This is a genomic window from Trichocoleus sp. FACHB-40, assembly GCF_014695915.1.
Lineage (GTDB): Bacteria > Cyanobacteriota > Cyanobacteriia > Cyanobacteriales > FACHB-T130 > Funiculus > Funiculus sociatus.
The window spans coordinates 1-100,360 of the sequence record NZ_JACJPF010000078.1 but is presented as its reverse complement, the minus strand read 5'-3'; the positions used below and the strand labels follow the sequence as shown (position 1 = coordinate 100,360).

At 46.3% G+C, this 100,360-nt stretch carries 85 protein-coding genes and 5 pseudogenes; 43 read left to right on the top strand and 47 right to left on the bottom strand.

Annotated elements, in window-relative coordinates; translation table 11 throughout:
* A pseudogene (locus tag H6F63_RS18575) lies at positions 1-357 on the top strand (IS1 family transposase); the annotation flags it as partial.
* Positions 358-388: 31 nt separating this feature from the next.
* Here H6F63_RS18575 and H6F63_RS18570 read toward each other — a convergent pair.
* From H6F63_RS18570 to H6F63_RS18560, 3 genes are all read right to left on the bottom strand, one after another.
* A complete protein-coding gene (locus tag H6F63_RS18570; RefSeq protein ID WP_190638991.1) occupies positions 389-5,080 on the bottom strand; it encodes a CHAT domain-containing protein in 4,692 nt (1,563 codons plus the stop codon).
* 734 nt (positions 5,081-5,814) lie between these two features.
* On the bottom strand, positions 5,815-10,350 hold the full coding sequence (locus H6F63_RS18565; protein WP_190638990.1) for a CHAT domain-containing protein: 4,536 nt from the start codon (positions 10,348-10,350) through the stop codon (positions 5,815-5,817).
* A 112-nt stretch (positions 10,351-10,462) separates the two neighbouring features.
* Positions 10,463-12,232 (bottom strand): tetratricopeptide repeat protein, encoded by a 1,770-nt coding sequence (locus H6F63_RS18560; protein WP_190638989.1) that lies wholly within the window; start codon positions 12,230-12,232, stop codon positions 10,463-10,465.
* A gap of 671 nt (positions 12,233-12,903) precedes the next feature.
* On the opposite strand from H6F63_RS18560, the gene H6F63_RS18555 reads away from it, so the two are divergent.
* The 4 genes from H6F63_RS18555 to H6F63_RS18545 are packed head-to-tail and all read left to right on the top strand — an operon-like array spanning position 12,904 to position 14,786.
* The gene (locus H6F63_RS18555; RefSeq protein ID WP_190638988.1) at positions 12,904-13,698 is read left to right on the top strand and encodes a DUF2993 domain-containing protein; all 795 of its coding nucleotides are present in this window, start codon (positions 12,904-12,906) and stop codon (positions 13,696-13,698) included.
* Between the two features lie 16 nt (positions 13,699-13,714).
* Positions 13,715-13,930 (top strand): hypothetical protein, encoded by a 216-nt coding sequence (locus tag H6F63_RS30125; protein WP_242019909.1) that lies wholly within the window; start codon positions 13,715-13,717, stop codon positions 13,928-13,930.
* On the top strand, positions 13,830-14,408 hold the full coding sequence (locus H6F63_RS18550) for a MotA/TolQ/ExbB proton channel family protein (RefSeq protein ID WP_347276809.1): 579 nt from the start codon (positions 13,830-13,832) through the stop codon (positions 14,406-14,408). The genes H6F63_RS30125 and H6F63_RS18550 overlap by 101 nt, the downstream gene beginning before the upstream one ends.
* Before the next feature lie 30 nt (positions 14,409-14,438).
* Positions 14,439-14,786, top strand: coding sequence for a VOC family protein (locus tag H6F63_RS18545; RefSeq protein ID WP_190638986.1), 348 nt, complete (start codon positions 14,439-14,441; stop codon positions 14,784-14,786).
* Between the two features lie 20 nt (positions 14,787-14,806).
* Here the strand turns inward: H6F63_RS18545 and H6F63_RS18540 are convergent, their stop codons facing one another.
* Positions 14,807-15,367: a Uma2 family endonuclease gene (locus H6F63_RS18540; protein ID WP_190638985.1), complete on the bottom strand. Its 561-nt coding sequence runs from the start codon at positions 15,365-15,367 to the stop codon at positions 14,807-14,809.
* 116 nt (positions 15,368-15,483) lie between these two features.
* On the opposite strand from H6F63_RS18540, the gene H6F63_RS18535 reads away from it, so the two are divergent.
* Positions 15,484-16,761: an amino acid permease gene (locus tag H6F63_RS18535; protein ID WP_190638984.1), complete on the top strand. Its 1,278-nt coding sequence runs from the start codon at positions 15,484-15,486 to the stop codon at positions 16,759-16,761.
* A 96-nt stretch (positions 16,762-16,857) separates the two neighbouring features.
* Here H6F63_RS18535 and H6F63_RS18530 read toward each other — a convergent pair whose 3' ends face one another.
* Together H6F63_RS18530 and H6F63_RS18525 are read right to left on the bottom strand one after the other, a co-directional pair.
* Positions 16,858-18,249, bottom strand: coding sequence for a UDP-glucose/GDP-mannose dehydrogenase family protein (locus tag H6F63_RS18530; protein ID WP_190638983.1), 1,392 nt, complete (start codon positions 18,247-18,249; stop codon positions 16,858-16,860).
* Positions 18,250-18,358: 109 nt separating this feature from the next.
* Positions 18,359-19,291: a UDP-glucuronic acid decarboxylase family protein gene (locus tag H6F63_RS18525; protein WP_190638982.1), complete on the bottom strand. Its 933-nt coding sequence runs from the start codon at positions 19,289-19,291 to the stop codon at positions 18,359-18,361.
* Positions 19,292-19,474: 183 nt separating this feature from the next.
* On the opposite strand from H6F63_RS18525, the gene H6F63_RS18520 reads away from it, so the two are divergent.
* Positions 19,475-19,615, top strand: a complete 141-nt coding sequence (locus H6F63_RS18520) for a hypothetical protein (protein WP_190424785.1) — start codon at positions 19,475-19,477, stop codon at positions 19,613-19,615.
* 84 nt (positions 19,616-19,699) lie between these two features.
* Here H6F63_RS18520 and lepA read toward each other — a convergent pair whose 3' ends face one another.
* A complete protein-coding gene (gene lepA / locus H6F63_RS18515; protein ID WP_190638981.1) occupies positions 19,700-21,511 on the bottom strand; it encodes a translation elongation factor 4 in 1,812 nt (603 codons plus the stop codon).
* 1,076 nt (positions 21,512-22,587) lie between these two features.
* On the opposite strand from lepA, the gene H6F63_RS18510 reads away from it, so the two are divergent.
* The 4 genes and pseudogenes from H6F63_RS18510 to H6F63_RS18495 all read left to right on the top strand — a co-directional run bounded on the left by H6F63_RS18510 (position 22,588) and on the right by H6F63_RS18495 (position 25,334).
* Positions 22,588-22,818 carry a type II toxin-antitoxin system CcdA family antitoxin gene (locus H6F63_RS18510; RefSeq protein WP_190424791.1) on the top strand — a complete coding sequence of 77 codons (231 nt, stop codon included), beginning with the start codon at positions 22,588-22,590 and terminating at the stop codon, positions 22,816-22,818.
* A 165-nt stretch (positions 22,819-22,983) separates the two neighbouring features.
* A pseudogene (locus H6F63_RS18505) lies at positions 22,984-24,276 on the top strand (ATP-binding protein); the annotation flags it as partial.
* Between the two features lie 189 nt (positions 24,277-24,465).
* Positions 24,466-25,113, top strand: coding sequence for a DUF3386 domain-containing protein (locus H6F63_RS18500; protein ID WP_190424795.1), 648 nt, complete (start codon positions 24,466-24,468; stop codon positions 25,111-25,113).
* 11 nt (positions 25,114-25,124) lie between these two features.
* A complete protein-coding gene (locus H6F63_RS18495; RefSeq protein WP_190638979.1) occupies positions 25,125-25,334 on the top strand; it encodes a hypothetical protein in 210 nt (69 codons plus the stop codon).
* Here H6F63_RS18495 and H6F63_RS18490 read toward each other — a convergent pair.
* Positions 25,331-29,002 (bottom strand): DUF4347 domain-containing protein, encoded by a 3,672-nt coding sequence (locus tag H6F63_RS18490; RefSeq protein WP_190638978.1) that lies wholly within the window; start codon positions 29,000-29,002, stop codon positions 25,331-25,333. The genes H6F63_RS18495 and H6F63_RS18490 overlap by 4 nt on opposite strands.
* Positions 29,003-29,517: 515 nt before the next feature.
* Positions 29,518-29,655, bottom strand: coding sequence for a hypothetical protein (locus H6F63_RS18485; RefSeq protein WP_190638977.1), 138 nt, complete (start codon positions 29,653-29,655; stop codon positions 29,518-29,520).
* Positions 29,656-29,731: 76 nt separating this feature from the next.
* Here H6F63_RS18485 and H6F63_RS18480 point away from each other — a divergent pair, with 76 nt between their 5' ends.
* Both H6F63_RS18480 and H6F63_RS18475 read left to right on the top strand, forming a co-directional pair.
* Positions 29,732-29,974: a NifU family protein gene (locus H6F63_RS18480; RefSeq protein WP_190424801.1), complete on the top strand. Its 243-nt coding sequence runs from the start codon at positions 29,732-29,734 to the stop codon at positions 29,972-29,974.
* An 80-nt stretch (positions 29,975-30,054) separates the two neighbouring features.
* Entirely contained in the window at positions 30,055-32,286 is a 2,232-nt protein-coding gene (locus H6F63_RS18475; protein ID WP_190638976.1) for a glycoside hydrolase, read from the top strand.
* A 498-nt stretch (positions 32,287-32,784) separates the two neighbouring features.
* On the opposite strand, the gene H6F63_RS18470 is transcribed toward H6F63_RS18475, so the two are convergent.
* From H6F63_RS18470 to H6F63_RS18455, 4 genes and pseudogenes are all read right to left on the bottom strand, one after another.
* Complete coding sequence (locus H6F63_RS18470) at positions 32,785-33,246, bottom strand: DUF4383 domain-containing protein (protein ID WP_190638975.1); 462 nt, start codon at positions 33,244-33,246, stop codon at positions 32,785-32,787.
* A 480-nt stretch (positions 33,247-33,726) separates the two neighbouring features.
* Positions 33,727-34,398 (bottom strand): GNAT family N-acetyltransferase, encoded by a 672-nt coding sequence (locus H6F63_RS18465; RefSeq protein ID WP_190638974.1) that lies wholly within the window; start codon positions 34,396-34,398, stop codon positions 33,727-33,729.
* A gap of 473 nt (positions 34,399-34,871) precedes the next feature.
* A pseudogene (locus H6F63_RS18460) lies at positions 34,872-36,242 on the bottom strand (aminopeptidase P family protein); the annotation flags it as partial.
* A gap of 165 nt (positions 36,243-36,407) precedes the next feature.
* Positions 36,408-36,839 (bottom strand): NUDIX hydrolase, encoded by a 432-nt coding sequence (locus H6F63_RS18455; protein ID WP_190638995.1) that lies wholly within the window; start codon positions 36,837-36,839, stop codon positions 36,408-36,410.
* A 211-nt stretch (positions 36,840-37,050) separates the two neighbouring features.
* Here H6F63_RS18455 and malQ point away from each other — a divergent pair, with 211 nt between their 5' ends.
* On the top strand, positions 37,051-38,559 hold the full coding sequence (gene malQ / locus H6F63_RS18450; protein ID WP_190638973.1) for a 4-alpha-glucanotransferase: 1,509 nt from the start codon (positions 37,051-37,053) through the stop codon (positions 38,557-38,559).
* Between the two features lie 71 nt (positions 38,560-38,630).
* On the opposite strand, the gene H6F63_RS18445 is transcribed toward malQ, so the two are convergent.
* Together H6F63_RS18445 and H6F63_RS18440 are read right to left on the bottom strand one after the other, a co-directional pair.
* A complete protein-coding gene (locus H6F63_RS18445) occupies positions 38,631-39,431 on the bottom strand; it encodes a RodZ domain-containing protein (protein ID WP_190638972.1) in 801 nt (266 codons plus the stop codon).
* On the bottom strand, positions 39,428-40,213 hold the full coding sequence (locus tag H6F63_RS18440; RefSeq protein WP_190638971.1) for a pseudouridine synthase: 786 nt from the start codon (positions 40,211-40,213) through the stop codon (positions 39,428-39,430). The genes H6F63_RS18445 and H6F63_RS18440 overlap by 4 nt, the downstream gene beginning before the upstream one ends.
* A gap of 165 nt (positions 40,214-40,378) precedes the next feature.
* On the opposite strand from H6F63_RS18440, the gene H6F63_RS18435 reads away from it, so the two are divergent.
* Positions 40,379-41,098, top strand: coding sequence for a DUF2993 domain-containing protein (locus H6F63_RS18435; protein ID WP_190638970.1), 720 nt, complete (start codon positions 40,379-40,381; stop codon positions 41,096-41,098).
* A 185-nt stretch (positions 41,099-41,283) separates the two neighbouring features.
* On the opposite strand, the gene H6F63_RS18430 is transcribed toward H6F63_RS18435, so the two are convergent.
* From H6F63_RS18430 to H6F63_RS18420, 3 genes are all read right to left on the bottom strand, one after another.
* The gene (locus H6F63_RS18430) at positions 41,284-42,156 is read right to left on the bottom strand and encodes a phosphatidate cytidylyltransferase (RefSeq protein WP_190638969.1); all 873 of its coding nucleotides are present in this window, start codon (positions 42,154-42,156) and stop codon (positions 41,284-41,286) included.
* Between the two features lie 253 nt (positions 42,157-42,409).
* Positions 42,410-43,012 (bottom strand): precorrin-6Y C5,15-methyltransferase subunit CbiT, encoded by a 603-nt coding sequence (gene cbiT, locus H6F63_RS18425; RefSeq protein WP_190444164.1) that lies wholly within the window; start codon positions 43,010-43,012, stop codon positions 42,410-42,412.
* A 45-nt stretch (positions 43,013-43,057) separates the two neighbouring features.
* Complete coding sequence (locus H6F63_RS18420) at positions 43,058-44,557, bottom strand: aminotransferase class I/II-fold pyridoxal phosphate-dependent enzyme (RefSeq protein WP_190638968.1); 1,500 nt, start codon at positions 44,555-44,557, stop codon at positions 43,058-43,060.
* Between the two features lie 257 nt (positions 44,558-44,814).
* Here H6F63_RS18420 and H6F63_RS18415 point away from each other — a divergent pair, with 257 nt between their 5' ends.
* From H6F63_RS18415 to H6F63_RS18405, 3 genes and pseudogenes are all read left to right on the top strand, one after another.
* The gene (locus tag H6F63_RS18415) at positions 44,815-45,051 is read left to right on the top strand and encodes a hypothetical protein (protein ID WP_190444166.1); all 237 of its coding nucleotides are present in this window, start codon (positions 44,815-44,817) and stop codon (positions 45,049-45,051) included.
* Between the two features lie 49 nt (positions 45,052-45,100).
* The gene (ychF, locus tag H6F63_RS18410; RefSeq protein WP_190638967.1) at positions 45,101-46,192 is read left to right on the top strand and encodes a redox-regulated ATPase YchF; all 1,092 of its coding nucleotides are present in this window, start codon (positions 45,101-45,103) and stop codon (positions 46,190-46,192) included.
* A 33-nt stretch (positions 46,193-46,225) separates the two neighbouring features.
* Positions 46,226-46,574, top strand: a pseudogene (locus H6F63_RS18405) (phage holin family protein).
* Between the two features lie 347 nt (positions 46,575-46,921).
* On the opposite strand, the gene H6F63_RS18400 reads toward H6F63_RS18405, so the two are convergent.
* Complete coding sequence (locus H6F63_RS18400; RefSeq protein ID WP_190638966.1) at positions 46,922-47,344, bottom strand: DUF488 domain-containing protein; 423 nt, start codon at positions 47,342-47,344, stop codon at positions 46,922-46,924.
* A 12-nt stretch (positions 47,345-47,356) separates the two neighbouring features.
* Positions 47,357-48,136 (bottom strand): hypothetical protein, encoded by a 780-nt coding sequence (locus tag H6F63_RS18395; protein ID WP_242019898.1) that lies wholly within the window; start codon positions 48,134-48,136, stop codon positions 47,357-47,359.
* Positions 48,137-48,664: 528 nt separating this feature from the next.
* Here H6F63_RS18395 and H6F63_RS18390 point away from each other — a divergent pair.
* Positions 48,665-49,093 carry a hypothetical protein gene (locus H6F63_RS18390; RefSeq protein ID WP_190638964.1) on the top strand — a complete coding sequence of 143 codons (429 nt, stop codon included), beginning with the start codon at positions 48,665-48,667 and terminating at the stop codon, positions 49,091-49,093.
* A gap of 42 nt (positions 49,094-49,135) precedes the next feature.
* Here the strand turns inward: H6F63_RS18390 and H6F63_RS18385 are convergent, their stop codons facing one another.
* Both H6F63_RS18385 and H6F63_RS18380 read right to left on the bottom strand, forming a co-directional pair.
* Positions 49,136-49,966, bottom strand: a complete 831-nt coding sequence (locus H6F63_RS18385; protein WP_190638963.1) for an ABC transporter permease — start codon at positions 49,964-49,966, stop codon at positions 49,136-49,138.
* Positions 49,967-50,064: 98 nt separating this feature from the next.
* Positions 50,065-50,220 (bottom strand): hypothetical protein, encoded by a 156-nt coding sequence (locus tag H6F63_RS18380; protein ID WP_190638997.1) that lies wholly within the window; start codon positions 50,218-50,220, stop codon positions 50,065-50,067.
* 32 nt (positions 50,221-50,252) lie between these two features.
* Between H6F63_RS18380 and H6F63_RS18375 the strand changes: the two genes are divergently transcribed.
* Positions 50,253-50,933 carry a hypothetical protein gene (locus tag H6F63_RS18375; RefSeq protein ID WP_190638962.1) on the top strand — a complete coding sequence of 227 codons (681 nt, stop codon included), beginning with the start codon at positions 50,253-50,255 and terminating at the stop codon, positions 50,931-50,933.
* 89 nt (positions 50,934-51,022) lie between these two features.
* Positions 51,023-51,562 carry a DUF3172 domain-containing protein gene (locus H6F63_RS18370; RefSeq protein ID WP_190638961.1) on the top strand — a complete coding sequence of 180 codons (540 nt, stop codon included), beginning with the start codon at positions 51,023-51,025 and terminating at the stop codon, positions 51,560-51,562.
* A 54-nt stretch (positions 51,563-51,616) separates the two neighbouring features.
* On the opposite strand, the gene H6F63_RS18365 is transcribed toward H6F63_RS18370, so the two are convergent.
* Entirely contained in the window at positions 51,617-52,759 is a 1,143-nt protein-coding gene (locus tag H6F63_RS18365; protein ID WP_190638960.1) for an AMIN domain-containing protein, read from the bottom strand.
* 220 nt (positions 52,760-52,979) lie between these two features.
* Here H6F63_RS18365 and H6F63_RS18360 point away from each other — a divergent pair, with 220 nt between their 5' ends.
* On the top strand, positions 52,980-54,491 hold the full coding sequence (locus tag H6F63_RS18360; protein ID WP_190638959.1) for an ATP-binding protein: 1,512 nt from the start codon (positions 52,980-52,982) through the stop codon (positions 54,489-54,491).
* Positions 54,492-54,493: 2 nt separating this feature from the next.
* On the opposite strand, the gene H6F63_RS18355 is transcribed toward H6F63_RS18360, so the two are convergent.
* The 5 genes from H6F63_RS18355 to H6F63_RS18335 all read right to left on the bottom strand — a co-directional run bounded on the left by H6F63_RS18355 (position 54,494) and on the right by H6F63_RS18335 (position 59,338).
* Complete coding sequence (locus tag H6F63_RS18355) at positions 54,494-54,910, bottom strand: pentapeptide repeat-containing protein (RefSeq protein WP_190424908.1); 417 nt, start codon at positions 54,908-54,910, stop codon at positions 54,494-54,496.
* A 172-nt stretch (positions 54,911-55,082) separates the two neighbouring features.
* Complete coding sequence (locus tag H6F63_RS18350) at positions 55,083-55,973, bottom strand: glycine betaine ABC transporter substrate-binding protein (protein ID WP_190424844.1); 891 nt, start codon at positions 55,971-55,973, stop codon at positions 55,083-55,085.
* A gap of 102 nt (positions 55,974-56,075) precedes the next feature.
* Positions 56,076-56,708, bottom strand: coding sequence for an ABC transporter permease (locus tag H6F63_RS18345; RefSeq protein WP_190638958.1), 633 nt, complete (start codon positions 56,706-56,708; stop codon positions 56,076-56,078).
* A 41-nt stretch (positions 56,709-56,749) separates the two neighbouring features.
* On the bottom strand, positions 56,750-57,517 hold the full coding sequence (locus H6F63_RS18340; RefSeq protein ID WP_190638957.1) for an ATP-binding cassette domain-containing protein: 768 nt from the start codon (positions 57,515-57,517) through the stop codon (positions 56,750-56,752).
* 375 nt (positions 57,518-57,892) lie between these two features.
* The gene (locus H6F63_RS18335) at positions 57,893-59,338 is read right to left on the bottom strand and encodes an MFS transporter (RefSeq protein WP_190638956.1); all 1,446 of its coding nucleotides are present in this window, start codon (positions 59,336-59,338) and stop codon (positions 57,893-57,895) included.
* Between the two features lie 66 nt (positions 59,339-59,404).
* On the opposite strand from H6F63_RS18335, the gene H6F63_RS18330 reads away from it, so the two are divergent.
* The gene (locus H6F63_RS18330) at positions 59,405-59,932 is read left to right on the top strand and encodes a phosphoribosyltransferase (RefSeq protein WP_190638955.1); all 528 of its coding nucleotides are present in this window, start codon (positions 59,405-59,407) and stop codon (positions 59,930-59,932) included.
* A 457-nt stretch (positions 59,933-60,389) separates the two neighbouring features.
* Positions 60,390-61,019 carry a low molecular weight protein arginine phosphatase gene (locus H6F63_RS18325; protein WP_190638954.1) on the top strand — a complete coding sequence of 210 codons (630 nt, stop codon included), beginning with the start codon at positions 60,390-60,392 and terminating at the stop codon, positions 61,017-61,019.
* Here H6F63_RS18325 and H6F63_RS18320 read toward each other — a convergent pair.
* Entirely contained in the window at positions 60,920-61,951 is a 1,032-nt protein-coding gene (locus H6F63_RS18320; RefSeq protein ID WP_190638953.1) for an AEC family transporter, read from the bottom strand. The two genes, H6F63_RS18325 and H6F63_RS18320, sit on opposite strands and share 100 nt — an antisense overlap.
* Positions 61,952-62,191: 240 nt before the next feature.
* Here H6F63_RS18320 and H6F63_RS18315 point away from each other — a divergent pair, with 240 nt between their 5' ends.
* A complete protein-coding gene (locus H6F63_RS18315; protein ID WP_190638952.1) occupies positions 62,192-63,058 on the top strand; it encodes a M15 family metallopeptidase in 867 nt (288 codons plus the stop codon).
* 3 nt (positions 63,059-63,061) lie between these two features.
* Positions 63,062-63,748, top strand: a complete 687-nt coding sequence (locus H6F63_RS18310) for an ATP-dependent Zn protease (protein ID WP_190424862.1) — start codon at positions 63,062-63,064, stop codon at positions 63,746-63,748.
* Positions 63,749-63,928: 180 nt separating this feature from the next.
* On the opposite strand, the gene H6F63_RS18305 is transcribed toward H6F63_RS18310, so the two are convergent.
* Positions 63,929-64,918, bottom strand: a complete 990-nt coding sequence (locus H6F63_RS18305) for a diguanylate cyclase (RefSeq protein WP_190638951.1) — start codon at positions 64,916-64,918, stop codon at positions 63,929-63,931.
* 399 nt (positions 64,919-65,317) lie between these two features.
* On the opposite strand from H6F63_RS18305, the gene H6F63_RS18300 reads away from it, so the two are divergent.
* Positions 65,318-65,506: a hypothetical protein gene (locus H6F63_RS18300; protein WP_190638950.1), complete on the top strand. Its 189-nt coding sequence runs from the start codon at positions 65,318-65,320 to the stop codon at positions 65,504-65,506.
* 85 nt (positions 65,507-65,591) lie between these two features.
* On the opposite strand, the gene H6F63_RS18295 is transcribed toward H6F63_RS18300, so the two are convergent.
* Entirely contained in the window at positions 65,592-65,795 is a 204-nt protein-coding gene (locus H6F63_RS18295; RefSeq protein ID WP_190445326.1) for a heavy-metal-associated domain-containing protein, read from the bottom strand.
* Between the two features lie 597 nt (positions 65,796-66,392).
* On the opposite strand from H6F63_RS18295, the gene alaS reads away from it, so the two are divergent.
* The 7 genes from alaS (at position 66,393) to ftsE (ending at position 74,455) form a co-directional block, all read left to right on the top strand.
* Positions 66,393-69,035 carry an alanine--tRNA ligase gene (alaS, locus tag H6F63_RS18290; protein ID WP_190638949.1) on the top strand — a complete coding sequence of 881 codons (2,643 nt, stop codon included), beginning with the start codon at positions 66,393-66,395 and terminating at the stop codon, positions 69,033-69,035.
* 446 nt (positions 69,036-69,481) lie between these two features.
* The gene (locus H6F63_RS18285) at positions 69,482-71,203 is read left to right on the top strand and encodes an adenylate/guanylate cyclase domain-containing protein (protein WP_190638948.1); all 1,722 of its coding nucleotides are present in this window, start codon (positions 69,482-69,484) and stop codon (positions 71,201-71,203) included.
* 64 nt (positions 71,204-71,267) lie between these two features.
* Entirely contained in the window at positions 71,268-71,528 is a 261-nt protein-coding gene (locus H6F63_RS18280; RefSeq protein WP_190638947.1) for a hypothetical protein, read from the top strand.
* A gap of 37 nt (positions 71,529-71,565) precedes the next feature.
* A complete protein-coding gene (locus H6F63_RS18275; protein WP_199298128.1) occupies positions 71,566-72,069 on the top strand; it encodes a VanZ family protein in 504 nt (167 codons plus the stop codon).
* Between the two features lie 321 nt (positions 72,070-72,390).
* Positions 72,391-72,522 carry a hypothetical protein gene (locus H6F63_RS30615; RefSeq protein WP_277873822.1) on the top strand — a complete coding sequence of 44 codons (132 nt, stop codon included), beginning with the start codon at positions 72,391-72,393 and terminating at the stop codon, positions 72,520-72,522.
* Between the two features lie 186 nt (positions 72,523-72,708).
* Positions 72,709-73,443 (top strand): WecB/TagA/CpsF family glycosyltransferase, encoded by a 735-nt coding sequence (locus H6F63_RS18270; RefSeq protein ID WP_190638994.1) that lies wholly within the window; start codon positions 72,709-72,711, stop codon positions 73,441-73,443.
* 352 nt (positions 73,444-73,795) lie between these two features.
* A complete protein-coding gene (gene ftsE, locus H6F63_RS18265; protein WP_190442836.1) occupies positions 73,796-74,455 on the top strand; it encodes a cell division ATP-binding protein FtsE in 660 nt (219 codons plus the stop codon).
* Positions 74,456-74,475: 20 nt separating this feature from the next.
* Here the strand turns inward: ftsE and H6F63_RS18260 are convergent, their stop codons facing one another.
* From H6F63_RS18260 to H6F63_RS18250, 3 genes are all read right to left on the bottom strand, one after another.
* Positions 74,476-77,154: a chloride channel protein gene (locus H6F63_RS18260; RefSeq protein WP_190638946.1), complete on the bottom strand. Its 2,679-nt coding sequence runs from the start codon at positions 77,152-77,154 to the stop codon at positions 74,476-74,478.
* Positions 77,155-77,242: 88 nt separating this feature from the next.
* Positions 77,243-78,559, bottom strand: coding sequence for a TldD/PmbA family protein (locus tag H6F63_RS18255; RefSeq protein ID WP_190638945.1), 1,317 nt, complete (start codon positions 78,557-78,559; stop codon positions 77,243-77,245).
* 321 nt (positions 78,560-78,880) lie between these two features.
* The gene (locus tag H6F63_RS18250; protein ID WP_190638944.1) at positions 78,881-79,765 is read right to left on the bottom strand and encodes a Tab2/Atab2 family RNA-binding protein; all 885 of its coding nucleotides are present in this window, start codon (positions 79,763-79,765) and stop codon (positions 78,881-78,883) included.
* Between the two features lie 61 nt (positions 79,766-79,826).
* Here H6F63_RS18250 and rtcA point away from each other — a divergent pair, with 61 nt between their 5' ends.
* The gene (gene rtcA, locus H6F63_RS18245; protein ID WP_190638943.1) at positions 79,827-80,870 is read left to right on the top strand and encodes an RNA 3'-terminal phosphate cyclase; all 1,044 of its coding nucleotides are present in this window, start codon (positions 79,827-79,829) and stop codon (positions 80,868-80,870) included.
* Positions 80,871-81,101: 231 nt separating this feature from the next.
* Positions 81,102-81,341: a hypothetical protein gene (locus tag H6F63_RS18240; RefSeq protein ID WP_190638942.1), complete on the top strand. Its 240-nt coding sequence runs from the start codon at positions 81,102-81,104 to the stop codon at positions 81,339-81,341.
* A gap of 148 nt (positions 81,342-81,489) precedes the next feature.
* On the opposite strand, the gene H6F63_RS18235 is transcribed toward H6F63_RS18240, so the two are convergent.
* The 7 genes from H6F63_RS18235 to H6F63_RS18205 form a co-directional block, all read right to left on the bottom strand.
* Positions 81,490-82,200 carry a pentapeptide repeat-containing protein gene (locus tag H6F63_RS18235; protein WP_190427629.1) on the bottom strand — a complete coding sequence of 237 codons (711 nt, stop codon included), beginning with the start codon at positions 82,198-82,200 and terminating at the stop codon, positions 81,490-81,492.
* Entirely contained in the window at positions 82,193-82,915 is a 723-nt protein-coding gene (locus H6F63_RS18230; RefSeq protein WP_190638941.1) for a hypothetical protein, read from the bottom strand. The genes H6F63_RS18235 and H6F63_RS18230 overlap by 8 nt, the downstream gene beginning before the upstream one ends.
* Before the next feature lie 214 nt (positions 82,916-83,129).
* Positions 83,130-84,320, bottom strand: coding sequence for a pentapeptide repeat-containing protein (locus H6F63_RS18225; protein ID WP_190638940.1), 1,191 nt, complete (start codon positions 84,318-84,320; stop codon positions 83,130-83,132).
* A gap of 188 nt (positions 84,321-84,508) precedes the next feature.
* Positions 84,509-85,228 (bottom strand): pentapeptide repeat-containing protein, encoded by a 720-nt coding sequence (locus H6F63_RS18220; protein WP_190442809.1) that lies wholly within the window; start codon positions 85,226-85,228, stop codon positions 84,509-84,511.
* The gene (locus H6F63_RS18215) at positions 85,197-85,460 is read right to left on the bottom strand and encodes a hypothetical protein (RefSeq protein ID WP_190638939.1); all 264 of its coding nucleotides are present in this window, start codon (positions 85,458-85,460) and stop codon (positions 85,197-85,199) included. Before H6F63_RS18215 ends, H6F63_RS18220 begins: the two co-directional genes overlap by 32 nt.
* Before the next feature lie 522 nt (positions 85,461-85,982).
* Complete coding sequence (carB, locus tag H6F63_RS18210; RefSeq protein ID WP_190638938.1) at positions 85,983-89,228, bottom strand: carbamoyl-phosphate synthase large subunit; 3,246 nt, start codon at positions 89,226-89,228, stop codon at positions 85,983-85,985.
* A 438-nt stretch (positions 89,229-89,666) separates the two neighbouring features.
* Positions 89,667-90,221, bottom strand: a complete 555-nt coding sequence (locus tag H6F63_RS18205; RefSeq protein ID WP_190442798.1) for a Dps family protein — start codon at positions 90,219-90,221, stop codon at positions 89,667-89,669.
* A 386-nt stretch (positions 90,222-90,607) separates the two neighbouring features.
* On the opposite strand from H6F63_RS18205, the gene H6F63_RS18200 reads away from it, so the two are divergent.
* The 3 genes from H6F63_RS18200 (at position 90,608) to H6F63_RS18190 (ending at position 92,211) form a co-directional block, all read left to right on the top strand.
* Positions 90,608-90,853 (top strand): Asr1405/Asl0597 family protein, encoded by a 246-nt coding sequence (locus H6F63_RS18200; RefSeq protein WP_190442796.1) that lies wholly within the window; start codon positions 90,608-90,610, stop codon positions 90,851-90,853.
* 40 nt (positions 90,854-90,893) lie between these two features.
* Complete coding sequence (locus H6F63_RS18195) at positions 90,894-91,553, top strand: (2Fe-2S) ferredoxin domain-containing protein (RefSeq protein ID WP_190638937.1); 660 nt, start codon at positions 90,894-90,896, stop codon at positions 91,551-91,553.
* A gap of 115 nt (positions 91,554-91,668) precedes the next feature.
* Complete coding sequence (locus H6F63_RS18190; RefSeq protein WP_199298127.1) at positions 91,669-92,211, top strand: Uma2 family endonuclease; 543 nt, start codon at positions 91,669-91,671, stop codon at positions 92,209-92,211.
* A 167-nt stretch (positions 92,212-92,378) separates the two neighbouring features.
* Here the strand turns inward: H6F63_RS18190 and H6F63_RS18185 are convergent, their stop codons facing one another.
* From H6F63_RS18185 to H6F63_RS18175, 3 genes are all read right to left on the bottom strand, one after another.
* Positions 92,379-92,636 carry a hypothetical protein gene (locus H6F63_RS18185; RefSeq protein WP_190638936.1) on the bottom strand — a complete coding sequence of 86 codons (258 nt, stop codon included), beginning with the start codon at positions 92,634-92,636 and terminating at the stop codon, positions 92,379-92,381.
* A 61-nt stretch (positions 92,637-92,697) separates the two neighbouring features.
* Entirely contained in the window at positions 92,698-93,756 is a 1,059-nt protein-coding gene (locus H6F63_RS18180; protein WP_190638935.1) for a WD40 repeat domain-containing protein, read from the bottom strand.
* The gene (locus tag H6F63_RS18175; RefSeq protein ID WP_190638934.1) at positions 93,744-94,712 is read right to left on the bottom strand and encodes a GTP-binding protein; all 969 of its coding nucleotides are present in this window, start codon (positions 94,710-94,712) and stop codon (positions 93,744-93,746) included. Before H6F63_RS18175 ends, H6F63_RS18180 begins: the two co-directional genes overlap by 13 nt.
* A 338-nt stretch (positions 94,713-95,050) precedes the next feature.
* Between H6F63_RS18175 and H6F63_RS18170 the strand changes: the two genes are divergently transcribed.
* Together H6F63_RS18170 and H6F63_RS18165 are read left to right on the top strand one after the other, a co-directional pair.
* Positions 95,051-95,242: a hypothetical protein gene (locus tag H6F63_RS18170; protein WP_190638933.1), complete on the top strand. Its 192-nt coding sequence runs from the start codon at positions 95,051-95,053 to the stop codon at positions 95,240-95,242.
* A 107-nt stretch (positions 95,243-95,349) separates the two neighbouring features.
* Entirely contained in the window at positions 95,350-95,868 is a 519-nt protein-coding gene (locus H6F63_RS18165; RefSeq protein ID WP_190638932.1) for a hypothetical protein, read from the top strand.
* Between the two features lie 315 nt (positions 95,869-96,183).
* Here H6F63_RS18165 and H6F63_RS18160 read toward each other — a convergent pair whose 3' ends face one another.
* The 3 genes and pseudogenes from H6F63_RS18160 to H6F63_RS18155 all read right to left on the bottom strand — a co-directional run.
* Positions 96,184-97,575 carry a tetratricopeptide repeat protein gene (locus H6F63_RS18160; RefSeq protein WP_190638931.1) on the bottom strand — a complete coding sequence of 464 codons (1,392 nt, stop codon included), beginning with the start codon at positions 97,573-97,575 and terminating at the stop codon, positions 96,184-96,186.
* A gap of 77 nt (positions 97,576-97,652) precedes the next feature.
* Complete coding sequence (locus H6F63_RS30610; protein WP_277876443.1) at positions 97,653-97,781, bottom strand: hypothetical protein; 129 nt, start codon at positions 97,779-97,781, stop codon at positions 97,653-97,655.
* Between the two features lie 87 nt (positions 97,782-97,868).
* Positions 97,869-98,180, bottom strand: a pseudogene (locus H6F63_RS18155) (phosphoesterase); the annotation flags it as partial.
* 241 nt (positions 98,181-98,421) lie between these two features.
* Here H6F63_RS18155 and H6F63_RS18150 point away from each other — a divergent pair.
* Together H6F63_RS18150 and H6F63_RS18145 are read left to right on the top strand one after the other, a co-directional pair.
* Positions 98,422-99,549 (top strand): AI-2E family transporter, encoded by a 1,128-nt coding sequence (locus H6F63_RS18150; protein WP_190638992.1) that lies wholly within the window; start codon positions 98,422-98,424, stop codon positions 99,547-99,549.
* A 362-nt stretch (positions 99,550-99,911) separates the two neighbouring features.
* Positions 99,912-100,145, top strand: a complete 234-nt coding sequence (locus H6F63_RS18145; protein WP_190638929.1) for a hypothetical protein — start codon at positions 99,912-99,914, stop codon at positions 100,143-100,145.
* The last annotated feature ends 215 nt before the right edge of the window (positions 100,146-100,360 follow it).

Sequence of the window (100,360 nt, the reverse complement as noted above, 5' to 3'; positions counted from 1 at the left end):
GGGTCTGGTTAGCTCTTGATGCGGACACCCGTGAAATTGTTGGCGTTTATATTGGTGTACGCGATGAAGCCGCGGCACGAAAACTGTGGAATTCTCTGCCCCCCGTCTACCGCTGTCTTCGCGGTTGCTTATACGGATTTTTGGGCAGCGTATGCAGCAGTTCTACCGAGCCAGCGGCATCGGGCAGTGGGCAAAGAAACCGGCAAAACAAGTTACATCGAGCGATTCAACAACACGTTGAGACAACGGGTGTCTCGATTAGTCCGAAAAACCTTATCGTTTTCCAAGTCCTTAGAGAATCACATTGGTGCCATTTGGTATTTTGTGCATGATTACAATGCATCATTACTTGTTTAGCACCACCGAAAACTCAAAACTCAAAACTCTATTACCAGGGATTCCCAATTATGGTGAAAGCTGCCCAGTAATAGGGATGCGCGAGACTTTTACTTCCTGGTCTTGACAGTTCTGGAGGTAGCAGAATATTTTCCTTGAGACTAACCATTTGATTGCCCTCAATGCGTATTTTCCCATTGAGCATCGCTATCTGCGCCTCTCGTAATGCCTGGGCTTTGGTGGGGGTTTTTTTCAATTGTTCGTAGAAGTTGCTCATCAGTCCCAGTGTTCCGGCATCATTGACGTACCATAGACTGCCCAGTGCCGACTTTACGCCTGCCTGAATAGCTAAGCCCGCAAAGCCCATCTCTGCTTGTTCGCTGCCTAGTGCTGTGCGACAGGCACTCAGCACTAATAACTCCACAGGCGGATCATTCCAGCCCATTTGTCGCAGTTGGTCTAATCGAAGTTTGGTGTCCCACAGTTGAATGTAAGATTTGCTGGGGGGACCAATCTCAAATTCGGCATGGGTTGCCAAGTGGACAATGGCAAAGGGTTGCGAACTGCTGCGTTGCGACTTGAGATTCTTTAGGGTGAAGGTATCGTTTAGGAAGGACTTGCCCTCCCAGAGATTTGGTGTAATGCTAGCCAATTCTAGAGGTACTGCTGGTAGGGGGCTGTGGTTGGAGAATTTCGCCATTCCCATTGCCAGGACTTGAGAGTTTCTGATGTCTTTGTGTGTGGTATCCGTGAGGCTGAGACTGGGCATCATCCCGACGCTGTAGTTCTGCACGAGAAACTTTTGACCATCGTGGAGAGCAGCCATAGGGATAGAGCGTAAGCCTGTGTCTGGGATGAAGACCAGATTCTGGATACCTTGCTGTTGTAAATCAGCGGCGATGGGTGCTATCAGCCACTTATATAGTTGTTGGGCTGGAGCTAGGTAGCCGTTCTGTTTTCGGGGGTTAATGACTTGGGAGCGGAATTTATTGGCAATGTTGAGAACTTGCGATCGCATTGTCCCATCAACCCGCTTGCGAATTGGTACACCATCTGATGTCACCACCATTAATTCCAGCTGGTCGTTATCATGCACAGTCCGAATTTGGGTCACTGTGCTAGGGGAACTAGACTGTTGCTGGGTTTCTGGTTTGTTTGATTGCTCCTGTACCATGTTTGCTGTCCCACTGGGTGCAGCCGTCTGGGGGACAAAAGCTATATAGATGAGTGCAGGTTTAACTCCAGTTGCTTGCTCAATTTTTTGTAGATTTGCCTGGGCATCTGCCAGTGTTGTAATTCGAGGTTGAGCGTCCAGCCCTAAATATTGCTCAAATTGCCGCGTATAGGATTCATCAAGCGCAGAAATTGAGTCTCCACTTCTATCTGAAACTGATGGCGCGTTTGCCTGTACCGATTGTTTCGGTGATGAATTAGCCTCTTGGGAAGAGTTGAGAGGGCGATTGCCTGCCTGATCTGTTTGACCATCTCCGGAGCTTGCTTGACCATCTCCGGAGCTTGCTTGACCATCTCCGGAGCTTGCTTGACCATCTCCGGAGCGATCGCGATCGCTGCCAGCGTCAGTTTTGCTACCTGCGGAGCTTGGTTTGTTGGTAGTAGTGCCACCAGTACCGCTACCACTGTTACTACCCGTGCCGCCAGTGCTTCCCGTGCCACCATTAGAGCTGTCTGTACTGCTGCCACTACCTTGGTTGCCGCCCGTGCTGCCACTACCTTGGTTGCCGCCTGTGTTGCCCGTGCCACCTGTGTCACCACCTGTGCTGCCCGTGCCACCTGTGCTACCACCTGTGCTGCCCGTGCCACCTGTGCTACCACCTGTGCTACCACCTGTGCTACCACCTGTGCTACCACCTGTGCTACCACCTGTGTCACCACCTGTGCTACCACCTGTGTCACCTGTGCTGCCACCTGTGCTGCCACCTGTGCTGCCTGTGCCACCTGTGCTGCCACCTGTGCTACCACCTGTGTCACCACCTGTGCTGCCCGTGCCACCTGTGCTGCCACCTGTGTCACCACCTGTGCTGCCTGTGCCACCTGTGCTGCCTGTGCCACCTGTGCTGCCTGTGCCACCTGTGCTACCACCTGTGTCACCACCTGTGCTGCCTCCGCCCGACGGGTTTTGGTTCCCCCCCGGTGGGTTTTGGTTTCCGCCTGTGTTCCCTGTGCTACCGCCCGTGTTGCCACCTGTGCTGCCACCTGTATCCCCACCAGGCGGTGGGTTTTGGTTGCCGCCTGTGTTCCCTGTGCTACCGCCCGTGTTACCTGTATTACCGCCCGTATTGCCGCCTGTATCCCCACCAGGCGGTGGGTTTTGGTTGCCGCCTGTGTTCCCTGTGCTACCGCCCGTGTTACCTGTATTGCCGCCTGTATCCCCACCAGGCGGTGGGTTTTGGTTGCCACCTGTGTTCCCTGTGCTACCGCCCGTGTTGCCGCCCGTGTTCCCTGTATTGCCGCCTGTATCCCCACCAGGCGGTGGGTTTTGGTTGCCGCCTGTGTTCCCTGTGCTACCGCCCGTGTTGCCTGTATTGCCGCCTGTATTCCCACCAGGCGGTGGGTTTTGGTTTCCGCCTGTGTTCCCTGTGTTCCCTGTGTTCCCTGTGTTCCCTGTATTGGTATTAGTACCTGTTGTTGGTCTTACGTTAGCCGAAGCTGCCGCATCGCCCGGCCCCTGCTCAGTCTGATCTATAGTTTTATGTGTAATGCTTCCAGAGGCGGTGAGATTCACAGCACCCGAATCACCCGGTCCCTGTTCGCTTGCATCTAAGTTGCCGACGTTAATGGTGCCGCCAGTTGACAAAACCGTTATTGAACCAGCATTGCCTTGGCTTTGATCTGCGGTTGTTATATCGCCTGCGCTAATGTTGCTTCTGGCAGTTAAATTTACAGAACCTGCATTACCGGGGCCTTTATCGCTTGTGATTATATTCCCGGCGATGATGTTGCCGGAGCTGGATGTCAAAGATACACCTCCAGCATTGCCTTGGCTCTTAGCTGAAGTATCTATATTTCCAACGGTTACACCTGTTGCTCCTGAAATTGATACAGTTCTACCCTCGGCAACAATGGTGTCTCCTCGATCCATAGAAAAAGCTCCACCCGCCGTAAAGGAGATCCTTCCTGTGCCAGGATCAAAGGTCAAAGCGTTATCTGTTAATTTCTCGATTGTAATATTGTTACTGGCTTGTAGACTTATGTTGGTACTGCCAGAAATACCCTCTAGTTCTGACTCGTAGATGATTGTAGGTCCGGGGTCGCCAGAGAGTATGCGAGCAGTAGTGCCGGAAGGATCGCCTGCAAATGTGTTCGTTCCGTCCGCCGCACCGTCACCGCTACCGCTCTTGATTGTGATGTCTACTGGATCTAGTAGCAAGGTTCCCATAGTACCTTTCGGTGCTTGGGTATCGACTGTGCCTTTGAAATTCAGGTTTACCTTGCCTGATACTTCGACAAAGCCGCCATTACCTGAATTATCGCCACCACGGGCGCTGATGTTGCCAAAAAACTCTGTAGCTTGATCTGCCCAGACGATGACACGCCCACCATCTCCGTTAAGAAGACTGTTGGCATTAATTGTAGAAGTGCTATCAATGTAGGTGCGTTCGGCGTTTGGTACTGTACCTTTACCTTGATAGTCGCCGCCGATTAACACGCTTCCACCGCCATTTGTGCCAGAGGCGTTTATATTTGCACCTACCAGCCCAACTTGGTTGCCTAGAATTTGCACTTTGCCGCCCGTTTGTCCGGAAACATTGAGATTGCCGGAGGCGATCGCTACTCCTGGTTCTGTGGGAATGCTAATGTTAGAACCTGTTAGCACCACTTGACCACTGCTATTGACTGTTAGCCCTGTGGCATTAACCCCACTGCCTCCAGTTAACAACAGGGGAAGCGAGGGTGCTACCGAGGGGGATGGGGCGATGGGAACAGATGGGGGAAGCGGTTGAACTTCTAAACTCAGTACATTCCCTGGTTGGCTCAGACGTACCATGTTTTCACCTGGTACGGCTGTCACGGTGATATTACCCTCTGGTGCTTGCAGGTTTCCCGTGTTTACTACAGTGCCGCCGAGTAAGGCTATATCTTTTCCTAGTGGTACGCTCAACTGCCCTGCGTTGACAATCGCACCAGGCTGAGCGTTGGTGAAGGCAAAGGCGTTGGGATTCCCATTCAGGGCTACGTAGTTATTATTACCATATGCACTTAACCAGTTGTCGCCAAAGCCTATTCCTGTGGCAGTGGTAGCGGTAAAGCTGGCTGGGACATTCAGGCTTGCTCCTGAGCCAAACACAATTCCTGCTGGGTTCATCAAGAAGAGGTTGGCGTTGCCATTTGTTACCTGTATAATCCCGTTAATTACGGAAGCGTTGCCACCTGTGACGCGACCTAGTATATTTTGAATTCCTGGTAGCGATATAAAATTGGCAATTTGGTTCGCATCCAGACCAAACTGAGTAAAGCTGTGGAAAAGGTTCGTTTGATCGTTGGAAAGTTTGCCGCCTGTGATGTCAAAGCGATCGCCATTGGTGTTGACTTGGGTGCCAGTGTCCGCATCAGGTACGATCGGTTGTGGCTGCGCGATCGCTAATTTTATCCCCATAGGGCTGCTTACAGGCAAAAAGCTCAACGCTAAAGGCAAAATTAGGTATCTTAGCCCTTTTCCTGTTTCCTTCCCTACTTGATTTTTGGCTTTCAGCAAAAAGCTGATTGAGCAAACACCGACTTTCATCTTACTAATTCCTGCAAAGAAACACCCGACTCGTTTCAGAATCTGGTTTCCTGTTACCCCAACGGCTTGCGGGTAGCAGGAAACCAGAAATTTGGTAAGATTGCACCGAGTCTTTCTGGCACTATTAGGTAGTAGATGGCTGGTAAACTTTTAATTAACTGCCACTGAGATGATACTATCTCTCTCGTTTTCCAGACTATCCTGCGAAAGTATCCTAACCATATTTTTAACATATTAATCTTAATAAGATGTGTTGCTATAGTTTTATTTATTTAGGTATATACACTTAGGAAGATATTTATTTCCTAAAGGAAGTGGATATAACTTTAAAATATGTATTGACTAAAATTAAGTTGCTTTAGAGATGTCCCCTTCCAGATCGGTATCTGGGGGTTGCCAATCATCCTCAAGGTCGCGGTCACCAGGGATAGGGAAAAATTATACTTCCCACCTTGCTGAGTTTAGGCTGCTTGGCTGTCCGTACCAACGGTGATTATACTGACTCTTTAGTGTGGGCGCAACTATCCTTTGGTAGAACTACCAGCGCCTGAGCGTATGTTTGATGTTGACTAGGGATTGGGGACTTCTGTGATTCAACCGCGCCGAGTGTCGCCACCACTCAAGACAAATAATTCGGAGATTCGATTGGCTAGAATTCTAGCAAACCGCGATCGCTTCCTCCAGGGGAAATAGCGATCGCGCGAGTAGCGCCTGGTATTTACACCATCCCGCCCCTACCAAGGGTTGCCAATCATTGTAAAAGCTGCCCAGTAGTAGGGATGCTCAAAGTTTTCGTCTCCCCTAGAAACAAGAGACGTTGGCAAGGGGAAGTAGCCATTAGAAGTGCGGATTTGACCACCCTCAAGGCGTACTTGCCCTTTGAGCATTGCCAGCTGAGTCCTACGTAGCGCTTCTGCTTTAATCGGGGCTTTTTTCAATTCCTCATAAAAGTTACTCATCAGCCCCAAAGTACCTTCATCTGACACGTACCATAAAGAAGCTAGCGCTGATTTCACTCCAGCTTGCACTGCTAATCCGGCAAAACCTAACTCTGCTTGTTCATCTCCCAAAGCTGTACGACAGGCGCTTAGCACTAATAATTCTACTGGGGGATCGTTCCAGCCGAGTTGCCGCATCTGGTCTAATCGCAACTGAGTGTCCCAAAGCTGGATGTAGGAGTTGCTGGGAGCGCCTGGTTTAAATTCTGCGTGAGTGCCTAAGTGTACAATTCCGAAGGGTTGTTTTTGGCGCTGTGCCTTGAGATTATTTAGGGTGAAAGCTTCGTTTAGGAAAAATTTGCCTGACCACAGAGTATCAGCGATGATGGATAATTCTGCTGGAACTGCTGGTAAGGGGTTTTGCGTGGTAAATTTGGCAGCACCCATTGCCAAAACTTGGGAATTTTTGATGTCGCGGTAACGAGTATCGGTGAGACTGAGACTCGGCATCAAGCCGACGCTGTATTTTTCTATCAGAAATCCTTTACCATCGTGGAGGGCGGCGACAGGTAGGCTCCGCAACCCGGCATCCATGAGAAATACGAGATTATTTATTTTGCGATCGCTTAAATCTCCTTCCAAAGGTGCGATCAGCCACTCATAGAGTTGCTGGCCAGATTTCAGGTAGTCTCGCGTTCTCATAGGTTTGGTCAGTTCGCCGCGAAATTCTTGGGCTAATTTAAGAACTTGACCTCGCGTTGCTCCTGCTATTCTCCGGCGAATTGGTGGTTTCTTGGCTGTCACAATCAAGATTTCCAGTTGGTCGCTATCCTGTGACAGGGGATTTTCTGGCCCCGTTGTTGCAACTGCCTGGGGTACAAAAGTTACATAAACTAGGGCAGGTTTAATGCCTGTGGCTTCCTCAATTTCGGCAGTAATTTCCCGCGCCTCGTCTAAGCTGGCCAGCTGAGTATCGGCAATTGCTCCCAAATATTGCTGAAATTGCAGCGTGAAACCCTGGTCAACTTGTGCAAAAAACGGGTCAATTTCAACAGAGACAAGTCGAATAATCGGTTGTAGTTGGGTAAGGGGTTGTTCCTGGGGTGGTGATAAATCTCTAGACAGTCGCCTTGGTGTGGGTAGTGGTGTGGGTAGTGGTGTGGGTGGTGGCGTTGGTATAGGTGTTGGCGGTGGTGGCGTTGGTATAGGTGTTGGCGGTGGTGGCGTTGGTACAGGTGGTGGTGGAGAAACATTGATGGAAAGCTGTAGCGGTGCGGAGAAGGAAACGCGATCGCTGGCGCTAATCGTCAAAGCATTAATCTGACCAATAACCCCTGCTGGCGGCGTGTAAACTAAAACGTCGTTAACAGACAAAACCGTGCCAGGGACAATTGGCGTGCCATCTTGTCTTGTTAGCGTTCCCCCATTAATTGCATCCAGACGTACTGAGGTGAAGTCATTATTTGTATCGTTCACTCCTGTAGTTAAATCTGCCAATGTGAAGGTAATTGACTGATTTTGTTGCACGTCTGGTAGCAGGGAATTTGCTGTTATTGTTGGTGCTTGGTTGATGAAGGTGATTCTGATACCATTGACGGTGGGATCGCCGACATCAAAAGTGTTGTCATTGGGAATTAAAGTATTGACATTCGGAATTGTTTGTGTCGGAGAAATTATCTGACCGTTCCCAATACTTCCACCCGTATCAATAGAGCCTGCTGTACCGTTATTCGCCGCATCACCGACGATAAATCTAAAATTATCTCGCCCTCCATTGTGTTGAATTGCCACAGATCCGCCTTGAGCTGAGTCCGGAGCAAATTGGCTAAATCCTTGAGTCTGAATGGTAGCACCGCTGTTGAGTAGTCCGGTTCCTTGAACAACTCCGGAAGCCGTGATGATTACATCTCCACCTATAGTATCTCCACCATCTACATCTGTAGCTTGGGTGTTTATGGTTGTAAACCTAACATTGTTTCCCGCATCTAAAGTTACAGCGCCACCTGTGATATCAAAACCTGTTATTGAGGTATCGATAGCACCAGTTTCAATATTGCCTGTAGCAGTATTGCCTGTAGCAGTTAAGCTAACTTCACCACTGGTATCTCTATCGCCAGAGGTAGTAATGTTGCCTGTAAGAATGTTGCCGTTGGTGGCATCAATATTTACGTTTCCACCATCACCATTTCCACCAAAAGCAGTAATGTTGCCTGTAAGAATATTGCTGTTTGTGGCATTAATAATTACATCTCCACCATTGCCAGGACTACCAGAAGTAATAATGTCATCTGTAGTAATGTTGCCGCTGGTGGCATTGAGGAGAACATTGCCAGGATTACCATAAAAACCAGAAGTGTCGAGAGTGCCTGTGGTGATCGCGCCGCTGTTGTTGATGATTGAAATTGGCCCACCTTGGATGTCATCTGTAGTAATGTCGCCGTTGGTAGCAGTAATGGTAATAGGAGCGTCCTCAAAGCCAGTAGTGGAATCTAATATGCCAGTCTCGATCCCGCCGTTGTTGTTGGTGATTGAAATTACTCCGCCTCGTGTGATGACATCATCTATAAGAATGTTGCCGTTGGTGGCATTAATGAGAACGCTACCACCAAAACTATCGTAGAAAGGAGCGGTGTTGATAGCGCCAGTTGCGATCGCGCCGTTGCGACTGGTGAGTTGAAGATCCCCACCATCTGTAGCGATATTTCCTAAAGTGAGACTTGCTCCTGTAATTGATAAATTTGCCCCATTAGTATTGATGGCGTTTGCTGGATTCATTACAAACGAACCCACACCATCTAGATCGGCATCGGCAAGAAAAGTAATTGATGTAGCCTGCCCAAAGCCAAATTCCAGAACGCCGTCAGTCGTTAGATTGTCAATTGTGATATTGTTAGTTGCTTGCAAAATCACATCGCCAAAGTTAACTGCTTGCTCCAGTGCAGTTTCAGAGATAATGAAATCAGCCGGAGGGGTATCATTAAAAAGAATTTGACCATCTGCTAATTGAGCATCTTGCGCTCCCGGCCCCGCACTTTGATCCGTAACCCTGATATTCACCGGATCGAGTAGCAAGGTACCTGCACTGCCTTTATCAGCACTTGTATCCACCTTCCCTGCAAAACTTAAACCCTGCTTACCCGACACTTCGACAAACCCGCCGTCGCCGGAATTGCTGCCGCCACGGGCGCTGATGTTGCCATGAAATTCTGTCGCATCGTCTGCCCAAACGATGACGCGCCCGCCATTGCCGTTGATTTTGCTATCGGCATTAATTGCCGAGTCTTTACTGACATAAGTTCTAGAGGCGTTTGGCACCGTTCCTTTACCTTGATAGTCGCCGCCTATTAGCACCGTTCCCCCGCCGGAGTTCCCGGAAGCGTTGATATTGGCACCAACTAACCCCACTTTGTCGCCCAAAACCTGCACTTTGCCGCCAGTGTCGCCTTGCACGTCTGCGCTGCCAGATACAATCGCTGTACCTGGATCTGCCGGTATCCCAATGCCAGATCCTGCGAGTACCACCTGACCGTTGCTGTTGACTTTTACGCCTGTGGCGTTACTAATATCTCCACCCGTCAGCATCTGAGCTAAGGATGAATCTGCCGCCTTTTGCGTCGCTGGAACCTCTATACTCAGTAAATTTCCTGGTTGAGCAATTCGCACTAATCCACCGGGAACCGCTGCTACGGTGATATTTCCCCCTGGTGCTGCGAGTCGCCCAGTATTAACCACCACACCACTAAGTAAGGTGAGGTTTTGATTTTGTCCTACCGCCAAGTCGCCACTATTTACTATTGCACTCGCTTGAGTAGCACTCAGATTAAAAAGGCTGGGAGTTCCCGATAAATCTGCATAATTATTGTTACCAATAGCATTCAACCAATTGTTGTTACCAAAGCCGATGCTAGTGGCGGTGGTGGCGGTGAAAGAAGCAGGCACGTTTAATCGGGCGTTGTTGCCAAATATAATGCCTGCGGGATTCATTAGGTAAAGGTTGGAATTGCCGCCGATGACTTGAATTAAACCATTAATTTTAGAGGCATCTCCTCCCACAACCCGTCCTAAAATATTCTGAATGTTTTGGTTGGTGAGAAAGTTGGCAGTTTGAGCGGAATTTAGATCAAATTGGTTAAAGCTGTGAAAGAGATTATCACCTTGTCCTGAGAGTTTACCCCCACTGATGTCTAAGCGATCGCCTGTTACGTTGACAATGGTTCCAGTGCCATCAGTAGCTGGGACAATGGGTTGCGCGATCGCTTGTTTTATTCTTATAACTCCGACAAAAGGCAATATTACCAGCAACCATTTTATTCTTTTTGCTAACAGTTTCATGTTGCTCTCACTTTCACGGCTACTAAATACGGAATGGTTTTTATTTGTTCTAGTTATTTGATATTGTTGTTTTTATGAAATTATCTATTCTGTAAAATACTTTAATGCTCATCTAATAACCTATTTTCTCTAGTAAAACTTGGTGAGATTGATGAAAAACTTTAACCTGACTATAAAAAACTGAAATAAAAGCGTCTATAGCAACTTTTGGATTTTGCACGTTATTTTCGCTGAAGACAAAATCATAATCATCAAAGATGATAATACCGCCAACTTTGGCCAGTCTCCAACTTAAAACGGCATCTTCAAGGACATCGCTGGCTAAATGGGAACCATCAATGTAAACAACATCATAGGATTCTAGCGGTAACGAGCGCAATATTTCCTGAGACTTGCCTACTATTTTGCATACTTTTTCCGGATAGTCTGTTCGACTGATGTTATAGTTAAATCTGCTTTCGATAGAGCTTAAATAACTAGGATCGTAACGACTCTGTTCTAAACTTCCCTTGAAGGTATCTATACAAGTAATCTTACTATAATCTTGAATTAAGAGATTGTCTACAAACCAACAAGTAGACCTTCCTTCCCAACTTCCGATTTCTAAGATATTTAATCCAGAAACCTGAGAAAGATGTATTAAATATTTTTGCCAAATATCAAGATTTATGGAGAACCAATCGGTAGTAAATTCGTAACCTTTCTTTATAGTATGAACTTGATAGCGTGCGGGAGCAAAATCGGGTTTAATTTCTAGCGCCTTTTGGTAACAAGTTAAAGCTTCGTTAAGCTTACTTTGCCTAGAGAAAGTGATTCCCAGGTTAAAATGTGCTTCAGCGAGGAGAGTATGCGATCGCTTGTAATTCTCCACATCCCCTTGCACAAGAAACAAATTAGCCGCTTTGTGTAAATCCTCAATTGCAGGTAGATATTCGCCCATTCTCAAACGGGCATTACCGCGATTATTGTAAGCTTGGGCAAAGTTAGGGGTTCGTAGCAATGCTTGAGAATAGTCTGCGATCGCGCCTGGGTAATCTCCGAGATCAAAGCGTGTCACACCTCGGTTGCTGTAAGCTTCAGTAAAGTTAGAATTAAACTGTAACGCCTGAGTATAATCCTCAATTGCTCCTTGGCGATCGCCCAATCTAGATCGGACATTACCTCGATTGTAATAAGCAACAGCATCATCGGGATGAAGCCGCAACATTTGACTACAATCCTCCAAAATTCTTTGATTATAAATTTGCCAAATTTTCTGCCCAACTACAAGTCTTTCCTGGTGGTGTTGTCTGTAGGTTTGCGCTTCGTGCTGCCTCCAATAAATTACCTGGTCGGTGACAGAAATACCTGTTTGACGAGTTAGAAACAAACCAAAAAATAAAGTTCCGGTTGTTAAATATTCTGTTTGCACCATTTGGAGAACGCTGGGCAATTCTTCAACCCAATTTCCCAGCTTTAAACTAAAGCAAGGAGGGCAAAATTTTAGATTAGCAACAGCTTCCTGAAATAAATCAGTTCCCTGGCTTTTGTAAATTGGGGAAGGTTCATCTCTGAATTGCCCGATAACAGCCGTGTAAGGTAATTGCAATGATGAGTTGAGAAAATCTGGCAGACACTCTTGCGCCTCATCATCGCCATCTAGAATAAATACTTGCTGTACGTTTTCTCTCTTGGCATCAATCAAAGCTTGTATGAGAGTAGAAGTTGGCCCCCGATGCTCTAATCTTCGGATTTGGCATCGATTTTTAACAGAGTTCAAATCCGGGAACTCACGGCTACCGTCATCGTATACAACAATTTCAAAATCTCCCTTTATCGACCTTATAGCCGACTCTAAATAGGGATAGCTGGGATCGTAGTAGCGAATAATTATTCTGGTCATATATTTGATATTTTTATTATTAAGTTTCTCGTTCCCAGGTCAGCATGGGAACGAAATTTAAGGAGGCTATACCTCCCCTTTTTAGTAACAAAGCTCAAGACAAGAATAGATGAGGGAGATCCTCATTTATAGCATTCCGAGGGTTAGCCTGGGAACGAAAAAAAGTGGATGAAACTGTGAAGCCAATTAAATTATTTGCTTGACGTATAAATGCAAGTATGCTATTGATTTAAACAATCGTTACTAACAATCGTGCCAGTAATGTCAGCAGGTGAGATAATTTATTGCGCCTGCTAAACTTGGCGCACATAAAGAGGCGATTAGCGACAGCCAAGTGACAAGCCCCTAATTCTCAACTTTTGCCCTCTACCTTTTTCTGAAAAGACTGCACCAGGGTAAATTTTGCTGTTATAGGTGGTTATGAGTGAGGAATTCAGTATATAAATGGGTATAGTTTCCCCGTAGTGATCGCTACCTTATTGAGAAAATCCCGCCCTTATTGATTTAACTAATCGCAGAAGTCAGAAAATTCTATATATTTTGACATTTTAAGGCTGATAACCTTGATACATAAGCGCTTTAGCACCCTTTAGCGCTATTTTCTCGATTGCACATTCCTTAATATTTTGTTACAAACAAGAGAGTAAGCACTCTCGCGGACGTTAAACTTTATGTTAGGCGGCCTTACTGGTTTCACCAACAATACAGGCACGGATTGGGGAGAACGCCTTCTCAATACAGTAGCCAGCAAGACAATTCGCCACTTGTTTACCCAGAGTGAGTCTGTAGAAGTTGCTGTTCGCTGCTATCCCTCCAGCAAACTTCTACAAGGAAGTATTGACAGCTTCAAGATGAATGGCAGTGGTCTGGTAATTCGCCGCGAGTTTCGCGCCCAGGAGGTCTCTTTTGAGACAGATGCCGTCTCAATTGACTTCAGCGGTGTAATGAGCGGTAAGATTGTGCTCAAGCAACCCACCCAAGCGGTTGCCCAAGTAACGCTATCAGAAGCAGATATCAACCAATCCTTCCAAGCGGAACTGGTAAAAAAGCGGCTACAAAATCTTGAAACACCTGAATTGACAGAATTATCTGGCGGTCAGCCTGTATCCTTTAGCGAAGTAAACGTACAGCTGCTACCCAATAACCAAGTGCAGATTTTTGCCCAAGCAGATTTAGGCGAAAAAGGAATGGTGCCAGTCAGCATGACCGCAACCCTAGCAGCGGAAAGGCGGCGGCGCGTTCGTTTTAAAGATGCAAAATTTCAATCTGAAGCGGTGCCTGAATCGTTAAGGGATATTTCTGATACCTTGACAAAGGTATTCTCTGAGATTTTAGATAACATGGTCGATCTGGATCGCTTTAATCTCGATGGTGTAACGCTGCGAATCAATCGCCTGGAAACACAAGGGGAAACGCTAGTTTTCAGCGGTTACGCCCAAATCGAGCGCGTTCCAAATAATCCCTAATCTTAGCTAATGGCTAATGGCTCTTAAACAATTAGCGATTAGCACTCAGCAATTAGCTAATTTTTATGTCAGTCCTGCGTCTATTTTTTCTTGGTGGGGTGGTCATGTTGCCGCTTCTGGTATTCTCACTCCTGGCAGTGGCATTGATTTTAGAAAGGATTTTTTTTTGGCAGCAGCTTATCATCCGCCAAAATCGTTTCGTGCGCGAAGTTTTGGTGCTGTACCGCAGTAATCCGCAGTCTGCCGATGTCAGGGCGCAAGCGATCGCAATTCTAGAGCAAAATGCAGATTTACCGATGGCGCGGATATTTCTGGCAGCTTTGGAATTAGAAAAGCCCACCCCAGAGGACTTTCGACTGGCTTTAGAAAGTGCCGCTCAAGCAGAGTTGCCCTTGCTGAAGCGTTTTAATACAGTGTTTGATACGATTATCAGCCTTGCCCCTTTGTTAGGGCTTTTGGGGACAGTTTTAGGGTTGATTAACTCTTTTGCCTCTCTGAGATTGGGAGATGTAGGAGGTACTCAAACTGCCGATGTCACAGCCGGAATCAGTGAGGCTTTAATTTCCACAGCATTTGGGCTGATAGTTGCTATCTTTACCCTCCTTTTTGCCAATACGTTTCGCGGGTTGTATCGGCGGCAACTTGCCTTTATTCAGCAGTATGGAGGTCAATTGGAATTACTGTATCGTCGCGGCTACGAGCTGCGCTAGAAACTTCGGTCTTGCGGGATCATAAACCAGATGCTGAAAACTGCCATACCCAAATTCGCGGCGACTGACATTGAAAAAGCTATCAATTTTTATGAGCAACAGCTTGGGTTTACAACGCTTTTTAACTATGGCGATTATGCAGGCTTGAAACGCGACGCTGTCGAAATACATCTTTGGCAGTGTAAGGACAAATACATTGCAGAAAATACTGCCTGCCGTATCAATGTTGAGGGAATTGAGACGCTATATGAAGAATATAAATTTGCTGAAATTATTCACCCAAATGGAACATTGGCAACGCAATCTTGGGGATTGAAAGAGTTCACAATTCTCGACTTGGACGGCAACGCCATTACATTTTCCGAACCAGTTAGTTAAGTGACCACAGTTTCCAGCAATTATCCCAGCACTTCATCTACAGTAAAAATAACGTCAGGAAAAGCTTGCACAGATACGGTTTGACCTCGTTGGTACTTCAGGATTTCTTGATAGCCATTTGGTGAGGGCTGTCGGTATACTTCCAAACATTCCTTTTTGATATCTACCAGCCAAACTTCTCTAATGTTGTATTCAGCATAAAGGGGAATTTTCACTTCACGGTCAGTTTCAACTGTAGTATCGGCAACTTCAACTAACAGAAATATATCCTCTGATTGAGGATGTCCCCCTGCATAAAAATCATCGCGCAGTTGCAGCAATGTCAAATCGGGTTGAGGTTCAGAATTGTCTTCTAATTCCACCGGATCTTGAGCATCGACTAAAGCGCGATCGCCCAAGCGTTGAGAAAAAAGTCTGATCAATCTTCTCACGCAAGCTGCATGAAACCTGCCAATAGGCGACATTTCAACAATTTCTCCTCGGATTAGTTCCACTCGGTCGTCTTCTGTGAGAATACCCGATGCCGCCATCTGGTGATATTGTGCTACTGTAAATTTCCGCCGGAGTAGCTCAACAGACATCACAACTTCCCCATAACAACACTCAATTAATCATTATTATCGAGCGATCGCTATGACAAACCAGCCTTAACCTGTCGGTAGTAACATATCGGTAGTTTTTACCTGGGAGATGCCTTGTGTCTGCTAGAACCTCACCCCCACAGCTGCAACGAGAGTTAGGGGTTTTAGGCGCAACCATGATGGGCTTAGGTTCGATTGTCGGTACTGGGGTATTTGTCAGTATCGGTATTGCAGCCGGAATCGCTGGCCCTGCGGTAATTTTAGCAATGGCGATCGCAGCCCTTATAGCAACCTGCAACGGTCTTAACAGCGCTCAACTAGCTGCAAATCATGCTGTCAGCGGTGGAACCTACGAATATGGCTATAAGTACCTAACTCCGAGTTTGGGGTTCACCGCAGGTTGGATGTTTCTCTTAGCAAAGACTGCTTCAGCGGCGACTGCTGCTTTGGGTTTTGCCAGTTACTTGTTGAATGCTACTGGTTTGTACGGGCGAGGATTTCTCATTCCCACAGCTCTAGCGGCTGTAGTTATTTTTACCTTAATTGTTCTTGGTGGCATCCGTCGCTCTAATGTCACCAATATTGCAATAGTATCGGTGACGCTACTATCTTTAACTTTCTTTATCTTTGCTTGTCTGCCGAGTGCGATCGCAAACCGCGCAGAAAATCTCACTCCCTTTTTCATCGGCTCCCCAGCAACGGTACTAGAAGCGACTGCGCTGATGTTTGTCGCCTACACAGGTTATGGACGCATTGCCACAATGGGGGAGGAAGCGCGGGAACCCAGAAAGACGATTCCCAAGGCGATGATTGTCACCCTGGTATTGACAATGCTGCTTTACATAGCAGTGGCGGCGGTTGGTATTGCCGCAGTAGGGTCTAATGTTTTGGGTAATACTACTAACCAGTCAGCACCGCTTGAGGCAGCAATTCGCAACGTGGGGAGTGCGGGTGGTGCTGCAATCTTAAGTATCGGTGCCATGACTGCCATGTTGGGCGTGTTACTTAACCTAATTTTAGGCTTATCTCGCGTGTTGCTGGCGATGGGGCGGCGGCGGGATGCACCTAGAGTTTTGGCGCGTTTGAACCCGCAAGGAACGACACCGAATTTGGCAGTGCTGGTTGTCGGAATTGCGATCGCGCTTTTGGTGCTGGTTGGTAATGTTAAAACAACCTGGTCGTTCAGCGCCTTTAACGTTTTGATTTACTATGCAATTACAAATTTGGCAGCATGGCAACTACCGAATAATCAGCGACTCTATCCCAAATGGTTAGCCATATTAGGTTTAGTATCTTGTCTATTCCTCGCTTTTTGGGTAGATCCGCAAATTTGGCAAATCGGTTTAGGATTAATTCTCGCTGGACTAATTTGGCACAAAATAAGGCAGTTTTAAATGATTCGTAAAAGCGAGATCCCCGACTTCTTAAAGAAGTCGGGGATCTCAAGGGCTACAATCTCAAAACTGGGTCGAGGATTGCTATGTTAGCTATTAGCGTCCTACGCCCACATATTGGAAACCAGCGTTTTCAACTTCCTTCCGGTCAAGGAAGTTGCGCCCGTCAATCATCACGGGGTTATTCATCAGCTTCGCCATCTTAGCGAAGTCTAGATTCCGGAACTGTTGCCAGTCTGTCACCAGCACCAAGGCATCGCAGCCATCAGCTAGCCGTTCTGGATCGGTTTCCACAAACACGCCAGTTAAACCGTGGCGCATCCCTGTAGAAGAAACAATCGGGTCGAAGGCTTTCACTTTCGCTCCGAGTCGGTTCAGTTGCTCGATCAGCATCAGTGCTGGTGCGTCGCGCATATCATCGGTATCTGGTTTAAAGGTCAAACCCAGAAGTCCGACAGTTTTGCCCTTAAGGATTTTGAGAACCTGCTGGAGTTTTTCCAGAGCAATCAGACGCTGGCGTTGGTTAACGGTGACAGCAGCTTTCATCAGTTGGGCATCATAGCCGTAATCTTCAGCCGTGTGAATCAAGGCGGAGACATCTTTGGGGAAGCAGGAACCGCCCCAGCCAATTCCAGCTTGCAAAAATTTGTTGCCGATGCGGGAATCTAAACCGATACCCTTTGCCACCTGGGTGACATCAGCACCGACGCGATCGCATATATTGGCAACTTCGTTGATAAAGCTGATTTTGGTTGCCAGGAAAGCATTAGCGGCGTACTTGATCATCTCTGCTGAGTTGATGTCTGTCACCACAACTGGCACTGGCGGCAGGGATTGATCTTCGGCAACTTTACGCTCTACGATGGGCGCGTAGAGTTCTTGCATCATAGCGATCGCTTTGGGATTAGTGCTTCCCAGTACAATCCGATCCGGGTTAAACGTGTCGTAAACCGCCGAACCTTCCCGCAAAAACTCCGGATTGCTTACCACATCAAACTGCGCGGTAAACTCTCCAAATTTCTCTTCGCCACCAACATCGCCAGCTGCTACCAGCGATTTCTGGCGTTCAGAAACACCATCCAGCACAATCATCCGCACCCAGTCACCAGATCCAATTGGCACTGTGGATTTATTCACAATCACTTTGTAGCTGTTATCAAGATGAGAGCCGATTCCACGGGCGACAGCTTCCACGTAGCGCGTATCGCTTTCACCTGTGGGCAAAGGCGGTGTTCCGACTGCGATAAACAGAATTTCTCCATGAGCCACCCCTGCACCTAAATCGGTTGTGAACTCCAGATGCCCTGAACTCGAAGCTGACTGCATAATATCCGACAGCCCCGGCTCATATATTGGCGACTGTCCCGCCTTCATCAGCTTGACTTTTTCTTCATTATTGTCTACACAGATGACGTGATGCCCGATATGAGCAAGGCTGGCACCTGTTACCAAGCCAACGTATCCAGTGCCAATTACACAAACACGCATAGAAATAAATCCTCTTTGTTGAATGAAAATACTGGGGATATTAGATTTTTGTTCATAGTTTCTAATTCATTGTTTATTGCCATGAACCATGAACTATGAACCATGCCCGTTAACCGTTGTTGATGCGCTCCCTAAAATCTTCTACAGTCAGTTTTAACCCTTCTTGCAGAGGAATGGTAGGTTCCCAACCCAACCAAGTTTTAGCACGAGTAATATCTGGTTGTCTCTGCTTAGGGTCATCTTGCGGCAGCGCTTCAAATTTAATGTCCGCGTCCGGATTCACCATATGTTGTATTTTCTGAGCCAATTCTAAGATGGTGTATTCATCTGGATTACCTAAATTAATCGGCCCAGTATGTTCGCCATTCATCAATCGGATCAGCCCTTCCACCAGGTCAGAAACATAACAAAAACTCCGAGTTTGTGAACCATCACCATACACAGTTAACGGTATTCCTCGCAGCGCTTGGACGATAAAATTGCTCACCACTCGCCCGTCATTTTCTAACATTCGCGGGCCATAAGTGTTGAAGATTCGAGCAACCCGAATATCTACACCATTTTGGCGATGATAGTCAAACGATAAAGTTTCTGCAATTCGCTTGCCTTCGTCGTAACAAGAACGTATCCCAATTGGGTTGACATTGCCTCGATACTCTTCTGGCTGGGGATGAACGTCGGGGTCGCCATACACCTCAGAAGTTGACGCCAGAAGGAATCGGGCTTTTACCCGCTTGGCTAAACCCAGCATATTCATCGTCCCCAAAACGCTTGTTTTGACGGTTTTAACTGGGTTGTATTGGTAGTGAACAGGGGAAGCAGGGCAGGCTAGATGATATATCTGATCTACTTCTAGCCGAATTGGTTCTGTGATGTCGTGGCGGATCATCTCAAAGTAAGGGTGATCCAGCCATTTCAAGATGTTGCGCTTACTTCCCGTGTAGAAGTTATCTAAGCAGATGACTTCGTGTCCAGCACTCATCAATCGGTCGATGAGATGGGAACCCACGAAACCCGCACCACCTGTAACTATAATTCGCATCGGTAACTGACTCGCGCTAGGGAGAGAATCGATATCTAAACTAACCTTGGGAAGCACTGCTGTCCAGAGGTATTCCGTTGTTAACTAGCTTAGAGTATACGGAGCGATCGCTCTATCGCCCATCCGTAAATATTCGGTAAATATTTAGTAAATATTAAGTGTACTTAGTAAAGTAGCAAAGCTTTGAATCAAAACCCCAGAGCGCCCAAACTCTACAGCGAACGGGCAAAGCCTTACCCAGAGCCGTCTAAAGCATTGGCGTTGCACATTCAAAAAATGTGCAACGCCAAAAAAAAGCAGTTTATGGGTTTTGAGGCTGGGTAGGTAGCCTGAGTTCGTGGAGCATCGAGGCTAAGGCAATCTGGGAAATTGGCTCCCAGATGCTCCCGAATCTAAATAACCCAAAGGTTATTCTTGGTCGAGGCGCAACACTGCCATGAAGGCTGATTGGGGTACATCAACTGTACCTATTGACTTCATGCGCTTTTTACCCTTAGCTTGCTTCTGCAACAATTTTTTCTTCCGGGAGATGTCACCGCCGTAGCACTTGGCAAGAACGTCTTTTCTCAAAGCTGGGATTTGTTCGCTGGCGATGACTTTACTGCCTATCGAAGCTTGAAGAGGTATCTTGAATTGATGCCGGGGAATTAGTTCTTTTAACTTTTCTGTTAAAGCTCGTCCCACGCCATAGGCTTTGTCACGGTGGACAATCATCGCCAAGGCATCAACCGGATCTCCGTTAATCATGATATCCAACTTAACCAGCGGATTTTCCTGATAGCCAATCAGGTGATATTCCATACTGGCATAGCCCCTCGTTCTGGACTTCATCTGATCGAAAAAGTCCGTCACTACTTCCGCCAGGGGTAACTCATATGTCACGGTAGTTCGCCCCTGAGTTAAATACTTCATGTCTTTGAATATACCGCGTCGATTTTGACACAACTCCATCAGCGTACCTACGTACGTTTCTGGTGTAATCATGTCTACCTTGACATAAGGTTCTTCGATTTTTTCGCGCTCGTTCGGCGCTGGTAGGTGGCTGGGATTATCGATGTAGAGTTCTTCACCTTTGTTGGTGATTACCCGATAGACTACGGAAGGAGCGGTGATAATTAAATCCAGGTCATATTCTCGCTCTAACCGCTCTTGGACAATTTCCATGTGCAGCAAGCCCAAGAAGCCGCAGCGGAAGCCGAATCCCATCGCACTCGATGTCTCTGGTTCGTAGTGCAGGGCGGCATCATTTAACTTTAGCTTTTCTAAAGCCTCTCGCAAGTCGGGGTATTGGTCGGCATCTGTGGGAAACATACCACAGAAGACCATTGGTTTTGCTTCGGTGTAACCAGGTAAGGGTTCGGCTGCTTGGGCCTTGGCTAAGGTAATGGTGTCTCCGACTCTGGCATCTTCGACAGCTTTAATCGCTGCTGCTAGGTAGCCCACTTCTCCGGCGTGTAGTTCATTTACCTGCTTTTGGGTGGGGCAAAGGACACCTAATTCGTCAATTTCGTATTCTGTTCCGCTGGCCATCAGGCGGATGCGATCGCCTTTTTTCACCGTACCATCCATCACCCGGAAGTATACAATTACACCCCGGTAACTGTCGTAGTAGCTATCAAAAATCAACGCCCGCAATCGTTCTGAAACTGTATCTTGCGGGGGTGGTACCAGGTGAACGATAGACTCCAGAATCTCGTCAATCCCAATCCCCTCTTTAGCAGAAGCAAGAATTGCACCACTGCAATCTAGCCCAATAATTTCTTCAATTTCTCCCTTTACCCTATCTGGCTCGGCTCCTGGCAAATCAATCTTATTTAAAACTGGTATAATTTCCAGGTTATTCTCAAGAGCAAGATAGACATTAGCGAGAGTTTGAGCTTCCACACCTTGGGACGCATCCACTACTAAAAGTGCGCCTTCGCAAGCGGCGAGACTGCGCGATACCTCGTAGGAGAAATCTACGTGACCGGGAGTATCAATTAAATTTAGAACGTACTGCTCACCGTCTTTGGCAGTATAGTTCATCCGGGCAGCTTGCAGCTTAATGGTAATGCCGCGCTCCCGTTCTAAATCCATATTGTCTAGGAACTGTTCCTTCATCTGCCGATCTTCTACAGTACCTGTGGATTGCAAGAGGCGATCCGCCAGGGTGGATTTACCGTGGTCAATGTGGGCGATGATGGAGAAATTACGAATGTGAGAAACAGGTACTGAGGTCATAGCCAAAGAAAAAGGCACATCGAGAGCGGCAATCGAGATTCAGCAGACTTCACATATTCTAATGTGTCCGACACCCAGCTTGGGATCTTGGCATAAGATATCCGACGCCGGGTTAGAGACAAGGCTTTGCGAATTTGAAGTATTTTTACACAAATTTTGACACTCCCCACCCATATAATACGGGGGATTCTCCCATCTAGCCTTAAGTGTGACTAGGACAGCTAATATTCATGGAGTTACCGCTACCCGTGAAGGAGAGATACCCGACTTCCCTAAGAAGTCGAGTATCTGAACTGTTGGCAATAGGTTGACCGTTGCTCTGCTTTTGAGCTAAAACCAAATCGAACATTGGTGAAGCGTGAAGAAAGCATCCTTCTATAGGTATGAGCTTTACACTTTTAAAAGTAGGGAATGACCAACTGTATCTACTCCGTACCTTTTTATCAGGCAAGTATTTCTGTTTGTGGCAAAGATGGTAGGGCGAATAGTTTACCTGCTAAGTTCAGATTGCAAGTTGTTGACACTTTCGCTGTGGTAATTTTTCGTCTCTGCATGAGAGTTAGAACAAACTCTTGGCAAGGCGAGTATTTTCGACTTGCATCTGGAGCAATATATCTGTCTTGACTTTATTCAAATCAGCAAATTTCAGCTTCCTGACCAACGTTACTAGCTTTAGGCATTTATGCAGAGATTATAAAACAAAACTTATAGACTTATTTAAAATGTTGCTACGCTTTAGGCTTTAATAAGTATATGTGGGTGGTGTAGTTTCATCCCCATACTTAAAAAATAAGGTTTTGGGTACATCCCTCAAACTCACCGATAATTGTTAAGATGTCAAGACTTCAGGACAAAAGCCTCAGCCTGCTATCTTTTTATCGCTCCAGTCGCCAGAGCATATAGCTCAGGGAAAGGGGAGGAATTGCAAAATTTTGTTTCATACGTGGACAAAAGCTGGATTTGACTTTCCTGAGTTGGCAAAACACCAGTTAGCATGGAAAAGCGGTTTAGTGTCTCTCACCTGGAGAATTGCTAAAACAAAAATCTCATCATAAATATAGATGCTGCAAAAGCTTATGAACGAGCGGTCCGTGTATTCCAAAAGGTCAGGGGAAAAGGTGGAAGTTGCGATACACCTGGATTCGGAATTGGTAGATCAAATAAAGCACCTAACAAATGACCCAAGTAAGGTGATTGAGACAGCCATAAGACAGTGGCTGAGGGGAGAACGTGATCGCGATGACGAACTGACCCGCACCCTAGAGCGAAATCCGCCCGTGCCTCCTAGAGGCGAATGGAACGATTGATCATAAAGTGTATAGACTCAGGGGCGGAAGTTTTAAGTTTTTCGACAAAAGCATCTATCACATGACGACTGGTAAATATTGCCTATTCTCAGTTTGCAATTTAGCAGGTATATTCTGATGGTGGCTCCTGTTAATGTTCCACTGCTAACTTTCGAGTCAACTTTGTTAAGTACAGACCAGTACCAAAAGCTATTAAGCCAGATCGCCAGAAATATCCGCCGCACGCTGGATCTAGATACGATTTGGCAGCAAACGGTCAAGGGGCTGGGAGAAGGATTGAACGTCAGCCGCTGCATGATATGCAACTACGAAAGTTGTAGCCCAAAAGTGCAAGTGGTGGCGGAGTATTGCCAGGAGTCAGTGCGATCGCTGCTGGGACAGTATTTACCGCTAGCGGAAGACCCATACCTGAAACAAGGGCTGGAAGCGAAAGGCGAACCCGTGGTAGTGGAACAGGCGGGAGGCAATAGCTTTGGATATCAGTCGGTATTAGTGGTTTCAACAAGCTATCAAAACCAGCCAAACGGACTGCTAAGCATTCAACAGTGCGATCGCACGCGCAGATGGAGCGAAGCAGAGGTAGAGTTAGTCAGAGAGCTGGCAGATCAGGTAGGGACAGCGATCGCTCATGCCAAACTCTACAAAGAATTAGAGCAAGCTAGCGAACAAGCAGAAGAAGCAAGCCGCCTTAAATCAGAATTTTTGGCAAACACCTCTCACGAACTCCGCACTCCCCTCAACGGTATGATCGGCTCCCTGAAGCTGATTCTAGACGGCACAGTAGACGAGCCTGAAGAGCAACTGGAGTTTATCCAAGATGCCTATCGTTCCGCCCTGCATTTACTCAACCTGATCAACGACATCCTTGATGTTGCCAAAATAGAAGCAGGCAAAATGGAGCTGGAACTCGGACAGGTAAAGCTGGAAGAGTTATTTGGCGATGTTGAGGAATTTACGCGAAATCAGGCGCAGATGAAGAACCTGAGTTTATGTATTCAAATGCCCCCCACCCACGATGAAGTTATCCTGTACGGTAACTATCAGCGTCTCCTGCAAGTGATGTTAAATCTGATTGGGAACGCCATCAAATTTACTCACGAAGGCGGGGTTACAGTCAGTGCTGAGGTGAGCAAAAAGAAAATCAAATTTGCCGGACAGGAATTTCCCGGCTTGGTAAAAGTCCAAGTGGCTGATACCGGGATTGGCGTTTCCCTCGACAAGCAAGATAAACTGTTTCAATCTTTCTCTCAGGTAGATGGCTCCCGCACGCGACAGTATGGCGGAACTGGTCTAGGACTGGCAATTTCGCAAAGGCTTGTAGAAGCAATGGGTGGGGTCGTAAACTTCTACAGCATGGGCGAAGGACTCGGTTCAACAGTCACATTCACAGTACCCCTGTATCAAGAACCCGTAATGATCTCCACGCCTCAGACAGGTTCGCTGGATTTGTTAATGTAGATAAATTTTTTATCTTGTAGGGCAGCCAAGATGCTTAAGTGTCAACTTAAGGCTGAAAATCCCATTCTTGCTTACTTGCTCTGCCTCCAGTTCTGATGGTTGAGGCTCTAGCCAGGGAATGAGTTAATGACACCCAATACCCTACAAAGATTTCTAAACTAGAAAAGAAGTTAACTTAATCAAGGTTCTATGATTGCAGCAAACGCTCGCGACTTATTTCGGGCTGCCTACGAAAACCGCTACACTTGGGATGCCAACTTTCCCGGATACAGCGCCGATGTAGAACTTAAGCAAGGTGATGAAGTCTACAAAGGCAAAATTCGCATCAACCGCGATTTGAGCGTAGAAGTCACTGGCATCGAAGACGAAACGGTGCAAGAGAGCGTCTATACTCAGCTCAGAGATATTGTCACCCACCGCAAACGGGGAGATTTTGAAAAAGCTCACGGCAAAAACGAGTTTAACCTTGGCGAAACCGACTCCACAGGCGCTAAGGAAATTCTAGTTAAAGGCGATGCGATGGGGTCTAACTACAAAATTCGAGGCACCGAAATTTGTCAGGTGAGTCGGGTGATGGGTCGGATGGCTTTTACAATAGACACCAAGGAAAGCTTAGATACATCAGAAGGTTACGTATCCTCTCGCTACGATGTCGTCTTCCGCAACCCTCAGACAGGTGAAACGACCAAGGAACTGCAATTTGAGGATACTTTCGATAAAATTGGCGATTACTATGTGATGACCAAGCAGGTAGTTCACTCGAATGAGCAAGGTCAGAAAACTACCACCGAGTTCAACTACTCTAATATTAAGTTGCTTGAACCAGTAGCAGTTTAGTAGGGTAGGAAATGCCCACCAAACGCTTTAATGGTGGGCATTTCCTACCTAGCCCTGTCAAGGTGTCAACTAACGAATTTTTCTGCTATGGGCGATTTGATTATCCTTGCAGTGTAGTTTATGAGATAGTGGCGATCGCTCTTGACAGAGCTAATTCGCTGCACCTAGTTCAATTGGTGCAGCGATTTTACCTTGTAGGGGCAAAATGTCCCTACACTTAGATAGTCACGAAAGTGCTGGCAGCATAGCTTTGGAGAGTAGCAGCACTAATGTTGTTAATAGCTGCTAAAATCTCACCGTCGGAGTTATTAGTAATCACAGCTTGGCTGCTTCTTTGGGTGATCGACACCTGACCCAAACTCAAACCACCAGCCAACCCGATAAAGTCACGACCCATTTGGAAGTCAGTGATGGTATCAACACCTTCACCCTTAGCAAGGACAAAAGTATCGCGTCCAGCACCACCTGTAAGGCTATCGCTACCCAGACCGCCACTGAGTCGATCCCTGCCAGCGTCACCCCAAAGAAGGTCGTTTGCAACTCCGCCGTACAGGGAATCGTGACCGTAGCCGCCGTAGATGCGATCGCTACCACTACCACCCCAAATCAAATCGTCGCCACCGACAGTTCCCACCATACTGCTCATATCACCGTACAGAGCATCGCTTCCAGCATTGCCGTAAATGCGATCGCTACCCATACCACCAGTAATCGTATCGTGACCGCGATAACAGTTGATCTGGTCGTTTTGTGCCGTTCCTACTAACGTGTCAGAATGTAAACGATTGCCGTTGATAAAGTTAGCGATGGGAATATCGTTGTCGTTGATATTGACAACGTTGACATCAACCGGATTCAGGTTGTTGTATTTGGTATCAGCGCTTACGGCTGCATTTGTGACGATTTTGTAAGCAATATTGCCATCAACCAGTGTATCGTCAACACCTTTGACCGTTACAGTTTGAGCGTCATTCCAGTTACTCTCAGTGAAGGTCAACTTCGAGTTAGAAATCGTGCCTTCAGTGGTATCGGAACTAGCTAAGCTGAGGGTAACGTCAGCAGTCGGTTTGCTATTTAACTTCACGCTGAAGCTTGTCGTACCACCCATTTCGCTGGTGTTGCCGCTAATTGGGGTGATAGTGAAACCTGCGGTGTCGTTGTCAATGATATTACCGATTCCCTGAGCATCGATAATCGTGGCTTTGCTGGGATTAGACAGGTTGACAAAAAAGCTTTCATTTGGTTCATCTATCATGTCACCGTTAACGGCTACCCGGAAGGTTTGGGTAGTGACGCCGGGAGCGAAGGTTAAGGTGTCGTTGATGGCGGTGTAGTCGCTGCCAGCAATCGCAGTGTTATTAGCGGTGGCGTAGTTAACGCTGACAGTTTCAGTGCTGGCGTTGGAAAGCGAAACCTGGAACTCCGCAAAGGCGATGCCGGTGTTGCCTTCAGTGATGGTGACATCGCTGATGCTAATCTTCGGTTGTGGGTTGACAGTGATATTGAAAGTCTTTGCCACTGAGGTATCGACTCCACCGTTAGCAGTCCCGCCGTTGTCTTTGGCGCGAACTTCAATGGTAGCGGTGGTGCTGGTAGCAATGTTGGCAACTGGGGTGAAAGTCAGGTTGCCGTTGATGTCAATGGTGGGCGCGGCTGCAAAGATGCCTGCGTTGTTGACTACATTAACTATGTAGCTGTCAAGTGTTTGAGTTGATTCCTCGGTACCAGGATTAAAATTAGTAGCCCATCTGGTAACGGTTTGCGCTCCGGAATTCGCCATGACGTTTTGAGCAGCGCCAGCAGTGAAGTTGGGAGCGTCGTTTACGGGGGTAACGGTGATGGTTTTGGTGGCTGCGGTACTGGTGCCACCGTCGCCATCGGTGAGGACAAATTGTACGGTGCGTGAAGCGGTAGGATTCTCAGAGGTGCTGCTGTAAGCAATACTTCTGAGCAATTCTTGAGTAACGGTAGGCGTAGCACTGGCATTTAAGTTGATGACGAGATTGCTGCCGTTGCTGCCATTGCTGGCGATGGTGCCGATGGCAGTTCCCGCATGGCTGACGGTGGTGCCGGATATAGCGATACTGCCGATGTTGGCGATGCTGAGTCGGTCTGAGGAGCTGCCGCCTGCGGTGTATCTGACGGTGAGGGTTCCGCCTTGAAAGTTTGCTGAGTCGGTGTCTGCTACCGTAGCGGTGCTGTCAATAATTGTCGCGGCGGCGTTTTCGGTGTAGGCCACGGCTGCACCGGGAAGGGTAACACTGGGTGCTTGGTTAGGTTCAACTTGGAGCAGAACTGAGACGTTGTTAGAGCGATAGTTTGCTGTCGCCAGGTCTAGTTTGCCGTCGCCATTGAAGTCTCCGATAGCTACGTATTGTGGAAGTGACCCAACTCTAAAGTTGCTGGCACTATTAAAGGTGCCGTCGCCATTGCCTAATAATACTGAGGCGGTGTCAGAGTAAGCGTCTGCTGTTACCAGGTCGGCTTTGCCGTCGCCGTCGATGTCGCCAATGGCTACGGAGTAAGGGTATGACCCGGCGCTAAGGTTGCTGGCAGTGTTAAAGGTGCCGTCGCCTTTGCCTAAAAATACTGAGACGTTATTAGAAGATTGAAAGTTTGCTGTTGCCAGGTCGGCTTTGCCGTCGCCGTTGATGTCGCCGATGGCTACGGAAAAGAAAGATGACCCGACGCTAAGCTGGCTACTACTTTTAAAGGTGCCGTCGCCATTGCTTAACAATACTGAGACATCTTTAGAGAAATAGTTTGGTATTGCTAGGTCGGCTTTGCCGTCGCCGTTGATGTCGCCGATAGCAACGAAACGGGGACCATTTCCGATGCTGGTGTTGTTGGCACTCTTAAAGGTGCCGTCGCCATTGCTTAACGATACTGAGATGTTGTTATAGTCTGAGTTTTTTGCTGTTACTAGGTCGCCTTTGCCGTCGCCGTTGAAGTCGCCGATACCTACGGAATAGGGAAATTGTTGGTGGCTAACGTTGCTAGGACTATTAAAGGTGCCGTCGCCTTTGCCTAACAATATTGAGGAGGTGTAAGAGTTATAGTTTGCTGTTGCTAGGTCTAATATTTTGTCGCCGTTGATGTCGCCGATGGCTACGGAATAGGGACCTGACCCGACGCTAATGTTGCTGGCACTGTTAAAGGTGCCGTCGCCTTTGCCTAACAATACTGAAACGTTATCAGATTCAAGGTTTGCTGTTACCAGGTCTAGTATTTTGTCGCCGTTGAAGTCGCCCACGACTAGGGAACTAGGCTCTGTCCCCACGCCAAAGTTGGTGGCGGGTGCGAAACTGACGGGTAAAACAAAGTTGTAATTTGCTAATGCTGCGGGTAAAAACGCTATTGGTGACTCAATTGCTCCAGTTTTTACTTCTAAATCCCAGTCACCGCCCTTGACAGCGCTACCCGTCAAGTCATCCGAAGCAGCAACATCCGCACCAGTCAGCTGACTCAGTTGTTGCACGAAGGCTTCCCCACTCCCTCCAGAAGCTACATCGCAACCATACAGAAGAATATCGGCATCTGCTGTTAAAGCACTCGTCCACTGCTGTAGAGAGTTGCTGTAAGCTTGCAGGTTATCCGAGTTAACCGCACTCGCTCCCAGCTGTAAACTACCTTCAGCACCGTGGGAAACGATGTGAACGCTGGCGATGTCGCTGCGATTTGCCAACACTTCGGTAATTTGCGCTACACCATCCCGCGTGGAGTCGAGGATAATTACTTCTGTTCCCGGTTTCACACCCGCAACCAGACTTTCTTTATCCGCAACTGTGGCATCGATGAAAACAATCTGTTTATTGGCGGCGGTGGAAGTAACTTCAGTCCTAGAATTGGTGGAGTCTTGATTGTTGGCGTTGTGGTTGAGGTCTTGCACGGTGAGGATTCCTTATAGTTAGTTACTAGAAGCCATCAGAATTCGGGCGCGAATCGCTTCACATCGCGCTGCCAAATAACTTGGTTGTATTGACAAAAATTAAGAATTTTAGTGAATCACCCGCCACCAGTTAGTTAGGAATCTGACGCAGATGGCGTTGTTTGGGTAGCAAGGTAAGCGAGGGCGGATATTAATGTATCATTTTTTACCCGCTTATAACGGTAATTACGCTCAGGCAGCGGTATCTGCGATCGCGTAGAACTGTGAAATCGGTAGTTTTTCAGCCAGCCTCCCTGTAAAGTTTGTTTTCCTTTTATTAAGGTAATCTATCTTTAGGGGGATGACTTAAGCCAAATGGCGTAGCGGACAAAAACTTAATCAAAGTTTTACACTAGCTTTAAAGTTAATAGCTCACTATTATCTACATCGCCGCAGAGATCGCGCCTCAATGGCAACGCCGATATAGGTGACAATCAAGGATTTTTTGTGATTCCAGCTTCTGCGATCGCAGATAATTAGACAATAGGGCTAAGAACGAGAAGACTCATTCTGGAAAGCTTCTGCTCATCACCCTTAGCTGACAATAGTTCTGAGATACTTGCGATCGCTCTTGACAAGGGTAACAATGCCCACCCTACATGAATCGCTGTCATCGGTTTTTTATCCTTGTGTAGACTAGGATCGAGATAGTTGCGATCGCACTCTCAGATTCCATAAGGTAAACAGACCATGACACAAACACTGGCACTAACTCCGGAAAACGTCGAACAAGTTTTAGATGAACTGCGCCCTTACTTAATTTCTGACGGCGGTAACGTGGAACTGGTAGACATCGACGGGCCAGTTGTTAAACTGCGGCTTCAGGGAGCTTGTGGCTCTTGCCCCAGCTCTACCATGACCCTGAGAATGGGTATTGAACGCCGCTTGCGCGAATTTATCCCAGAAATTGCCGAAGTTGAGCAAATCATGTAAAAGGTGATAGGTAATAGGTAATAGGTAATAGGCAGAAAAAACTCCCATTACCTATTACTCATTACCCATTACCTATATCTATGCCTCATCCCCTATACATCGCTTTCATCTGGCATCAGCATCAGCCGTTATACAAAAGTCGCACAGTTCAACAGTATCGTTTGCCTTGGGTGCGTCTGCATGGGACGAAAGATTATCTGGATTTAGTCCTGCTCTTGGAACGTTATCCCAAGCTGCATCAAACTGTGAATCTCGTTCCATCATTGATTTTGCAGATAGAAGATTATGTTGCAGGGACTGCAATAGATCCTTACTTGGCAGCATCTTTGACACCAGAGGAAGAACTGAGCGAAGAACAAAAAAGATTTATTATTGAACATTTTTTTGATGCCAATCACCACACTCTGATTGATCCTCATCCCCGCTACGGAGAGCTTTACCATCAACGTCAGGAAAAAGGGCAAAATTGGTGTTGGGAAAATTGGAATTTGTCAGATTACAGCGATTTGCTGGCTTGGCATAATTTGGCGTGGATTGATCCCCTGTTTTGGGATGATCCAGACATTGAAGGTTGGTTGAAGCAGGGGAGAAATTTTAGTTTAGGCGATCGCCAGCGCATTTACTCCAAACAGCGCGAAATCTTGAGCCGCATCATCCCTCAACACAAAAAGATGCAGGAATCTGGGCAACTGGAAGTAACAACCACGCCCTACACTCACCCGATTTTACCCTTACTGAGCGATACCAACTCCGGACGGGTGGCGGTGCCTAATATGACCTTGCCCAGGCAGCGGTTTCAGTGGGCGGAAGATATTCCCAGGCATTTACAAAAATCCTGGGATATGTATATAGACAGATTTGGACAGGAACCTCGCGGTTTATGGCCTTCAGAACAGTCGGTCAGTCCGGATATTTTGCCCTACATTGCCAAGCAGGGGTTTAATTGGATATGTTCCGATGAAGCGGTACTCGGTTGGTCGCTGAAGCAATTTTTCCATCGCGACGGTGCGGGGAACGTGTATGAACCGGAGTTACTGTATCAACCTTATCGCCTACAAACTGAGTCCGGCGATTTGTCGATCGTGTTTCGGGATCACAGATTATCAGATTTGATCGGCTTCACCTACGGGGCGATGGAACCGCGCCGCGCTGCTGCGGACTTGGTGGGACATTTGGAAGCGATCGCGCGAAGTCTCAAACACCGTCAGCCTGGAGGCGGTACAGCCCTGGAACAGCCAAGGCTCGTCACCATTGCCCTTGACGGCGAAAATTGCTGGGAACACTACTACCTAGACGGCAAACCCTTCCTAGAAGCTCTTTATCAAACCCTCTCCCAGCACGAAGAACTGAAACTGGTAACAGTTTCCGAATACCTAGACCAGTTCCCCGCCACAGAAACCATCCCCGTCCAACAGCTGCACAGTGGCTCTTGGGTAGATGGTAGCTTCACCACCTGGATAGGCGACCCAGCCAAAAATCGCGCCTGGGATTTGCTAGAGGCGGCGCGAGAAGTCTTAGCTAAGCATCCAGAAGCAACTGAGGAAAACAATCCCGAAGTTTGGGAAGCGCTATATGCCGCAGAAGGTTCCGACTGGTTCTGGTGGTTTGGCGAAGGTCATTCCTCCAACCAAGATGCCATGTTCGACCAGTTGTTCCGCGAACATTTGTGTGCAATCTACCAAGCTTTGAATGAGCCAGTACCGCCTAACGTGCGCCAACCCGTGGAAGTCCACGAAGCGCAAGGCGACCATCGACCACAAGGGTTTATTCATCCGATCATCAATGGACTCGCTGACGAACAAGACTGGGATCGCGCCGGTCGCATCGAAGTCGGCGGATCGCGGGGTACGATGCACAAGAGTAGCGCGGTTCAGCGTCTCTGGTATGGGGTAGATCACCTCAATTTCTATTTACGGTTGGATTTCCAAGCAGGTCTTCAACCGGGTAAAGGTTTTCCCCCGAAGTTACATTTGCTGTGGTACTACCACAACCGCACAATGCACAACAGTCCGATTCCTCTAGCGAATATCCCGGATGAAGCGCCTTTAAACTATCTGTTTCACCATCATTTAGGAATTAACTTGCTGACTCAATCAATTGAGTTTCAGGAAGCTGGGGAAAATCATCAGTGGCATCCTCGTTTTAGCCGCGCTCAAGTGGCTTTTGATAAGTGCTTAGAGGTGGCAGTTCCTTGGGCAGATTTGCAAATAGAACCAGATTATCCGCTGCGGCTGATAATGGTTCTGGCTGATGGGGAACAGTTCTCTAGTTATTTGCCGGAAAATGCTTTGATTCCAATTGAGGCTCCGTAAGGAAAAAGGTAAAAACGCCTGACGATTAAAGTCGTAGCTAAACAAACTAAGCTTAGAGCAGGCTTAGTTTGTTTAACTCCAGGTATAACCCAAGGAAGTGTTACAAATATGTTTTTTGACTAAATAGTTAAGCGAAATTCATGTCTGTTAATCAATAAGTTCGGGCACTAGTTAATTTGTAAAAATAGAATTTATTGATATTTATAATCTTGCATTAAATCCTGCATTAGAACGCCAATTGTTATCAACAACAGCATTCAAACACTTTATCTAATTACAATTGATATTTATAATCTTGCATTAAATCCTGCATTAGAACGCCAATTGTTATCAACAACAGCATTCAAACACTTTATCTAATTACATTTGAAGCTTACAGAAAACCAGAATACTTCGCCTGAGTTAAAAGCATACTGGTTTTCTGTAAGGCAATTAGCGAGCGCGCTAAACTCAATCTGATTAGACAATCGATAGGCTATATTTAAACGCTACTCTTTTTTAGCCCTGGCCAGGAGTATTGGTCGGCTGTCCCGTGCTTATCTCCAATAAATCTGGTTTAACAAGGAAACCAAAGTACACTGCGATCGCTGCGGTGACTGCATGAAGCCAGACATCGTTGCCAAAGATTGGGATTAAGCCCAATGTTGACTGGGTAGCAGGAATAAGCCCCATTACAGTTAGCAGCCCATAGAATATTCCGAGGAGTCCACTATACAGGCGAGAACTGTCTAACGAGATGGATGCAAGAATTCCCAGAATTCCCACGGTTAGATGAACAATATTGTGTAAGACATTGATAGGGAATAATCCCAGTAAGTAACCGTATCCAGTTGTGAATCCAAGGTTAGCCATATCAGGTGTAACTGTAGGCTCTTTGACAAACGCTGGAATAAATCCCATTACACCACAAAGAAAAAAGAAAATGCCGACAATCAAGGCGAATTTTTGCCCTGCTTTCATAACTAAACTCCCTACATATTTGATTTCACTTTAGACTGTATTCCTTAATCATTTGAGTTTCCTAAGGGAGAGGTATTGAATATGCCTAGAGAAAGGTTTCGTGTTAAAGACGAGCGTAACTTACACTACAACTGAAGCCAATTTAGACTACCAATTTGAATCAAACACAAGAATTTAACCCTCTTTCCGGAATCGGAAAGGGAAAAGCCCCTACAGAAGAGTACGAGATGGGCCAGAATTTATCGTACCCAATTGCGTGCGATACAAATATTCTTAGGGACACGGCAATGCCGTGTCCCTACAGTGTCATCTATGCAACTGAGAATTGCTATATTTGCAAAAACCGGATGCTGGCAAGGTATTTAGCGCATTTAACCTAAAATATTATGTTGATTCTGAAGCCGTTTCGGGGAAATAAAGCGATTCCAGCTTTTTTAACCTCTATTTTGGTATAGACACGCTACGACAATTATTCTATTTCTAACTTTGATACCGCATGACCGTCCAAGAAATTCTAGCCAGCTTGCTGTCGATTTTGAAAATGTTAAAACTTGCCTGAAGCGGCGATGATAACTCATGCCAAGGAACTATTACGAAGCCGAGTTGGGAATAAAATTGCACCAATTTAGGTTTACATACTAAATAAAGGGGTTGGACAGCTTCCTGAACAAGACGCTTCACTAAACAAGAACCCAATTGCTGACTGCGCCAGACTGGTGTAACAAACAGGTAATAAAGCATTGAGTGTGTAGTGGAGGAGTGTAATTCCCCACAGGCTACTAAGGTTCCATTGCATTCAATTACCCAGAAACGCGACCAATTTACTAAGGCATAGGTAAAAATAGATAACAAAAACAAAATAATCCCAAAGGTTAATACAACTAGGGAAATAAAAAGGAAAATAATTGTTGCTTCTAAAATAAATTTGATTAAAATAAAGTATTTAAGTAAAATCCATAGCTTGATATTTATAATAAAAAAGAAACCGAGCAGAAGCAGAATCAGGAAATTTAAAAGTATAATTCTTAAGTCAAATGCTAATGCTTCAGATGTAGTGAATTGAAGTAATAATTTCTGAATTAACCATTTTTCGCTTTCACGGGCTGGTCGAATAATACACCCTAGTGGCAATGAAGGAGGTTGCTCAGTCATTTACAAATTTTGTATGATTAGGGCAATATTACCAGCACAAGAGCCGTTGCCACCTTAAAATAAATATGAAATTTATGGTGATCGCGATCGCACTCCTAAGCTGTCAACAGCATTTAATCTTCATAAATCTAAACTTGAGTAAAGTTGTCCATTGTTACGGAAAGTTATTAAAACCTTGTCAGGTTCTAACAACTTTCCAACTCTTAAACGCCTTCAACCAGTTGTAAAGTGCAAATCATCCCATCCGGATATTTCGCCAGTGCCTTTTGTTTGGCGAGTTTATGATCTTCATCCAGAAAATATTCGCCGCTATCTGATTCAATAGCAACAAACCAGCCGGCATAATCTTTAATCAGTTGGGGGCGGACTTCTTCAAAAACTGAGCGACAACGCTTAATAAAAGCAGGAATACTATTATTTGAAATCACATTTATTTGCTGCCGCCTCTCCACCCCTAAGCGTGATTCTTGTTTAACTAGCTCCTCAATTGTATCTACATTTGTTGGCAAAGCTGCTGTTAAGACTTCGCTGCATGATTCGGTAATTAAAACATCATCTTCAATGCGAATTCCCCGCACGTCCGCAAACTGAGAAAGGCGATCCCAATCCACCACATCTTGATATTTTGAACGCATTTCTATATCGTTCAAAATTGCCGGAACTTGATAGAATCCCGGCTCGATTGTGACTAACATTCCAGCACTCAAGGGGCGATTTAGACGCAGATAGCCCAAGCCAAAGCGATCGCTTCTAACTCTTTGCTCCTCATACCCCGCCAAATCCCCCAAATCTTCCATATCGTGGACATCCAAACCCACCAGATGACCGATTCCGTGGGGGAAAAACAGCGCGTGAGCATCCATTTCCACCAAATCTTCAGCCTTACCTCGTAAAATGCCCAAATCCACCAAACCTTGGGCAATTACAGTTGCAGCAAGTAGATGAATATCCAGATACTCTACACCTGGGCGAATCTTGGCAATGCAAGCATCGTGAGCCGCCAGCACCACATTGTAAATATCTTTTTGGGTAGAAGAAAATTTACCAGAAACAGGCCAAGTGCGGGTCACATCAGCAGCCCAACCCATTGATGTCTCAGCACCCACATCCGCCAGCAGCAAATCTCCCGGTTGCAGCGAGTGGTGATACTGCTCATTGTGTAAAACTTCCCCGTGAACAGTGACAATACTGGGGTAAGAGCAGGTCATATTGTGGGAGATGATCGCAGCCTCCATCGCCGCCCGCACCCCTGCCTCAATTTTGGCTTTGGGTGTAGCCATCATCCCAGCTTTGTGAGCTTCCACAGTCACAGCAGCAGCCTCTCGCAACTCGGAAATTGCGCCAGCGTCGTGATTCAGGCGCAGTTTGATAATTGCTCGTGCCAACTCAAGATCAATGCCCTGAGATGATTTTGCTGGTGCTAGTGCGCGGTTAAGTAAATGAGATTGTGCTTGTTGGGTAGCAGCATCCTGCACAGAGATAGTAGCAGCACCAGTCGAGCGTGACTTCAATTGTGCGATCGCGAAAACTCCATCTGCCCCTATAGCTTTAGCGATTTCCTCACGTTTAGGCACTTCCCCATGCCAGAGGGCGCTATCTGACGAAGCATCATCCATGAAAAGTTCCAATTTCCCGGCTTCCAGACGAATTGCGGCATTTTCCAGGGGTAGCCCAGCAAAATAGAGAAAATGACTGCTGGCGCGAAACGGGAAAGTATTTGCCGGATAATTGCGGGAACTACTGCGCCCAGACCAGAGAATTACCGGAAAATCAATTAGCTCAGCTAATCGCGATCGCCTCCTCAATAGGGTAGCGGCGAGGTCTGATGTGGGGTGGAGTTGCATACCTACTAGGGGCCAATTTAGAAAATATTCCTTCTGCTTAAAGTTTAACGTTACAGCAAAACACGTCTGGGGTTGCATCCCCAGATTCGGATTTTCGAGCGATCGCATATACCAAATCCGTCTGTTTGTCTCCTTACCCCGGACGGGGTTGGGGGTGGAGTGGCACTAAGACAAACCCGGTCGTATTCCATAATGGCGATAACGCCAATATTCGCGCAGAATTTTGTCGTGATCGAAACAAAGTTCCGTCGGAATCCGCCAAGATTCAAAAATCCCCACCGCCTTAGCATCATCAGCCGCTTTAGGTTCGCCCGTCGCCGTAGCAATAAAGACAACGCTCATCGTGTGCTGACGCGGATCACGATTGGGATCGGAATACACGTGGAATTGTTCAACTAACTCCACCTTTAAGGAAACCTCTTCTGACGCTTCTCGCCGCGCCGCCGCTTCAGCAGATTCTCCGTAATCAATAAAGCCGCCCGGAATTGCCCATCCATAAGGAGGATTTTGGCGCAAAATCAATATAATCGGGCGATGCGGTCGGTCAACCAGCTCAATAATGATATCTACAGTTGGAGAAGGATTGCGGTGAGTCATGTTGATATTTTGCCCCAAAAATGAATTGCCTACATTTTGCACCTGTTTGATGATGACAGGCGGGATACCCCTAGGGTAAGTCAAGGCACTGGGAAAAAAAAATTGCCCATCCCGTAAACTATTTATCTGTAATCCTGCCTACGGATGGGTTTCAAACGCTGACCTACCGTGATAATGTCAAAACGTTTGCGTACTCTCCATCAGGTTATTTATGCCGTTTCCCAGATCAAGTGGCATTTTGCTGCACCCCACCTCCCTTCCCAGTCGATTTGGCATTGGCGATTTAGGCTTAGAAGCTTATCGTTTTATGGATTTTTTGGTGGAGAGTTACCAGCAATTTTGGCAGGTTTTACCACTAGGCCCAACTGGATATGGTAATTCTCCATATATGTGCTATTCAGCGTTGGCGGGAAATCCGCTGCTGATTAGTCCAGAAAAGCTGCGCGACGCTGGTTTACTAACTGACGACGACTTTGCCGGATTGCCAGAATTTCCCCTAGATAATGTAGATTTTGAAAAAGCGATCGCCACCAAGATGCCTTTGCTTGCCAAAGCCTGCGAAAACTTTAAAGCCAAAGCTTCCCCGCTTCAGCAAAGGGAATTTGCGGGTTTTTGCGAGACTAAGGCTAATTGGCTCGATGACTACGCTTTATTTATGGCGCTTCGCGAGGCACACGAGCAATCCAGCTGGTATACTTGGGAGCCGGAAATTGCCAAACGTCAACCTGAAGCTTTGGAGCAGTGGCGGCAGCGGCTAAACAATGAGATTTTTTACCACAAATACTTGCAGTTTGAGTTTTTCCGCCAGTGGTCTGAACTGAAGAACTATGCCAACCTGCGCGGTATTGATATTATTGGCGATATCCCGATTTATGTAGCTCACGATAGCGCCGATGTTTGGTCGCATTCAGAAATCTTTTGCTTGGATGAAGAAACGGGGGAAGCGGCGCTAATGGCAGGTGTCCCGCCGGATTACTTCAGCGCGACAGGTCAGTTGTGGGGCAACCCAGTGTATAACTGGGAGCAATTGGAGAAGCAAAACTTTAAATGGTGGGTGCAGCGCTTTGAGTCGTTGCTGGATTATGTGGACATCATTCGGATTGACCACTTCCGGGGGTTTCAAGCTTATTGGGCGGTGAAGGCGGGTGAAGAAACTGCCCTGAATGGGGAGTGGATTGAAGCGCCTGGAGATGCTTTCTTTGAAGTTCTTAATGAGAAGTTAGGCAAGCTACCCATTCTTGCTGAGGATTTGGGTGTGATTACAGAAGAGGTAGAGGCGCTGCGAGACAAATTTGAATTTCCGGGGATGAAAATTTTGCAGTTTGCCTTTGGTTCTGATGCAGGCAATGGCTTTTTGCCATTTAACTATCCGCGCAACTGCTTAGTTTATACTGGCACCCACGACAATGACACTACGGTGGGTTGGTTCTATCAATTGTCAGATTATGAAAGGGAGAGGGTGCTGCGTTATTTAGGTTGCATTAGTCCCGAAGGCATCCACTGGGATTTCATCCGGCTAGCGATGAGTTCTGTGGCAAATCAGGCGATTATTCCCTTTCAGGATATTTTGGGATTGGGCAACGATGCCAGAATGAATTTTCCCAGTAAAGCTGAGGGAAATTGGGGGTGGCAGTATCGGTCAGAGGCGGTGAATAATGAAGTAAGCGATCGCTTGAAATCGCTTACTGAACTTTTTGGTCGCGCTCCTATTAAAGACTGACGAGTTTTATTAAGCACGAGTTGGTCTGGCTTTGGAGCTTTGAGTTTTAAATAAACTCAAAACTCCAAATCTCAAGACTTGGAATTGGCGGCAAAGGTTACTTCCCGAACTTTACCGGGATCTCCCAGTTTCTTTGCCTTTTCATCGTTAACAGCGATGAGGACAGCACCCGCATTTCCTGCTCTGACAATTAATTTTTCCTCCGCCACCCAAGTGCGCTGAGTACCTTGGGGGAGCGTTCCTTCAAACTGCGTCTTGCCATCTACTACCACCCGAATCCAAGAATCGGATTTTACGGTAACACCAACACGTACTGGCTTACCGTTTTGACTGGAACTGCTCAAGACAGCGGGGATCAGCGGCCCTGACTTTTGTTCTGGCGAATTTATCTGGACTACTTTGTCAACTCCTCCCTGCTGCTCTATTGAACGCCGGAAGGATTCGCTATTACTACTCACTTCTAAGGCAGAACGATTTACGAAGTAGGACAAGCCATTCACCGCGCCAATTACCAAAAACACATACAGCAAGTAAAGATGAATCGGTCGCAGCTGAGCTGATGGCAAACGCTGCCAGGTAGGCTTAATGAACTGGAAAACAGGCCCTGTGGGGAAGTCGCGGGAGAATTCGGCACCGTTCATTCCCAGCGCCTCAGCATACCGCTTGATAAACCCCTTAATATAGACAGGTTCTGGCAATATTGCCCAATGACTTTCTTCAATTGCCCTCAGCAGACGAACCTGAATCCGGGTCTTTTCCCCAACCTCCTCTAGGGAAAGCGACTGCTCCTGGCGGAACTGGCGGAGGTGAGACCCAAGCTCTTTCAGCTTCTCGACTTGTTGCTGCTGAACATTGAGTGGATTCTCCTTCATACACGGCGCTCCTTGATGTCTGCTGGCACTTCTATTGATGTTAAGTTGACTTGGTTTCTGAGAAAAGTAATTTCAAAATCTTCTAAAAGACGATAAGTACCAGGGAACATTGACTTTCCTTTCCGTTCTAAATGAATCGGACCTATCGCGATCCGATGGAGATGGATGACAGGATAGCCTAGTTGCTCGGCAATACGTCTAATCTGGCGGTTTCTCCCCTCTGTCAGAACGACTTCCAGCAGGGTTTGAGAATCCCGCTTTTCCAGTACCCGAACAGGTGCAGGTAAAGTCTTTTGCCCAGACAGAATAACACCCTGACGCCACTTGTCAAGTACGCTCTCTGGAGGATGACCCTGAATCCAAACCTGATATGTTTTCGGCAGGTGATAGCGAGGATGGGTCAAACGCAGCGTCATTTCACCGTCATTGGTGAGCAGCAATGCTCCTGTAGACTCAGCATCTAAGCGTCCTACAGGGTGTAGACCTTTACCTTCTCGCAGGTGCAGAGGCAATAAATCGAGAACGGTGCGACGATTTTGGGGATCGCGGCAAGTAGAAACGACCCCGGCGGGTTTGTAAAGTAGAAAATACAGCATCCCAGGACGACTGGGGGGAACTATAATGCCATCTACTTCGATGCGGTCTTGTTCTGGATTCGCTGTTTGCCCCAGATGAACCACAGTACCATTAAGCCGCACGCGCCCTTCGACAATCATTTTCTCTGCTTGGCGGCGTGAGGCAATACCCCTTTGGGAAAGAATTTTTTGTAGCCTTTCGGCCATAGGTAAGATTTATGCACTGACTGGGTAAGGGTTTAGGGTAAAGCCAGCCGAGGCGATGCCCCGGTAGACTATTTTGGATTTTGGATCTGGGATTTAGAATAAATCGCCTTTTCTTCAATCTAAAATCGACCACTGGCTATACTATGTACAAATATTACAGGAAGAATGCCATTGATTACTAAGCAGCAAAGCCGGATTATTAGCTCTGTGTTGTCCCCGGCTTGCCGGGTGTGGTTGCGATCGCAAGTATCTGCGATTGGTGATCTGAGCGTCAAAATTTCCGGGGGCGATCGCCAAATCCTCTCTGGTTATATTCCCAAAGTAGCGATCTCTGCCAGCCGTGCCATCTATCAAGGGCTGCATCTGTCTCAAATTCACCTAGTCGGAGAAAACATTCGCATCAATCTGGGTCAAGTTCTCAAAGGAAAGCCCTTGCGCCTTCTCGAACCAATCCCAGTTTCTGGTGAGCTTTTGTTAGAACAAGCAGACCTGAAAGCTTCTCTTGATGCACCCTTATTAGCCACGGCTTTAAATGATTTACTGGGGACTCTGCTCTTGGCGGCTTTTCATATGCACCCAGCTGATATCTTAGAAGACCAGCAAATCAATTGGCAACAAATTACTATTGAGCCTGAGTGTCTGATTCTCAGTGGTACCCTTACAGACGCTACTAATTACACCAAGCCTTTCGTGCTTCGTACCGATCTCCAGTTAGCCAGTCCCCATGAACTGTTACTGGTTAACCCTTGTATCGAGATCCAGGAAAAATTGGTGCAAGCTGAGGAAGGATTCAAAATAGATTTGGGCAAAGAAGTCGATATTCAGGAATTAACTTTGAGTCAAGGTCGCCTGGTTTGTCGCGGCGGCATTACTGTAATTCCTTAATTGGGGATTGGGGATTGGGGATTGGGGATTGGGGATTGGGGATTGGGGATTGGGAATTGGGGATTGGGAATTGGGGATGGGGAATTGGCAAGAATCTTACCCAGTCCCTAGTCCCTAGTCCCTAGTCCCTAGTCCCTAGTCCCTAGTCCCTAGTTCCTAGTCCCCAGTCCCCAGTCCCCAGTCCCCTACTTCTCCAGCACAGGTAACAGCAGGGTGACGAAATAGTAAACCAAAGGCGCGGTGAAAACGTAACTATCGGCCCGATCTAAAATGCCGCCGTGACCGGGAATTAGTTGCCCGGAGTCCTTTACGCCAGCATCTCGCTTCATCATCGACTCAGTTAAGTCTCCTAGTAGACTGGCAATACCAATCAGCAGCCCCAAGGCGAAACCACTCAGCTGCCAAACGGGCCACTCAAGATACCAAGACCCAGCTACCGCCACTGCTACGCTGCCGATTACTCCAAAAACAGCACCTTCGACAGTTTTTTTCGGGCTAATGTCGGAGAGGCGGGTGCGACCAAAGAACTTGCCGAAGATGTAAGCACCAATATCAGCTGCCCAAATGCAGCCAAATGCCAGTAGCGTTGCTGTCAAGCCTAGGGGGAGAGTGCTGATTTGGTGCCAATCAGCACTCAGGGAGCCATTGAAGGGTTCGGCGTTGGCGATGGCGGGGGCGAGTCCAACGCGCAGCCGCACCCAGTAGCTGGGCAGGTAGCCGCCGTAGAATAAACCTAAAATTGAGGCAGAAATATCGGCAATTGTGGCAAGTTTGGGCTGAAATAGCAGGTAAAAACAAATTAAGGTTCCTGCTAGGGAAAACATGGCATCTGTCAGCTCCGGTGCAAGTGCGGCTGTGAGTAACAAAACCTGACTTACTACCAATGTGGTTTTGGCGGCTGGGGCAATGCCTTTGGCTCGCGTTAACTGAAAATACTCTAACTGACCGAGATAAATGATGATACACAGACCAGCTGTAAAGAACCATCCTCCAAAGAGCAGCATGGAGAGGGCCAAGGCGATCGCTACTATTCCACTAAAAATTCGAGACCAAGGCATAAGGTGCGTTCTCTCTTGACCCCAGCGAGGAGGTTAATAGAAATTTAATAAGATTAAGAATTACTTTTGCACACTTTAGCCTATCCGCAGCGGATTTGGGCGATTGGTGCTGGCAATTCTTACCCTTATTTATCTTTGTGAAAGCGATCGCTTTGTTCTGACTAAAAATTTAATCCTTTCTGCTATGGATCTTAACGATAATTCTTCAGTCCTAACTTGCCTTTGAATATTGCCATTAGTCGCCTGAAAATCTTTAATCCAACTTTTCCCCGCTGAGAATAAAAATTGGATCGACTGCGGCAAAGGTTTGATGAACCCCTCGCGTTTCCAGACGGTTAACAGCCGACTGAACTACCTCGATATTCCGGGCTTGTAACTCTGCGAAACCTTCGGAGATGGCATAGAGGCTTTCTAGATTAGCAGCTGTGGCAACTACTCTGCCTTCGGGTTGCAAGTATTGCCAGACTACTTTCAAGATGTCTTTAATCGGTTGTCCGCCTTCAATGCAAACCCGGTGGGGTGGAACTGGTAAATTTTTTAGACACTCTGGGGCGCTACCTTCGATAATTTCCACATTGTGGACTCCGAAGCGATCGCAGTTGCGACGAATCAAATTCGCCACGTCCTCATCTCTTTCTATAGCCACAATTTTACCTTTAGGACACAGCAAACCAGTTTCCACTGGGATCGTTCCGGTGCCTGCACCAATATCCCACAACACAGAATCTTGTTTAAGTCTGAGGAGGGACAACAAAAGCAACCGCACCTCTCGTTTACTCAGGGGTATCCCTGGCAACCTCTCGAACAGGTCGTCGGGAATACCAGGAGTAACATAAGGCCAGATTGGAGAGGGCATAGGAACAATTCAGAGACACCTTTCGAGATGTTGCATTCAACGTCTCTACTTTCGCACAACCTTTAGTGTTTTGAGACTGGAATCAGTACAACCTGTAATGCTTCCACCTAAAGTAACAATTTGTTGCAGGTAGTCCAAAGCTGCGGGGGCGATCGCTTCCCCAGGCATTAAAACGGGGATTCCAGGGGGATACGGGCAGATTATTTCTGCACTAATGCGTTCTACAGCCTTTTCTAGGGGAAGGGTTTCTGTTTGGGAGAAGAAGGCTTCGCGGGGGGAGAGGTAAGGATGAATGATAAAGGATGAGGGATGAATTTGCAGGTATTCTGCTTTCCATCGGGTGAATACGTCCAGATAGGGGTTGGCAGTAGTTTGTGGGTGTTTCTCGGCTAAAGTTTCCAGGGCGCACACCAAACCGTCTATATCTGCCTGGGTGTTCCCCAAACTGATAATAAAGGTCAGATGTTGCAGGGATGCCAACTCCGAGGTAACGCCTAGCTTGTGATGGAGAATTTCATCAGCTTCAAACCCAGTCACGCCTAAACCAGAAACGCTGACAGTCAACCGCGTTGTATCTAAGGCAACAAAACCGGGGGTATTTGCGGATTCTAGAACCGATAATCCGGGAATCTGGCTAATTTTGGTTTTTGCCTGATTAGCTAGTTGCCAGGTTCTCGCCATCAGCTGTTTTCCGTGTATTGCCATTTGCTGCCTTGCCGCGTCGAGGGAAGCTAGGAGTAAATAGCTAGGGCTGCTAGACTGCAAAAGCTGTAAGGCCATGCTTACGCGATCGCTATCTACTAAGTTTCCCTGAACGTGCAGCATGGATGCTTGAGTTAGCGCCCCCAGTACCTTGTGAGTCGATTGAACGCTTAAATCTGCCCCAGCTGATAAGGCTGCGGGGGGCAATTCTGGGTGAAAGGCAAAATGAGCGCCGTGGGCTTCGTCTACCAATAGGGGGATACCGTGCTGATGGGACACTTGCGCGATCGCTTTCACATCCCCGCAAGCGCCATAATAAGTCGGATAAACCATCATCACCGCTTTGGCGTCTGGATGCTGCTTCAAGGCGGCTGCAACTGCCGCAGGGGTGATACTGTGAGCGATATCGGAATCTGGGTCGTATTCTGGATTCAGGAAAATTGGGATCGCACCCGAAACGATTAAGCCGTGGATAGCCGATTGATGGATATTCCGAGGCAGGATAATCTTGTCCCCAGGGTTACAGGTGGCTAAAATTGCCGCCATCACCCCACAAGTGGAACCATTCACCAAAAACCAGGTACGTTCTGCGCCAAATGCCGCCGCCGCCAGTTCTTGGGCTTTTTGGATAACGCCTTCTGGAGCAAACAAATTATCTAATTCTGGCAATTCTGCCAAATCTGCGGGAAACACGGCTGAACCTAATAAATCTGCCAAGGGCTGGGAAATGCCTTGTCCCCGCTTGTGTCCCGGCGTATAAAAGGGAGCATGATGCTTAGTAGCGCACTCCTGAATGGCATCCACTAATGGCGTGGTGATTTGAGACCCTGGTACAAAATCCATGCGCTAACTTTCTTGTTAATCGATGTGATTTCTGCCGCAGTTGGTTGGCTGCGGCTTTAAGATATATCCTTTCTGGCTAACAATTTAACCAGCGTCAAGTCCTAATGTTGATGCGTCGATACCTGCTAAAGTATTGAATTTGGATGCTGTTTGATTAATATTTAATCAGGAGGGTCAGGCGATGTAGTTACTCAGGGGGATGTGATGTTATTAGTTTTTACCTATTTTAAGAGGGTTCAGTAATTGGAGGCGATCGCATGATTAATCCTATCCCTAACCCCATTCCCCAACCAGGTAATCCCATCCCCTCGCCAATCCCCGATCCCATTCCTAGCCCGTCCCCAGTACCAGAACCCATCCCGGGCCCAGCCCCAGAACCAGTGCCAGCACCCATCCCCCAACCTGTTCCGGGGCCAGTACCAGAACCAGTGCCAGCGCCGATTCCTCAGACTGTTCCAGGGACAATTCCTCAAACGATTCCTGAACCTGTCTGAAAAAATTTCACCCAGTCTCTACCCTGCTAATCGTCAAATTAAATTCAAAATGCTAAGAGCCGGAATTGTCGGACTTCCCAACGTCGGAAAATCAACCTTATTCAACGCCCTGGTTGCCAACGCCAAGGCAGAAGCTGCCAATTTCCCTTTTTGCACTATCGAACCCAATGTCGGTGTCGTTTCTGTGCCAGATGAAAGGTTAAACGCCCTGGCTAATATTTCCAGCTCGGTGCAAATTGTACCGACGCGAGTTGAATTTGTCGATATTGCTGGTTTAGTGAAAGGCGCTAGTCAGGGGGAAGGACTGGGTAATCAATTTTTATCCCACATTCGAGAAGTTGATGCCATAGTTCATGTGGTGCGCTGTTTCGAGAATGATGACATTATCCACGTTGCCGGCTCTGTTGACCCAGCGCGAGATATTGACATCATCAATTTGGAGTTAGCTTTAGCAGATTTATCCCAAGTTGAGCGACGAATTGAGCGCACCCGCAAAGCTGCCCGTACCAGCAAAGAAGGACAAATTGAACTTGCTGCTTTAGAAAAATTGGGCGCTTTATTAAATGAGGGCAAACCAGCGCGGCGGGCTGACTTAAATGAAGAAGAAGCTGAAGCGCTCAAAGGATTAGGATTGCTCACAGGCAAACCAATTATTTATGCTGCAAATGTGTCTGAGGATGACTTAGCCACTGGTAATGAATATGTGGAGCAAGTGCGGCAAATTGCGGCCCAAGAAAATGCCCAAGTCGTAATTGTTTCTGCCCAAGTGGAAGCGGAATTAGTCGAATTACCAGAAGAAGATAAAGCTGAATTTCTGGGATCTCTTGGCGTTGAAGAAGGCGGATTGAAATCTCTAATTCGCGCCACTTACGAACTTTTAGGCTTGCGTACCTACTTTACCACTGGCCCCAAAGAAAGCCGCGCCTGGACAATTACAGCGGGAATGACAGCACCTCAAGCAGCAGGAGTGATTCACTCTGATTTTGAGCGCGGTTTTATCCGGGCGGAGACTGTCGCCTACCAAGATTTAGTTGCCACTGGTTCGATGAATGCTGCGAAAGAAAAAGGCTTAGTTCGCAGTGAAGGTAAAGAATATATTGTCAAAGAAGGCGATGTGATGCTGTTCCGCTTTAATGTCTAGGTTATTTACCCCCCGGAGAAACAAAAGACGGATATTGTTTCGCTTCTGGTTGCTTGGCTAGTCACTGCTGTTAGCTTGTTTATCAATTTCCAAATTACCAATCGGCGTTGAAATTGACACTTTTCCCAAAGCCCTCATTTCAGCAACAGTTTTTAGACTCCTGAGTGCTTTAGTGCGTCCAGTTATTGGTTTATTGACTTTGCCAATTACCATCCTAACTTTAGGTCTTTTCCTCTTTGTACTCAACGCGATTATCTTTGGTTTAGCTGCTTATTTAGTACACGGATTTCGCTTACGCTGGGGAATTTGGAGTGCGTTGATAGGCTCAATTGCACTCAGCATTATCAACTCTATTATCTACAAGTTGTTGGGCGCGTTTTAGTTAACAGGATAATTTAATAGAGTTTTTAAAAACCCGATTTCTACAAGAAACCGGGTTTTTCAGTATTTGTGCGAGACTGGGTTAGAGGTAAATGCGATTGCCTAATATAGCAGTCATATTTGATTTGTAAAAAACTGACTGTAGAGGACGTATAAAATATAGAGAAAGAGAAAAGGTAATTTTAAAACGCATTTTAAATTGTCCTATAACGTCGTGGCATTTGTACCAATAAAAATTAGCAATTTAAAATGCTTTGTTTGCCTTTACTGCAAATAATTAGACTTAAAATAATTAAATTATACTTTAGTAATTTAATTTCTATTAACCAGAAGTAAAATGTTTGTCATTTATTCCAGGTGCTGCACTGGTAAATTAGCTAAATTTTTCAGTTGGTTTGCCACCTCTACTCGATGGCATAAATATGGTTTTTTTTCGGCACAAAGCAATAAAATACTTCCAGTTTCAGCGAATGGCGAAACTTCTTGTAATGCTTTATTTGCTTCTTCCTCATCAGGAGGAATCCAGCAATGATTGCCGGAAGTATTACCTAGAGATACTTTAGAAACGTATTTAATACCCTTAGAAATACACAGCTTTTCAACCTGTTCTCCGTACCATTGGCGACTCCAAGCACGAGGACGTAATCTAACATCAACCACACATACAACATCGAACATTAGGAGATATTCTATAAATTCTCCATAGTCCTTTCGATTGCCATAGCCAAAGGTAAGAATATATCTGTTTTTTGTTTTAGTTAAATTATCCATTTTATCGTTATTTTAAAAGAGAGCCATTTGCTCAAACTCAACAAGCGGTGGGTAAAACAAACCAATAATCATAAACGTGTTTTTATGATTTTTTAGATTGCCTACTATAAAGTATAAGTCTTTTTTGTTCAAGAAGTCATCTTCTAGCTTCTGACGAACCTTTTCCATAGCTTCTGCCTCTTGCTCCTGCTGATTATATTTTCTGGAATTATCTCGACAATTTCTGTATAGTTGACTTATTTCCCAATCACTGATTGAGTATCGGTGACTAACACCATCTCGATCTGTAAATTTATATAAAAATTGGTAAGGAATTTTTTCTAGAGGGAGAGAAGGCTCAAAAAGATCAAGTTGGTCTTGAACAGCCTGTTGTTTTAAGCTCCACTCTCGCTCAGTTTCTTTGTAAAAGTATTTATCTATACTTTGAGGTTTAATAATTCCCAGAGATTTTCCTTGAGTTTGAATGTCTTGAATAGACCTAAACTCTAGTGGTAAGATAAACGACTTTCGCTTTGCCCAGTTATCGGAAGTATCAATATTTCTAATAATATTTACAGATTCATCATTGCTCCGGAAGCTTTCGGATCTATAGTCTTTTTCGTTTTTTTCTATCTCGGCGCTAATAATTGACCATCTAGGATAGCGTTGCTCAAATTCCAAAGCTCGGAAACGTATAGGGTAAATGCGAACCCATTGAATAGGCTGTTCAGAATCATTTAATAACACTCCTGCCGTACACACTGTCTCCTTATACTTTCTGCTAATTGAGGGATAGGTTTTAGTTGCAATCAAAATTTTCCTTCTTTCCATTGATAGCTAACTCCAATTAAGACTAATACTACTGATGAGCGAATTGATAACCACCGACGAAGGAAAGCCCGATCGCTCTCCCCAAACCCTGATTCTATAAATTAGAATAGGAGCGGATTTCTCATTAAATTGTCGCTCGGTAGTGTCCTCAAGTTCGACGGCAGCCTCGTACTCAATCGCACCAGACCATTTTATGAGAAAACCAAGATTGCTTCACCCTACTGCTTAATCTTGCTGATGAGGGAATTGAATAAGCACCGACGAAGGAAAGCGCGATCGCTTCTTTTGGACAACTGATTTTTGTTTTAGTTATACTAATATGTCACTTTGTGCAAGCGTTTAATTGCTTGAAATAGCTAAACAACTACAACAAATAAAACTAAAAAAATACAACTAATACAAATAGGCTTTAGTGAAAAATCAGTATATTTACTGAAGCTTTGAAGCATGGAAGTAAGGGAGAATTTGCACACATAGCTCTTTGCTAGAGCAATTGAAGGGTGCGACTCAATGTTTATTAAACAATTCTCAGTAAATACCGCAGCCGCCGCGTTAATTACTCTTGGAACCGTGGCAGCAGCAACGGTAATATCTTTTTGTTCTATTACCGATGTGGGAACGCTTGGCAGAACGCAAAGCTACGCCAAGCAGATCAACAACTCCGATCGGATGATAGATGGGTCGCACGCGGTGTGGGAAAATAGCGCGATCGCTACCCTTGCTGAATTGGCTACAAACTCCAGCAGTGCTGATGACATTAACAATTCAAAGCAAGCGATCGCTCAAGGGGAAAATTGGTATGCGCTACAAGCCTTCCTTCCCCGCACTGCTAAAATACAACATCCAGATAGCTCTAATAACGCCCTTCAAAGCGATCCGCAACTGATTATGTCACAAGAGCCTCAGACTGTAAGAGCGCTAAATCGTAGAGATGAATAAGCTACAGTAAAGCGCCCTTGAGGCGATCGCTTCACCCTACGATTAATCTTGTTGGTGAGCAAATTGATAAGCACCGACAAAGGAAAGCGCGATCGCAGCCACCAGCAAAACTGGTATCGTGTACCAAGGAAACTGGGACACTGGGAAATAGGCAGCAGCGCGTAAGCCAATGCTGGTATAAGTTAAGGGTAGGAAATAGACAATTACCTTCAGGGCTGCGGGGAGAGTGGCAGGCTCGAAAAAAGTCGCTCCCAAAAACGACATGGGGATGATTAAAAAGTTATTGTACAGACCGACAGCTTCAAGTGATCGCACGCTCAACCCGACAATCACACCCAACCCGGCAAATACAGCGCAATTTAGCACCACCAACAGCAGAAACAACGGGTTCAAAAAACTCCAAATTTTTCCGGTAAATAGCAGCGCCACCACAATTACAGCACCCGCCGTCAACAACCCCCGCACCACTCCCGCCAGCATTTTTCCCAAGTGCAAAGCTAGGGGATGTACGGGAACCAGCAGCATTTCCTCAAACGTCTTTGTGTAGAGGCGTTCTCCACAAATGGAAAACGTTGTACCAGTGAAGCTAATCACCATCGATGATAGCGCCACCATCCCCGGCAGCATAAATTCTAAGTAGTTATTGTAGTTGCTGCTAATTCCTGCACCAGGCTTGATGGAGTTACCCAGCCCTAAGCCAAAAGCCAGAATGTATATTAAAGGCGATACGAGTCCAGATGCCGCCACAGGCAGAATCCTAACCCGTAAATCTAACCAATCTCCCCAAAATACGGTGAGAGTGTCGGCGATTAGGGTCTGAAACTGGGAGCTTTTCAAGGTTTTGCCCAAATTATGGGACGCTTGTGATTTCACAGATGCCAGCCAATTGAGAGAGTTTCTTAATTTCTACTTTACATTTCTCAAGCGCTCAACTGACTAGGGGCTGGGGACTGGAGAGTAGGGAGTAGGGACTAGGTAAGACTTTTTCCTCTTCCCCAATTCCCAATCCCCAATTCCCAATCCCCAATCCCCAGCCCCCACTCGTCAACCAAGGGCAAAATCGGTAAAAATAAAACAACGCCTACTCTCAGGGAAAGTAACCACTGGAGCGATCGCACTGATGACAAGACTTCTGATAATCTTTTTCATATTCTTAATTTTGGCACTTGCTTACATTATTAGTGAGCAACGTAGAACCAAAATTAAACAAATTAAAAGTAGCCTTGTAGTTTTGGTGAAAGGTGCTGAACAAAAATATCCCAATTTACCTCTAAAAAATTATGGAATTCCTTTAATGGTTCGGCGAGAGAATCGAGTGCAAGTAGTATTTCCCAGACTGACGCAAAATGGTGATGTTGAGTACATTTATTCCTGGCACGAGCTGAAGGATGTGCAGGCAATTGCTCCCATATCCAAAACCAACGATCCAAAGCTAACTACTATAAAAGAATTGGCTCCTATTATTAAAGAACATTGGCAAATAGAGCCGGAGATGTTAGCGCTTGAGGAGCAATATAGTAAGATTAATAATTTAGCAAATTTAGTATCAACTTCCGATGTATATTCAGTCCAAATCGATACTTATGACAGAGCATTAAAAGAGGTAGAAAAATTGCTTTCAAAAGCCGAACAGTTACAAAAAATATATGTTCGCTTAATTAGAGAAGCTTTAATCGGAGTTCAAGTTGCTGAATATAATCCGGATAGTCTTCAAGTCTCGCAAATGGCTTTTGATTCGCAGTACCAACGGCATAAACAAGAGTATCAAACTATGAAAGATGTCGCCCATGCTTATTCCCAACTTTTGAGGGAAAGCAGAAACCAGGAAGATGAGGAGTAATACCTTATCCTTGCATCCCTAGTCATACTAGGAAAAGAAGAACAGTGCGATCGCTCCCTACTAAGTTTGGTAAAATTACCTAACCGACGATGAAACGTAAATCTAAATACCCTACCTCTGACCCCTATACTGCCCCTAAAGCTTCTAAGTCATCCCCTTTCAATTACACTTCCATCGCCATCATTGCTGGCGTGTTTATTTTGGGAATTGGGGTGGGGATTGGCTTTAGCTCCACAGCGACGTTTACTCCAGAAAACGTCGCATCTCGCGATTTTATTGACCGCGCTGCACCAAATCCTGAGCTTTGCGCCCAGTATGGAGCTAGTGCTATGGTCATGGATAGCCGCGTCTATGTAACGTTGAATCCCTTCAATGTCTATGTTTCTCAGCCGAATATGCGTCCCGGTTGTGTCTTGCGTAGCAATAACTGGTCTATTCTGGAGCAAAGAAATTTAGTGACATCGGAACAGGTGCGGGATTGCAAGAACCGGATGAACACCTTTGGCTACACAGGCGCTCTGGAGGGTACGCCGGATATCCGCTGCATCTATCAGAACGATGGCGATAAAAACTTCTTCCTGAATCAGCCGGGAGCAGGCCCAGCAGCACCGGAAACAAACAAATTCTAGAAGGTTAATGGCTAATGGCTAATTTTTAATTGCCATTAGCAAAAAAATACAACTTTATCGCAAATCCTTAGTTAACTTAACTTGTAGGATTTGATTTGGTACGATACTGTTTTCGGGAACCTGTCGAGCGCGTCGCAAAAGTGGCGATCGCGCTGTTAGGCGAATGTTACGTCCGCCGAGAGAAATGGCTTGGGCAATGAAGCGACTGCCACTCCGGTCGCTCTCAAAGCGCCCAATTACCTGCGTGCCTGTTGGGAGAATTATATTCCCAGCTTTGTCGAGTATTTCTTCCTGTAGCAGCAACACCTCCTGCCTTGAGGAACCAGCCTGCAATTTTAATATCTTATCTCCCGGATATCTTAAAATCAGCTCGCTTCCAGAAGGCAACATCACATTTGGGTTGACATACGCCAATCGCCTCTCTACAGGTGCCGCTGCATCAATTTCTAGCGATGGTAGGTTTGAGGACTCTTGTGTTCTACTTTCGCGCACAGGTGAGGCGATTTTCGGTGTTGGCAAGGGTTGACCAAATTCAACCACTCTGGTGACAGAAGTTTGAGACTCCCTCGGTGGTGTTGGTGCTGTTTCCCGTTGCAGGGGAGGAACGCTGACTGAGACGTTACTATTAGGCGAAAATCTCGCTGGGGGAAGCGTTCCGGTTGGCAAGTTAGATCCGCTGCTTGTCGGGTTCAGAGGCGGTACGCTCACCACACCAGCGCGATCGCTTCCGAAAAAGTTAGCAGGGGGAAGCGTGCTGCCTTCAGGCGGTGCGGTTTGAACTCCAGAAATTAGGGGACGCAACACCCAGCGAACCCCTTCTAGGGGTCGCCCTTGTAGGGCATCGCCTCCCACCTGTTGCAGTTGCACCTGTTGCGGTGTCAACACCACCTCTGGCGACAGATCCATCACAATTCGGGTGACACCAGCCTGAAAGCGGGAAACCCGAATTTGCCGCACCAGTCCTGTATAAGATTGTTGAGTTTCCACGCTTCCCAACTCGGTATCGGGTAAATCTAGAACAATCCGAGGCGGTTGAGTTAGTAGGAAATACCGCGGTGTCGTTCCCTCATCCACAGTCACTTCCAACTGATTTAAGGATGGGTCAAATCGCCAATTTGTCAAGCGGGCAGCTAGAGCCGCGATATCGAAACCGAGAGCCAGAATTGCGATCGCGCCAGCAAGACTAAAGGTTTTCAAAACTATTTTTGCTCCCCACATCACTATTGACTGAAAAACGCTGCTCCCAGTTACAGCAATTGTCTCGGTAATTTCAGCGATTTATGTCACCAAACAAGCTGATGTATATCACAAAATGATGACATTAAAAATCACATGATTCAAGAGAGAGGCATCACTCCGTATTTTCCCGTAGAGACAGATACTGGGGTGTGGGGCCACTCATCTCTAAAGACCTGCTATGTTCCTATGCCGTGACAATTCGTCAGCCGATGTTCCCACTTGGGTAGAGCGTTGGAGAAAAATCCAGAAAAGTCTCCTCAAGCGAACTATGCAATTACAGCAGGCTAATCGAGAATTGGCAAACCAAATTGCTGAACGCCGTCTAGTAGAAGAGGCGCTGCGGCAAGCAGAGGAAAAGTATCGCAGCATTTTTGAGAACGCCGTCGAGGGGATATTCCAGACAACACCAGACGGGCGTTACATTAGTGCTAACCCAGCGCTGGCTAAGATTTACGGTTACGCTTCACCAGAGGAACTGATAGAAAGTCTTACCGACATCAAGCACAAGCTGTATGTAGATCCAACTCGTCGTGACAAATTTCTGAGTTTACTGCAAGAACGCGAGTATGTGCGTGAGTTTGAATCTCAGATTTATCGCCAAGATGGCAGCATTATTTGGATTTCCGAGAATGCGAGGGCAGTAAGCGACAAGGATGGTAAGTTACTTTTCTGTGAAGGCTTCGTCACCGACATCACAGGGCGAAAATTAGCCCAGGCGAACTTAAAGGCATCAGAAGCAAAATTCCGAGAACAAGCCACTCAACTCCAGCTTACCCTATGCGAACTTCAGGAAACTCAGAGCCTTCTGATTCAGAACGAAAAACTTTCAAATTTAGGGCAGCTAGTTGCTGGTGTTGCCCACGAAATCAACAACCCAGTCAACTTCGTTTGCAACAATCTCAGCTATGCAAATCAATATGCCCAGGATCTGCTAAACCTGCTACAGCTCTACGGGAAACATTATCCTCAACCAGTGCCAGAAATTAAAGAAGAAGTCGAGGCTATCGATCTAAATTTCCTAATTTCAGATTTTCCCAAAACTCTGTCTTCGATGCAAATGGGTAGCGATCGCATCCAGCAAATTGTCCACTCGCTGCGAAACTTCTCCCGGATTGACGAACCCCAGATGCGGAGAGTCGATATTCACGAAGGCATTGACAGTACGCTGCTGATTCTCCACAGTCGATTAAAAGCCAGAGGCGGATATTCAGGGATTAACGTTGTTAAAGAATACGGCGAGTTGCCAGTAGTAGAGTGTTACGCCGGACTCCTTAACCAAGTGTTTATGAATCTCATCTCGAATGCGATTGACGCTTTGGAAGCACTAACAGGGAATTGCGAGGATTCCCATTCCCAATTCCCCTGTTCAGCCCCTAATCCCCAATCTTCATCCCAGTCACCAGTCCCCAGTCCCCAGTCCTCAATCCCTACAATTCGGATTTCTACCGAAGTGCTAAACGACAATCAAGTGGCGATTCGGATTATCGACAATGGCCCTGGAATGACTGAAGAAGTACGCTGCCGGATTTTTGAAGCCTTTTATACCACGAAACCCACAGGCAAAGGCACAGGTTTGGGGTTGTCAATCAGTTATCAAATCATTGTTGAAAAACACAATGGCAAAATCGAGTGCATTTCTGCACCAGCGCAGGGAACCGAGTTTATCATCAAAATTCCGATTCGTCAGTAAATTTACGGGGATACGTTCTTGGGCAGATTGGCATCGTTTAATTTAGCGCCCGTTAAGAAAGCACCCCAAAGATTTGCCCCTTCCAGATTTGCCCCAGTTAAATCTGCCTCCGTCAAATCTGCCATTTTCAAGTTTGCCCCTGTCAAGTTTGCACCTCTGAGATTTGCCTGAAACAAATTTGCTCCGCTCAAATTTGCTCCGCCCAGATTCGCCCCACTCAAATTCGCCCCACTCAGGGATGCTTCCATGAAAGCAGTTTCGCTGAGATTCGCTCCACTGAGATCCACCTCACTCAGAGAACCTTCATGAAAGTTGGCTCCGCTTAAATTCGTGCCTTTTAGGGAAGTTCCAATTAAGTCTCCCCCTTTAAAATTGCGTTCCCCGGCGGCATATCGCTCCAGCAGTTCATCCTTCTCAATTATCATCAGCTTCTGTCTCTTGAACTCTTTTAAATAGTTTGACGCAACTGCTGAAATTTTTTGATGTAATTGGTGTTTTAGTAGTCAATACTGTTGTGTTCGTATCGTTACCCTTGCAAAAACCCTGTTTATAGTAACAAACGGATTTCTATATTTTCAGCTTTTGTCCCATCTATTTGTTACTGTTCTTTGACAAACCCTGCGATCGCAAAAATTCCCGCACAACTTGTTTCACATCCCGCCGTTCCCCATCCACAAGGTAATTCAGCCTTCGCATCTCTTTCTCAGAAATTAGGCCGCCTAGCTGTTGCAGAGCTTGACGTAACTCCGGGTGTTGTGCTAAGGCTTCCTGCCGTACCACGGGCGCAGCTTCGTAAGGCGGAAAATAGTTTTTGTCATCCTCCAGCACCACCAGATTCAAGCTGTCGATGAGTCCATCAGTGGAATTACCAGCAACTAAATCCACCTGCTTTTGTTTTATTGACTGGTACATTAGCCCCAAATCCATCACCAGAGGCGGTTGTGCTAACTTTATCCCATAAGTTTTGGCTAAACCCGGAAACCCATCTGGGCGTTCGCTAAACTCAAAGCCAAAAGCAGCCCGCCACTTGGGTGTAAACTTAGCAGCTTGGGAGAGAGTTTGAATATTTAACGCCTTGGCATCTTCGCTGCGGACAATCATAGCGAAAGTGTTGTTAAAACCCAGAGGTGGAGTCCATTCCAGCTGGTACTGCTGGTTATATGCTTGTTGCACTCGATTGTAGACAGCCTTGGGATCGCTCTTTGGTTTTTCTTTCAGCACCGAAGTCAGGGCAGTGCCAGTATATTCGACATAAGCATCAATTTGTCCAGAAATTAGAGCTTGATGACAAACAAAGGTACCGCCCAAATAGAGACGGCGATCAACTTGCAAATCTGTTTTGGCTTCAATTGCTTGCGCCAAAAGTTCACCCAGGATAATTTGCTCAGTGAAATTCTTTGAGGCGACGACGATGCGCCGATTCGAGTTATGGCTGCAACCTGCGATCGCTAACAGACAAATTATAGACAAAAATCGCTTCATAATCCTTATTTCAACGCCAATGAACGTAAACTAATGCAGAAATAAGAATTAAAAATTCGCATTTAACAAGTACCTTTCTTTCGAGCTTTGCGCCCTTAAAAATTATTTTTTTATAGTTAAAATATTCTCAACCAATCCTAATATAAAATCTGCCAGCAACGCCATCAAAGCCGCCGGAATCGCACCTGCTAAAATTAAATTGTTATCTAAGATTGCCACGCCTCGGAAAATAAATTGTCCTAATCCACCAGCACCAATTACGGCAGCAATTGTCGCCACACCAATACAAATTACTGTTGCCACCCGTACACCTGCTAAAATAAAGCCTAAAGCCAGCGGCAACTCAACTTGAAATAATAGCTGCCAATCTGTCATTCCCATGCCTCTACCAGCTTCGCGGATAGCTGGATCTACTTTAATAATACCTGTGTAAGTGTTGCGAATAATCGGTAGTAGGGAATACAGTACAAGGGCAACAATCGCTGGACGCGCACCAATTCCTCCTAGCAATGGCAGTGGGATCAGAAAGCCAAACAGTGCCAGACTGGGAATTGTTTGCATGACGTTGGCAAAGCCTAAAATTAGTTGGTGGAATTTAGTGCGAGTACACAATATCCCCAGCGGAATTCCCAACAAAATAGCAATCCCAATAGAAACTCCTACCAAGAACAAATGTTCCCGCGTGTACTGAAAGAGTTCAGCGCCATACAAGTTGAAAAAATTATTCAAATTCATTATTTTAAGTGTGGTAATAGATAATGGGTATTATTCACCAATTAGCCATTAGCCAAAATTGGGTTTCCAGCTTGCAAACATTGAGTGTAGGCGCGAACTTCGTCTGCTTCTGATTGCAAAAATTCACTTGGGGTACCCAGCACTACTAAGCGTCCTTCGTGCATTAAACCAATTCTGGAAGCTAAAATAAATGCTTCTTGAATGTCATGGGTGACAAAGACAATTGTTTTACTCAGTTGCTGTTGCAATTGACCTACTTCGCGCTGAATTTCCAACCTGGTGACGGGATCTAGTGCGCCGAAGGGTTCGTCCATTAGCAAAATTGGCGGATCTGCTGCTAAGGCGCGTGCTACGCCTACGCGCTGTCTTTGTCCTCCTGAGAGTTCGTGGGGATATCTGGGTGCAAATTTCTGGGGATCTAAGCCAACTAGGTGCAATAGTTCCGAGGCTCTTTGGCGGATGCGATCGCTTTTCCATCCCTCCAGCGCAGGCACTAATCCTACATTCCGTTCTACGGTGAAATGGGGAAACAAGCCAGTTTCTTGAATTACGTAGCCAATTTGCCGCCGCAACTTAATCGGGTTCCATTCTCTGGTCGAAATCCCTTCAACCCTCACTTCCCCGCTTGTTGGCATCAGCAAGGCATTAATTAGCTTCATTGTCGTGGTCTTGCCGCAGCCACTCCTTCCCAGTAACACCAGAGTCTCACCTTGCTGGATGCTGAAACTGAGATTTGATATCAGGGGTCGTCCGTTTACCGAGTAGGTAACGTTGTCAAATTCAACTACGTTGTGATTATTTTGGGGCATTTTGTAGGGATTAGCTATCTTTCGATTAGTTTTTAGCTTAATCGATGATGCTGATACTCAGTGCAAGGATTAAAAAGTTTCAAAAAAGTTTTTAATTTGTATCGCAGCTAACTTTTTGAGCTGTCTAGATTAAATAATAGAAATATTATTTAATAAAATATTGCGAGATACTTCTTCCTTATCGAGATTATTGTATCAGAGAAAATAAAGTAAAGTCTAGTAGTTGAAATAAAAAATTTTCCCTTTCCTAGCCTCCCGCATTCCCAGCCGGAAACTAAGGCGACCGCCTCATATTGTCTGTAAGTTTTTTGGGTGTAAGGGGGCTAGAATGAGTTCCTAGCCAACGGCTGGAAACGAGGTATTAGCAATTATCTACTAACTTTTTTTGCGTTCTTTCAGCTTCAGCAAGATTTCTGCGTGAACTTCGCGGGTAATCGGATAAAAATACGCCAAAACTAAGCCACAAATCAAAAAAATCATGGGTAGAGGGCCAACAGCAAAGCGGATAGCTTGTAGCGCCGAATCTGGTTGTACTGGAAGCATACTTTGTCCCGGAACAGCTTCTTTAAAGCCAGATGTTTCTAAAGCCATTCCCACCAAAAACAAGCCGAAGGCTAAACCGAATTTTTGCAGCAAAACCATGAAACCATAAAAAATCCCTTCGCGGCGCTGTCCGGTTTGTAGTTCATCGAGTTCTATCACATCTGGCATCATCGACCAAGGGATGAGATAAGCTGTGGAAATACCGAAACCTGCCATTACCGCTAAAAGGTACATCAAACCTATTTGATTGGGCTGTAAGGAAAAAAGTCCCACTTGTGCTATTATCCATACGCTCATTCCCATAAAATAAACAGCTTTTTTACCAAATCGCTTACTCAAAGCACTCCAGACAAATAGCATTAAAAGGGCGGTACCTTGAACCCCAATAAGCACACTTGGGACATCTGATTCTTTGAGGCGCATCCAGTTGACGACAAAGTAGGGAATAACGCTGGCTGTCAACTGTACAGCTAACCAGGAACAAAGATAGATACCGATAACAAAGAGAAAAGCGCGGTTGCTGAAAACGATTTTTAGCTGTTCGCCAATTGGGAGAGATGCTGGTTGTTCAGTTTCAATGCGTCTTCGTTCAAAAAACATGACGCGATCGCGTATTCCGAAAACGCACCAATATAATGATAAAACCGAAACCACTGTACAAACTGCCGCTAAAACGAGATACTGTTGCTGGCGGTCAGCAATGTTCTCAAAAATAATTTTCGCTAAAATCAACGATAAAATACTACCGCCAATGGAAAAAGTAAAGCGAAAGCTATTAAGACTGGTGCGTTCGTTGTAATCTTGAGTTAGTTCTGGAGTAAGTGCGGTATAAGGTAAATTCACAACGGTGTAAAAGACCTGAGACAATACCCCAATCGCCACGTAATACCAAAACAACCCCCACATTTGAACCGTTGGTTCGCCGCTAAATCGCGGTACAAGCCACTGTAAAAAAAAGAATATTCCAAAAGGAATAGCTCCATAAAATATCCAGGGAAGACGACGACCCCAACGACGAGATTTCGTTTTGTCCGTCAACACCCCCACAAAAGGATCGTTAACCGCATCCCAGATTTTCCCAATCAGCAGAATGCTACCCGCCAACCCCGCCGGGATACCAGCGACATTAGTAAAGAAAATTAGCAGAAAAAATACGGCAATATTGGCAGTAATCGCTGGGCCTAAATCCCCTGCACCATAAGCCAGTTTTGTTTTGAAGTCCAGCTTGTCATTTTCAGGAGTTGGTTGGGGATAGTGTTCGGGGGAAGAATTGTTCATAACGGCTTGCGCTCATAATAAAATAAATGGCTCGCCACTTAGTATTAGATCGAAATCGCACACCTCATGGCAGACCTTTACGTTTCTTGGTCAGATTACCACCAAAAGATTGAACAGTTGGCGGTGAAGATTTATCAATCCCACTGGGAGTTTAACCAGATAGTCTGCCTTGCAAGGGGCGGTCTGCGGGTGGGTGATATTTTATCGCGGATTTACTGCAAACCGTTGGCGATTTTAGCTACCACTTCTTACGGTGGCCCAGGCGATCGCGTCCGGGGTTCTCTTACTTTTTCCCACACCCTGACGATGACAACCGCCAAGTTAGGCAACAAAGTCCTCTTAGTCGATGACTTAGTAGATTCTGGTGTCACTCTCCGGGAAACTATCCCCTGGCTGAAGCAGCACTTTGCCGCTGATGTTGAGGAAATTCGCACCGCCGTCATCTGGTGGAAAGCTTGCTCGGTCATGGAGCCTGACTACTACGCCGACTATCTCCCAGACGACCCCTGGATTCACCAGCCTTTTGAAAAATACGAGCAAATTAGTCCAGCTGAGTTGGCGGCGAATTATCAGCAATTAGCAGTTAGCGAGTAGCTATTAGCTTTTAAAAGACTACTGCACAACTAATTGTATTTGTCAACAGCCCTCTCTGAGAGGGTTCTAATTCGGCACGGAAAAATTTATTGGAAAATTTTCGGTTTGAGCAGGCAATTTCTACGATATTTCAAGGGCTTTAGGTTACTATAGTTATAATTGAATTCCTGTCGGTAATAGTGTTAATCATAGAATAGGGATTATAAAATAATTTGATTAGCTTAGCAAACTGAAATAAATTAAGCAAGCCCTGAAACATCGTGAATGCGTTAATTTATTAAAAATGATTCTCAATATAATTGTTGAGGTTTCCTGACAGATATAAAAATATCAAAACAGAGTCCAAGAAAAATATTTCTTATACTAATAATTTATAGTTGATTTATTTAACAAGTCAGGGGATGGGAGCATCAGTCGTAGCATAGTGGCATAAACCATTGTTCCACTCACTTCTAAGATGCGAGTTCTATTTGTTTGTACTGGAAACACTTGTCGTAGCCCGATGGCAGAAGAGCTATTTCGGAAAAAGGTTGGGGAACTGAGGCAAAGGTGTGAAATTGAGGTGCGATCGGCGGGACTTCATAAATTTAAGAGTTTTCCAGTGTCGCCCCATGCTGTAACCGTGTTGTCATACGGTATTGAGTGCGATCGCGAACCAGTGGGGATAAATGCAGAACTAATCGAGTGGGCAGATTTGGTGCTGACAATGACCAGGTTTCATAAAAATGTAGCGATCGCTATATTTCCCGAAATTATCGCCAAAACTTTCACCCTCAAAGAATTTGTGCGATCGCAAAATTCCTTAGATATTAGCGATCCCGTTGGCAAATCCTTATCCACCTATCGGCAATGTGCTGCTGAAATCGACTTTGCACTCAATCTTTTATTGGAGTTACTCCAAGTTGAGCCTTTTTCTCTCCCTACCCCTAACCCCTTACCCCGCACACTACCCCTGTTAAGGTGGCTGATTAAACTAATGACAACTAACTACCGACCAAACAACAACAACCAAACTGGCAGAGTAAAAAGCAAACCTGTAGATCCCACAGCCAAAGCTGTCACCGTCAAATTGCGGTCAAGATCGTAAGCTTCCGCCAGAATCAGAGTAGCAAAAGCTGGAGGCATAGCCATTTGTAAAACAATGACCAACAGAGGCGAACCACTTACACCCAACAGCAATAATCCAATACCCAACAGCATTGGCACCAGGAGCATTTTAATCCCCAAACTGACCCCAGCCTGCGCTAGACTATCCCAGTCAGAAAGCTGACTCAGGCGCATTCCAATTAATACCAGAGACAAAGCCACTGCACCCCAACCGCACAACCGCAAACTCTCCTCGATAGGGTTAGATAACGGCAAGTTGCGGAAAATCAACCCCAAGGCAAAACTCCACAATGCCGGATTAATCACCACAGCCTGAAGAATTTTCCAGTGACTTTGCGCCCCCATCCCAAAACGTGCAGCCAAGACAACACCCAAGCCGTAAGCCCCTAACGTAGTACCAAGCAAATCGTAGAATAATGCCCAGCCAAAGTATTGCGAACCCACCAAAGCCAGCGTCACCGGATAACCCAGATACCCAGTATTACCGACCATTGAGGCTAACAGGAAACTTCCCTGAGTTGGTTTACTCCAAAGAAGGGATTGGGTATTAGGGATTGGGGATTGGGGATTAAGTGAACCGGAAGAAATATGTGCATTATTCTGTCCCCCAGTCAACCGTCCCCAGTCCCCAATCCCTTCTTTCCTCCCTTGCAAGGCAATCCAGATCCAAGCTAAGCCAGCCCCGAAGAAAATAGCCACCCAAGCGGCGACCGATGCAATCCAAATTGGCCCGGATAAATCGGCGTGGCGCAGAAAGGCAAAAATGCTGATCGGTACGCCAATCCAAAAGAGAAATTTGCCTAAATATGCCGGAACCACTTTGGGAAGTTGACGACCTAAAATCCATCCCAGCAGGACACTGCCACCCAGCCGAAGATAAAGTTCTAAAAGCTGAGTTACTAGAGGGGGCATGATTTCCTGAGTTGTAAACAATAGTAGTAGACTGGCACCTGTATGCTACTTTGCCAGTCTCTATTTATGTTAAGCATCACGCTTCAAGATGAAGAAGGGAATACACAACAGATGTTGATAGACCGACGTGCGTTTAAAATTCCTGTAGAGACGGGATTTTGGTTGATATAACTAAAGTTCAGTCTCACTGCTGTTGTGATTCTAAAAATTAACCACTAAAAATTAATAGGAGTGGCTGTTTTGGATAACGCGGGTATACCTGGAAAACCCCCAGAAACCTCAGTACCGCCGATAGACGATATTCCAGAGGCGTTGCGGGATACACCTAAAATTAAACGTCGGCGACGATTTAAGCCGATACTACTACTTGGCGGTTTGCTAGGATTAGGAGCGATCGCTTTGCTTGTGGGTATTTTCTTACCTCGTCCCACACCCCAGTCGAGTGCGTCAACTTCCCAACCGAATCCCACTCAAACCAGTCCAACGCCCACAGCAACACCCCAAGCAACCATCTTTGGGCACTTTTCTTACTCGGAAGCACCCGCCTCAGAACTGCAACCAATTTCATTTAATGGTCGCCTGAAAATGCGTAAAGCTGCTGCTAAACAATTTCAAGCAATGGTAGCAGCAGCACGAGCGTCGGGTGTTAATATAGTTCCAATTTCCGGTTTCCGCTCTATTGATGAGCAGAAGCACTTATTTTTTGATACCAAAGCGCAACGGGGACAGTCAGCTAGCGAACGAGCTAAAGTCAGTGCGCCTCCAGGCTACAGCGAACATCATACTGGCTACGCGGTAGACATTGGGGACGGAAACGTTCCGGCAACAAATCTCAGCCCCAGATTTGAAAATACAGCTGCCTTCAAGTGGCTTGTGAAAAATGCCCCTTACTATAGCTTTGAAATATCGTTTCCCAAAAATAATCCCCAAGGTGTTAGTTATGAGCCTTGGCACTGGCGCTTTGTTGGTGATAGCCACAGCTTAGAAACATTCTACAAAGCCAAAAATTCCGAAAACACTCAGCAATCAGAATTAACTAATCCTTCCCCAGTCCCGACTCTCCAGTTTTCAGTTCCCAGTTCCTCCTACCCAGTCCCCAGCCCCTAAAAAATGCAGCAAACCGCCCTAAATTTAATTGCCATTGGTGTCTTTGCAATTACGCTTTCTAGTCTGCTGGGGCCAATGTTTAACATATCACCAGCAATCCCCGCGATCGCTACTTTTGGCATCATGGGGCTTTTCACCCTCGACACCCTCACCTTTCAAGGTAAAGCTGGTACAATCTTTTTGGATTTGTTAGCCGGGAAAAATCCCCAACATCGCGATCGCATCCTGCGCCACGAAGCCGGACACTTCCTCGTCGCTTACTTACTCGAAATTCCGATCACAGGTTACACCCTCAGCGCCTGGGAAACCTTCCGACAAGGAATTTCCGGACTTGGAGGAGTGACATTTGATACCCAGAAATTGCAGCAAGACTTCCCCTCACCTTGGGAAATGCAAGTTATCCTAGATCGCTTCTGCACCGTCTGGATGGCTGGTATCGCCGCCGAAACTATAGTTTATGGCAGTGCAGAGGGAGGCGCGGAAGATCGCCAGAAAATCAGATATACTTTGACACAGTTGGGAATTCCCGTCAGCAACCAAGAGCAAAAAGAGCGTGCCAGTGCTTTACAAGCACGTACCTTGCTTGAGGAAAACTCTCACGCTTATCAAGCGTTGGTAACTGCAATGGAACAACGCGCCTCCGTGGAAGATTGCTATCAGGTGATTGGGCAACATCTTGTTAGTAGTTAGTTGTCTGTTGTTAATAATTAATCACTAAATTTTTTTTTCTAACTTGCTAGACTTTACTATATTTTTCTGGTAGTATGAAGTTGATAAGGAAGAAATATCTACTAATATTTTCTACTTAACAAGTTTTCAAAATTAAATCATACCCGGCTCAGCACCAGCTAGTAGTGAGTAAAATTTATTTTACTCACTCACAACTCGGTTGCGACCATCAGATTTAGCTTGCAACAGATTTTCGTCGGCGCGTTGTAGCAAACTCACACCTTTAGGATCGTCCGCATCATTGAGAGTGCTTGATCCCAAGCTGATAGTAATATTCAGCGCCGTTGTGGGATTAATACTGAAAGGTTGGTCGCCGATCAGACGACGCAGGCGGTGAGCTACCATAGGAGCTTCTTGGACATCTGTGTTGCTGAGAATAACGACAAATTCCTCACCCCCGTAGCGAAAGAGAGTGTCTTGAAAGCGCAAATTGTACCGCAGACGGGCGGAGAGAAGTTGGAGAACGCGATCGCCCACCAAATGTCCGTAGTTATCATTAATAGACTTAAAAAAGTCCACATCTAAAATAACTAAGCTTAGCGGAAGTAAGCGAATACGAGCATTTTGAACTTGTCGGGGCAACTCCCATTCTAAAGCCCGACGATTATTTAATTCCGTCAAAGGGTCAGCCAGCGCCATTGTTGACAACAAATCGTTAGTTCGCATCAACTGGCGATAGTTTTGCACCTTCCGTAATCCCGCCTGAATTTGCGCCACCAGCAAGCGATTTTGCAACTGCATCTCTTTTAGTGCAAGGGCTGCACTTTTTCTTCTGACAGGAGCAATTTGCAAATAAGCATCTGCCCCCTTTTCCAAAGCTTCGCAAGAAAGCGCCATTTCCCCTTGTCGATCCCAGAGCGTCCGTTCGCGGGTAATCTGGGGACGATCTTCTACAAGGATGCAGTAAATTCCAGAAACCTGAGTTTGTTGTTTGATCTGACAACATAATTCCAGACTGCCTTCAAAGCGTGCCTGCACAATTACAACATGAGGCAGCCGGTTCTCAAGCATCGGCATCACCTCATCCATCTGAGAGAGTGCCTCCACCTGGAGAGCGGTTAAATCGCTAATCCGCTTGAGAAACGTGGCAATAAAGGCATCGCCTCCAACGACCAGAACAAAAGCATCCATTAGCGTACGTATACTTGGAGAATCAGGGCGCTGTTCCTGCTGACAAATTGTGGGAACTTTAACCACTAGAGATAATTAGAGCAACGACAGAAACGAACAGGCAAAAGACCCTGATACTAAATAAGCGTGCATATTGTGGGACAAGTACAGCCAATTATTTTTGAGGTTATACACTTTAACCGGGTAGCACGACCAGACTGTAACCTTATCCTTAGCACTTCTTTTACATTTTGTTACATTTGGATACTACAAGTCTTCAAGATGACGATTCCACTGCTGACGGGTAAGTTTCTAAAATCTTCACAAAAAACCGCCACAGCCCCAGGTTCTTGAAGCGCTTGTAACCAGAGCCTTTATATTTATGCTGGCAGATGATAGCTGTTTATTGCCAGTGTTCAGGTGAATGCTGGTAAGGGAAACGCGATCGCGCCTCTATATCTGTACTTCACCCCGCCTCTGCCATCCGCTAGTGATAAAGTTTTTCGTGCTATGAGGCAAACAGCTAGATCCACCAGAAGAAATCATCTGATAATTCCAGAGGAAGTTAGGCGTAATTGCTTACTCCAGTTCTACCCAGATGAGGTGTAGTTTGTATTAATTTTTAATGAACATAAAAGCCAGCTAGGGCATCACCCAACTGGCTGATAATTAATGCAAGCGTTGCTTCGTAAGGTTATTGATAACCTTCAACAGTATGACCTGTCGCCACGATCGCTTGTTTAATTGTCTCTTCAGAAGCTTCAGCTTCCACTGTCACCGTCTTGGCTTGTACATCCACTTCTACCTTGGCATCAGGTTCCATAGTCTGGATAGTTTCGGTAATCGTTTCTGCACAGCCATTACAGACGATAGTGGGAACTTTTACTTTAAGTGCCATCGATTAATCCCAAATAATTGCGGTTATTTTCAAACCTTTAGCCTACCGCCGGATGAATAGAAAGAAATCTATCTTAAGCGATGAACCTATTAAAAACCCCTATAAAAAATTTTTGGGCTTAGTCAAGTGCGACTAAGCCCGTTAAAACGAAAGAGTTAGTTTTTTCAAAAATTAAACATCAACTACTAGGGTGGACAATTAGGCAGCTTCACCTCTCACTTTTCCCGCATGGTCGTCTCTTCTTAGACCCTGGTTTGGCGTTGCCTTCTAAAGGCGTTTGCCACTGCCATCTATGCTTGGTGGGTTACTGCTGCACTTGGGTCACAGACCGGGGACACCGCGCCTATGTCTCCCATTCGTTTCATCTTCCTCCTCTTTATCTCTCACTTCCTGGTGTCCACTATTAAATTAACATCCCCTTCACTGGAGGATCTGCTGAATTTACCAAACTTGACGTATTTTTACGAATTGCAGTTAACCATTAAACAATTGCAACTTTTACTAGGATTGCTACTCTAAAGCTGGAGGTGATGCAACAAGGCATAAACAAATGTAAAAATAGATAACACGTTGACCGACAATCCCTTGTAAACTCCCATGTCTTCTTTTCCCCAGTTCCTTAGCGGTAGTGAAATTCGGCAAAAATTCCTCGACTTCTACGCTTCTCGTGGACATCAAATTTTGCCGAGTGCTTCTCTGGTACCAGAAGATCCCACCGTACTGCTGACGATCGCTGGGATGCTGCCATTTAAGCCAATATTTTTGGGACAGCGATCGCCCGAATTTCCCCGCGCCACCACCTCGCAAAAGTGCATCCGCACCAACGATATCGAAAACGTAGGACGCACCGCCCGACATCACACATTTTTTGAGATGCTGGGAAATTTCAGCTTTGGGGATTATTTCAAAGAACAAGCGATCGCCTGGGGTTGGGAACTGTCAACACAAGTCTTTGGCTTACCCCCAGAACGCCTTGTAGTGAGTGTCTTCCGGGAAGATGACGAAGCATTTGCCATCTGGAGGGATAAAATTGGCGTTTCGCCACAGCGCATCCAGCGTCTGGGAGAAGATGATAACTTCTGGGCATCTGGCCCCACGGGCCCTTGCGGCCCCTGTTCAGAAATATACTATGACTTCCACCCGGAACGCGGCGACGAACACATCAATCTAGAGGATGATACTCGGTTCATCGAGTTTTATAACTTGGTGTTCATGCAGTACAACCGGGATGCAGAAGGTAACTTAACACCACTTGCTAATAAGAATATCGACACTGGGATGGGACTGGAACGGATGGCGCAAATCCTCCAGAAAGTTCCGAATAACTACGAAACCGACCTGATTTTCCCGATTATCAAAACAGCGGCCCAAATTGCCGGAATTGATTACGCCAGCAGCGACGAGAAAACCAAAGTTTCTCTGAAAGTAATTGGCGATCACGTCCGGGCAGTTGTCCACATGATAGCTGATGAAATCCGCGCCTCGAATATTGGACGGGGTTATATTTTACGGCGATTAATTCGGCGCGTAGTACGTCACGGGCGGCTGATTGGCATTGAAGGTGAGTTTACAACGAAAGTGGCAGAGACTGCGATCGCGCTTTCCGAATCTGCATACCCCAACGTCCGTATCCGAGAAGCACAAATTAAAGCTGAATTGCAACGAGAAGAAACCCGCTTTCTCAAAACTCTGGAAAGAGGCGAAAAACTGCTGGAGGAAATTATCCAGCAAGTTAAGAAAGAAGGAAAAACCGAAATTGGGGGTGAAAGTGCTTTTACCCTCTACGACACCTACGGCTTCCCCTTAGAACTAACTCAAGAAGTTGCTGAGGAAGAAGGACTTACCGTAGACGTGGAAGGTTTCAATGTAGCGATGGAACAACAGCAAACGCGATCGCAATCAGCCCACGAAACTATCGATTTAACCGTACAAGGTTCTCTCGATAAATTAGCTGAGGATATCCACTCTACTGAATTTCTCGGTTATACCCAACCCGTCAGCCAATCCCAGGTAGAAGCAATACTTGTAGATGGTTTCTCTGTGGAAGCGGCGGAAGCGGGAACAAGCGTACAAATAATCCTCGATCAAACCCCATTTTATGCAGAATCAGGGGGACAAATAGGCGATCGCGGTTACATTTCCGGCGATTCAGTTTTGGTACGAGTTGAAGATGTCAAAAAAGAATCCGATTTCTTTGTCCACTTCGGCCGCATCGAACGGGGTACGCTGCGGTTAGAAGATACCGTTACCGCCCAAATTGACTTAGCTTGTCGTCGTCGCGTTCAAGCGCACCACACAGCAACTCACCTATTACAATCAGCTTTGAAAAAGTTTGTCGATGACGAAATTTCCCAGGCTGGTTCTTTGGTGGCTTTCGACAGGCTGCGCTTTGACTTTAACTGTCCTCGTCCCGTGACACCAGAAGAGTTGCAACAAATCGAGGAACAGATTAATACTTGGATTGCAGAAGCACACCACGCTCATACTGAAGTATTGCCCATAGCTGAGGCAAAAGCAAAAGGCGCGATCGCGATGTTTGGGGAAAAATATGGCGATGAGGTGCGGGTACTAGATATTTCGGGCGTTTCTATGGAATTGTGCGGCGGTACTCATGTGAGTAATACCGCTGAAATTGGGCTATTTAAAATAGTCTCCGAGGCGGGAGTAGCATCAGGTATCCGACGCATTGAAGCTGTCGCGGGGCCAGCAGTTCTAGAATACTTGAATGTCCGGGATAAAGTGGTTAAAGAATTAAGCGATCGCTTTAAAGTCAAACCCGAAGAAATCCCCGACAGAATTACCAACCTCCAGAACGAATTAAAATCATCCCAAAAGCAATTAGAAGCATTAAAAGCAGAACTCGCCTTTGCCAAATCTGACCAATTACTTAGCACTGCCCAAACAGTCGGCGATTTCAAAATTCTAGTTGCCGAATTGGGAGAAGTTGACGCAGAATCCCTGAAAACTGCGGCTGAAAGATTGCTGCAAAAATTGGGTAATGGTGCCGTATTCTTAGCATCAATTCCCGAACCAGACAAAGTAAGTTTTGTGGCACATTTTAGCCCAGATGTCAATAAAAAAGGATTGCAAGCTGGGAAATTTATCGGCGCGATCGCGAAAATTTGCGGCGGCGGTGGCGGCGGACGACCCAACTTGGCGCAAGCTGGCGGACGCGATCCAAGTAAACTGAAAGAAGCCTTAGAAACAGCACGCGCCCAGCTTCTTGAAGGTTTGCAATAAGTCCCGTAAGGTGGGCTTTTGCCCACCATACAAAATCTTCTCTTCTAGTTTTTACCTTAGCGTTATGCAGCGTCTAAGCGGTTTATTTTGTTATCTAAAAGCTATGACTACAATACAAACACCCGCATTTTAACAAGCAGATACCCGACTTCTTTAAGAAGTCGGGTATCTCGGCTTATAGTAAGTTGGATTTAGGGTAAGCGAAACTCAACCCATGTAATAGTCGGGTTTCCTGCGTCAACCCAACCTATATATTGTCCTTATTTAGCTACCAGAAGGTCAAAAGGATATAAGGGGAAATTACCGGATTATATATCTTAAAAAACGCTCAGACACAATTCCACTCAGCCTTAAGCAAGTCTTAGATTATAGAATTTTCTCCGGTTTAAGTTATGTTGTGGATGTAGCGCGTCAGTACCCGCATAGCTGACCGCTCATTTAGGTGCATGAAACTGCGCGAGAAAACACTGCTGGCGATTGGCGTGACCGTTGTAAGTTTGATTGGGGTTTTGTATGTCACCTCATCAACCATCTTGGTGAACGGCTTCGCCAAATTGCAAGAACGGGAGGCTTACCGGAACGCTCAACGAGTTCAAGATGCCCTCTCTAACTACCTTAGCGATTTCAGCGCCTTGAACGATCAATGGGCGGTGTGGGATGACACCTATAAGTTTATTAAGGATGGCAACAGCCTCTATATCGAGCAAAATCTGAACGATTTTTCCTTGCGACCACTCAAATCCAACTTGATACTGTTTATCAACTCCAAAGGTGAGTTAGTTATCGGTCGCAGCTTCGACTTAAAGCAGCGCCAGGTAGTACCTATTCCCAAAAACGTCCAAACATACCTGGCGGCTAATCGTTACCTGCTACAAGATCCCCAGCAACAGCAGCGTACCGGGATAGTTCTCCTCCCAGAAGGCCCAATGGCGATCGCCGCGGGGCCGATTCTAAATAGCCAAGGTCAAGGGTCTAGTCGGGGGACGCTGATTTTAGGACGATACTTGGATGCTGAAAAAATTCAATATTTAAGTAAATTGACCCATTTGCCGATCACTGCGTACCAGGTAAACGACCCGCAATTGCCCTTTGATTTCCAATCGGTGCATTCTGCTTTGTCCAAAATGTCCGATTCTTCCATTCTCGTCAAACCTCTCAGGGATGGTTTGGTGGTGGGATATGTTTTGCTGCGGGACATCTACGGAAAGCCTGCGCTACTGCTACGAGTGGATCTGCCCAAAGAATTTTATCAACAAAGCCGATTCCTGCTAACTTATCTAGTGGTTAGCTTAGGCATATCAACCTTGGTGGTAGGTATCTTGTTTACTGGTGCAACTCTATTACTGTTAGAAAAATTGGTGTTGTCGCGCCTGGCTTATCTCAGCACTGAAGTTAAAAGTATTGGCAGCAGTGGCGATCTTTCCATGCGCGTGTTAAGCGCTGGCAAAGATGAGTTATCAATCCTGGCGCGGACAATTAACTGGATGCTAGAAGCTTTAGAGTCGTCTTTAAAAGATTTAACAGCGGAACAGGAAAAGGCTGAGCGACTGCTGCAAAATATCTTACCGCAAGCGATCGCAGAGCGCTTGAAAAAAGAACAGCGTACTATTGCGGACAACTTCGCTGAGGTAACGGTGTTATTTGCTGATATCGTTGGCTTTACCCAGCTAGCTGCTCAGACATCGCCTGTAGAACTGGTAAACTTGCTCAACCAAATTTTTTCAGCTTTTGACCAATTGGCCGAACAGCATGGGTTGGAGAAAATCAAGACAATTGGCGACGCTTATATGGTTGTTGGCGGTTTACCCACACCGCGAGAGGATCATGCGGAAGCGATCGCGCAAATGGCTCTTGATATGCAAAATGAAATTACCCGATTCAATATCGCCAATGGTTTAAACTTCAGCATCCGCATTGGCATCAACACTGGGCCAGTTGTGGCGGGAGTAATCGGTCTGAAAAAATTTATCTACGATCTATGGGGAGACACGGTTAATATCGCTAGCCGCATGGAATCTCACGGTAAGCCTGGGTCTATTCAACTAACTGCCGCAACTAAAGAGTGCTTACACAATAAGTATCACTTACAGGAGCGAGGTTCTATCCAAATCAAAGGAAAAGGAGAAATGACCACTTATCTACTCATTGGCATCAAAACTGAATCCTGAGTTTAAAGATTGTTATACCCCTCCCCCTCTTACCACTTAACCCAATTTAGAAAGGCAGGAATTTATGGCACGAATTAATCCCTACACAATACAAATGCAAGTTAGCCGGATGTTTCAGGACGGGCAAGCTTTTTTTGCCACGATGAAAGTGCAGGATTGGTTGAAGGAACGGAATGAAGATCCCGCAGCCTACGATATCATTTTCCATCAGAAACCAGCACAGCCGGGAGCGATAGAAGCGATCGCTATTCATATTGAACTGCGCCGTCGAGATGGGCAACCTGTCGATTCCTGGCTGCAAGAAGAAGTCAATCGCCACGCCTAACAAATACACGATAGCTCATAGCTCATTACCATGAACTATGACCGAAAAGAGCGTTACTTCTGGAACGCTCTTTTTTTGTGATGTAGATATTTTTATAGCAATCCTAAATATTACCTGTTGCTCTCCTGATGCTCACACTACTCACTTAGCTATATTACCTTCTCAAGGAATGGGAATGAAATCAACTCAGCGCTGGATTTTGGCTTTTTGCCTTTACTTTCTTATTCTGCTAACAATTATTGTTTTAGCTTATCGGGGCATTCTCCCTGTCAAAATCTCAGCAATTCCCTTCTATGACACAATTGGACACTTTATATTATTAGGAATTGCCTCTTATTTAGCTCATAAATCTCTTGGTAAGAGAATGATTAAAACTTGGCCTTTGGCAATTACCCTGCCACTTGGCCCAATTCTCGTTAGCATCTTTGCCATTGTCGATGAGAGTTTGCAGATGCTTTCACCCCTCCGCACCTCCACTTTGTCTGATCTTGTTGCTAATCTGGTGGGAATCTGGTTCTTTTACTGGTTAGCATCGCGCTAATGCAAGTCTTTTGATAATCGGTTCAGCGGCTTACCTTTTTGCAGATATCTAGCACTGGTGTAAGCCTTTCCCTGTGTCTGCGGACTTAAGCCAGAGGGTTAATGACAGGATAGACTGGCAGATTTATTTTAGATTTATAAGGATTTAGATTGTTTAACTCTACTTCCACCACTTTAAAGATTTTACAGAATCTTAATCAAGAAGCCTGCGATTTTTTGAAATCTTTAAAAGACTTTTTGTATAAAGGAAGTAGGTCTAAAAGTAAAGGCTAATCAGTTGAATTAAAAAAATCCAAGAATCAATTTTTGCGAGGAGGTTTATATGTCATTTCGCTACAATCATAATCAAGCTCCCTTTGTGAGAATTGTCTACTCTAAAGTCAAAGTAAACGGGAAAGTCGAATTGGTGCCGTTGGAACTGTACGCCGATGGCTCTGTTAAAAGAGCAAGTTAAAAACAGGTAATTGAGAAAAGTGAGGAGTTAAAAATTCTTAACTCCTCACTTTCCCTTTTAAAAAATATTTTGTCCTGTTCTGTACCCGAGCGGAGGAATACTCTACAATACAGCGAATAAGCTAGCGTTCATGGTTTAAAGACGACAAACCCTATGGGTGGTGTGAGACAGTACGAGAATTCGATGATGTCTGAGAAACCCGAACATTTTCCTGTGTTGGGAGTTCCCGTTCACCTGTTGGATGACTATTCCAGCTGGTTAATCTCGCGCCTAGAGCGGAGGATGGGCAGTCATGTGGTGACGCTAAATGCAGAAATGGCAATGCAGGCAGAAGGCAACCCCACTCTGAGCGAAATTATTCGCTCCGCAGAGCTGGTGATTCCGGATGGATCTGGTGTCGTACTATACTTGCGGCTAAAGGGTAGACGCTTACGCCGCTGTCCGGGAATTGAATTAGCAGAGACACTATTGCGGCAAGCTGGACAATTAGAACAGTGTCCGGTTTTTTTCTTCGGAGGCGCACCGGGAGTTGCTCAGACAGCGGCGGAGGTTTGGAGAGGTAAAATACCAGGGATAGCGATCGCAGGTACTCAACACGGCTACCTATCGCCCGAAGCTGAACTAGAATTTATCCAAACCCTCAAAGACTTACAGCCCCGCCTAATTTTCGTAGGTTTGGGCGTTCCTCGTCAGGAATTATGGATAGCCCAACATCGCCACCTATGTCCGCAAGCAATTTGGATCGGTGTTGGCGGTAGTCTGGACATCTGGGCGGGGATAAAATCGAGAGCGCCCGCCTGGTTTCGAGATAATCACCTGGAATGGCTTTATCGACTGTATCAAGAACCGTGGCGCTGGCGGCGAATGATGGCTTTACCGCAATTTGCCTTAAAAGCTGTGGTAAAAAATTATCAGTTTTGATGGTCATTAGTCATTGGCACCAAGTAGGACTATAGCAATCCTTGGCAGAGTCGTGAAATAATTCTTCCTTTGTAGCGCAGGCAGGATGCCTGCGGTTTGCCCTGTCCTACAATTTTTTACAACTGCTATAGCAGTCCTGAATGATTCGTGAAGGCGAGATCCCCGACTTCTTAAAGTCGGGGATCTCAAGCACTAACATTTCACAACTCAAATAGGATTGCTATATAACTAAAGACACAAAAACTATACACTTAATAACTTTTTTATGACCACAACTTCTGGTCATCCCGGTATTGGCAAAAATCATCAACGTCAGGCACTGGATGCTGATGCGGGAGATGAATTGCGGGGGATGGTAAAATTGCGCTCCGTGAAAAAAATCTATCCTAATGGCAGTTGTGGGCTATTAGATGTCAACCTGGAAGTCAAGCGGGGGGATTTCATATTCGTCACTGGGCCTTCTGGTTCTGGTAAGTCAACACTTTTGAAGTTGCTGTACGGGGAAGAACGTCCCACTGACGGCGAAGTAATTGTCGATAACTGCAACGTCGGACAACTGCGCGGACACAAGTTGTCTTTGCTGCGGCGGCGGATTGGCGTTGTCTTTCAAGACTACAAACTCATCCCCCGGCGCACGGTGACGGAAAATATTTCCTTTGTCCTGTGGGCGCAAGGCTTCACTCACAAGGAAATTGAGCGTCGTTTAGTTCCCACCCTGAAGCTAGTAGGCTTGCAGCATAAAGCCAGCTGTTTTCCAGAGGAACTGTCTGGGGGAGAGCAACAACGAGTCAGTCTGGCGCGTGCGATTGTGGGAACGCCGCCGCTGTTATTGGCAGATGAACCCACTGGGAACTTAGATCCAGATAATTCGGCATCCGTGCTGAAAATTCTTCAGAAACTAAATGCTTTTGGTGCGACAGTGATTGTGACGACGCACGACGAACGCTTGCTACGGATGGCGAATAAAACTGTGGTGCAATTGCGAGATGGAAGATTAAAAATTAAAAATTAAAAACTTTGCTTTTTTAACTTTTATTGGGCGCTGCGAACTAAAATTACCGTGCTTTTCACGCCACGCGCGATCGCTTCCGGTATATTTCCTTTAATCGCTTGTTGCAACATTCCCTCACGACTGGCACCTAATACCACCACATCGCAATCATCGGCGTGCGCCAAATTGATGACCGCATCGGAAACAGAACTAGCGCGAACCGGAATTGCCATCACACTTGCGCTCAACTGTCTACTGAGGAAAAGAGCAGATTTTTCTAGCACAGCTGTGTCAGGCAAAAGTGTGGAGGGATGGAAAATTTGGGCTAGTTGGATGGCTGGTGTATGCGACAGAGAAAGCAAAGAAGGTAAAATTTGCAAAGCTTGCTGGGCGTTAGGGCCACCAGCGATAGGAACCAACCACTTGCGGAAAGCCGAAGGTAGCAGACAGAAGGATGAATTAGAAGTAAACCCTTGACCTATTTTCACCAACACCAGCTCGCAAGGAGCCTGTCGGATAATGGTGTCCACAACATCGCCAAAAATGCGACCTTGGGTGATGCTGGTGCCTTTCCAGCCCATTAATAACACATTGATGTGTCGCTCGTTAATCGTTTCCAGGATCGCCTGAGCGATATCGTGGGATACCCGAATCTGCGTGTGAATCGGAATATTCAATTCTTTGCCTAGTTTTTCCGCCTGACGTAGCAAGCGGCGACTAGCACCCGTCTTCACAGGTGATTGCGCGGGGGCGCTGCTGCGTCCAACTAAAATCACCTGAAGACACTCTAATTCATAGTTGCGATCGCGGGCAATGGCAGCTGCCATCTGCAACAGCGCTGGTGCTGTTTGCGGGTTGGCTAGGGGAACTAGCATTCGTCCGGTTCCTATGGCAGGAGCGCGAGTTTGATAAACTACATAGGAAGGTTCCGACCGGGGGCCAATAGAGCCAGTTTGACCGTTCAGCTTGTCTGCTTCCGCCTTAATAATATCGGCGCGGGTAATAATCCCAATCAGCTTGCGCCCTTCCGTCACCGGCAATCGGCTGATTTGATACCGATTAAGTAAATATAAAACATCGCCAAGCGAAGCTGTCGCACCAACAGTCACAGGTTGCGGTGTCATAATCCGCGATAGGGGGAGATTTCCCGGCAGACTGCGCTCTTTGTAAATTGCTAAATCTGTTTGGGTGACAATACCAACCAGCAATCCCTTGTCTACAACAGGGAAACCGCGATGATGGGAACGGGAAAAAGCTTGCGTCGCTTCATCAAGGCTGATATTACTAGGCAAGGTTTCCACCCGGCGCTGCATCACATCTTCTGCCTTGAGATTTGCCAATAGTCCATCGGTAGTCGGCTTTTTCTCTAAATGAATGCCATTCCACTCTAAGAGGCGACTGTAAAGCGATCCTCTGGTTATCTTTTCCGATACCAGATAGGAAACCACCGAACCAATCATCAAAGGTAAGACAAGGTTAAAGTCCATCGTCATTTCAAAGACAATGACAATGGAGGTGATCGGAGCTTTGGCAACGGCGCAGAAAAATGCCCCCATACCAGCGAGAGAGTAGGTAGCAGGCGAACCTACTCCCAGAGTTGCCTGTTGCAGAAGTCCCACCAGATAGCCCAGCCCAGATCCCAAAATTAGGGAGGGGGAAAATAAACCACCGGGAGCGCCAGAGCCACAGGCGACAAGTGTTAAGATATACTGCACGACAAAAGCTATGGTCGTAAATTGCCAAGCCGCCTCACCCGTGACTAAAAATTCTCGCAAACCTGTGTTGTCCCGGAAGCTTTCCGGTAGCAAAGCGATCGCTATCCCAGAAATTAAACCAGCCAAAGCGACTCGTTGACTTAAAGGCAGTTTCAAGGTGCGATAGAAGCCGAGACTGGCAAAAATTCCTTTACAAAACCATGCCCCCAACAGCCCAGCCAAAGCTCCTAACAACAGGTAAAAAGGAATCTCTTGCACAGAGAAGCTAGACTGAGATGCTGTTATCGTCAAGTTGAGTTCCAGGCTGCGTCCCCCTAATAGCCGCGAGACAACCGCACCGATGAAGGATGCTAAAATTGCTGTCCCTAGAGTCAGGTCAGATAAATCCTGAAGCAGTTCTTCTACAATAAATAGGACTCCAGCTATCGGCGCATTGAAGCCAGCGGCTAACCCGGCACCAGCACCCGCAGCAATCATCTGGCGGCGATGGTCGGGGGAGGTGGGAACCCAGTGACTCAGTTGGGCGGCGACGGCTGCACCCACATGAACGGTTGGGCCTTGTCGCCCCAAGGTAAGTCCGGAACCCAAGGCCAGGATGCTGCTCAATAATTTAACTATAGCAACCCGTAAATTCAGCGCTATGGGAAACTGGGCAAGAGCAGCTTTCACATAAGGAATACCGCTACCAGCAGCTTCCGGGGACTGACGTTCCACCAGCCAACCGGAGAGGAATCCAAAGGATACACCAATGGCAGGGAGGACGATCCATGCTGGTAAAAAGTGGGACGCATGAACTCGCCATGAGCCTAAAGCCCCAACTGATACTTTTAATAGAACTCCTGAGAGTCCCGATACTAAACCAATCAGACAAGCTTCAGCGATCGCTACCCGCCGTCTGGGACGTAAGAAAGTTTTGAATTGTAAAGACGCGATATATCGCTTCTGAGTTTTGAGTTTTGATTTGAAAGACTTTAACCGAGAACTTAACTCTCTCAAATAATTCATAATGCACTCAAAACAATCAATAGCTAATTGCTAATTGCTAATTGCTAATGGTGGATCAATTAGCAATTAGCTACTAGCCATCTTGCAACTAACTAATAACTTTTCCGGTGACAGATAGCCCTTCTACAATTAGAGAGGGTGTATAAAGCGAATCGTTCCAATCCGCATCGCCTCCCAATGCTACTAACTGTTTCAGCGCTGTGTAGACGTTACCCGCAACCATCGTATCTTTCACTCGCCCGACTACCTGACCGTTCTGTACGCGGTAGCCTAGCTCAACGTTAACCGAGAAGTCGCCAGAAATACCAGCACCGCCGCCCAGCATCTGGTCTACCACCAGTCCATCATCCAATTTTTGCATCAAGTCCAACAGCGTCCCCTTCCCTTGTCCAACCAGCAAATTAAATAGTTCTGGTGTGGGATAGCTGCCTAAACCGGGGCGAAACCCGTTACCTGTGGTGCCGCTGCCCAGCTGCCGCCCTGTGGTGCGATCGGTGTAAAATAGTTGCAAAATGCCGTCTTTGATAAAGATGAGTTCCCGCGTGCTGGTGCCTTCATCATCAAAAGGACAGCTGAATGGCCCCGATTGCGGGTTTTGGGAAATGGTGATGGCTTCTGATGTTACCTGTTCGGTAAGGCGATCGCTCCAGGGGGAAGCACCTTCGATTACCCGTTTGCCATTGAGTGCAGCTGCAACTGTCCCCCAAAGCATTTCCGCTGCTTTGGCGGTGAATAGCACTGGTACGCGACCGATGGGGGGGGAAACGTTTTCTTTAGACCAACTCAAGCGCTGCACAATTTGGAGAGCCAGCGCGACTGGATCGAGTTTGTCTCGCTGGGTTTGCCCATCGCTGACACTAAGAATATCATCCCCCCGCACCCATTCTGCTCCTAAATAACAGCTGAGGGTGGTATCGGTATAACGGCAATCTAGCCCTTTAGAGTTGATAAATCGTGTAGTTTCTGATTCGCATTCCCAGGTGCTAGAACAGAGGACTTCTGGGTAAGCGTCTCGGACGATGGCGATCGCTTCTTTGCCCATCGACACCAGATCCTCAACTTGTACTACCTCTCCCAAGTCTGGATAGTTGCCTTTAGTACCCTCAGTTAGTTCCACCGTTTCTGGTGGGTTGAGCTTAGCGATCGCGATCGCCCGATCCACCAAGGCTTGCGCTTCCACCGCTCCATAGGCGACGGCTAGCCCCGGACGCCCATTTTGCCACAGCCGCAGGGCTGTGCCTTCTGCTTGAGCTATTTCTAACTGTTTGAGTCGGTTGGCTTCAAAAAATACCGGTCGAGATAGCGATCGCGACTGATAAACCTCCGCTGCTTCTGCTCCTGAGTGCAAGGCTAGATCCAATAGCTGCTCTGCTAGCGTCTCTTGTGGCAAATCGTTAAAACCCATATCTATTGATAACTATGGAATAGGCAACCGCCAAGACGCTCTTAAAAGCCAAAAGGAAAAAGCGCCCCAACGATAGGGTCTAGCTATGTTTCCCCGAATTTGGGGCAAGACAGTAAAAATGCAAAAAAAAGAGAAAATATTCCCTAGTAGTAAATAATCTTCTAGGTGGGCATTTTAACTTCTTCTGGTGCTTTTTTTTGCTTTTTTCCTTTAACTTTTTTAAGAGAGTCTAAAGTAGTAAGCAATCTTCATCTGGTGGCATTTTAACTTTTTATGAGAGTCTTTTTCTTTTTCCCTTTTTACTTTGCCATCAGAGTCTTTTTACTTAACTACAGGCAACTCTTGCAGTAGCCAAAACCCCGCAAACGATTCTGTCTGGGGGGTGGACTGGAAAGCTAAAAAATGCACCATCCCCGCTTTTTGCTTAGCCTGCTCAAAGTTTTTGGCTTCCTCCAGAATTTTTGGGTCTTTGAGATTAGCCAGAACCCAGCTATTACTCTCCCCTGTCTCCAATAACAATCTAGGCGACGCACCACCGCTAAACTTGATAAAAGCTGGTTCAATCCCAGACATCCAGCCAGCCATGGGTGTCGCCCTAGGGGAAAAAATCACCACGCCAGGAATTGGCGTTTGGGGCGCAAGGGGTGCGGTATCTGTCGCACCTATCAGCGGGAAAGCTTCCCCAAAGCCAATATCCCACTCGTGCATTTCCTCAAATTCCGCCGCCGGCAACGTTACAAACGCCCACTGCTGACCTCTCAAAGCATCTGGTAGAGGCTGGGGTGGCTGGGCTTGGTATTGCACAGACGGATTAGGCGCAACAAGTTGATAGCCCGGTTCTTTGGGATAAACTTCCTGCATCCGCTCTTGTAGCCAGAAATACAGCGAAAAAGTCCGGCGAGAAAGTTGAGCTGAGATGCCCAATTCATCGCAGGCTTTGACGATCATCTTGGTCATCGGACGGCGGAAAAAGCGGATTTTTTGGGGAGGGCCGGTGTCCGAGGATGCGATCGCTTCCTCCAACGTCGTCCGCAACCATATCGAATTCACCTGGTTATTGGGGCAGAACTGAGCATAACGAAACAAAGACTCAGGTTTTGTGCGGGTATCCAAAGGACTCTCGCACACCAATAATTCCCAAATTTTTTTCTGATTCTCGTCCAAAATCGGGCGAGAGTAAAAATCTAATTCCCAAACTGTTCCCATACCAAGGCGCTCAAAACTTATCCTATCTTTTATGATACGGGGGAAGCATCCCTTGCCCTTCATGATTTACATAGACGGCTCTTACGGCGAAGGCGGCGGACAAGTGTTACGCACTTCCCTCAGCCTTGCGACTATCACAGGTCAACCGATACGCATCGAACGCATTCGGGCGGGACGCAAAAAGCCCGGACTAGCTGCCCAACACCTTACAGGGGTACGGGCGGCGGCGGAAATTTGTAACGCCCAAGTACAGGGGGATGAGTTGGGTTCAACGAATTTAGAGTTTACCCCCAGTTACTCTGTTCAAGCTGGAAAATACACCTTTGATGTCAGCGACGCACGGGAAGGCCGATCGGCGGGTGCTGTCACTTTGGTTTTGCAGACTATCTTGCTGCCCTTAGCTCTCGCTGGCGGCGATTCGCAAATAATACTGCGCGGCGGCACCCATGTAGCATATAGTCCCTCACTCTCCTACATTGAGCAAGTTTACTTACCCATCTTGAAACGAATGGGAGTGCAAGCTGAAGTAAGGCTACACCGTTGGGGATGGTATCCGCAAGGCGGCGGAGAAGTGGAACTGCACGTTAGCGGCGGTAGCACCCTCAGCAGCATTAATTTACTCGAACGAGGGAAATTGCAGGAAGTGCGGGGTTTAGCTGTGGTAACACAACTTCCCTCCCACATTCCGCAACGGATGGCAAGCCGTGCAGAGAATCTGTTACACGAGGCACATCTGAAAGCCACGGTGCGTCCATTGCGAGAAAGGGGTGTTGCACCAGGGGCGGGTATTTTTCTCACAGCTGAGTATGAAGACAGTTTGGCTGGTTTTGGTGCCTTGGGGCGTTTAGGGTTGCCAGCTGATAAAGTAGCCGAAATAGCTTGTCAGGAGTTGCTGAATTTTCATAAAACTAATGCACCTGTTGAGGAGCATTTGGCGGATCAGTTGCTATTACCTGCGGCTTTGGGTTCCGAGACGAGTCAATACCGAGTAGCTGAGATTAGCACCCATTTAACTACCAATGCTTGGGTGATTCATCAGTTTGGCATTGCATCGATAACTATAGATGAAGTTGAGCGGGTGGTGACTGTAACACCCAACACTTAAAGAGGCCGCGATGTCCTAAGAGGGCGATCGCTTTTCCCATCTGGCAATCAGAAACCATATTTAGCGCCCAATACCACAATTTTGTCGCTATGATTTGCCTTTTGACGCAAATCACATTTTTCTCTGATGAAAATCGCGCCTCTAAAAGCTGGAGATCACCTGTTTTGATGGTGAATTTGGACGAACAGTTTTGAAGAAAGATATAAGCCCACTATCTAGAGGAATAAAAATATGCCAACGTCTTATTCAGTAACTTCTTCTGTAAAGCCTGCGGATCAAAACGCGCTGACTCAGGCTGATGTTTCGGGGAACACTGTTGCTGGTGTTCTCCTAATTGTCATTCCTTTGACCATTATTTTAGGATCTGTTTTATATAAAAAGTTTCGTCCTAAACATCGTGCTACTCTTCTCTTGGAACAAATTGAAATTTTAGAGAGAATCTGGCGGATTAGTCCAGAAAATAAATATTAAATAGTAGACATAAAAATAGCAGACTACCACCGCCCTTTCTCATTTCAGTCCACACTGGAGAAGAAATCTCCGAAGTTTTGATGGATTTGCAGTGGTTAAAAACGCGGCTGCTGGTGGTGGATTTTCCTTGACGGTAAAAGCGATCGCATTAAATTCGCCTGACTAAAGTGGGAGCGATCGCTAAAGAATCCTCAAATATTGCTCCTCGCCGCTTCAACTCCAGCCTCATCTGCTCACCAAGTCCTACATTCCATCCAAATTCAGCATTCTTAACTTTTGCACCGTTCAGGATAGCACCACTGAAGATGGCACCCTTCAAGTCAGCACCAGTTAAGTCAGCACGGCTCAGGTTGGCACCCTTCAGGTCAGCACCAGTTAAGTCAGCACTACTCAGAGAAACACCAATCAGCTCAGCACGCTTGAGGTTAGCGCCAATCAAGATGGCACCATTGAGGATGGCACCGCCCAGGATAGCATGGCTCAGGTTGGCATGGCTCAAATCGACAACACTGCTTAAGTCGGCACCGCTCAGGTCAGCATGGCTGAGGTTGGCACCCCGGAGATCCACCCCGCGGAGATCCACACCACTCAGGTTGGTGCAACTGAGATCGGCACTGCTGAAAATAGCATGGCTTAGGTCGGCACCGCTGAGGTCGGAACAGCTCAAATTGCCATCGCTGAGGTTGAAACAGCTCAGATTGACCCCACGGAGATCGATATTGCTCAGGTCGGCTCCTGCGAAATCTTCGGCAGGATTTAGAGCGGAAATTTCCGCAAGCTCAAACAAATCATCAGTTTGTGCCTCTACAACCAGATGGATCAGTTCTTCAATTTCCTGAAGAGATTTAGTCTTAGTCATATAGCAACACTGCCTGACTTAAATAGGGCGTTAATTTTGCATCTATTAGCCACTGGGTAATCATTATGTTTAACACTACCCTCTTATTAGAATTAATATCTTCTAAACCCACTCCTTGTATATCCCTCAACAGGACATCTTTCTTTGAAATTTCAAAGAAACCTGTCACAATGCAAGGCTTTTTCGTCACATACAAAGTTCCCAGTTTTTCCCGATAACTCACGCCAATCAATACTGGCTGACTCCTCTCTTTTGTAAAAGTCCAAGACGGGTTTTCTGGCTCCCCTTGAGTTGTAACTTGATAGGCAGTGACTCCAAATTTATTCATCATATCTGCTTTTTGCTCCCCGGTGCCGTTTGCTTTCGCTTTAGCTTTAATCTCACTTAGGGCAGCATCAAAGTCTTGGGAATTTTGAGATTTATTAACTTCCCGATTTTGTCTATCCGTGTGAATCAAAAGTTGACGCGAGCCTGTTAACTTACGCGACTCATAGGGCATAACGCCATTTGTCAGCTTCAGTTTTAGTTTTGCACTTTTTAAACCAAACTTGACTTGCCCGCCCAAGAACGACTCCCAATCTTCCTTGAAACTCACGGTCAAGTAGAGGTCAATGTGTCTAGGTGATTTTGGCTCCCCGTTCAATTCCATGTACAGGGAACCAGATTTGTTTTCTAGCTGAACCACCCGAAGCGGCTGGGGGAGAGGCTTTTGCATTAGAGCATCTCAAGAAGTGCAAATACATCGGGTAGAGAATCCGCAAAGTTGCCACTTCAGTTGTAAATTAGTCTATTCCTTTAGCAGCAAGATGCACCAGTTGCTTTGCCTACCTGGTGTGAGTCATTCGGCAATTACTTAAATATTAATAAAGCTACCATAAAGGTGCCATCCATCAACGGTATTGACTACTAATTGAAACATACAATTGTCCTCAGCCATCGTCAAAAATTGCCCCACGCTGCTTCAGCTCAAGCTTCATCGCCTCGGAAAGTCCTAAAGCCCCTATTAGGCGAGCATTTTCTACATTCGCACCGCTTAAATTGGTACGCTTGAGGTCAGCATTTTGCAAATTCGCCCTGCTTAAGTTGGCACCACTCAAGTCAGCATCACTGAGAGTAGCACCACTGAAATCTGCTGCCACCAACTGGGCATTAGGTAGATAAGCGCTGTATAAGTTGGCACTCTCCAGGTTGGCACCGCTGAGGTTAGCGCGGGGCATTTTGGTACGCAAATCGGCTCGACTCAGGTTAGCACCGCGCAAGTCAGCATCGCGGAGGTTGGTATTACAAAGGCAGGCACCAGCCAGGTTAGCACTTTCCAGGTTGGCACGGCTCAAGTCGGCAAATGTTAGGTCTGCGTCGCTCAGATTGGTATGATTGAGGTCAGCATTGCTCAGGTCGGCGCTGCGGAGGTTAATACCACTCAGGTCAGCTTTGGCAAAATCCTCAGAGGGATTGATGCCAAGCATTTTGGCGTGAGCTAGGAAGTCTAGAGCCTCAGCTTGCCATAGTTTCCTGACAAGAGAGGAGTGCTGTTGCTGGTAGTCGTTCGCCGCTTGCGAGTCAAGAAGAGCATCTGAGACTAAACGTAGATTTTTGAGCGCTAGCCCCTCTGTTCGACTGTCTTGCAATTGGAGGGCGATCGCTCGACACTCTTGAAAGCATTCCTTCGCCTGGCTATACTCCTCTAAGGAATAGTAAACCGCTCCCAGATTCAAGAGCGTTTGCATCTCACTTTGACGATCTTGAATTTCGCGGACAATGGTTAAACGCTCTTTCTGGTAAGCGATCGCTTTTAGCTCCTCTCCCATCAGATAGTAAGCATTTCCCAAGTTACCAAGGGCATTCCCCTCACCGCGTCGGTCTGGGATACTTTGAGCTAGATTCAAGTGCTGCTGATAGAATGCGATCGCTTGCGGTAAATCTCCCAAAGCCTTGTATCCAGCTCCCAGATTTCCTAAAGCTGCTCCCTCTCCAATGCTATTTTGGCTGGCTCGATACATAGAAAGCGCCTCTTGCCAAGACTGCATTGCAGCCTCTAGAGACGCGATTAATCGCGTCTCTACATAAGCCTGATATCGCTCAATTCCTTGCTTTAGCAGTTGGTCGGCTTCAGGAGCCATACTCCTCCTCTGCACCAGATGAGGTAATTGAATTAAGAGCTATTAACTCTTAACTCATAACTTTTGGTAGTGGTATAGAAGTAGTGATAAATCCACTTTCACCCCTTACCGTACAAGGCTTTGAGCATTGAATATCACTACCTGTTTACCACTACCATAACTTTTTATAAATAGCCTTTTTTTATTTTTTAGCAGATTGCCCCGCGTCGCCTCAAGTCCCGCTTTATGCTCTCTGGCAATCCTTCATTTTCGCCAAATCGAGCCTTCTGGACTTTCGCACTACTTAGGTCAGTATCGCTGAGGTTAGCACCACGTAGGTCAGCGCTGCTCAGGTCAACACCCTGCATATTGACACCAATTAAGATGGCATTACTTAGGTTGGCACGGCGCAGAGAAGCATGACTCAGGTTAGCATCGCTTAGATTGACACAGCACAATTTCGCATCCATCAAGTTGGCGCGGCGCAGGTCAACTCCAATTAGTTTGGCATCATTGAGAGTAGCGCAAAGCAAGTTGCAAGTGTTGAGGCTAGCACCAACCAGGTTGGCACCGCTCAAGTTGATATTGATCGTGTCAGCACAAATCAAGTTGGCACTAATCAAGTTGGCGTTGCTGAGGTCAGCATTGTTCAGGTTGGCTCTGCTCAGGTTAGCACCACTGAGGTCAGCACAACTGAGGTTAGCAGCCAGTAACATAGTACCGCTCAAAATGGCACCGCTCAAATCGGCACCACTCAGGTCAACACCACTCAGGTTCCCACCAGCAAAATCTTTCAGAGGATTTAATCCAGCCATTTGCGCTAGTTCAGAGAAATTATCCGTCTCTGCTTCTACGACGCGCAGGATCAGGTTTCTGATTCTCTGGAGAGATTTTTCATTAGGCACATTCCCACTTGGCCTGATCTGCATAAGGTTTTATATTTGACTCCGAGACGCTCAGGGCAATAATTCTCTCTATCACTGCCCTCTTGTTACGACTAATGTTTTTCAAGCCTAGTCCCTCTGCATCAGGATAGTCTGCCACCAGAGAGCTTTCTTTTTGTAACTGAGCCAGAATCTCTTCTAAAGAGCTTTGCAGCTCAGTGGTATTTTTATTTTTCAGTTGCTCTAGTTTTAAGTTTGCACAATTTGGGTATTGCATTACTTACCTCTGGCTAATTTGTTTAGTGTCTGTGTATCTAATTTTAAAATACCATTGTACTGTAATAGATTACGGTATTGGGTATCCAATCTTTACGCCTTTTGGCTGAAAGTTTGGTTACAAAAAAAAACACATAATTTACCTACATAGGGATAGGGGTCATTTAAGTAATCGTTGCTTATGCCTTGTATCCCAAAATACTTCTGTAAGCTTAATAATAGTTAATATATGTCTTAGGGATTTTATTTTAAGTAAGTTATATGTAACATTTTATTATCAAAGGAGTAATTAAAAATACTTACTTCAGGATAGAGGAGTAATCTCGATGATTTGCTTAAAAGTGAATAGAAAAAAATAAGCTGTCACCCATTCAAATTGCAATATCAATTAATCGTTTTTTGTCAACTGTCGGTCGTTGGTTGTTTGTTGCAAGTAATATCTTGCACCAATGTGAAATAGAGGCGGTCGCCTCCCTTCCCTGGAAACGAGGGAAGGGAGGCTAGAAACAGGCTTTTGTAAGGTTTATTTGTGGCTGCCGATATATTCTTGCAATGACTTCACCTGCAAGGGTTGAGACTGCAACGAACGAATCGCCGCCGCCGTAGCTTTGGCACCAGCAATAGTTGTGATCATCGGGATTTTGTAAGTTAGAGCGCTCCGGCGAATCAGCCGACCATCTGCCTGCGCCTCTTCTCCAGAAGGCGTAGTGATAATTAGCTGAATCTTGCTATTTTTAATTGCATCTAGCACGTGAGGACGACCCTCATGCAATTTCAGCACCAGTTCAACATCTAACCCGTTCTCTCGCAACACTTTCCTGGTGCCTTCGGTTGCCATTATCTGGAAACCTAACTCCATCAGGTTTTTCACCACAGACACAACCGCCGCTTTATCGCGGTTGTGCATCGACACGAACACCGTCCCAGATAAAGGTAAACGCTGTCCTGCTGCCAATTCTGCTTTAGCAAAGGCTGTCCCGAAGTCGGCACCAATTCCCATCACTTCACCCGTGGAGCGCATCTCAGGGCCGAGAATGGTATCTGTGCCAGCGAATTTCTCAAAAGGCAATACCGCCTCTTTGACAGCAATGTGACTGGGCATCACTTCCTCGGTAAATTTCAGAGATTCGAGGGTCGTACCTGCCATAATTTGGGATGCTAAGCCAGCTAAGGGAACTCCGGTGGCTTTGGAGACATAAGGCACGGTGCGCGAGGCTCTGGGGTTGGCTTCGAGGATGTAGACTTGTTCCCCTTGAACAGCAAACTGGATATTCATCAATCCGATGACTTTCAGGGATTTGGCTAGTTCAACCGTCCAGCTGCGAATTGTCTCCAGCACTGGTTCGGAGAGGGAAGTATAGGGCAACGAGCAGGCAGAATCTCCGGAGTGAATTCCTGCCTGTTCAATATGCTCCATGATACCGCCGATTACTACTTTGCCAGTGTGGTCTGCGATCGCATCCACATCCACTTCAATCGCATTCTCTAAGAATTTGTCGATTAAAATGGGATGCTCCGGCTCTACTAAAACCGCATAAATCATGTAGCGCTGCAAGTCATCATCGGAGTAGACGATTTCCATCGCTCGTCCTCCCAATACATAAGAAGGACGTACCACAACCGGGTAGCCAATACGCTTGGCGACAGCTAGAGAATCTTCGTAACTCCGAGCCAGACCGTTTGCTGGCTGCTTGATATCGAGTTCCCGCAGGATTTTTTCAAATCGCTCTCGGTCTTCAGCAGTGTCAATCGAATCTGGCGAGGTTCCCCAAATTTTAGCTGTTATTTCGGGGTGCGATTGCAGATATTCCTGTAAAGGTAAAGCCAATTTCAACGGTGTTTGACCGCCAAACTGGACAATAATCCCTTCTGGCTGTTCCGCCTCGATGATGTTGAGGACATCTTCTTTGGTCAGTGGCTCAAAATACAAGCGATCGCTTGTGTCATAATCTGTGGAAACTGTCTCTGGGTTCGAGTTGACCATAATCGTCTCAAACCCTTCTTTGGATAAGGCATAAGCCGCATGACAACAACAGTAGTCAAACTCAATCCCCTGTCCAATGCGGTTCGGGCCGCCGCCTAAAATCATCACCTTGCGCTTAGTAGAAGGCAACACCTCCGATTCTTCCTCGTAGGTCGAGTAGTAGTATGGAGTTAACGCCTCAAACTCAGCCGCACAAGTATCCACTGTCTTGTAAACAGGCACGATACCCAGCGATTTCCGATAATCGCGGACTTCATCCTCTGTGGTTTTAGTAGCATAGGCGATTTGGCGATCGCTAAATCCCTGCCGCTTAATATCCCACATTTGTTCCTTCTTCAGGTCTGTAAGCTGACTCCGCTTCAGGAACTTCTCGGTTTCCAACAGTTCCTGCATCTTATCCAGAAACCACAAATCGATTCCGGTGAGTTCATAAATCTCTTCCCCTGTCATCCCCATCAAAAAGGCATGACGCACTGTAAAAATCCGTTCTGGGTTTGGTGTCCGCAAACCAGCCCGAATTTGCTCCAGTGAAGGTAACTTCTCCTTCTTATCGCATCCCCATCCGGCGCGTCCTGTCTCCAAACCACGCAAAGCTTTTTGGAACGACTCGCAGAACGTCCGTCCCATCGCCATCACTTCTCCCACCGATTTCATCTGTGTTGTCAGCACCGATTGAGAACCGGGAAATTTCTCAAACGCAAATCGGGGAATCTTCGTCACCACATAGTCAATTGTCGGCTCAAACGAGGCTGGTGTTTTCTTAGTGATGTCGTTGGGAATTTCATCTAAGGAGTAACCCACCGCCAACTTCGCCGCCATTTTAGCAATCGGGAATCCCGTCGCCTTAGATGCAAGCGCGGAACTGCGGGAAACTCGCGGGTTCATCTCAATTACAATCAATTCGCCTGTAAGTGGATTTATGGCAAATTGAATATTTGAGCCGCCCGTCTCTACCCCAATCTCGCGGATAATTTTAATTGAGGCATCCCGAAGACGCTGGTATTCCTTGTCTGTCAAGGTTTGCGCTGGCGCTACGGTAATTGAGTCCCCGGTGTGAATACCCATCGGGTCAAGGTTCTCGATTGAGCAGATAATCACTACGTTATCTGCCAAATCGCGCATTACTTCCAGTTCGTACTCTTTCCAACCCAGAAGCGACTTTTCCACCAGAATCTGCGACATGGGAGAAGCATCTATACCTCCCTGTGCCATTTCTTCAAATTCTTCTTGGTTGTAAGAAATACCGCCGCCCGTGCCGCCGAGGGTGAAAGCGGGACGGATAATTAAGGGGTAGGAGCCGATTTCGCGAGCGATCGCTTTCGCTTCTTCTAGTGTACTAGCAATTCCCGACGGACAAACTGGCACCCCAATTCGCGCCATCGCTTCTTTAAACAGCAGGCGGTCTTCGGCTTTCTCAATAGCTGGTAATTTGGCTCCGATTAACTCAACGCCGTACTTGTCCAATACTCCATTCTTTGCCAGCGCCACGGCTAAATTTAGAGCAGTCTGACCTCCCATCGTTGGCAATAAAGCGTCAGGTCGCTCTTTTTCTATCACCTTCTCCACCACGTCTGGTGTCATCGGTTCAATGTAGGTGCGGTCAGCGGTTTCCGGGTCGGTCATAATCGAAGCTGGGTTGGAATTGATCAACACCACTTCATATCCTTCTTCCCGAAGGGCTTTACAGGCCTGCGTCCCTGAATAATCAAACTCGCAGCCTTGTCCTATGACAATTGGCCCGGAGCCTAGTAGCAAAATTTTATGAATATCATTGCGACGGGGCATATTTGTTAGTCCTAGCGTAACCGTTGTCAAGTCCTGATTATTCTACGGGGTTTCATCCTATTCCTGGCGGGTTATTGGGTCTATTTTTCCAAGATTTGATGACTTATGACTTAGGGAGTGGGAGCTTACTTTCCTTACTCTCATTCCCAGGCGACCGCCTAGGAACGATAGTAACTGGTGCGTATAGCACAGGTTGTTTCTGGCAAAAGTGGATTTTTTTGTTAAGCAGCGTTGACAAATCCAATCAATAAATTTATACTTTTAGATTGGATTTCCCTGTGCATCAATAACGAAAATGACAGAGAGAGATAAAGTATCTCGTCTCTGCCATAGGTTCTCCTCTATTGAAAGAAAGGCAGTTGGGGTGCTTAAAGCTGTCTTTCGTTTGAATATTTTGGCTTATTATAGCTGAAATTGACCAAGTTGTACAGCTAAATCTTAGTTATTGCCAGACTGGACAAATCCCAGAGTTAAGCTGTCATGGGCAAGGAAGTGAGCCAGATGATAAGCACGCTCTTCAGTTTTGAGTAAAATTTGTTCGTAGAGATACCGAGTAGCGCGATCGCCCAAACTTTCTGCTTGCGCTGCTTGACGACGAATCAACCCAATCATAGCTTGTTCAGCAGCTAAATCGTGTTTGACCATCTGACGGCAGGAAAAAACACCTTCGTCTTCCGGAGTAAAGCAGCACAGTTCTGCTAACTTGGCAAAGCCAGCCACTGGTACGCCACCGAGTCCATCCAAACGTTCGCCAATATCATGCACGTGTCCCTGCACCTGTTCGTAGCTTTCGCTGAAGAACTCGTGCAGCATATAAAATTCTGAACCTTCAACTACAAAATGATGCTTTTGATATTGCAGGTACAGCGCCTGAAAACTTGCTAGAGCAATATTGAAGCCTTCACAAACTGGTTCAGTTACGCTGCGCTCCAGCAACACCGGATTGTCATAAACCTGACCAAAGGAGCGTAATACACTCTGAGTTTCCGACATGATCGTGTTCTCCTTTTCATTAAGCAACCGTTGTTGCCAATAAAGTCAGTGTATCACGCACTCCCTGTTTTGGCTCAAAACTAGCAGGGGTAAAGCATTCCTGCCAAAGTTTATTGGTAAATACAAAGCCTTTTAGCTTGCCAAATTTATCCTTTATGACTCCCTGGAGAAAGGGTTTCGAGCCTTCCGCATCCGCCTAGGGATCGATCCAATTTCTGTCAGATTTTTAAATTTTTGGCTAAGCTAGTTGAGAATTGTTAGCGTTTGGGTTATATGTAGTTATGTAGGAAAAGACAGGCGAAAATCCTTGCTACCGAAGATTTCACCGGATGTCAGGAAGTGGAGGAGAAAAAGTAAATGGTAATTTCTCGCGTTTGTAGAGACAAATGAATCCAATAGAGCCAAAAGTCGAAGCCAGCCTTGTTGTTGCAGTCAAGCCAGGAGATCGGTGGCAAGTCTATTACCGCTTGCAAGAGCTAGACATACAGTGCGGATGTTCGATTAACCAGCCTTTATGGGTTGATGTTCACAGCGTTACCGGTGCTGTCCAGGTGTGGAGTGTTGTCAGACAGTTAACGGCATCCCGCCGCGACTTGGCGAGGCATCTTGAGCGATGTTGGCAATCCCTGTAACTATCCAAAAGAACTTTAAAAAGAGGATTTAATAACAGCTATGTCTAAAGAAAACTATCAAGTAGCACAATTTCATCTTCAAGGATGGTTACTGGGTTTTGTAGTTGAAGATGGCTATAAAATAAAAACTCTGCGACTCGCCACTTCTGAGGGTGAAGCTCAAATCAAGCTTTCCAAAGAAGCTAGAATTTCCCTTTTCAGATCGGCAGTGAAACCGGGTTCTTGGGTGGAAGTTTATGGCGAAAGAAAGCTAAAGCCCAAAAGTGGCGAAATTAAACTAAAAGCTTATATTGTTAAACCAAGTGTTGCCCCCAATCAAGAGAGGGAAGTTGCACAAGTAGAAGCAATTCAGGAATTGCCTACACCTGCAAAAAAAATTCCCCTCCCTTCCGGTGTCAAAGCGACGATTCTGGTGTGTAAAAAGTCAGATTGTTGCAAGTTAGGTGCTAATAAAGTTTGTCAGGCTTTGGAAGAAGGGTTACGCGATCGCGGCTTAGACGACCAGGTTACGATCAAGGGGACTGGCTGCATGAAGCGTTGCAAAGCAGGGCCAAATATCGTCATGCCGGATAAAACTCGCTACACTCGGATTGACGCTAAAGAAATCCCTGAAATTATAGATAAACATTTTCCAGATGAGACGATATCCCAAGAGCTAACTGCACCTCGTTTGGAGTACGAAACAGTTAGGGTTCGTTAATAATATTTCCTGATTTATAGACAATAGAATACCCCCAACTTCTTTTTATCGGGAAGTTGGGGGTATGTGCTATGTACAGGCTGCCATAATATTAGTACCTGACCAAAGCGAGTAGATGACTATGGCGATCGCTACTGTAACCGAAAGCTTCTCTTTAGAAGACTTTATGACTAACCCCCCCGAAAACATGGAGTGGGTGGATGGACAACTTGTGGAGAAAATGGGAATGACGGTAAAACATAGCCTAGTTCAGGGTAAGTTAGTTCTTTACTGGGGAAATCACATAACCCAATCTGGACAAGGAGGAGCGGTTGTTGTAGAACTTCCCTGTCGGACTTTAAAGCAAGGTCGTCGTCCTGATGTATCTTATCTCACAGCGGAGTTGGTAGCGCAGTTTGGTGAGGCGGGAGCGTTGCCACAAAGTCCACCGCTAATTGCTGAAATCGCTTCTCCAACCGATTCAGCCGAGGATTTGTTTGCCAAAGCAAGCGAGTATTTAGAATCGGGTTGTCAGGAAGTTTGGCTGGTATTTCCTGAGAGCCGTCGGGTATTATTAATTACGCAAAATCAGACATTAGGGTTTAATACTGGTGATGTGGTAAACACACAATTGGTACTCCAAGGATTTAGTGTTGCGCTAGATGAATTGTTAGCTTAAAGCTATACTGTCAAATAACAGATTATTTGTTGTTATAACAAATTCTTGCCGTTGAGTTTTAAAAGAGCGCTAACCGAAGGTTATTGGGCGAAGCCTTGCGGTAGTTATGTTATTGGTTATCATCATAAATTTCTCACCGCAATTCTTCGCCCCTACACAAATCCTTTCTAAAGGACGAATTGACCTTGCATTTGACTCAAAGCCTTTGTGCAAGCAGCGCAGCTGCAACCTATTTGGTCTTTGATTGGATTACTCGGTTCCACAGATGCGAGAACTTGTTGATCCGCTACAACAACTTGTGCATGTGCAGTTGGTGCAGACAGCATGGCATTTGAAGCTTCAGCGGCTTGTGCTGCATTAGCTAACAGTAACATTGATGCCAAAATTACAGGGCAGGCTAGCATTGCCAGAGCAGTTTTGTTCATAATTTAAAAGCTGACACTTTTTGATGGCATTATAGCCAATAAACAGTCAGCTAAGTTTCGCTCAACGGCGACCAAATCCTTGACCGCGTTGGCTTGGCGACCAAATTAGTATTTCGCCGTTGTTCCCCCCGGCGGCGAGTTGATGCCCTTGGGGATGCCATCCAAGGCAGGAAAAGCCGTCAGGTGCGCCAGAGAGGTTTTGAGCTATGCTCTTGGCTTTGTGCCACAGACACACGCAGCCATCTTCCGATGCTGAAGCTAAGAGGAAGGTGTTTGGTTGAAAAGTAATGGCTTGTACGACTTCTGTATGCCTTTCTATCACTCGACCTTCCCAAGCGCGAGAGACATCTGGGTGCTTTTCCCAGACGACAATACATTCGGCGCTGGCGCTGGCTAAGAGGGGCGCACCTGTTTTTGTCAGTGCTTGCGACCAAGCTAGGTGGCGAATTTTACCGGGAAAGCCTCGCATAATCCAGGGGTGGGGATTGTTCCACTCTAAGACGGTGATGGTGCGATCTAGATTGCCAGAGGCGAGGTATTTGCCATCAGGCGACCAAGCGATCGCTAAACTAGCAGAATCAACCGACATCATATAAGGATCGTCGTCCCAATCTTGGGGATTCCAAATTTTCACCCCTTGATAGCCGCCAACTGTTAATCCCTGACCGTTTGGATGCCAATTAATATTTAAAACGGAAGATTCGGCAAAATCTAGAGTTGCGGCAATTTCGCGTTGATCGGCATCCCAAACTTGTACGAAGCGCCCCAAGCTGAAAGCTAACAAATTACTGCTGCGACTCCAAGCCATCTGGTCAACCCAATTGGGTGCATTCTTCAAACTGGCAATTAATTCCCCGGTATTTAATTGCCAAATATTCACCCCTCCATCTTGTCCGCCTGCTGCTAAAAATTGCCCGTCTTTAGAAAAAGCTAAACAGTCTACAGAATAACCGTTAGCTGATTGTAAGAGGGTGGTTTCCTCACTTTGCAAAAGCATCACTTCTCCGGCTGCGGAACTTGCTGCTATTGTGCCATCGGGCGACCAAGCAACAACTGTCACGTAATCGGAGAGGGTTCCTTGCTTCGCCAATTTAAGCAGTGGTTCCTTTACGCTAGGCATCCTTGAAAATCCTCTTTTAGTTGGGATTCGTTGAGATTGCGACCGATGAAAACGAGTTCATTTTTGCGTTCTTCGTCACGTTTCCAGGGGCGGTCAGGGTTTCCCTCAAATAGCATATGTACGCCTTGGAATACATAGCGGCGGTCTTCGCCTGCAATATTGAGAATACCTTTCATCCGAAAGATATCTTGACCCTGAGTTTGCAATAGAGAACTTATCCAATTGTTGAGCTTTTCAAAATTCAGTGGTTTCGCTTCCACCAAAGCGATTGAATACACTGTTTCATCGTGTTCGTGGGCATCTTCATTTAAGAATTCTGGGTCAATTTCCAACGCCCGATTTAAGTCAAATGCTCCTACTCCTAAGAGCGCATCCATCTCTAACTCGGAGTTGCGGGTGCGGTAGATTTTTGCGATCGCATTCATTGAGCGAATCCGCTTTTCAAGCTCATCAAGTTGTTCTGGTGTCACCAAGTCAGTTTTGTTAAGCAAAATCACATCGGCAAAGGCAATCTGTTCCTGCGCTTCCTCCGCCTCCCAGTGATTCCAGATGTGGAGAGCATCTACAACTGTCACTACAGCGTCTAACTTTACGCGATCGCGCATATCCTCATCTACAAAAAATGTCTGAATCACAGGCGCAGGATCGGCGAGTCCGGTGGTTTCAATCACCAAATGGTCAAACTTATTCCGCCGCTTCATCAAGTTGCTGATAATCCGAATCAAGTCGCCACGCACGGTACAGCAGATGCAGCCGTTGTTCATCTCAAAGATTTCTTCATCGGTATTGACAATCAGTTGGTTATCAATCCCCACTTCCCCGAACTCGTTGACAATCACAGCCACCTTCAGCCCGTGTTCGTGAGTCAGGATGCGATTTAAAAGTGTTGTCTTCCCCGCGCCCAGGTATCCGGTGAGAACGGTGACGGGAATGGTGTTTGTCGGCGCTTGTACCATGATGGATTCCTCTGGTTTTATAATAATGATTATCATTATTACATTATGAGCGGCAACCCAGAGGAAGGGTGAGGGCGCAAAGTGCTGTTACTTTTAGCACGCGCCCTCCTTGACGAGCCTTCAGTTAAAAAACAGATTTTAATCTAAAACTTAACGATAATCAGAAAATAGACAAGAAGAAAAGAAGCAAGCATTGAAAGCTCAAACAGAAGCATTTCGTCAGCGTTACTAGGGAATTTTTAAACGAGTTCAGCCTGAGTTTATTGATCACGTCAGAAAAACTAAAATGCTCCTCTGTAGCTTGTCCGAATCAATGAAACAGGGGTATCTGGGACGATATGATCGAGGGCAATTTGGGCGATTTTGAGGTCAAAATAAGCGCGATCGCTTTCGCCGAGCTGCGCATCGTTCAGCACGTTTATCCGATTCAGCTTCTTGCTTGGCGGTTATTAGGAATTGGTATTAGCGGGCAGTGTAGCTGGCTTGTTTTTTTGCAATCATTTATGCAAGAAAGCCTTGAAAAAGTGTAAGCTTAGTTAACACCATTTCAAGCCAATGGTTGCTCGTTTGAAATGATGGTCGTTTGAAGATATCGAAAAGTAATCGCGTTAATAGTATTTTCAAGGATTGAACGACGATGAAGATCCTAACGAAAACCGAACAAGTCTTGATTCTTCAAAGAGGAACGAAAGCAGAGTTTTTCCTCGGCACTGCTTTTGTGATGCTCTGTTTTCTATTCATGATAGGAGGATTTTTATTCGCAATCAGCATAAGCCTTGGTATCGGATGGTGGGGATTTCTCTTCTCACCTTTAGCAGTATGGCTTCTTTGGCTTGCACTTCGTCGTTTTTTGTCAAATGAAAAAATAGTAACTATATATAGATTAAATAAAGCTACTAACCAAGCAACTATAGAGTTTCAAGGTTTGAGACAATCTAAAGTTGTTGAATTGCCACTCCATGAAATTCGCTCAGCAGAAGTAACGTTTCTAGACTCACATTACATCGGGTATGGATATACACACATACGTTCTCAACTTTACTTTCTAATAAATTCAAGAAAGGCACTTGCTTTGGATCTGGCAATTGGGATGGGTGAGAAGCGCGAGCTAGAGGCAATTGCTCGCTACTTTCGAGAATTTCTGTCCAACAGCTAATACCGTAAACCCCTTTTTGCTAACAAATCAAAGTTTTAGTCATCGCCAGCTAACAAGCCTCTGCACCGAAACGTGACAAGCTGGTTGGGTTGCAGAAGTTGCTAGTATCCGGTGAGCTTGGTCGTTTTTAATCCCAGCCAGCTTGCTCACTGGGCAAAAGAATCGCATCTCCCGCAGCCGTCATCCACCTCAACCACAGCCGATTGATACCCCGAAAACTTCCCCAAGATTGTTGAGCCTTGCAACTTCCCCTACTTTGTCACTAATTTCTTGGGCAATCGCTAAGGTTTGTGGATAATTCTCCAACGCTTGAGGTTATTTTCCCAGGCTGCGGTTAACTTCGCCAATATTGTTGAGCGTCGTCCTTTCTCCCGCCTTGTTACCAATTGCTTGAGCAATGGTTAAAGCTTGTTGATAATACTCCAAGGCTTTTGGGTACTGTCCCCGGCTGTGGTAAAATAACCCAAGATTGTTGAGCGTCGTACCTTCTCTCGCCTTGTCACCAATTGCTTTGGCAATGGCTAAAGCTTGTTGATAATACTCCAAGGCTTTTGGGTACTGTCCCAGGTTGCTGTAAACTAACCCAAGATTGTTGAGCCTCGTACCTTCTCCTCCCTTGTCACCAATTGCTTTGGCAATGGCTAAAGCTTGTTGATAATACTCCGACGCTTTTGGGTACTGTCCCATGCTATAGTAAACTGCCCCAATATTGTTGAGCGTCGTACCTTCTCCTGCCTTGTCACCAATTGCTTTGGCAATGGCTAAAGCTTGTTGATAATACTCCAACGCCTTTGGGTACTGTCCTAGGTTGCGGTAAACTTCCCCAATATTGTTGAGCGTCGTACCTTCTCCCCCCTTGTGACCAATTTTTTGGCGAATGGCTAAAGCTTGTTGATAATACTCCAACGCCTTTGGGTACTGTCCCATGCTGTAGTAAACTACCCCAATATTGTTGAGCGTCGTACCTTCTCCCCCCTTGTCACCAATTGCTTTGGCAATGGCTAAAGCTTGTTGATAATACTCCGACGCTTTTGGGTACTGTCCCAGGCTGTTGTAAACTTCCCCAATATTGTTGAACGTTGTACCTTCTTGCGCCTTGTCACCAATTGCTTTGGCAATGGCTAAAGCTTGTTGAAAATGCTCCAACGCCTTTGGGTACTGTCCCAGGTTGCTGTAAACTAACCCAATATTGTTGAGCGTCGTACCTTCTTGCGCCTCACCAATTTTTTGGCGAATGGCTAAAGCTTGTTGAAGATACTCCAACGCCTTTGGGTACTGTCCCAGGCGGCGGTTAACTTCCCCAAGATTGTTGAGCGTCGTACCTTCTTGCGCCTTGTCACCAATTGCTTTGACAATGGCTAAAGCTTGTTGATAATACTCCGACGCTTTTGGGTACTGTTCCAGGCGGCGGTAAACTTCCCCAATATAGTGGAGAGCGGCTCCTTCACCTTGGCGCTCCCCAATTGCTCTGACAATAACTAAAACAGATTGAAACGTCTCTAAAGCTTCTCGAAACTGACTTTGCTGATATTGCTTAACTCCTACTTGATACAGCCGCAACGCCTCGTCATTGCGTTGTTCTCTAGTTTGTGCTTGCGCCAAAGCCGCATTGCTTCCCCAAGTAATCCCTACCACTTGTAACGGACAACTCAACGAGATGAGCAAGGTTGCATTAATAACGCTAAGGCGATGAAGATGAGGATACATAGCAAAATTCTCTGTCAGTGGGTTAGCGAACTGCTTATATCTCGCTCCCATTTTAGGGAAATTATGCAAAAATTTACTTAACTTATTGAGAGCCGAAGATTCCCAAGAGTGCGATCGCGCAATATCTTTTCTTCTCCTGGCAGGGCGATTCGCAAAGATGGAGCCTTATCGCCAGTTAGCTTAAACTGACGATAAAACTCACTCATCAATTTCTATGTGGGTGCATCAGGGACAGCTCAGCGGGAGACAATTACACCAACAGAAAATTTAAAAACGCTAGGTTTAGATTACGATCGCCGTGCCATCAAACTCTTCTGGAACCAAACAGCTTTCAGCGCCCGTGTCGCCACCTCAGTAACCAGACTGAGAATATGCGGCCCGCCGAAAGTGCCAAAGCCCATTTGAGTCAGCGAGTCGCGGTAAGGGTTGCCCGTATCGAAAGGAAACTGAAACTTATTGCCTCCTTGTCCCCTCATATCCATCCCTACCTGCCCAGTATTTTCCTTCATCTCCATCAGTAAGTAGATGCAGGCGTTCAGGTAAGTTTCATACAGAGTATCAAAGTGGACATAAGTAGCCAAGTCGCGGAAGTTGCGGATAAAGCGAGGGGTTTTGTCAAAGTCATCCTTACCGCTGAAGTCAACACCATTTTGCACATCTTTCCAGGTTTTCTCGTCGGTAAGACTTTTCCCCAATCCCCAATTCCCCAATTCCCCATTCCCCATTCCCCATTCCCAACTGCATATGTAAACTAATGTTTAGAGCGTCTTAATTGGGCATCACGCCTTTTTCAGGCAGCGTTTTACCAGAAAAGTTTACTATTGGGAGGCAGTGTGATTGAGAATCATACCTGAGCAGCGCATCACCATTTCCCTGTCTAACATCTTGCTGATTTTAGCGATCGCTTTAGTAATGGTGTTGCTGTGGCAGCTGCGGAGTTTGGTAGTCATTCTGATGGTTGCAGTGGTGATGGCAGCCACTATTGCACCCGCCATCGATCGCGCAGAACGCTTGCAAATGCCCCGGTGGTTGGCAGTTATCACCGTATATTTAACGCTAATCGCTATCGTCACTGGCGCAGGTTTGTTAATCGGCCCTACAGTGGTGGAGCAGAGTCAACGCCTTGCGGTCAATACTCCTGTATACCTGGAAAATCTGCGGATACAAGTTGAAAACTTTCTGGTTAATCTCAACGCCGCACGACCAGACTTAGCCCGCCGCCTCCTTAATACCCAATCTCTTACTAACTGGGTAATTGGTTCGAGTCAACAGGTGCTGCTGCGTTCTTACGGCATCACGCGGGGAATTATCGGCGGCGTTTTTAGTTTTATTTTGGCGTTATTGATTTCCGGCTACATGGTAGCTGGTAGTCAAGAACTGGTTAAAGGTCTGGTGCAGCTGTTTCCCTCGCCTTGGGACGAACGTCTGGCGGCGCAAGTCGCACCCGCCAGCCAGCGAATGGGCAGTTACATCCAGGGTCGAGTTTTGGTGTCAGCGATTTTGGGGGTAGTGATTACTCTCGGCTTGCGAATTTTGGGACTATCGGAATTTGCCTTAGCCTTGGGTGTAATCGCTGGCTTCACAAATTTAATCCCCTTCCTTGGCCCCGTTCTGGGAGCCGTTCCTGCCCTCATCGTGGCAATTTCCCAAGGCGGATTAACCTTCCTCTGGGTGCTGCTGTTGTTCGTGATTATCCAGAATTTGGAAACTTATGTGCTTGACCCCCTGCTGGTGGGTTCTTCAGTGAAAGTCTACCCCTTGTATCAACTCTTAGCGGTTCTAGGAGGAACGCAGGTGTTAGGTATTGTTGGCGCGGTGATTGTCCCCCCTTGGGTGGCTGGTGCTGCGGTGCTGGTGGAGAATCTTTATTTAAAGCCCAAACTGGCAGCAGAACAACAAGCCCAACTCGCCGCCGCGCCTCCCCCGCCGGATTCCTCAACGCCTCTACCCAACCATTCTTCACCATTAAGTTAGGGGTAGCCAAAAGAGTTTCTTTTAACGCACATCTTACTCCTGTTGCATTAACCCGCCTGAGGTTAAAACCCCTCTTTAATAGCTAAAGTCCTTTTGCATAGGACTTTAGCTATTAGCCCAGAACTCAAGCTCCGGGCGGAATCTGCGGCTTACCCGAATGGTGCCAATCAATTACATCCCTCTTTGGTACTGTCTTGATAAACATAAAGTTTTAAGACAGGTAGTTGCTTTCATCCCAAGAAGTTTCGTAGCATATGTTACAGAAATAAATTTGATATAGCCCACTAGGTGAGGCTATTAAGCGCCTTGAGAGCAAATAGCCTCAACTGCGTGCCGTTTTGCTTATCGGAGGGAAGACAGATATGAAATTGGATTACCGTGAAGTTGGGTTACGTCAGTGTACTTTTAACTGGTCAACCCCATCGGAGTTAGATTACCAAGAGTCGATGTGGGTGCAGCTGCTGGAGCTTCCGAGTAGTTTCAGCTATGATGAGGCACTGCTACTGTGTCAGAAGTCTGAGGATGAATGGGTAGCTTGGATTCCCGATCATGGTGAAGCTGTACTGCATACCAGTCAGTTTTGCAAAGCTTGTTAGCATTTGAGAGCGATCGCATCCCCTAAAGCCTGTTCAACTCTACACTCAATAGGTTGCGCGATCGCTCTCCCACCCAAACCGACCATAAGACGCTCAGTTAGTTAAGCTGTTGCGCTTTTAAATTACGTTAATAGAATTACCTTTGTTTTTAAGCTTACGCTCCCACTTAATAATCAACTCACCTTCATTTAGAAGTCGATGTAATAAATACTCAA

Excerpts from the sequence above, each read along its gene's own strand:
- H6F63_RS18485 (WP_190638977.1), bottom strand. The coding sequence starts at position 29,655 with ATGACAGCGATTCATGTAGGGTGGGCATTGTTACCCTTGTCAAGAGCG.
- H6F63_RS18340 (WP_190638957.1), bottom strand. The coding sequence starts at position 57,517 with ATGCCCCAAAATAATCACAACGTAGTTGAATTTGACAACGTTACCTAC.
- H6F63_RS18400 (WP_190638966.1), bottom strand. The coding sequence starts at position 47,344 with ATGGATAATTTAACTAAAACAAAAAACAGATATATTCTTACCTTTGGC.
- H6F63_RS18370 (WP_190638961.1), top strand. The coding sequence starts at position 51,023 with ATGAAACGTAAATCTAAATACCCTACCTCTGACCCCTATACTGCCCCT.
- H6F63_RS18445 (WP_190638972.1), bottom strand. The coding sequence starts at position 39,431 with ATGAAGGAGAATCCACTCAATGTTCAGCAGCAACAAGTCGAGAAGCTG.
- H6F63_RS18350 (WP_190424844.1), bottom strand. The coding sequence starts at position 55,973 with ATGAAGCGATTTTTGTCTATAATTTGTCTGTTAGCGATCGCAGGTTGC.
- H6F63_RS18435 (WP_190638970.1), top strand. The coding sequence starts at position 40,379 with ATGCCATTGATTACTAAGCAGCAAAGCCGGATTATTAGCTCTGTGTTG.
- alaS (WP_190638949.1), top strand. The coding sequence starts at position 66,393 with ATGTCTTCTTTTCCCCAGTTCCTTAGCGGTAGTGAAATTCGGCAAAAA.
- rtcA (WP_190638943.1), top strand. The coding sequence starts at position 79,827 with ATGATTTACATAGACGGCTCTTACGGCGAAGGCGGCGGACAAGTGTTA.
- H6F63_RS18540 (WP_190638985.1), bottom strand. The coding sequence starts at position 15,367 with ATGTCTGTTGAGCTACTCCGGCGGAAATTTACAGTAGCACAATATCAC.
- H6F63_RS18525 (WP_190638982.1), bottom strand. The coding sequence starts at position 19,291 with ATGCGAATTATAGTTACAGGTGGTGCGGGTTTCGTGGGTTCCCATCTC.
- H6F63_RS18565 (WP_190638990.1), bottom strand. The coding sequence starts at position 10,350 with ATGAAACTGTTAGCAAAAAGAATAAAATGGTTGCTGGTAATATTGCCT.
- H6F63_RS18285 (WP_190638948.1), top strand. The coding sequence starts at position 69,482 with ATGAAACTGCGCGAGAAAACACTGCTGGCGATTGGCGTGACCGTTGTA.
- H6F63_RS18225 (WP_190638940.1), bottom strand. The coding sequence starts at position 84,320 with ATGGCTCCTGAAGCCGACCAACTGCTAAAGCAAGGAATTGAGCGATAT.
- H6F63_RS18250 (WP_190638944.1), bottom strand. The coding sequence starts at position 79,765 with ATGGGAACAGTTTGGGAATTAGATTTTTACTCTCGCCCGATTTTGGAC.
- H6F63_RS18335 (WP_190638956.1), bottom strand. The coding sequence starts at position 59,338 with ATGAACAATTCTTCCCCCGAACACTATCCCCAACCAACTCCTGAAAAT.
- H6F63_RS18145 (WP_190638929.1), top strand. The coding sequence starts at position 99,912 with ATGAAATTGGATTACCGTGAAGTTGGGTTACGTCAGTGTACTTTTAAC.
- H6F63_RS18415 (WP_190444166.1), top strand. The coding sequence starts at position 44,815 with ATGATTAATCCTATCCCTAACCCCATTCCCCAACCAGGTAATCCCATC.
- carB (WP_190638938.1), bottom strand. The coding sequence starts at position 89,228 with ATGCCCCGTCGCAATGATATTCATAAAATTTTGCTACTAGGCTCCGGG.
- H6F63_RS18260 (WP_190638946.1), bottom strand. The coding sequence starts at position 77,154 with ATGAATTATTTGAGAGAGTTAAGTTCTCGGTTAAAGTCTTTCAAATCA.
- H6F63_RS18345 (WP_190638958.1), bottom strand. The coding sequence starts at position 56,708 with ATGAATTTGAATAATTTTTTCAACTTGTATGGCGCTGAACTCTTTCAG.
- H6F63_RS18495 (WP_190638979.1), top strand. The coding sequence starts at position 25,125 with ATGCCCACCAAACGCTTTAATGGTGGGCATTTCCTACCTAGCCCTGTC.
- H6F63_RS18215 (WP_190638939.1), bottom strand. The coding sequence starts at position 85,460 with ATGCAATACCCAAATTGTGCAAACTTAAAACTAGAGCAACTGAAAAAT.
- H6F63_RS18420 (WP_190638968.1), bottom strand. The coding sequence starts at position 44,557 with ATGGATTTTGTACCAGGGTCTCAAATCACCACGCCATTAGTGGATGCC.
- H6F63_RS18180 (WP_190638935.1), bottom strand. The coding sequence starts at position 93,756 with ATGCCTAGCGTAAAGGAACCACTGCTTAAATTGGCGAAGCAAGGAACC.
- H6F63_RS18195 (WP_190638937.1), top strand. The coding sequence starts at position 90,894 with ATGTCTAAAGAAAACTATCAAGTAGCACAATTTCATCTTCAAGGATGG.
- H6F63_RS18470 (WP_190638975.1), bottom strand. The coding sequence starts at position 33,246 with ATGAAAGCAGGGCAAAAATTCGCCTTGATTGTCGGCATTTTCTTTTTT.
- H6F63_RS18185 (WP_190638936.1), bottom strand. The coding sequence starts at position 92,636 with ATGAACAAAACTGCTCTGGCAATGCTAGCCTGCCCTGTAATTTTGGCA.
- H6F63_RS18360 (WP_190638959.1), top strand. The coding sequence starts at position 52,980 with ATGTTCCTATGCCGTGACAATTCGTCAGCCGATGTTCCCACTTGGGTA.
- H6F63_RS30125 (WP_242019909.1), top strand. The coding sequence starts at position 13,715 with ATGGCTCTTAAACAATTAGCGATTAGCACTCAGCAATTAGCTAATTTT.
- H6F63_RS18310 (WP_190424862.1), top strand. The coding sequence starts at position 63,062 with ATGCAGCAAACCGCCCTAAATTTAATTGCCATTGGTGTCTTTGCAATT.
- ychF (WP_190638967.1), top strand. The coding sequence starts at position 45,101 with ATGCTAAGAGCCGGAATTGTCGGACTTCCCAACGTCGGAAAATCAACC.
- H6F63_RS18255 (WP_190638945.1), bottom strand. The coding sequence starts at position 78,559 with ATGGGTTTTAACGATTTGCCACAAGAGACGCTAGCAGAGCAGCTATTG.
- lepA (WP_190638981.1), bottom strand. The coding sequence starts at position 21,511 with ATGACCTCAGTACCTGTTTCTCACATTCGTAATTTCTCCATCATCGCC.
- H6F63_RS18235 (WP_190427629.1), bottom strand. The coding sequence starts at position 82,200 with ATGACTAAGACTAAATCTCTTCAGGAAATTGAAGAACTGATCCATCTG.
- H6F63_RS18275 (WP_199298128.1), top strand. The coding sequence starts at position 71,566 with ATGACCGAAAAGAGCGTTACTTCTGGAACGCTCTTTTTTTGTGATGTA.
- H6F63_RS18545 (WP_190638986.1), top strand. The coding sequence starts at position 14,439 with ATGCTGAAAACTGCCATACCCAAATTCGCGGCGACTGACATTGAAAAA.
- H6F63_RS18480 (WP_190424801.1), top strand. The coding sequence starts at position 29,732 with ATGACACAAACACTGGCACTAACTCCGGAAAACGTCGAACAAGTTTTA.
- H6F63_RS18170 (WP_190638933.1), top strand. The coding sequence starts at position 95,051 with ATGATCGAGGGCAATTTGGGCGATTTTGAGGTCAAAATAAGCGCGATC.
- H6F63_RS18500 (WP_190424795.1), top strand. The coding sequence starts at position 24,466 with ATGATTGCAGCAAACGCTCGCGACTTATTTCGGGCTGCCTACGAAAAC.
- ftsE (WP_190442836.1), top strand. The coding sequence starts at position 73,796 with ATGGTAAAATTGCGCTCCGTGAAAAAAATCTATCCTAATGGCAGTTGT.
- H6F63_RS18205 (WP_190442798.1), bottom strand. The coding sequence starts at position 90,221 with ATGTCGGAAACTCAGAGTGTATTACGCTCCTTTGGTCAGGTTTATGAC.
- H6F63_RS18190 (WP_199298127.1), top strand. The coding sequence starts at position 91,669 with ATGACTATGGCGATCGCTACTGTAACCGAAAGCTTCTCTTTAGAAGAC.
- H6F63_RS18325 (WP_190638954.1), top strand. The coding sequence starts at position 60,390 with ATGCGAGTTCTATTTGTTTGTACTGGAAACACTTGTCGTAGCCCGATG.
- H6F63_RS18175 (WP_190638934.1), bottom strand. The coding sequence starts at position 94,712 with ATGGTACAAGCGCCGACAAACACCATTCCCGTCACCGTTCTCACCGGA.
- H6F63_RS18270 (WP_190638994.1), top strand. The coding sequence starts at position 72,709 with ATGTCTGAGAAACCCGAACATTTTCCTGTGTTGGGAGTTCCCGTTCAC.
- H6F63_RS18165 (WP_190638932.1), top strand. The coding sequence starts at position 95,350 with ATGAAGATCCTAACGAAAACCGAACAAGTCTTGATTCTTCAAAGAGGA.
- H6F63_RS18220 (WP_190442809.1), bottom strand. The coding sequence starts at position 85,228 with ATGCAGATCAGGCCAAGTGGGAATGTGCCTAATGAAAAATCTCTCCAG.
- H6F63_RS18555 (WP_190638988.1), top strand. The coding sequence starts at position 12,904 with ATGTTAGGCGGCCTTACTGGTTTCACCAACAATACAGGCACGGATTGG.
- H6F63_RS18240 (WP_190638942.1), top strand. The coding sequence starts at position 81,102 with ATGCCAACGTCTTATTCAGTAACTTCTTCTGTAAAGCCTGCGGATCAA.
- H6F63_RS18160 (WP_190638931.1), bottom strand. The coding sequence starts at position 97,575 with ATGTATCCTCATCTTCATCGCCTTAGCGTTATTAATGCAACCTTGCTC.
- H6F63_RS30610 (WP_277876443.1), bottom strand. The coding sequence starts at position 97,781 with ATGAGTGAGTTTTATCGTCAGTTTAAGCTAACTGGCGATAAGGCTCCA.
- H6F63_RS18280 (WP_190638947.1), top strand. The coding sequence starts at position 71,268 with ATGGCACGAATTAATCCCTACACAATACAAATGCAAGTTAGCCGGATG.
- H6F63_RS18305 (WP_190638951.1), bottom strand. The coding sequence starts at position 64,918 with ATGGATGCTTTTGTTCTGGTCGTTGGAGGCGATGCCTTTATTGCCACG.
- H6F63_RS18465 (WP_190638974.1), bottom strand. The coding sequence starts at position 34,398 with ATGACTGAGCAACCTCCTTCATTGCCACTAGGGTGTATTATTCGACCA.
- H6F63_RS18430 (WP_190638969.1), bottom strand. The coding sequence starts at position 42,156 with ATGCCTTGGTCTCGAATTTTTAGTGGAATAGTAGCGATCGCCTTGGCC.
- H6F63_RS18510 (WP_190424791.1), top strand. The coding sequence starts at position 22,588 with ATGAACGAGCGGTCCGTGTATTCCAAAAGGTCAGGGGAAAAGGTGGAA.
- H6F63_RS18530 (WP_190638983.1), bottom strand. The coding sequence starts at position 18,249 with ATGCGTGTTTGTGTAATTGGCACTGGATACGTTGGCTTGGTAACAGGT.
- H6F63_RS18440 (WP_190638971.1), bottom strand. The coding sequence starts at position 40,213 with ATGGCCGAAAGGCTACAAAAAATTCTTTCCCAAAGGGGTATTGCCTCA.
- H6F63_RS18330 (WP_190638955.1), top strand. The coding sequence starts at position 59,405 with ATGGCAGACCTTTACGTTTCTTGGTCAGATTACCACCAAAAGATTGAA.
- H6F63_RS18320 (WP_190638953.1), bottom strand. The coding sequence starts at position 61,951 with ATGCCCCCTCTAGTAACTCAGCTTTTAGAACTTTATCTTCGGCTGGGT.
- H6F63_RS18390 (WP_190638964.1), top strand. The coding sequence starts at position 48,665 with ATGTTTATTAAACAATTCTCAGTAAATACCGCAGCCGCCGCGTTAATT.
- H6F63_RS30615 (WP_277873822.1), top strand. The coding sequence starts at position 72,391 with ATGTCATTTCGCTACAATCATAATCAAGCTCCCTTTGTGAGAATTGTC.
- H6F63_RS18295 (WP_190445326.1), bottom strand. The coding sequence starts at position 65,795 with ATGGCACTTAAAGTAAAAGTTCCCACTATCGTCTGTAATGGCTGTGCA.
- cbiT (WP_190444164.1), bottom strand. The coding sequence starts at position 43,012 with ATGCCCTCTCCAATCTGGCCTTATGTTACTCCTGGTATTCCCGACGAC.
- H6F63_RS18200 (WP_190442796.1), top strand. The coding sequence starts at position 90,608 with ATGAATCCAATAGAGCCAAAAGTCGAAGCCAGCCTTGTTGTTGCAGTC.
- H6F63_RS18475 (WP_190638976.1), top strand. The coding sequence starts at position 30,055 with ATGCCTCATCCCCTATACATCGCTTTCATCTGGCATCAGCATCAGCCG.
- malQ (WP_190638973.1), top strand. The coding sequence starts at position 37,051 with ATGCCGTTTCCCAGATCAAGTGGCATTTTGCTGCACCCCACCTCCCTT.
- H6F63_RS18455 (WP_190638995.1), bottom strand. The coding sequence starts at position 36,839 with ATGACTCACCGCAATCCTTCTCCAACTGTAGATATCATTATTGAGCTG.
- H6F63_RS18560 (WP_190638989.1), bottom strand. The coding sequence starts at position 12,232 with ATGACCAGAATAATTATTCGCTACTACGATCCCAGCTATCCCTATTTA.
- H6F63_RS18570 (WP_190638991.1), bottom strand. The coding sequence starts at position 5,080 with ATGAAAGTCGGTGTTTGCTCAATCAGCTTTTTGCTGAAAGCCAAAAAT.
- H6F63_RS18230 (WP_190638941.1), bottom strand. The coding sequence starts at position 82,915 with ATGCAAAAGCCTCTCCCCCAGCCGCTTCGGGTGGTTCAGCTAGAAAAC.